The organism is Bartonella sp. B12(2025) (assembly GCF_053795135.1).
The window spans coordinates 976,909-1,092,251 of sequence record NZ_CP200031.1 but is presented as its reverse complement, the minus strand read 5'-3'; the positions used below and the strand labels follow the sequence as shown (position 1 = coordinate 1,092,251).

General features: G+C 38.3%; 90 protein-coding genes, 2 tRNA genes, 1 other RNA gene and 3 pseudogenes (1 of these 96 running past the window's edge). 52 read left to right on the top strand and 44 right to left on the bottom strand.

Annotated elements, in window-relative coordinates; translation table 11 throughout:
- Positions 1–113: 113 nt before the first annotated feature.
- Genes V3564_RS04780 through V3564_RS04770 form a run of 3 tightly spaced genes read right to left on the bottom strand, consistent with a single transcriptional unit; the run spans position 114 to position 3,497 of the window.
- Complete coding sequence (locus tag V3564_RS04780) at positions 114–1,775, bottom strand: 4Fe-4S dicluster domain-containing protein (protein ID WP_455480455.1); 1,662 nt, start codon at positions 1,773–1,775, stop codon at positions 114–116.
- Between the two features lie 3 nt (positions 1,776–1,778).
- Positions 1,779–2,699 carry an electron transfer flavoprotein subunit alpha/FixB family protein gene (locus tag V3564_RS04775; protein WP_455480454.1) on the bottom strand — a complete coding sequence of 307 codons (921 nt, stop codon included), beginning with the start codon at positions 2,697–2,699 and terminating at the stop codon, positions 1,779–1,781.
- Between the two features lie 51 nt (positions 2,700–2,750).
- Entirely contained in the window at positions 2,751–3,497 is a 747-nt protein-coding gene (locus V3564_RS04770) for an electron transfer flavoprotein subunit beta/FixA family protein (protein ID WP_455480453.1), read from the bottom strand.
- A 495-nt stretch (positions 3,498–3,992) separates the two neighbouring features.
- Here V3564_RS04770 and V3564_RS04765 point away from each other — a divergent pair, with 495 nt between their 5' ends.
- From V3564_RS04765 to V3564_RS04755, 3 genes are all read left to right on the top strand, one after another.
- Positions 3,993–4,799 (top strand): hypothetical protein, encoded by an 807-nt coding sequence (locus tag V3564_RS04765; RefSeq protein WP_455480452.1) that lies wholly within the window; start codon positions 3,993–3,995, stop codon positions 4,797–4,799.
- A 164-nt stretch (positions 4,800–4,963) separates the two neighbouring features.
- Entirely contained in the window at positions 4,964–5,884 is a 921-nt protein-coding gene (locus V3564_RS04760; RefSeq protein ID WP_455480451.1) for a sulfite exporter TauE/SafE family protein, read from the top strand.
- Positions 5,885–5,886: 2 nt separating this feature from the next.
- On the top strand, positions 5,887–6,696 hold the full coding sequence (locus tag V3564_RS04755; protein WP_455480450.1) for a TIGR02186 family protein: 810 nt from the start codon (positions 5,887–5,889) through the stop codon (positions 6,694–6,696).
- Between the two features lie 380 nt (positions 6,697–7,076).
- Here V3564_RS04755 and V3564_RS04750 read toward each other — a convergent pair whose 3' ends face one another.
- A complete protein-coding gene (locus V3564_RS04750) occupies positions 7,077–7,205 on the bottom strand; it encodes a hypothetical protein (protein WP_455480449.1) in 129 nt (42 codons plus the stop codon).
- A 251-nt stretch (positions 7,206–7,456) separates the two neighbouring features.
- Here V3564_RS04750 and xseA point away from each other — a divergent pair, with 251 nt between their 5' ends.
- From xseA to V3564_RS04710, 8 genes are all read left to right on the top strand, one after another.
- On the top strand, positions 7,457–9,016 hold the full coding sequence (gene xseA, locus V3564_RS04745; protein ID WP_455480448.1) for an exodeoxyribonuclease VII large subunit: 1,560 nt from the start codon (positions 7,457–7,459) through the stop codon (positions 9,014–9,016).
- Positions 8,994–9,620, top strand: coding sequence for a DNA-3-methyladenine glycosylase I (locus V3564_RS04740; RefSeq protein ID WP_455480447.1), 627 nt, complete (start codon positions 8,994–8,996; stop codon positions 9,618–9,620). Before xseA ends, V3564_RS04740 begins: the two co-directional genes overlap by 23 nt.
- A 1,114-nt stretch (positions 9,621–10,734) precedes the next feature.
- Positions 10,735–12,360 (top strand): ABC transporter substrate-binding protein, encoded by a 1,626-nt coding sequence (locus tag V3564_RS04735; RefSeq protein ID WP_455480446.1) that lies wholly within the window; start codon positions 10,735–10,737, stop codon positions 12,358–12,360.
- Positions 12,361–12,720: 360 nt separating this feature from the next.
- Complete coding sequence (locus V3564_RS04730; RefSeq protein WP_455480445.1) at positions 12,721–14,355, top strand: ABC transporter substrate-binding protein; 1,635 nt, start codon at positions 12,721–12,723, stop codon at positions 14,353–14,355.
- A 92-nt stretch (positions 14,356–14,447) separates the two neighbouring features.
- Positions 14,448–15,524 carry an ABC transporter permease gene (locus V3564_RS04725; protein ID WP_455480444.1) on the top strand — a complete coding sequence of 359 codons (1,077 nt, stop codon included), beginning with the start codon at positions 14,448–14,450 and terminating at the stop codon, positions 15,522–15,524.
- Positions 15,521–16,450, top strand: a complete 930-nt coding sequence (gene nikC / locus V3564_RS04720; protein ID WP_455480443.1) for a nickel transporter permease — start codon at positions 15,521–15,523, stop codon at positions 16,448–16,450. The genes V3564_RS04725 and nikC overlap by 4 nt, the downstream gene beginning before the upstream one ends.
- Positions 16,443–17,318: an ABC transporter ATP-binding protein gene (locus V3564_RS04715; RefSeq protein WP_455480442.1), complete on the top strand. Its 876-nt coding sequence runs from the start codon at positions 16,443–16,445 to the stop codon at positions 17,316–17,318. The genes nikC and V3564_RS04715 overlap by 8 nt, the downstream gene beginning before the upstream one ends.
- Positions 17,315–18,097, top strand: a complete 783-nt coding sequence (locus V3564_RS04710; protein WP_455480441.1) for an ABC transporter ATP-binding protein — start codon at positions 17,315–17,317, stop codon at positions 18,095–18,097. Before V3564_RS04715 ends, V3564_RS04710 begins: the two co-directional genes overlap by 4 nt.
- A 516-nt stretch (positions 18,098–18,613) precedes the next feature.
- Here the strand turns inward: V3564_RS04710 and V3564_RS04705 are convergent.
- Positions 18,614–18,687, bottom strand: a tRNA-Met gene (locus tag V3564_RS04705).
- A gap of 170 nt (positions 18,688–18,857) precedes the next feature.
- Here V3564_RS04705 and V3564_RS04700 point away from each other — a divergent pair.
- On the top strand, positions 18,858–19,814 hold the full coding sequence (locus tag V3564_RS04700; RefSeq protein ID WP_455480440.1) for a Gfo/Idh/MocA family protein: 957 nt from the start codon (positions 18,858–18,860) through the stop codon (positions 19,812–19,814).
- Positions 19,815–19,863: 49 nt separating this feature from the next.
- On the top strand, positions 19,864–20,982 hold the full coding sequence (locus V3564_RS04695; RefSeq protein ID WP_455480439.1) for a DegT/DnrJ/EryC1/StrS family aminotransferase: 1,119 nt from the start codon (positions 19,864–19,866) through the stop codon (positions 20,980–20,982).
- Positions 20,983–21,231: 249 nt separating this feature from the next.
- Here V3564_RS04695 and V3564_RS04690 read toward each other — a convergent pair whose 3' ends face one another.
- Both V3564_RS04690 and V3564_RS04685 read right to left on the bottom strand, forming a co-directional pair.
- Entirely contained in the window at positions 21,232–21,873 is a 642-nt protein-coding gene (locus V3564_RS04690; protein ID WP_455480438.1) for a hypothetical protein, read from the bottom strand.
- A 26-nt stretch (positions 21,874–21,899) separates the two neighbouring features.
- Positions 21,900–22,511 (bottom strand): DUF1134 domain-containing protein, encoded by a 612-nt coding sequence (locus V3564_RS04685; protein WP_455480437.1) that lies wholly within the window; start codon positions 22,509–22,511, stop codon positions 21,900–21,902.
- 220 nt (positions 22,512–22,731) lie between these two features.
- On the opposite strand from V3564_RS04685, the gene chpT reads away from it, so the two are divergent.
- The gene (gene chpT, locus V3564_RS04680) at positions 22,732–23,370 is read left to right on the top strand and encodes a histidine phosphotransferase ChpT (protein ID WP_455480436.1); all 639 of its coding nucleotides are present in this window, start codon (positions 22,732–22,734) and stop codon (positions 23,368–23,370) included.
- A gap of 214 nt (positions 23,371–23,584) precedes the next feature.
- Here the strand turns inward: chpT and ctrA are convergent, their stop codons facing one another.
- Complete coding sequence (gene ctrA, locus V3564_RS04675) at positions 23,585–24,286, bottom strand: response regulator transcription factor CtrA (RefSeq protein WP_455480435.1); 702 nt, start codon at positions 24,284–24,286, stop codon at positions 23,585–23,587.
- 554 nt (positions 24,287–24,840) lie between these two features.
- On the opposite strand from ctrA, the gene V3564_RS04670 reads away from it, so the two are divergent.
- The gene (locus V3564_RS04670) at positions 24,841–25,227 is read left to right on the top strand and encodes a flagellar export protein FliJ (RefSeq protein WP_455480434.1); all 387 of its coding nucleotides are present in this window, start codon (positions 24,841–24,843) and stop codon (positions 25,225–25,227) included.
- A 134-nt stretch (positions 25,228–25,361) separates the two neighbouring features.
- Here V3564_RS04670 and sciP read toward each other — a convergent pair whose 3' ends face one another.
- Positions 25,362–25,637 carry a CtrA inhibitor SciP gene (sciP, locus tag V3564_RS04665; RefSeq protein WP_455480433.1) on the bottom strand — a complete coding sequence of 92 codons (276 nt, stop codon included), beginning with the start codon at positions 25,635–25,637 and terminating at the stop codon, positions 25,362–25,364.
- 358 nt (positions 25,638–25,995) lie between these two features.
- Between sciP and mnmA the strand changes: the two genes are divergently transcribed.
- Complete coding sequence (mnmA, locus tag V3564_RS04660; protein ID WP_455480432.1) at positions 25,996–27,225, top strand: tRNA 2-thiouridine(34) synthase MnmA; 1,230 nt, start codon at positions 25,996–25,998, stop codon at positions 27,223–27,225.
- Positions 27,226–27,274: 49 nt separating this feature from the next.
- On the opposite strand, the gene V3564_RS04655 is transcribed toward mnmA, so the two are convergent.
- Positions 27,275–28,090, bottom strand: a complete 816-nt coding sequence (locus tag V3564_RS04655) for a TrmH family RNA methyltransferase (RefSeq protein ID WP_455480431.1) — start codon at positions 28,088–28,090, stop codon at positions 27,275–27,277.
- 790 nt (positions 28,091–28,880) lie between these two features.
- On the opposite strand from V3564_RS04655, the gene V3564_RS04650 reads away from it, so the two are divergent.
- Positions 28,881–29,789, top strand: coding sequence for a cation diffusion facilitator family transporter (locus V3564_RS04650; protein ID WP_455480430.1), 909 nt, complete (start codon positions 28,881–28,883; stop codon positions 29,787–29,789).
- 75 nt (positions 29,790–29,864) lie between these two features.
- Here the strand turns inward: V3564_RS04650 and V3564_RS04645 are convergent, their stop codons facing one another.
- The 5 genes from V3564_RS04645 to V3564_RS04625 form a co-directional block, all read right to left on the bottom strand.
- Positions 29,865–30,767 (bottom strand): metallophosphoesterase family protein, encoded by a 903-nt coding sequence (locus V3564_RS04645; protein ID WP_455480429.1) that lies wholly within the window; start codon positions 30,765–30,767, stop codon positions 29,865–29,867.
- A 253-nt stretch (positions 30,768–31,020) separates the two neighbouring features.
- Positions 31,021–33,117, bottom strand: a complete 2,097-nt coding sequence (locus V3564_RS04640) for a glutamine amidotransferase (protein ID WP_455480428.1) — start codon at positions 33,115–33,117, stop codon at positions 31,021–31,023.
- Positions 33,114–35,921: a DUF4159 domain-containing protein gene (locus tag V3564_RS04635; RefSeq protein WP_455480427.1), complete on the bottom strand. Its 2,808-nt coding sequence runs from the start codon at positions 35,919–35,921 to the stop codon at positions 33,114–33,116. Before V3564_RS04635 ends, V3564_RS04640 begins: the two co-directional genes overlap by 4 nt.
- Complete coding sequence (locus tag V3564_RS04630; protein WP_455480426.1) at positions 35,918–36,829, bottom strand: DUF58 domain-containing protein; 912 nt, start codon at positions 36,827–36,829, stop codon at positions 35,918–35,920. Before V3564_RS04630 ends, V3564_RS04635 begins: the two co-directional genes overlap by 4 nt.
- Positions 36,829–37,860, bottom strand: coding sequence for an AAA family ATPase (locus V3564_RS04625; RefSeq protein ID WP_455480425.1), 1,032 nt, complete (start codon positions 37,858–37,860; stop codon positions 36,829–36,831). Before V3564_RS04625 ends, V3564_RS04630 begins: the two co-directional genes overlap by 1 nt.
- A 246-nt stretch (positions 37,861–38,106) precedes the next feature.
- On the opposite strand from V3564_RS04625, the gene V3564_RS04620 reads away from it, so the two are divergent.
- Positions 38,107–39,357: a CCA tRNA nucleotidyltransferase gene (locus tag V3564_RS04620; protein ID WP_455480424.1), complete on the top strand. Its 1,251-nt coding sequence runs from the start codon at positions 38,107–38,109 to the stop codon at positions 39,355–39,357.
- Between the two features lie 332 nt (positions 39,358–39,689).
- On the opposite strand, the gene V3564_RS04615 is transcribed toward V3564_RS04620, so the two are convergent.
- Entirely contained in the window at positions 39,690–40,166 is a 477-nt protein-coding gene (locus tag V3564_RS04615; protein WP_455480423.1) for a tRNA (cytidine(34)-2'-O)-methyltransferase, read from the bottom strand.
- 781 nt (positions 40,167–40,947) lie between these two features.
- On the opposite strand from V3564_RS04615, the pseudogene V3564_RS04610 reads away from it, so the two are divergent.
- Together V3564_RS04610 and V3564_RS04605 are read left to right on the top strand one after the other, a co-directional pair.
- Positions 40,948–41,344, top strand: a pseudogene (locus V3564_RS04610) (cytochrome c1); the annotation flags it as partial.
- Between the two features lie 111 nt (positions 41,345–41,455).
- Positions 41,456–41,896: a PRC-barrel domain-containing protein gene (locus V3564_RS04605; protein WP_455480422.1), complete on the top strand. Its 441-nt coding sequence runs from the start codon at positions 41,456–41,458 to the stop codon at positions 41,894–41,896.
- 156 nt (positions 41,897–42,052) lie between these two features.
- On the opposite strand, the gene ychF is transcribed toward V3564_RS04605, so the two are convergent.
- Complete coding sequence (gene ychF / locus V3564_RS04600; protein WP_455480421.1) at positions 42,053–43,156, bottom strand: redox-regulated ATPase YchF; 1,104 nt, start codon at positions 43,154–43,156, stop codon at positions 42,053–42,055.
- Between the two features lie 256 nt (positions 43,157–43,412).
- Between ychF and V3564_RS04595 the strand changes: the two genes are divergently transcribed.
- Positions 43,413–44,180: a L,D-transpeptidase gene (locus V3564_RS04595; RefSeq protein WP_455481458.1), complete on the top strand. Its 768-nt coding sequence runs from the start codon at positions 43,413–43,415 to the stop codon at positions 44,178–44,180.
- A 122-nt stretch (positions 44,181–44,302) separates the two neighbouring features.
- Here the strand turns inward: V3564_RS04595 and pth are convergent, their stop codons facing one another.
- Positions 44,303–44,884, bottom strand: coding sequence for an aminoacyl-tRNA hydrolase (pth, locus tag V3564_RS04590; RefSeq protein ID WP_455480420.1), 582 nt, complete (start codon positions 44,882–44,884; stop codon positions 44,303–44,305).
- Between the two features lie 78 nt (positions 44,885–44,962).
- Complete coding sequence (locus V3564_RS04585; RefSeq protein WP_455480419.1) at positions 44,963–45,589, bottom strand: 50S ribosomal protein L25/general stress protein Ctc; 627 nt, start codon at positions 45,587–45,589, stop codon at positions 44,963–44,965.
- Positions 45,590–45,874: 285 nt separating this feature from the next.
- On the opposite strand from V3564_RS04585, the gene V3564_RS04580 reads away from it, so the two are divergent.
- Positions 45,875–47,383 carry a helicase HerA domain-containing protein gene (locus tag V3564_RS04580; RefSeq protein WP_455480418.1) on the top strand — a complete coding sequence of 503 codons (1,509 nt, stop codon included), beginning with the start codon at positions 45,875–45,877 and terminating at the stop codon, positions 47,381–47,383.
- Here V3564_RS04580 and V3564_RS04575 read toward each other — a convergent pair.
- The 4 genes from V3564_RS04575 to lgt form a co-directional block, all read right to left on the bottom strand.
- Positions 47,372–48,304 carry a ribose-phosphate pyrophosphokinase gene (locus V3564_RS04575; protein ID WP_455480417.1) on the bottom strand — a complete coding sequence of 311 codons (933 nt, stop codon included), beginning with the start codon at positions 48,302–48,304 and terminating at the stop codon, positions 47,372–47,374. The two genes, V3564_RS04580 and V3564_RS04575, sit on opposite strands and share 12 nt — an antisense overlap.
- 467 nt (positions 48,305–48,771) lie before the next feature.
- Complete coding sequence (gene pgeF, locus V3564_RS04570) at positions 48,772–49,563, bottom strand: peptidoglycan editing factor PgeF (RefSeq protein ID WP_455480416.1); 792 nt, start codon at positions 49,561–49,563, stop codon at positions 48,772–48,774.
- Between the two features lie 86 nt (positions 49,564–49,649).
- Complete coding sequence (locus tag V3564_RS04565; protein WP_455480415.1) at positions 49,650–50,729, bottom strand: class I SAM-dependent methyltransferase; 1,080 nt, start codon at positions 50,727–50,729, stop codon at positions 49,650–49,652.
- Positions 50,704–51,582: a prolipoprotein diacylglyceryl transferase gene (gene lgt / locus V3564_RS04560; RefSeq protein WP_455480414.1), complete on the bottom strand. Its 879-nt coding sequence runs from the start codon at positions 51,580–51,582 to the stop codon at positions 50,704–50,706. The genes V3564_RS04565 and lgt overlap by 26 nt, the downstream gene beginning before the upstream one ends.
- Positions 51,583–51,847: 265 nt before the next feature.
- Between lgt and V3564_RS04555 the strand changes: the two genes are divergently transcribed.
- Both V3564_RS04555 and V3564_RS04550 read left to right on the top strand, forming a co-directional pair.
- Positions 51,848–52,126 (top strand): accessory factor UbiK family protein, encoded by a 279-nt coding sequence (locus tag V3564_RS04555; protein WP_455480413.1) that lies wholly within the window; start codon positions 51,848–51,850, stop codon positions 52,124–52,126.
- A gap of 339 nt (positions 52,127–52,465) precedes the next feature.
- Positions 52,466–52,966 carry a YbjN domain-containing protein gene (locus V3564_RS04550; protein ID WP_455481457.1) on the top strand — a complete coding sequence of 167 codons (501 nt, stop codon included), beginning with the start codon at positions 52,466–52,468 and terminating at the stop codon, positions 52,964–52,966.
- A gap of 52 nt (positions 52,967–53,018) precedes the next feature.
- Here V3564_RS04550 and V3564_RS04545 read toward each other — a convergent pair.
- Together V3564_RS04545 and V3564_RS04540 are read right to left on the bottom strand one after the other, a co-directional pair.
- Positions 53,019–53,300: pseudogene (locus V3564_RS04545) on the bottom strand (ATP-binding protein); the annotation flags it as partial.
- Positions 53,301–53,308: 8 nt separating this feature from the next.
- A pseudogene (locus V3564_RS04540) lies at positions 53,309–53,769 on the bottom strand (response regulator); the annotation flags it as partial.
- A 147-nt stretch (positions 53,770–53,916) separates the two neighbouring features.
- Between V3564_RS04540 and V3564_RS04535 the strand changes: the two are divergent.
- Complete coding sequence (locus V3564_RS04535) at positions 53,917–54,567, top strand: MBL fold metallo-hydrolase (RefSeq protein WP_455480412.1); 651 nt, start codon at positions 53,917–53,919, stop codon at positions 54,565–54,567.
- Between the two features lie 70 nt (positions 54,568–54,637).
- Here V3564_RS04535 and V3564_RS04530 read toward each other — a convergent pair whose 3' ends face one another.
- The 3 genes from V3564_RS04530 to V3564_RS04520 all read right to left on the bottom strand — a co-directional run bounded on the left by V3564_RS04530 (position 54,638) and on the right by V3564_RS04520 (position 58,820).
- Positions 54,638–55,264: a BA14K family protein gene (locus V3564_RS04530; RefSeq protein WP_455480411.1), complete on the bottom strand. Its 627-nt coding sequence runs from the start codon at positions 55,262–55,264 to the stop codon at positions 54,638–54,640.
- Positions 55,265–55,898: 634 nt separating this feature from the next.
- Positions 55,899–58,244, bottom strand: coding sequence for an excinuclease ABC subunit UvrB (gene uvrB / locus V3564_RS04525; protein ID WP_455480410.1), 2,346 nt, complete (start codon positions 58,242–58,244; stop codon positions 55,899–55,901).
- Positions 58,245–58,499: 255 nt separating this feature from the next.
- A complete protein-coding gene (locus tag V3564_RS04520) occupies positions 58,500–58,820 on the bottom strand; it encodes an SH3 domain-containing protein (RefSeq protein WP_455480409.1) in 321 nt (106 codons plus the stop codon).
- Positions 58,821–59,157: 337 nt separating this feature from the next.
- On the opposite strand from V3564_RS04520, the gene greA reads away from it, so the two are divergent.
- Positions 59,158–59,631, top strand: coding sequence for a transcription elongation factor GreA (gene greA, locus V3564_RS04515; protein WP_006590195.1), 474 nt, complete (start codon positions 59,158–59,160; stop codon positions 59,629–59,631).
- A 92-nt stretch (positions 59,632–59,723) separates the two neighbouring features.
- Here the strand turns inward: greA and V3564_RS04510 are convergent, their stop codons facing one another.
- Positions 59,724–59,960 (bottom strand): hypothetical protein, encoded by a 237-nt coding sequence (locus V3564_RS04510; protein ID WP_455480408.1) that lies wholly within the window; start codon positions 59,958–59,960, stop codon positions 59,724–59,726.
- A gap of 202 nt (positions 59,961–60,162) precedes the next feature.
- On the opposite strand from V3564_RS04510, the gene V3564_RS04505 reads away from it, so the two are divergent.
- Entirely contained in the window at positions 60,163–60,390 is a 228-nt protein-coding gene (locus V3564_RS04505; protein WP_455480407.1) for a hypothetical protein, read from the top strand.
- Between the two features lie 560 nt (positions 60,391–60,950).
- On the opposite strand, the gene V3564_RS04500 is transcribed toward V3564_RS04505, so the two are convergent.
- On the bottom strand, positions 60,951–62,339 hold the full coding sequence (locus V3564_RS04500) for a TrkH family potassium uptake protein (RefSeq protein WP_455480406.1): 1,389 nt from the start codon (positions 62,337–62,339) through the stop codon (positions 60,951–60,953).
- A gap of 308 nt (positions 62,340–62,647) precedes the next feature.
- Here V3564_RS04500 and trxB point away from each other — a divergent pair, with 308 nt between their 5' ends.
- Positions 62,648–63,601, top strand: coding sequence for a thioredoxin-disulfide reductase (gene trxB / locus V3564_RS04495; protein WP_455480405.1), 954 nt, complete (start codon positions 62,648–62,650; stop codon positions 63,599–63,601).
- A 38-nt stretch (positions 63,602–63,639) separates the two neighbouring features.
- Complete coding sequence (locus V3564_RS04490; RefSeq protein WP_455480404.1) at positions 63,640–64,545, top strand: LysR family transcriptional regulator; 906 nt, start codon at positions 63,640–63,642, stop codon at positions 64,543–64,545.
- A 775-nt stretch (positions 64,546–65,320) separates the two neighbouring features.
- Here the strand turns inward: V3564_RS04490 and V3564_RS04485 are convergent.
- The 8 genes from V3564_RS04485 to V3564_RS04450 all read right to left on the bottom strand — a co-directional run bounded on the left by V3564_RS04485 (position 65,321) and on the right by V3564_RS04450 (position 80,423).
- Complete coding sequence (locus V3564_RS04485) at positions 65,321–66,523, bottom strand: pyridoxal phosphate-dependent aminotransferase (RefSeq protein ID WP_455480403.1); 1,203 nt, start codon at positions 66,521–66,523, stop codon at positions 65,321–65,323.
- Positions 66,524–66,836: 313 nt separating this feature from the next.
- Positions 66,837–67,046 carry a cold-shock protein gene (locus tag V3564_RS04480; protein ID WP_100128310.1) on the bottom strand — a complete coding sequence of 70 codons (210 nt, stop codon included), beginning with the start codon at positions 67,044–67,046 and terminating at the stop codon, positions 66,837–66,839.
- A gap of 248 nt (positions 67,047–67,294) precedes the next feature.
- Entirely contained in the window at positions 67,295–70,780 is a 3,486-nt protein-coding gene (gene carB / locus V3564_RS04475; RefSeq protein WP_455480402.1) for a carbamoyl-phosphate synthase large subunit, read from the bottom strand.
- 1,668 nt (positions 70,781–72,448) lie between these two features.
- Positions 72,449–73,639, bottom strand: a complete 1,191-nt coding sequence (gene carA, locus V3564_RS04470) for a glutamine-hydrolyzing carbamoyl-phosphate synthase small subunit (protein ID WP_455480401.1) — start codon at positions 73,637–73,639, stop codon at positions 72,449–72,451.
- Between the two features lie 1,367 nt (positions 73,640–75,006).
- Positions 75,007–75,525, bottom strand: coding sequence for a chorismate lyase (ubiC, locus tag V3564_RS04465; RefSeq protein ID WP_455480400.1), 519 nt, complete (start codon positions 75,523–75,525; stop codon positions 75,007–75,009).
- 1,075 nt (positions 75,526–76,600) lie between these two features.
- A complete protein-coding gene (locus V3564_RS04460; RefSeq protein WP_455480399.1) occupies positions 76,601–76,852 on the bottom strand; it encodes a GlsB/YeaQ/YmgE family stress response membrane protein in 252 nt (83 codons plus the stop codon).
- A gap of 592 nt (positions 76,853–77,444) precedes the next feature.
- Positions 77,445–79,136, bottom strand: coding sequence for a Na/Pi cotransporter family protein (locus tag V3564_RS04455; protein WP_455480398.1), 1,692 nt, complete (start codon positions 79,134–79,136; stop codon positions 77,445–77,447).
- Between the two features lie 69 nt (positions 79,137–79,205).
- Positions 79,206–80,423 carry a mechanosensitive ion channel family protein gene (locus V3564_RS04450; protein WP_455480397.1) on the bottom strand — a complete coding sequence of 406 codons (1,218 nt, stop codon included), beginning with the start codon at positions 80,421–80,423 and terminating at the stop codon, positions 79,206–79,208.
- 135 nt (positions 80,424–80,558) lie between these two features.
- Here V3564_RS04450 and dnaG point away from each other — a divergent pair, with 135 nt between their 5' ends.
- The 3 genes from dnaG to V3564_RS04435 all read left to right on the top strand — a co-directional run bounded on the left by dnaG (position 80,559) and on the right by V3564_RS04435 (position 85,893).
- Positions 80,559–82,496, top strand: coding sequence for a DNA primase (gene dnaG / locus V3564_RS04445; protein WP_455480396.1), 1,938 nt, complete (start codon positions 80,559–80,561; stop codon positions 82,494–82,496).
- Between the two features lie 337 nt (positions 82,497–82,833).
- Positions 82,834–84,843, top strand: coding sequence for an RNA polymerase sigma factor RpoD (gene rpoD / locus V3564_RS04440; RefSeq protein WP_455480395.1), 2,010 nt, complete (start codon positions 82,834–82,836; stop codon positions 84,841–84,843).
- A 588-nt stretch (positions 84,844–85,431) separates the two neighbouring features.
- Entirely contained in the window at positions 85,432–85,893 is a 462-nt protein-coding gene (locus tag V3564_RS04435) for a YcgN family cysteine cluster protein (protein WP_455480394.1), read from the top strand.
- Between the two features lie 43 nt (positions 85,894–85,936).
- Here the strand turns inward: V3564_RS04435 and V3564_RS04430 are convergent, their stop codons facing one another.
- Positions 85,937–86,674 carry an SIMPL domain-containing protein gene (locus tag V3564_RS04430; protein WP_455480393.1) on the bottom strand — a complete coding sequence of 246 codons (738 nt, stop codon included), beginning with the start codon at positions 86,672–86,674 and terminating at the stop codon, positions 85,937–85,939.
- Between the two features lie 168 nt (positions 86,675–86,842).
- Between V3564_RS04430 and V3564_RS04425 the strand changes: the two genes are divergently transcribed.
- A tRNA-Ile gene (locus V3564_RS04425) sits at positions 86,843–86,919 on the top strand.
- Between the two features lie 1,612 nt (positions 86,920–88,531).
- Entirely contained in the window at positions 88,532–88,714 is a 183-nt protein-coding gene (locus V3564_RS04420; protein WP_455480392.1) for a hypothetical protein, read from the top strand.
- Here V3564_RS04420 and V3564_RS04415 read toward each other — a convergent pair.
- Positions 88,638–88,952 (bottom strand): helix-turn-helix domain-containing protein, encoded by a 315-nt coding sequence (locus V3564_RS04415; RefSeq protein ID WP_455480391.1) that lies wholly within the window; start codon positions 88,950–88,952, stop codon positions 88,638–88,640. The genes V3564_RS04420 and V3564_RS04415 overlap by 77 nt on opposite strands.
- Before the next feature lie 382 nt (positions 88,953–89,334).
- Here V3564_RS04415 and V3564_RS04410 point away from each other — a divergent pair, with 382 nt between their 5' ends.
- Positions 89,335–89,907, top strand: a complete 573-nt coding sequence (locus V3564_RS04410) for a hypothetical protein (protein ID WP_455480390.1) — start codon at positions 89,335–89,337, stop codon at positions 89,905–89,907.
- A 165-nt stretch (positions 89,908–90,072) separates the two neighbouring features.
- On the top strand, positions 90,073–90,387 hold the full coding sequence (locus V3564_RS04405) for a hypothetical protein (RefSeq protein WP_455480389.1): 315 nt from the start codon (positions 90,073–90,075) through the stop codon (positions 90,385–90,387).
- Between the two features lie 784 nt (positions 90,388–91,171).
- Here the strand turns inward: V3564_RS04405 and V3564_RS04400 are convergent.
- Together V3564_RS04400 and V3564_RS04395 are read right to left on the bottom strand one after the other, a co-directional pair.
- The gene (locus V3564_RS04400; protein WP_455480388.1) at positions 91,172–91,351 is read right to left on the bottom strand and encodes a YegP family protein; all 180 of its coding nucleotides are present in this window, start codon (positions 91,349–91,351) and stop codon (positions 91,172–91,174) included.
- Between the two features lie 420 nt (positions 91,352–91,771).
- Positions 91,772–92,311, bottom strand: a complete 540-nt coding sequence (locus V3564_RS04395; protein WP_455480387.1) for a helix-turn-helix domain-containing protein — start codon at positions 92,309–92,311, stop codon at positions 91,772–91,774.
- A 337-nt stretch (positions 92,312–92,648) separates the two neighbouring features.
- Here V3564_RS04395 and V3564_RS04390 point away from each other — a divergent pair, with 337 nt between their 5' ends.
- Positions 92,649–93,701 carry a DUF475 domain-containing protein gene (locus V3564_RS04390; RefSeq protein WP_455480386.1) on the top strand — a complete coding sequence of 351 codons (1,053 nt, stop codon included), beginning with the start codon at positions 92,649–92,651 and terminating at the stop codon, positions 93,699–93,701.
- A 40-nt stretch (positions 93,702–93,741) separates the two neighbouring features.
- Here V3564_RS04390 and pncA read toward each other — a convergent pair whose 3' ends face one another.
- Both pncA and V3564_RS04380 read right to left on the bottom strand, forming a co-directional pair.
- Entirely contained in the window at positions 93,742–94,350 is a 609-nt protein-coding gene (gene pncA, locus V3564_RS04385) for a bifunctional nicotinamidase/pyrazinamidase (RefSeq protein WP_455480385.1), read from the bottom strand.
- Positions 94,351–94,396: 46 nt separating this feature from the next.
- Entirely contained in the window at positions 94,397–94,933 is a 537-nt protein-coding gene (locus V3564_RS04380; protein WP_455480384.1) for a hypothetical protein, read from the bottom strand.
- A gap of 160 nt (positions 94,934–95,093) precedes the next feature.
- On the opposite strand from V3564_RS04380, the gene ettA reads away from it, so the two are divergent.
- The 15 genes from ettA to murB all read left to right on the top strand — a co-directional run.
- On the top strand, positions 95,094–96,743 hold the full coding sequence (gene ettA / locus V3564_RS04375; RefSeq protein ID WP_455480383.1) for an energy-dependent translational throttle protein EttA: 1,650 nt from the start codon (positions 95,094–95,096) through the stop codon (positions 96,741–96,743).
- A 432-nt stretch (positions 96,744–97,175) separates the two neighbouring features.
- Entirely contained in the window at positions 97,176–98,114 is a 939-nt protein-coding gene (locus V3564_RS04370; RefSeq protein ID WP_455480382.1) for an ArsR/SmtB family transcription factor, read from the top strand.
- 2,657 nt (positions 98,115–100,771) lie between these two features.
- On the top strand, positions 100,772–101,281 hold the full coding sequence (locus tag V3564_RS04365) for a lytic transglycosylase domain-containing protein (protein ID WP_455480381.1): 510 nt from the start codon (positions 100,772–100,774) through the stop codon (positions 101,279–101,281).
- 98 nt (positions 101,282–101,379) lie between these two features.
- Positions 101,380–101,770: RNase P RNA component class A (gene rnpB, locus V3564_RS04360), an RNA gene on the top strand.
- Between the two features lie 262 nt (positions 101,771–102,032).
- Positions 102,033–103,031 (top strand): 16S rRNA (cytosine(1402)-N(4))-methyltransferase RsmH, encoded by a 999-nt coding sequence (gene rsmH / locus V3564_RS04355; protein ID WP_455481456.1) that lies wholly within the window; start codon positions 102,033–102,035, stop codon positions 103,029–103,031.
- Complete coding sequence (gene ftsL / locus V3564_RS04350; protein WP_455480380.1) at positions 103,028–103,432, top strand: cell division protein FtsL; 405 nt, start codon at positions 103,028–103,030, stop codon at positions 103,430–103,432. Before rsmH ends, ftsL begins: the two co-directional genes overlap by 4 nt.
- The gene (locus tag V3564_RS04345) at positions 103,432–105,180 is read left to right on the top strand and encodes a peptidoglycan D,D-transpeptidase FtsI family protein (RefSeq protein ID WP_455480379.1); all 1,749 of its coding nucleotides are present in this window, start codon (positions 103,432–103,434) and stop codon (positions 105,178–105,180) included. The genes ftsL and V3564_RS04345 overlap by 1 nt, the downstream gene beginning before the upstream one ends.
- 17 nt (positions 105,181–105,197) lie before the next feature.
- Positions 105,198–106,649, top strand: coding sequence for a UDP-N-acetylmuramoyl-L-alanyl-D-glutamate--2,6-diaminopimelate ligase (locus V3564_RS04340; protein ID WP_455480378.1), 1,452 nt, complete (start codon positions 105,198–105,200; stop codon positions 106,647–106,649).
- A complete protein-coding gene (locus tag V3564_RS04335; protein WP_455480377.1) occupies positions 106,646–108,067 on the top strand; it encodes a UDP-N-acetylmuramoyl-tripeptide--D-alanyl-D-alanine ligase in 1,422 nt (473 codons plus the stop codon). The genes V3564_RS04340 and V3564_RS04335 overlap by 4 nt, the downstream gene beginning before the upstream one ends.
- A 21-nt stretch (positions 108,068–108,088) precedes the next feature.
- Positions 108,089–109,159 (top strand): phospho-N-acetylmuramoyl-pentapeptide-transferase, encoded by a 1,071-nt coding sequence (gene mraY / locus V3564_RS04330; RefSeq protein ID WP_455480376.1) that lies wholly within the window; start codon positions 108,089–108,091, stop codon positions 109,157–109,159.
- Between the two features lie 4 nt (positions 109,160–109,163).
- Complete coding sequence (gene murD, locus V3564_RS04325) at positions 109,164–110,564, top strand: UDP-N-acetylmuramoyl-L-alanine--D-glutamate ligase (RefSeq protein ID WP_455480375.1); 1,401 nt, start codon at positions 109,164–109,166, stop codon at positions 110,562–110,564.
- A 131-nt stretch (positions 110,565–110,695) separates the two neighbouring features.
- The gene (locus V3564_RS04320; RefSeq protein ID WP_455480374.1) at positions 110,696–111,853 is read left to right on the top strand and encodes an FtsW/RodA/SpoVE family cell cycle protein; all 1,158 of its coding nucleotides are present in this window, start codon (positions 110,696–110,698) and stop codon (positions 111,851–111,853) included.
- Complete coding sequence (gene murG / locus V3564_RS04315; protein WP_455480373.1) at positions 111,843–112,979, top strand: undecaprenyldiphospho-muramoylpentapeptide beta-N-acetylglucosaminyltransferase; 1,137 nt, start codon at positions 111,843–111,845, stop codon at positions 112,977–112,979. Before V3564_RS04320 ends, murG begins: the two co-directional genes overlap by 11 nt.
- Complete coding sequence (murC, locus tag V3564_RS04310; protein ID WP_455480372.1) at positions 112,963–114,390, top strand: UDP-N-acetylmuramate--L-alanine ligase; 1,428 nt, start codon at positions 112,963–112,965, stop codon at positions 114,388–114,390. Before murG ends, murC begins: the two co-directional genes overlap by 17 nt.
- A protein-coding gene (gene murB, locus V3564_RS04305) for a UDP-N-acetylmuramate dehydrogenase (RefSeq protein WP_455480371.1) crosses the window boundary here: on the top strand, positions 114,368–115,343 show its 5' portion. It continues 2 nt past the right edge of the window; only the first 976 of its 978 coding nucleotides appear in the window; its start codon is at positions 114,368–114,370; the stop codon is cut by the window's right edge — 1 of its three bases falls inside, at position 115,343. The genes murC and murB overlap by 23 nt, the downstream gene beginning before the upstream one ends.

Here is a 115,343-nt window from a genome sequence, read left to right as displayed (position 1 = left end):
AAAAAAAAACGTGCATTGAAAGTACAGGATGGTTTCTGTTTTGTGAGAAGAAGAACTCTTATATTGTGTTTATTGTGTTTTGTAAATCCTAATTTTAGTGGAAAGAACAATGATTACATATTGAGATAAAGTGGTCCCTCATTGCCTTGTGGGCAGATCCAATTGATATTTTGGTTAGGATCTTTGATGTCGCAGGTTTTACAATGTATGCAGTTTGAAGCGTTGATAACATAAGTTTTGTGTTCATTATTGTTTAGCCACTCGTAGACAGCGGCAGGGCAGTAGCGTGTGGAAGGCCCTCCATAGATTGCGTATTCGGAGTTTTTTTGTTTTTCTAATGAAGCTATTTTTAAATGGCAAGGTTGGTTTTCTTCATGGTGCGTATTAGAAAGTGCAACACTAGAAAGGCGATCGAAGGTTACAATACCGTCTGGTTTTGGATAAGCAATGGGTTGAAATTTTTCTGCTGGTTCAAGACATGCATAATCCGGTTTCCCGTGAGAGAGTGTTTTAAATAAGGAAAATCCGAACAACTGTTGCCACCACATATCAAAGCCGGCAAGCTTAATCCCGTATTTTGTGCCGAATTTTGCCCAGAGTGGTTTGACGTTGCGTGCTTTATAAAGATCTTTACCAATGGGACCTTTGCGCCAATGTTCCTCGATTTCTTTGACTTCATCATGGGCGCGACCTTGCGCAAGAGCTGTAGCGATTTTATTAGCTGCCAATATGCCAGATAAGATAGCATTGTGTGATCCTTTGATACGAGGGACATTAACAAAACCAGCAGAACAACCAATAAGTGCTCCACCAGGAAAGGTGAGTTTTGGTACAGACTGCCAGCCACCTTCGCTGATAACGCGCGCACCATAAGCAAGGCGTTTTGCATCTTTGAAGATTTCATATAGTTTGGGGTGCGTTTTAAAACGTTGAAATTCTTCAAAGGGAGAAAGATAGGGATTTTTATAATCTAAGTGCACAACAAAGCCGACAGAAATTAAATTGTTTTCTTGGTGGTAAAGAAAACCACCACCGCCCGTATTATTGTCTAAGGGCCAACCAGTGAAATGTTGAACTAAACCAAGCCTATGTTTTGTGGAGTCAACTTTCCAGAGTTCTTTGAGACCAAGACCAAATTTTTGTGGTTCACGGTTTTTACTAAGATCGAATTTCTGTATCAGTTGTTCTGCAATAGAGCCACGTGCCCCTTCCGCAATCAGAGTATATTTTGCTAATAAAGCCATACCAGGCATATAATTTTTTCCAGGAGATCCATCTTTGTTAAGACCCATATCACCTGTGAGGACACCAATGATGGCTCCATTATCGTTCTGGATGGTTTCCGATATGGCAAAACCAGGATAAATTTCAACGCCAAGTGCTTCGGCTTTTTTGCTTAGCCAACGGCAAACATCACCGAGTGAAACGATATAGCAACCGTCATTTGATAAGATTTTTGGGCGGAAAATATTGGGAAATACTGTGGCGTTTTTTTGCTTTAGAAAAAAAATTTGTTCACTTGTGACTGGTGTTTTGAAGGGATGATCGTGTTCACTTCTCCATTCTGGCAAGAGTGTATCAATGCCGATGGGATCTACAATTGCTCCAGATAGAATGTGAGCACCAACTTCACTACCTTTTTCAACGATTGTGACAGAAAGTTCGGGGTTGATCTGTTTTAGACGAATTGCGGCAGAAAGTCCTGCAGGTCCTGCTCCGACAATCACTATGTCAAATTCCATACTTTCACGTTGGTGATGCAAAGGTGAATTCATGGCTTATAAAGCTTTCTCTAACTCCGGAATAATTTGGTGAAGATCGCCTACAAGAGCATAATCAGCAATTTGCATGATGGGGGCTTCTTCATCTTTATTAATAGCTACAATAACTTGTGCATCCATTATACCGGCCAAATGTTGGATTGCACCGGAAATGCCGACAGCGATATAAAGCTCAGGGGCAATAACCTTGCCTGTTTGTCCAATTTGCCAATCATTGGGGGCATAGCCTGCGTCAACTGCTGCGCGGCTGGCGCCTAAAGCAGCTTCTAGTTTATTTGCAAGGGGTAGAAGAAGTGACATAAATTGCTCTTGCGAACCAAGACCACGTCCGCCTGATATTACAATACGTGCTGAGGTAAGATCAGGGCGATTGCTTTTGTTGGTTTCTGCTTTTATGAAAGAAGAAAGGTTTGGATTGGGAGCTGGTATTATTGTTTTAATGGGAGCAGAGTTATTTTGGAAAGAGGCTGGTATGAAGGAAGCTGTTCGGACTGTTATAATCTTTTGACGATCATTGCTGCGGACAGTTTCAATTGCATTTCCTGCATAAATTGGTCGTTTGAAGGTATCGGGTGCAAGAACGGCGATAATGTCTGAAATTTGCATAAGATCAAGATGGGCAGCCACGCGCGGCATCACATTTTTGCCGGTGCTGGTAGATGCAGCCATGAGCACATCATAATCATTAGCTAACTTGACGATTGTATTTGCTATAGGTTCGGCTAGTTGATGCGCTAAATAATCAGCTTCAGCGACAAGAACTTGTCGCACACCAGCGAGCTTGGCACTGTTTTCAGCAAGTTCTTGAACCTTTGTTCCGCAAATTAAAATATCAACATTATCGCTGATTGCTCGAGCTGCTGTGAGTGTTTTTGCGGTTTCTTTTGTATTATGTTCGGATAATAAAAGAATTGCCATAAGTTCTTACCCTTTTATGCATTATTGCTTTTGATCCATTGGTTATAGAGTTTAAATGTGATTTGTTTGTTTTAGCACATTGACAAGCTCTGCTACATTAGCCACTCTGACGCCAGATTGGCGGGGTTTTGGTTCTGTAACGCTAAGGATTGTTAAACGTGCTCGCGTATCTACGCCAAGGTCAGACAGTGCTTTTTTTTCAATAGGTTTCTTTCTTGCTTTCATAATATTGGGCAGAGAAGTATAACGCGGTTCATTTAGCCGTAGATCAGCAGTCATAACTATGGGAAGGGGCAGGGAAAGGGTTTGTGTGCCATCATCTACTTCGCGGATAACAACTGCGTGTCCATTTTCTATGTTTAGACGCGAGGCAAAAGTTGCTTGTCCCCAACCAAGAAGAGCTGCTAGCATTTGTCCTGTTTGATTGCTATCGTCATCAATGGCTTGTTTTCCTAAAAAAACCATATCTGGTTTTTCTTCATGAATAATAACCTTCAGAGTCTTAGCAATTGCTAAGGGCTCAAGTGTCTGCTCCGTTGTTATAAGGATAGCGCGGTCGGCACCCATTGCAAGTCCTGTTCGTAAGGTTTCTTGTGCTGCTTCTGGTCCAATTGAAACAACAACAACTTCCGAGACTTTCCCAGATTCTTTCTGGCGGATTGCTTCTTCCACGGCGATTTCGTCAAAAGGGTTCATAGACATTTTTACATGAGACAGATCAACGCCTGTGCTGTCAGGTTTGACGCGTATCTTGATGTTATAATCAACAACACGTTTGACAGCGACAATTATCTTCATGATTATCCTCCTTGTTTGTATGATTACAAGTTTATAGTAATAATCACCAGAAACCAAATCGTTTAGAATTGAATTTCACTTATAATTGATTTTCTCACTATATAAGCTTTCTTGTATTTGTTGGTACTCTTTTATCATCGTTTTTATTGTACATTTTGCTTTATTTTGCACTTCAATAATCGCCTTCTTCATTTGAACAAAAAGTAAAAAAATTAGTGTAGGTCGTGGAGATATTCTTTTTTTGTTTCACATGCTCAGCTTATAATGGGTCAATAGGTATGTAATGTAATAGCAAAATGGTGAAAAAAGCGAAAATAGAGAAATCACTTTCCAATTTAAATCTTGAGAGCAGGAAATTTAAGTGTCACTCTTTTAAATATTTTTGGAAGTTCTTAAAGCTCTATTTACTAAAATAGGGCACATTTTCTACTTATTGCGATTCTCTGCAAAAAATTAATAGGTGTAGTGTTTTAAAATACAATGAGGGTAGAGTTTTTGAATACGAAGAGTCATACTACAAAGCAAATTAAGCATGACAACCCTCCTTTTGTTGTTGAGAAAAAAGAGAGGATGGGTACGCCTATTGAAGTAACGATGTCGGACATTACTAAAAAATTACGCTCTGTTTATGCACAAATGCAGATGAAGTATTCGCCTCATCATTTGGCATCACAAAGTTCTATGGAAGAGAGTTTTAAATCTTACTTGGATGACATTAGTCGGGCAATTTTGGCTGAGCACTATATTCGTCGCCAAAAAGAAAAAAAGCTTTTTGAGCATTTAGAGCAGATTAAAACACTTGTTCAGAGTTTGCATAACGAAAAGAAGAGCTTAGAAGAAGCAGCTGTAACACGGCGTATGCCTCGCTTTAAATCGTCTGATTCTGTTGTACGGCACCTTGCTCATATGGCATGTGAGGAAAATAAAGAGCGTTCTTCATTCCAGGAGCTACCAAGCTTTTTGAGACAAAACAGCATAACTCCAATTCATAAAAATGTTGAAAGCGTGTTGCAACAAGGGAATAAAAGCTCTTTGCCAATAGATGCTATGAAGCCTTCTTTAAAAGAAGCTGAGAAATTTGTTGAGCATTCTGCAATAGAAGAAAAGCGCTCTGATGTTCAAGCATCTGATCGTTGCATTGAGAATGAAAAGTCTTCTTCCTTAAAAGCAAAGCTTGTAAGAGTTTTCTTTTTTTTACGTTATTCAGTTAAAAAATTTTTTCTTTGTTTTTTAACTATTGTATTTATGACAGCGATAACGTTATGTCTTTATGTCTCTTTAAGAGGAGTTCGTTTTTTTTAATTTTATGATATTAAGTTAATAGACATGAGGTATGTTGCGCCTTCATAATTTTGTGAAGCCATGTATGACATCTAAAATTGTCCTTTTAAGTACGCAACGAAGATTATTGGAGAAGGGGCTCTCGAATTATCTAAAAAGCTCAAATTATCTTGAAGGTTCTGTAAGTGAGTATTTATTTACCAATTGCTGAAATGTCGCTCAACATGCTGATCTTGATTGGTATGGGGGTTGTTGGTGGTTTTTTTTCAGGTCTTTTTGGGATTGGTGGTGGTTTTCTTATCACGCCTTTATTGATTTTTTATAATATTCCTCCTGCTATTGCTGTTGGAACGGGGGCTAACCAGATGATTGCATCATCTGTGACGGGGGCAATTACGCATTTTAGAAGACGCACTCTTGATATCAAACTTGGTATTCTTTTAGCGATTGGAGGGGGGGCTGGCTCTTTAATCGGGATCCAGATTTTTTCTGTTTTAAAAAAATTGGGTCAATTAGATTTAATGATTTCGCTTCTTTATGTGATTCTTCTTGGGAGCGTAGGAAGTTTGATGATTATTGAAAGTTGGTGCGATATGCTGCGTCAGCGCAAGGCACAAAAAGTCAGTATTCGTCTTGCTGGTAGGCATAATTGGATCCATCGTTTACCGTTAAAAATGCGTTTTCGGACATCAATGATATATGTCAGCATTATTCCAGTTTTAGGGATTGGTTTAATTGTTGGGTTGCTGTCTTCTATTATGGGAATCGGTGGGGGATTCTTTATGATACCAGCATTGATTTACCTTCTACGTGTCCCAACCAATGTAGTGATTGGAACTTCACTTTTTCAGATTACATTTGTATCCTCTTTTACCACAGTTTTGCAAAGTGTGAGCAATCAGTCAGTTGATATTGTTTTGGCTTTTTTGCTGATGATTGGAGGAAGTATTGGTGCGCAATATGGGACACGTGCTGGACGAAAATTAAAGGCTGAACAATTGCGCATGGCGCTTGCATTTTTGGTGTTGGTTGTATGTATGCGTCTTGCTTTTCAATTATTTGTACGCCCTGATAACCTTTTCTCTCTGGATATTCTTATGAGATAAAAATGGGTAGATTATTTTCTTTATACATTATTGTGGGCTGCTTTTGCGTGGTCTCTTTTCCTACGTGGGCACATGTTGGTGCAAAAGCTGCATTCATTGATCAAGTTAACCACGAAACTATCCAAATTATCTTAACAACGAATACGGTTACGGTTGATACACATTTCGATGGTTGTGACCTCTATATTGCTGGTGTTTTGGAAAATATTGATCCGTTATATTCTCAGCAGAAGCGTTATGATATCATTGTTAGTTTAGAGGGACAATCTCGGCCGATGGTTATGCGGGAGAAGAAACGTAATGCTGGAGTTTGGGTTAACGCAGATTCCCTTATTTTTAAAAATGTTCCTCTTTTTTATTCTATGGTCACAACGCGTGAGATTGATGATATTACTAGCATTGAAGATTATAAACGCTTACGCTTAGGATTATCCTATTTGTTGCCGCAGACGGATGAACCAGATCAGCAGAAAATACAAATCTTTCGTGATGAACTTATAAAGTTGCAAAAAGCCAAAAATCTTTATAATGAGGAAGTGGGCGGTGTTCGTTTTGGTTCTGGCACACTTTTTACAGCGCATTTTCGTTTGCCGGCAAATACTCCTGTTGGACATTATCAGGCGCGCGCTTATCTTTTTCTCGATGGACAGTTTATTGATAGCGCAACAACGACTCTTGAAATCGTTAAAGCACATATTGCTTATACAATTTTTCACGCAGCTCATAAGTATGGTTTCTTATATGGTGTTATTGCGGTGATTGTGGCTGTGAGTACAGGATTTTTATGTCGTTTGATTTTTCGAAAAGATTAGCGGAAGAGAAACGTTAAGGCATTTATTTTATGATAAATGTGTAAAAAGAAAAATAGGCGTGACAATGATTGTTGGCATCGTGGTCATATGGAAGACGTTTGTAAGAGTTATAAATCCTATTTTCCGTGGAAATTTTAAAAATTTTATTATTAGTTTGCACGAGACTTCAAGGCTTTCACCCAAAACTTCATCATGCTGCCGGGAAGAGGTGGAAGAATGAGCAATTTTATAGCAATACGCCTTAATGTTTCTATAAGAAATGTATGAAAAGAATTGGACATATTTATCTTTTTGTTCAATTTTACATATCTTTGAATATATTGCGTTCCCATTGTATAATATAGTGATGTCGTTATTATAAAGAAGAAATGGTTTTTTCGCTATTCGTATTTTCTTTTGTTTTTCCTTATTTTTTTTTCGAGTTTACCACCTTGTAATACTGGTGTAACCTCTGTATCGGTTTCTGAAACGCGCTCGTGTTCTGTTGGCATTTTTCGAGATATTTTCATGGTATTTCTTTCATTAACTTGTTGGATATTTTTTATTTCTATGAATTGGTAAAGAGATAATTATAATGGTTCGACGTTTTGCATAATGGTAAGAATTTTCAGCACGCCGAAGGCCCCTATGGAATAGTTAATATGTTGTGTATAGAATGTAATTTCAAGTATTCTATTTTAGAGAGATATTTCATTCTAATTAAAGATGTGTTTGTGTGAATGTTTAAAGATTGAGTATTTTAACTTCCGTGAATTGAAAAATGATAAATCTGTTTGCTGAAAAAGCAAGTGCAACGAATGTAGTAGAGTTTAGTGTTTCCGAAATAGCGGGGGCTTTAAAGCGCGTTGTTGAAGAGAAATTTGGTTATGTGCGGGTGCGTGGGGAGATATCAGGTTACCGCGGTGCTCATACTTCGGGGCATTCCTATTTTGCTTTAAAAGATGATAAGGCGCGCTTGGAGGCTGTTATTTGGCGCGGTATTATGGAAAAGCTCAAGTTCCTTCCGGAAGAAGGGATGGAAGTAGTTGCTGTTGGCAAACTTACAGTTTATCCAGGCTCATCAAAATATCAAATTGTCATTGAAGAACTTGAGCCCGCGGGGGTTGGTGCTTTGATGACACTCCTAGAGAATCGTAAGAAAAAGCTTGCGAATGAAGGTTTGTTTGACGAAGACAAGAAAAAACCTTTGCCTTATATGCCCCGAATTATAGGCGTTGTAACATCACCAACAGGCGCTGTTATTCGCGACATTATTCATCGTATATCAGATCGTTTCCCATTACATATTTTGGTTTGGCCTGTACGTGTTCAGGGAGAAACAAGTGGGCGAGAAGTGGCGGCTGCTGTTGAAGGTTTTAATGCTCTCCCTTTAGGAGGTATTGTTCCAAAACCTGATCTTATTATTGTTGCACGGGGAGGAGGAAGTTTAGAAGATTTATGGGGGTTTAATGATGAAGCTGTTGTTCGTGCTGTTTATGCATCTTCCCTTCCGGTTATCTCTGCTGTTGGGCATGAAACGGATTGGACTTTGATCGATTATGTCGCTGATTGGCGCGCTCCAACTCCTACAGGAGCAGCAGAGAGGGCTGTTCCCGTCAAGTTCGATCTTGAAGTGTATGTGGCATCGCTTTGTGCGCGTTTGCGTGCGGGGCTGGTGCGTTATTTTGATTTTCATCAACAAAGGTTACGTGCAGTTGCGCGAGGTCTTCCAACTTCCGACCAACTTTTTGCTTTTCCTTGGCGTAGTTTTGATGAGGTTTCAAGTCGATTGCAACGTGCTCTTCACGTAAGTTTTGATAAAAAACGCTCTTATTTTCATGCATTTGGTGCACGTCTTTCGCTACGATTATTGAATACTGAAAAAGCGCGACGCAGCTTTAATGAAGCTTCAAGTCGATTGCAACGTGCTCTTCACGTAAGTTTTGATAAAAAACGTTCTTATTTTCATGCATTTGGTGCACGTTTTTCGCCACGGTTACTGAATACTGAAAAGGCTAAACAAAATACCAAAGAGTATACTGTACGTCTTCGTCGTGCTTTTTTACGCACTGTTGAAAAACAGCGTGCTCAGGTGGAGTTAGCATTCAGACTTTTAAGAAGCACTTCATACCAAAGTATTTTAGAGCGTGGTTTTGTTTTGGCTTTAGGGCAAAATGATAAGCCCATTAAACGGTTGGTGCAACTTCCTGAAACAGGGTCAATAAATTTGCGTTTTTTTGACGGTGAAAGCAGCGTTTTAGTACAAAATCATGCTTCCAATCGATCTCTAAAATCTCAACGGGTAAAATCAAAGAAAGATGATCAAGGAACGCTCTTTTAGTGGGGTGAATGAAGCACTTAGTGAAGGGCTTCTTATGGGCGCGGATGGGAAAGTTCGTTGTTCGTGGGCAGGAACTGATCCGCTTTATTGTGCTTATCATGATAACGAATGGGGAAAACCTGTTTTTGATGATCGTCGTTTATTTGAAAAAATCTGCCTTGAAGGTTTTCAGGCGGGACTTTCTTGGCTAACAATTTTAAAAAAAATCGTCTCTTTTCGAGATGCGTTCGATGGCTTTGATTTTGAAAAAATTATGCATTACGATGAAGTAAAGGTGCAAATGCTGATGCAGAACAAAGGCATTGTTCGTCATCAAGGAAAAATTAGATCGGTGATTAATAATGCCATAAAAGCGAAGGCAATCGTTGAAGAGTGGGGTAGTTTGTCTCATTATTTTTGGTCTTTTCAGCCACCGCCGTCTGAGCGTTATGAAAAGGTAAATTTTCAAATATTACGGGATAATCCTATTACACCTACTTCTATTCGTCTTGCGACAAATTTGAAAAAACGTGGTTGGACATTTATTGGCCCTACGACTTGTTACGCTTTTATGCAGGCAATAGGGATTGTTAATGATCATCTTGAAGGGTGTTTTTGTCGTTAAATTTTCAACATTTTTTTTAATTTATCCGTGTACGTGTTGTTTTATTTTTTGAAATTGAATGAAGTATGTTTTTTACTGAATGGTATGGTCATTGGTCATTTTTGTTAGATATTTCGTTATCAAGTGCTTGTGAGTGAAGTATAAAATAAAATGATGATAATGAAAAATTGATGTTAAGTCACTTAGAATGCTTGTGTAACGCTTTATTATCTGATAGCTTTTCCTCTGAAAGCGGTTTTTTATGTGTGGGTTTCAGCTTTTGAGGAAGAAAGTTGAGGCCGGGAGAGTTTTCTATCTGCTGCGATGTTTAGTTTAATCTTTAGAATTTATCATTAAAGCCAAGGGTATTGGTGTGTGTGTTCTTTAAATGCGCAAAGCAGTGGTAACAGTCGGAATTAAGAAAAATTTATATTCGGCTATGTTTTTATGAGGGGGCAAGTATGATGGATTTTATTTTTACCAGTGAACAGAGTGTGCTTGGCTATGCGCTCTCTTATTGGGCATGATGTTTTTGAAAATTGTGTATTCTTAGAAAGATGGCATTTGAAAAGAGTGGTATTTTCTGCTGTAATTTTGTTCCAGCCAAATTATTTAGTTTAGTATTGTGGGTGAAGAGGATTTTTTACGTTCAGCTTTTAAAAGATTAAATGGTTTTTATAGATGTTTGTGTTTGGCAAGGGGATTTTTATGTTTTACTAACTGTTTAATTCAATTACGATAATGCGGGAGGGATGATGTTCGCGCTTTAAAATTGAATATTTGAGGGCGCAGTTGTTTTTGACACAATTTAAGGAATGGGATGATAAGCTTATGAGTTTTCGTGCAGCAATGTTATCATGCTTTATACCTTACACCTTTGATGATTAACTGAAGGGGAATATGCTTGTTCCAGTGAATAAGGTATTATGGCATGGATGCAAATTAGCGAGGTTAAGGAGTCTGCACGTTTTTTTATGATTTTATTAAGACATAAGCCAATGGATTGAAAATGGAACGAATATGTGCAGGTTGTTAAATCATGTTTGTTCAGTTTTTTGTTGTTGTAAATTGATTGTGTCGTTTTAAGATTTTGAAAATAATGAATTAATGTGAAATATTATAAAGGGAAAAATTTATGAGTTTGAAGAGAAAGATATTGAGAGGTGGCAGTTCTTTTATTTCTGCTCTTATTGCTATGGGTATGTCTTTACAACACGTATCAGCAAAAACACCTGCTGGTACACTTGTGATGGCTTGGAATATTGATTCCATTGTTACGTTTGATCCTGCGCAAATCAATGAAGTGGTTCCAGGTGAAATTCTTGTCAACACTTGTGATAATTTGGTTAGTGCTGCTCGAGATGATGCAGCTAAAGCAGTTCCATCTTTGGCGGAGAGTTGGGATGTTTCAGGGGATGAACACAGTACAACTATTACTTTTCATTTGCGCGATGGTTTGAAGTTTAATGATGGTCGTCCTGCAAATGCTTATGATCTTCTTTGGAGTATGAAGCGGGTTGTTAAATTAAGTATGGCTAATGCTGCGACATTTGGTGATTATGGCATTACCGCTGAAACAGTTGATTCTGCTCTTCAAGCACCAGATGAGAAAACTGTGGTAATGAAATTTGATAAACCTTATCCAGAAGAACTTATTCTTAGCAATGTTGCCACTAGATACGCTACTGCCTTGCTTGATCGTGAAACGATTATGAAGCATGAAAAAGATGGCGATATGGGAAATCGGTACTTGGCTAGCCACATTGCCTGTGTTGGTCCTTATCAATTGGCGAGTTGGCGTCCTGGAGAGGCCATTTTATTGCGTGCGAGTTCCAATTATTGGGGAGAAGCGCCTAAGATTAAGCAGGTTTTGATTCGTCATGTTGGTGAGTCAGGAACACAACGTCTATTGTTACAGAAACACGATGTTGATGTTGCACGTAATTTGACGCCTGAAGATTTAGCAGATCTCCAAAAAACAACGGATATTAAGATTGAGAGAGTATTGGTGCCGTCCATGATGTATTGGGGCTTCAATATGACGAATCCTATTTTTGCTAATGAAAAAGTGCGTTTAGCAATGCGCTATCTTATTGACTATGAAGGTCTTGCAAAGACAACTCTCAAGGGAGTTGCTGTCCCGCGTGCAAGTTTTCTTCCTCTCGGTACTTTAGGAGCCTTGAATGAAAAAGAAGGACAGCCCTTTAAAGTTAATTTTCAAAAAGCTAAGCAACTTTTAACTGAGGCAGGTTATCCGAATGGGTTTGAGGCAAATGTCCTGGTCGGAGCGTCCTCTCTTAATTTACCGATTATGCAATCTATCCAAGATAATGCTGCAAAGGTTGGTGTGCATTTGAAAATTGAACGCTTAGGAGGTGCGCAATTATTTTCAAAAATTTATGCACGTGCCTTTGATACTGCTTTTGCCGGGTGGAATAATGACTCTGCGGATCCTCACACAATGGCTTTACGTCTTATTTACAATCCTGATAATCGATTTGAGGCTAGGAATACGGCCTATCCCAGCTGGCAGAAGGGCTATTTTGATGCAAATATGAACCAGAAAGTTATAGATGCATTATTTGAAAAGAATCCCCAAAAGCGAGCGCAAATATATGCTGATTTGCAGCGTGAGCTTATGCAAACAGGACCTTATGCGTTCATTTTTCAAAAATATAGTATTGTAGCTATGTCACCTGTTGTCAAAAAATGGGTTTGGAACAACGCACCGCGTATTTTTTATAGTGCAATTGAGAAATAAACACGTATTAAGTTCTGTTATGACAAAGAAAGCGTGGATGACATAAATGATATCCCGGTTCCCTGCATAGGAGTGATTTTAAAGCCATTTAAGACATGAAATTGTAGGGGACTTACTATAGGGGTTAGGGACAGTTTATGGTAGGCAAGTCGATGTTTGTAATTATAGAAACCTATATTTTGAGAGGTATCTGTTGTGTTATGGAAGGACATCTCAATTTATAGACTAGTGCTTGAGAATATGTTTTGTGAAAGTTAAGCAGAAAACTTTATGGTTGTGTTATTGGGTGATGCAATGGAGAGATTAGAAGTCCTCTATGTGCAAAGTCTCCAAAAATAAAATGCAAAGTAGAGAAATAAAATGAGAAAGAAAAAAGCATTAAAGAGACTTTGTATTTTATTAGGAGTGACGAGTTTTTTTAATGGGTTCATATTACCAGCATTAAGCGCGTCATCTGAAAATACATTGGTGATGGCTTGGAATATTGATTCAATTCGTAGTTTTGATCCAGCACAATCGCTTGAGGTTGTAACGAGCGAATTATTGATGAATATTTGCAGTGCATTAGTGCAATATGATAAATCTGATCCTAGGAAAATTCGCCCTGCGATGGCTCAGTCTTGGGATGTTCTAGATGATGGGAAAAGAATTGTTTTTCATCTTCGTGATGATTTAAAGTTTGATGATGGAAGGGTGGCAACAGCGCAAGATCTTGCATGGTCAATGCAACGTATTGTTAAATTAGGATTTAGTTTTGCTCAGTCTTTTATAGATTATGGATTTACAAAAGATAATATAGAAACAAATATTCAAGCTTTGGACAATAAAACTCTCCAATTGAAATTGGATAAACCTTATCCTGCCCAACTTATATTGACTGTGATTGCACAGTCTTATGCTTCTGCTTTGCTTGATCGGAAGACAATTGAAGCAAATAGTATTGATGGTGATATGGGCAATAAATATTTAGCTACTCATTCGGCTTGCGTTGGTCCTTATAAATTAGCGCGTTGGAGTCCAGGGGATAAAATTATATTAAAAGCTACTCAACATTATTGGGGAGATATTCCAAAAATACAGAAGATTATAGTGCAGCATGTAGCTGAACCATCGAGCCAGAGACTGCTTTTGGAAAAAGGTGATATAGATATAGCGCGTGATCTTTCTTCAGAGGATATTTTAAGTATTGAAAGACAGGGAGGGCCTATCAAAATTAGCCGTGTTTTGCGACCGCAGTCTGTTTATTTATCGCTGAACAACAAAAATGCAGTTTTTGCTAACGAAAAAGTAAGATTGGCGCTTCGTTATTTGATTGATTACAAAAATCTTGGAGAAACTGTTTTAAAAGGTGTTGCAATTCCACGCGCGAGTTATATGCCATTAGGTATTCTAGGAGCTTTGGATGAAAAAGAAGGATTGCCGTTCAAGCTAAATTTAGAAAAAGCAAAAAAATTAATAAGCGAAGCAGGCTATCCTGACGGTTTTAAAGCTAATCTTTTAGTTAGTGAGTTTCCCTATTTGTCATCTGTTGCGCAGTCGATTCAAGAAAATGCACGCAAAATTGGTATTGAGTTTATAATTGAAAAAATGGCAAAAACTCAATTGTTAAGTCGCGTGCATGGTGGAAATTACGATACTGCTATTATGGGATGGGGAAGTTTTAATCTTGACGGGCATCCCGCTTCGTTAAATCACGTTTTTAATCCTGATCCAACATTTACAAAAAAGCATGGTATGTATTTGGCTTGGAATGTTGGCTATTACGATGAAAATGCTAATAAAATGGTAATGGATGCGTTGTTTGAGAAAGATAAAAATAAGCGGATTGAGCAGTATCATGCTTTACAGCATTATATGTTTGAGCACGGTCCCATGGTTTATTTATTTCAGCCGTATTATACCGTTGGCATGGGACCTGCAATGAAAAATTGGGTTTGGAATAGTTTTACGCTTTACTACAATGATGCAGAAAAATATGCGCAGTCGTATAAGTAAATTTGTGTGTAAGGTTTGGTTGTAGTTTATTTGGTTGTGTGGCGGGGGAAACGTCGCATTCACTTTTTATCGATGTGTAGGATCTTATTAAGATGACTTTATCATTTTCAGAAGCTAATGTAGAAATATCACAAAGGCAGAAAGGTTTGTACTTATGGACCTTTTTTTTAAAGGTAGTTAAGTTGTTAATTTCTGTGTTTGTTACGTTACTTGGTTTGGTAACCATTACTTTTTTTATTGGTCATCTTCTTCCTTTAGATCCTGTTCTTGCTATTCTTGGTGATAATATTAGTCAAGAAGCTTATGATGCAATGTTTTATAAGTTGGGTCTTGATAAGCCATTGATAGTTCAATATTGGAATTATCTTCGCGATATATTTTCTTTTAATTTAGGGAATGCATTAACTTCGGGACGTCCTGTCTCAGAAGATATTATGCGTGTTTTTCCTGCAACATTAGAGCTTGCAACAATTTCTACTGTTGTTGGCACGAGTTTGGGTATTCCGCTTGGTGTTTTTGCAGCAGTGTATCGTGATTCATTCATTGATCATTTTGTTCGTGTTGTTACGCTCCTTCGTTACTCAACACCAGTTTTTTGGCTTGGGTTGATGGCATTATTAATATTTTATGCTAAGCTTGGCTGGATTGGTGGTCCAGGGCGGATTGATTTTATTTATGAGTATTCTTTTGAACCTAGGACAGGATTTTTGCTTTGGGATACTGCTTGGCAGGGGCAGTGGGAGGCTTTTCGCAATGTTTTAAGCCATATTATTATGCCTGCTTTAATTTTAGCTTTCGGTTCTATGGCTTACATTACGCGTATGACTCGTGGATTTATGATTGAACAACTTAATCAGGAATATATTATTACTGCGCGTGTTAAGGGATTATCTTTGATGCGAACGGTTTGGTGCCATGCTTTTCGCAACGCTTCTGTTCAGATTATCACTGTCGTTGCACTTTCTTACGCTTCTTTATTAGAGGGCGCTGTTTTAACAGAGACAGTTTTTGCTTGGCCTGGTTTTGGGCGTTACTTGACGAATGCTCTTTTGGCAGGAGATATGAATGCAGTTGTAGGGTGCACTTTGCTTATAGGATTTATCTTTATCGCTATTAATTTATTTTCTGATTTTCTTTATCACATACTTGATCCGAGGACACGTTTATGACAACAATTAATCATCATAAATTGCAATCATCATTTTCTTTGAGACATTGGTTGAATGAACCTGTTCCAAGATCAATCGTTCAGGCAAATGTACAAAAAATTTATCATTCAGTAATCAGATTTTCTCATAATCTTTCGGCTGTATTTGGTTTGATTGTCATTCTTATTATTGTCTTGTGTGCAATTTTTGCTCCTTGGATTACTTCTCATGATCCTTTTAGTAATGACCTGTTGCATCGATTGCAACCCCCATCTATGCAGCATTATTTAGGAACGGATGAATTGGGGCGTGATATTTTTAGTCGAATCATTTTTGGTACGCGCATCACCCTTTATATTGTTTTTCTTACCACGATTATTGTGGGTCCTGTAGGATTGATCGTTGGAACTGTATCTGGTTATATGGGCGGGGTAGTTGATACTATTCTTATGCGTATCGTTGATATTTTTCTTGCTTTTCCAGGTTTGATTTTAGCTCTTGCTTTTTCAGCGGCTTTGGGACCAGGCATTGAAAATGCAGCTATTGCAATTTCAATTGCAGCGTGGCCTCCAATAGCACGTTTGGCACGTGCTGAAACTTTGACAATACGTTCATCTGATTATGTATCAGCAGTTCGTTTGCAAGGTGCATCTACTTTGCGAATTATTTTATTTCATATTGCACCTATGTGTATTCCCTCGGTGATTGTACGGTTAGCGTTAGATATGTCTGGAATTATTTTGACGGCTTCTGGTCTTGGTTTTTTGGGATTAGGTGCTCAATTGCCAAGTCCTGAATGGGGAGCAATGCTTTCGACAGGTCGTGAATTTATGATGACAAGTTGGTGGTTGGCGGCGATACCAGGTTGTGCAATATTGCTTGCAAGCCTTGCTTTCAATCTTTTAGGCGACGGACTTCGTGATGTATTGGATCCACGTAATGGCTAAAAAATTATTAGAGATAGAAGATTTACGTATTTCTTTTCCTACTATGCATGGCAATTTAGAAGTTGTGCGCGGTGTTAGCTTTTCCGTTGGAAAAGAAAAAATCGGAATTGTTGGCGAATCTGGGTCTGGAAAATCAATGACTGGGCGCGCGATACTAAAATTGAATCCAAAATCTGCAATTGTAAAAGCTAAAAAAATGCGCTTTGGTGATGTTGATTTGTTAACCGCAAGTGAATCTCAGATGCGGACTATACGGGGTAAGCGTATTTCAATGATCTTACAGGATCCAAAATATTCACTTAATCCGTTAATACGGATTGGGGAGCAGATTATGGAGGCTTACTGTATTCATTACCGTGTTTCAAAAGCCGAAGCGCGTGAAAAGACAATTTCTATGTTGGAGTCTGTTCATATTCGTGATCCTGAACATGTGATGCGATTATTCCCTCATGAAATATCAGGTGGTATGGGGCAGCGCGTGATGATTGCGATGATGCTCATTCCTAAACCTGATTTAATTATTGCAGATGAGCCAACGTCTGCACTTGATATTACAGTAAGGCGTCAAGTTTTATCAGTATTGGATAAGCTTGTAACTAAATCTGGAACGGGACTTATTTTCATTAGTCATGATTTGAATATGATTGCTGATTTTTGTGATCGTGTTTTGGTTATGTATGCAGGGCGTGTGTTAGAAGAATTACCTGCGTGTGATTTATCTCGCGCCTGTCATCCTTATACTAAAGCTTTGCTAGCTAGTCTGCCACGGCTTGATAATCCTGTTGATGTTTTGGCTGTGCCTGAGCGCGATCCTGATTGGTTGCATAATCCTACGATTGTTAATGGTGTTAAAGGAGCTACTCCATGAGTAATTGTGAGAATATTATTGATGTTTCTAATTTATCTGTAACCTTTGGGCATAGGCATAAGGCAGTAAGGGTTGTTAAAAATGTTAACTTTCATATTAAGCGTGGTGAAGCTTATGGTTTGATTGGTGAATCAGGATGTGGAAAATCAACCATTTTGAATGCATTGGTCGGGCTTATTCCAGATTATAGTGGGCGTTTCATTTTTGATGGACAAGAGGTAGCAAAAAAAAGAAACAAGGATTTTTTACGCCGTGTTCAAATGGTTTTTCAGGATCCCTACGCTTCGCTTCATCCAAGAAAAATGGTCTATACTGTTCTTTCTGAATCCCTCAAAATCCATAATATGGATAATCCAAAGGAACGGGTGCGTGATGCTTTAAATTCTGTTGGTTTAGATTCTTCATTTCTTTACCGTTATCCGCATGAGTTATCTGGAGGGCAGCGTCAACGTATTGCTCTTGCGCGTGCTTTGGTTGTCGAATCAGAAGTTTTACTGCTTGATGAGCCAACATCTGCATTGGATGTGTCGGTACAGGCTGAAATTTTAAATTTGTTGAAATCGTTACGAGAGGAAAAAAAGCTCACTTATTTGATGGTATCCCACGATCTTGCTGTTGTTGCGCACATCTGTGAACGTGTTGGCATTATGCATAAAGGGATTATTCTTGAAGAGCTCAGTAATGATGATTTGCGCAATTTACGCGCGCAACGTGACTATACAAAGATGTTTTTTGAAGCAAGTATTGAACCTGTTGTTCATAGAGACGAGAGAGTGTGATAGGTTTTACGGAAGAGAAAATAAAGCTTTTTTATTTTAACTTTTTGGAGATATTCAATATTTTTGCATTTTAAAATTTTACAGTTTTAGCAATGATGGTATTGGTGATACCTCCATTCAGAATTTTATAGGGTAAAAGTGTCTCAATATAGAGGCCATTTTTATGCTGCGTATTGCTTTGAGATTTTTTGTTATTGCGAGGCGTTTGTCACTCTCAATTGGTTTATGATGAGAGAAATGTGGAAGGCGCTGAAAAACGGAAAATGATCAATAGAAATATATTTACAGAGAAAATACTTTGCTCGCTGTCATTTCAGAATTAGAAGGAGAGAAGTTGTTTTGAGAAACTCTTAAAAAAATATCAGGAGACTTAAAATGACCCTTCAAGTGTTTTTGAAAACCTCTTTGAAAAAATAAATTGGTACAAAAACTTGTGAAAAATTTTACAAAATTCACTGATAAACTGTACATACTACAGTGCAAGGTTTTTTGAAAAGCACGATGAAAATAAAACGGTAGCGGAGGAGGGATTTGAACCCCCGACACAAGGATTATGATTCCTCTGCTCTAACCTACTGAGCTACTCCGCCAAGATAGACAAATATTATTACAACTCATCTTATTGTCTACGGATATAAGAGGTAGAATAGTGAGATGTCAAGCATCGTTTTTAAGCTTTTCTCTTGTCATTCCATTTCATCCTCGGTATGGAATGAATAGAAGTATATTTTTTGTATAATGAGCAGGGTAAAGCATAAAAATGGTGCCACGTATAGCGGTTTTAGGGTGCGGTCATTGGGGTGGAAATCATATACGAACACTCAAAGGTCTTGGGGCCTTAGTAGCAGTTTCTGATGTAAATGTTGAGCGTGCTGCAAGCTTTGCTTGCACGTATGGTGTGGAAGCTATTGCGCCAGAAGATCTTTTTACTCATGAAGATATTGATGCGCTGGTACTGGCGTTGCCTCCACAATTCCATACAGAAAATGCAGTACGCGCTTTAAAAAATGGCAAGGATGTTTTTGTTGAAAAACCAATTGCCTTGAATGTAGCGGACGCTGAATACCAAGTTCAGGTTGCTGCTGAATATGGGCGAATTTTTATGGTGGGCCATATTTTGCGTTTTCATCCTGCTTTTGAAAAAGTATGTGAATTGGTAGCAAAGGGAGAATTAGGTGATATACGTTATATCTATTCTCACCGATTAGGTTTTGGAAAATTTCATACACAAAGCGATGCTTTATGGGATCTTGCTCCTCATGATCTCTCAATGATTTTGGCTTTGACAGAATGTGAACCTTCTGAAGTTCGTGGAGAAGGAGCGGCTGTGATTGATCAGCTTTCTGATTGTGCTCATGTTCATATGACTTTTCCAAATGGTATACGTAGTCATCTTTTTACTTCACGCCTTAGTCCCTGCCGTGAAAGGCGTTTAACGGTTGTTGGTACAAAGGCTATGCTTGTTTTTGATGATATGGAACCGTGGAGCCATAAATTGGCATTGCACCGTTTTGCCGTTTGGAAAGAGAAACAAGAGTGGGCTTTTAGCACTGACGAACTGAAGTATATTGATGTTTGTGAAAATTTGCCGCTCACTTGCGAATTACAGCATTTTCTTCAGTGTATTGAAATGCGTCAATCACCTCGTACAGATGGTGATGATGCGATTGCTGTTTTACGGATTTTAACTGCTGCTAGTGTCAATTATCATAGATAAAAGAGATAAGTAGCGCTTTTGCATTGTTGTGATGATCAATGGAGTTAATATGCAGTTCATCGACCTTGGAGCGCAGCGTGCGCGTATTGAAGATAAAATTAATTCTGCAATTGCGCATGTGGTTGCCAGTGGTAAGTATATCTTGGGGCCAAAAGTAACAGAGTTTGAAGAACAATTGGCGGATTATCTTGGCGTTAAACATGTGATTGCGTGTGCCAATGGGACTGATGCGTTGAAGATGCCTCTTATGGCTAAAAATATTGGTCCAGGTGATGCTGTTTTTTGTCCTAGCTTCACGTTTTCTGCAACTGCTGAAGTTGTCGCTTTGGTGGGAGCTGAACCTGTTTTTGTTGATGTTTTGCCTGATACATTCAATCTTGATGTTGAAAAGCTTTGTGAAGCGATCAAAATGATTAAAAAAGAGGGGCGTCTCAGACCAAAGGCAATTATTGCTGTTGATTTGTTTGGACTTCCTGCTGATTATGAGCAAATTGCTAGAGTGGCGGTAAAGGAAAATCTTTTTGTTATTGAAGATGCTGCCCAATCAATGGGGGGGAGAAGCGGTAATATTATGTGTGGAGCTTTTGGTGATGTGGCCGCGACAAGTTTTTATCCTGCAAAACCATTGGGATGTTATGGCGATGGAGGTGCTATGATGACCAATGATGACAGTTTGGCAGAGCTTTTGCGTTCTATTCTGTTTCACGGTAAAGGCAAAACGCAATACGACAATGTGCGTATCGGTATGAACTCGCGTCTAGATGCAATTCAGGCTGCAATTTTGCTGGAAAAGTTTGTTATCTTTGAAGATGAGATGGAAAAGCGTACGGCAATCGCTCAATATTATTCCAATAGTTTAAGAGATATTGTTGCAGTTCCAGAAATGAGAGAAGGTGTTCGTTGTGCCTATGCACAATATACTATTAAGGTGGAAAATCGTGATGGATTAAAGGATTATTTACAGAAGAATTCTATTCCCACAATGATTTATTACAAAACTCCGTTGCATCAGCAGCCAGCTTATAAACACTTTCCTTATGTAAAAGATTCTCTTTCTATTTCTGAGTCTTTAGGAGATAGTGTTTTAAGTTTACCTATGCATCCTTATTTGACGAAAACTGATCAAGATATGATTATCCAACGAATAAGAGATTTTTATTGCTTTTAAAACAATGGTTTTATTCTCAAAGCTATTTAATATTTGGCTTTATTTTGATTACATCTTGGAAGGTGTTTTTTGAGTTGTAACTAAAAAGCAAAGTCAGGTTTAGCAGCTATTTTGTTAATAGAGTAGCTTATGTATAAAGCTTAACTTATATTTTCAATATGATAACGAAAGTGTTTGTCTTTTAGAAGATACAGTTAATGTTTATCAATCCAGATATTTATACTAAGTTGTTTAAAAAAATCACTTATGTTAGGTTTTTTTTGTGTAGGTTATTTTTTTGCGAATGCGCGATGCTAGGTCATTTTTGCTTTTGGAGTTTTGGATCAATGCGTTGATGGGGGATGTTTTACCCTCTTGTAGCGCTATTTGGGCAGCTAATGTTGCTGCTAATTCCTTTGTTTCTTCACGCAGTTCATCTAGGAGTTGATGGTTAGCAGTGGTGTCAAGTTCATTGGTTTGAATTTTTTGTAAACGTTGCTGATAATGCGCTATTTTTTCACGCATAGTTTTAATTTCCATTATGAAGGTGTTTGTAGTACTGATATTTTTTTCGATTGCGACAACTTCTTTTGGGGAAGAATAAGTGCCTTGTGTGTGAAGAGGTAATTGATAAAGTTGTTCTGTTATTTGGCCAAGTTGTATTTTTTGTTGGGCATATTTTTTTTGTAAAGAGTCGTACTTTTGTTCATTTTGCGCTAATTTTACAGCATATTGTGCACAAAGAAAATCATAATTTGCTTGTATTTCAGTGTGTGATAATGGAATTTGCGCAGAAACATATTTATGCGCAAAATGAACGGCTTTGCGCCAAATAAGAGGAGCAAAAATCACCAGTAACCAAGAAGTGGAGGCGACTCCAAGAATGAAAAAAAGAAGCGATTGGATAAGCATAAATCCCCTTTTCAGTAAGTGCTCATTTAAAATGGATTCCATGTCGGTGTGGGCGTTAATTTTAAATATCCCACATTGATGCCAAGGCGTGCGCCAACTCCTGTATGGATAGGGACTAATAAGACGTTGTGGTATTTAAGGACATGAAAACCAACACCTGCTATTAAATAGGCCGAACCTGCAATACCACCATAGCGTCCCCATAAATTATTTATATTATTAAGACCGTAAACTAAAATCATTAAACGGGAACCTTGTCCGCCAAAATCCCATCCTACAGAGGGACCTTGCCAAAAAACTTTATGCTGACCGTAGTTTTTGGTAAAAAGCTTTCCTTCGCCGTAGGTTAATCCAGCAAAAAAGGCGCCGGAAGCTTCTTCTCCTAAAATATAGGCATTTGGATAACCGTATTGCGAAAAGATATTCTCAATTGCTACTGCTATACTGCTAGCAGTTTTTCCAAAAAAAATATGTCCAGAATCGATAATTTCTTGCAGCGAATAATGGGGCTCATTTTGTTCTATTGTTCGGATTCGAGCATTTGCAGTGTTTATGATTACGAAGTTTATGACTATGAATAAAAGGAAGATTAGAGACACAACACTTTTGTGCCAACGTATTAGGAAAGAGAGGGTCATAGAGTTTTTTCCTTTTATCAGTTATAAACAAAAAGATAATATTAGGATTTTTATTCTATTCAAATAAAAAATGAGATGTGAGATTATTTAAATTTTTGAATTTGTTTCTAAAAAAAATTTAGCGTGATTGTTAAAGTTTCAATATATGTATGATGCATTGGATGTTAAGAGTTTTTCTTTAAAATGAAGCTTTTTAAAAATCTAGGAGTTTTCAATAATTATGACGTTAGCTGTTTCTTTGAAGCCTACAGATCTTGCTGCTTTGCTTTGTAGTCGTATTTGCCATGATTTGATTTCGCCTGTTGGCGCTATTCAAAATGCGATGGAGCTCTATGATGAAGGAGGGGCTGAAGAAGATGCTTTGCAATTAGTGCGTTGGTCTGTTGCGAGTGCTTCTGCACGTCTACAATTTGCACGATTGGCTTTTGGTTTTGCAGGGGCAAGTGGGGAACAAATAGATACACGTTCCGCTGAGCAGGTTTCTCAACAATATATGAAGGAAGAAAAGGCAATTTTAAAATGGCAAGCTCCTGCTTTGCTTTTACCAAAAAATGAAGTTAAACTTTTACTTAATTTGTTATTGATCGCAAACACAACAGTTTCTCGTGGAGGTGAAATCGTTGTTATGATTTTGCATGATGAAAATAAACGTTCTTTTCGATTTGAGATTTGCGGTCAAAACTTACGTATTCCTTCTCATTTTATTGCGTTATATAATGGGAATATTCAGGAAGAACACATCGATGCTCATGTCATCCAATTTTATTACACGGTGTTACTTGCTGAGATGACGAATATGAAATTAAATATAGATGAAACCAACAATTGCGTTGTTTTGGAAAGTGTGAAGAAGCTTTGAATAAGATAAAAGCGCTTAAGCTGTGTTAGAAAAAGATAGCTTAGATTGTATCTGTAAGCGATAAGAATATGTCTGTCGGGGATTTTGGGACTTTTTAAGCCTTAACGTTCTCTATATACAAAGAGATCTCTCGTGTGCGAGTTTTTTTATTGTAACAGAGAGAAAAATCTCGGCCCGCTGTACCCCGAGATTTTACAATGTATATTTTCACTTCTTAAGCGGTTTTACGTACGTTATCTTCAACTGGGTCACGTAATACATAACCGCGTCCCCAAACTGTATCAATGTAGTTCACGTTAGAAGAGACTGCTTCCAATTTTTTCCGCAGTTTACAGATGAAGACATCGATAATTTTAAGTTCTGGTTCATCCATTCCACCATAGAGATGATTGAGAAACATTTCCTTGGTGAGTGTAGTACCTTTACGCAGAGAGAGAAGCTCTAGCATCTGATACTCTTTCCCAGTTAAATGCACAGGATGCCCAGCAACTTCGACTGTTTTTGCGTCAAGATTAACGGTGAGATCGCCAGTAATAATGACTGATTGTGCATGTCCTTTAGAACGACGAACAACCGCATAAATACGTGCAATTAACTCATCCTTGTGGAACGGCTTCGTCATATAATCATCCGCACCAAAACCAAAACCACGTACCTTATCTTCAATGGCATTCATGCCGGAAAGAATGAGAACAGGGGTTTTTATTTTTGCCAATCTTAGGGTCCGCAAGACATCATAGCCTGACATATCAGGTAGATTCAAATCAAGCAAAATGATATCATAATCATAGAGCTTACCTAAATCGACTCCTTCTTCACCTAGATCAGTGATATAGACATTAAAGTTTGCTGACTTTAGCATTACTTCAATGCTTTGGGTAGTTGCTTTATCATCTTCAATTAATAATACGCGCATCTTAGATCCCTCACTTTGCTCCTCCGAATCAAAAGGAGCGCTTATATTTTATAACAGCTGGTAAAACCGCTGTTAATAAAAAACAATCCATGAAATCAAACACTTAATAATAAAAGTGTTTATGAATATTTCAGCAGTACGCGTAACAATAACCACTGAATTCCCCACTATCTATGATAGTGGTTAACAAAATATTTTTATTTTTAAAAGAGGTTATAAAATTATTTTAGAAAAATTGTGTATTTCAAAAATTAATGAAAAAATAAAGTGCTTTTCCACTAATTTAAAAAAAACTTATAAAAGATTCTTTTAAATTACTTTTTTACAATTTCAGTGTTTATTTACGGAGCTTTAAATCTCTTCATTCTATAGTGGATACGAAAAGTAAAGAAATGATTATTTTTCTTGAAAGCAGATTGTGTTCGTGGGTGCTTTAAGGAAAGGTAAAAAATTATAGCTTCACGTTAAAAAATGGACTGTTTTCTTCAGAAAGAGTGTCGCTAAAAATATATAGAGTGCGAATTTTGAATTGGCGCAATCAAGGAGTAGTGAGCATGAAGCCACGGGAAAGTATGGTGCGATTGAGGATGTTTCAAATGCGTGGGAAACGTCGTGAAATTGCACAGCTCGAGATGATGATCGCGGAATTTGAGCGAATGGTGTTAGAACTGGAAACGCAAATTGTTAATGAAGAACGTAAATCTGGAAACAATGATGTTAACCATTTTGCTTATTCTGCTTTTGCTCGTGCAGCGCGGCAGAGGCGCGATAATCTTATGAACTCGATTCGTGATTTGCAGCTTCAAAAAACAAATGCTGAAATTGCTCTTCACGAAGTCAATACAGAGTTACAACGCGCACAGATTTATGAGGCGCGGGAAAAGAAGGCAGCAGTGGATGATGACTGTATTTTAATTCAGTCTAATTCAATGACTGGGTGATAAAAGCTATAGTTTGAAGATCAATTTTTGAGATGTTTATCTACTGAGAACACGAAAAAACAGCCAAACTTTTATCAAGCTTGGCTGTTTTAAAAAAATTTTTTAAGTCGTTATCGAATCATTATCCATGGCAACTAATGCCTGTAGTGTTGGATTCTGGTCGTTCGTAACCCAGCCAAGCCGTGTTCGTCGATCAAGCTTTGCCATGAAAGAAACTCTTCTACAGTCAAAGAATAGCGTTGACACGCCTCATCAAGACTTAACAATCCACCTCTGACAGCTGCAACAACTTCAGCTTTGCGACGGATTACCCAGCGCCTTGTTGTTTTCGGCGGTAGATCGGCGATTGTAAGCGGACTTCCATCTGGCCCAATAACATATTTCATTTGTACTTTTATTAAATTGGTCATTGTATCCTCTACCTTTAGTCAAGGACTTGATTCGTTTTTAAAACATGAAATTTAAAAAAGAGCTAAACGCGTTGAAAAAAAATTAATAAAGGAAGTCAACACGTGAAAATGTGATATAAAATGAAATGGGTAGGATAGTTTCTACGATGTTTTTTCAGATTTTAAAAAAGAACCAAAAGAACTTTCATTGTGCCTTATTTCTATCATTCTTTTTTTGTTTGCAGCCATTTTAAAGAAAATGATGCTGTTGGTTGTGGAAAGGATAAAAAAACAATATAAAAGGACATAGTATAAAAGCAATGAACAGCGCGCATAAGAATATTAACGAATGGATATTCATTAAATAGAGAATAAATACATGTTTTTAAACAGTCTTGATTTACCAGGACGACCTGAGGATTCTCGCATTGTTGTAGCAATGTCGGGTGGGGTTGATTCATCGGTTGTCGCGGGTCTTTTGAAAAAGGAAGGGTATAATGTCATTGGAATTACGTTGCAGCTTTATGATTATGGTGCCGCAACACATAGGGTGGGAGCGTGTTGCGCTGGACAAGATATTGAAGATGCGCGCCGTGTAGCAGAGACATTGGGAATACCTCATTATGTTCTTGATTATGAAAAGCGATTTCGCGAAGCTGTGATTAATCCTTTTGCAGAAAGCTATGCACACGGGGAGACTCCTGTGCCATGTGTAGCATGCAATCAGACTGTCAAGTTTGCTGATTTATTAGCAACTGCGCGCGAATTAGGTGCAGATGCTTTAGCAACGGGTCATTATATTCGCTCGCGTTCCCATGGTGCGCATCGGGCACTCTTTCGTCCTCTTGATACTGATCGCGATCAGAGTTATTTTCTTTTCGCAACCACACAAGAGCAGATTGATTATTTGCGTTTTCCACTTGGGGATCTTTCGAAAGCACGTGTTCGTGAAATAGCAACAGGAATGGGCTTTGTTGTTGCTAATAAACATGACAGTCAGGATATTTGTTTTGTTCCGCAAGGAAAATATTCTGATGTTATCACAAAATTGCGTCCAGAAGCCATCAATCCTGGAGTTATTGTGCATATCGATGGACAGGTTTTAGGAAAGCATTCGGGAATTGTTAATTATACTGTTGGTCAACGCCGTGGTATTGGTGTTGCAACGGGTGAAGCGCTTTATGTGGTTTATCTTGATGTGGAAAATGCGCGTGTTATTGTTGGCCCGCGTGAAATGTTGGAAACACATAAGCTCTTTTTGCGTGATGTAAATTGGCTTGGTGATGAGCAGTTGGATAATTTTCCTTCCGGTGGCGTTGAGGTCGCTGTGAAAGTGCGTTCAACACGTCCTCCCCATCTTGCTCGCGTGCATTATAAAAAAGGTGTTTTTTCTGTTGAACTTTTAGAACACGAAAATGGCGTGGCACCAGGACAAGCTTGTGTTCTTTATGATGGCAATGACGATGGAGCACGTGTTCTTGGGGGAGGATTTGTGACTCATTCAGAACGTGCCGCTGATACTGAAGCGATGTTGAAGCGCGTTTTGTGTAATCTGGAAACAAACGCTTCTGCTTCCTCTGAATTTAAAACGACTGCTTCTTATAAATAAAATGATACACATGATGGGATGTTTTTTATAACTTAGAGTGTTATCGTCTTTAGTGAAGTTTATCAAAGTCAGTAAAATGGGCGAGTGCAATACCTGATGCTGTGGCAACATTGAGGCTATCAAAGCCGTGAGCCATAGGAATACGTAACGTTTCTGATTTTTGTAGTATATGGGTTGGCAGGCCATCACCTTCTGTTCCTAAAATAAGTGCTGTCCTTTTTGTTGTTTTTGCTTGCTTGAGAGTGCATGGGGCAGAGGGGGAAAGTGCATAAAGATGAAAGTTTGCATCGTTTAGAGTTGCTATAATGTCATTAATATTGGCATCTTGCGTATAGGGTACTTTTAGAACTGCACCAGTAGCAACTCTGATCGATTTGCGATAAAGTGGGTCGCATGAGGTTTTGTCAACGATAATGCCATTACTGGCAAAGGCGGCTGCGTTGCGAAAAATGGCGCCCATGTTATCGTGATTAGAGATACCACATAAAACCAGAATCAAAGCTTTTTCTGGAAGATCTTGTAAAAAGTTTTGTAATGATGGTAGCTTTCTGCGTTCACCAATACCGAGTATCCCACGATGAACATGGAAGCCTGCAATATCATTCATGACTTTTTGTGGAACACAATAAATGGGACATGTTGGCTGTGTTTTTTCTAAAAGGGGCATAAGTCCAGGAAGGCGTTCTGTCACCATGAGCAGTGAGAGAGCAGAAAATTCTTTCGAATGCAGCAAGGCTGATAATATTACTTTTCCTTCAGCAATAAATTGATGTTGTCGTCCAACAAGATCTTTTTCACGGATTTTTTGATAGTCTCTCAGACGTGGATCATCAGTTTCATAGATTGTTATGATATTCAAACGCATACAAGGCTTTTAATGTTATTTTTTCTAAATTGCCAGATATTAAATATTTGCTTTGTTTTGAATAAAGAGAGGAAAAAAACTCATTATTTTAAATCTATGGTAGAAATTATGTTGACAAAATACAACCATAGGTATAATATAAAAACACTGAATACAGCACAATGTTATTGTGTTGCATCGGGTGCAGGGTTTTGGGTCCCCGCTATTTCCTAAGCTCTGCATATCCTTAATTTGTAAGGGTAAAGAATCTGGGTCCCCAATGCCCAGATTCTTTTTTTGAGATAATTGTTTCTCTTTTTTACTTCTGAAAATTGTTTTTAAATTATTTTAGAAGTCATATTTTTTGATACAGTTAAGGTGTAAGGTTGCAGCAGAATGTAAGTGATCTTTTTGCTGTACGCGATTATGCTATTATATTAATTACTTTGACGCCCATAAAAAGATTGATAAACAGTAGGCATGATGCGTGAGAAAAACAATAAAATGTTTTTTTCAACTACAAGGCTGTGGCAGCATTAAGTTTCTCATAAATTATTAATAATGAGGGTAATGCGTTTGATTTTTCTTAGAGAGTTAATTGTTTCTTTTTTGAGTTATATCCGTGTTACTCTACTCGTTGTATTATATCATATAACCAAGCAGTTATTGCAATAACAATGGTGGGCTATGAGAGTCGTTTATTCTACTGTGAAGCTTCTGTGATATTGAGAAAATATTGGTGACATGCCAAAAATACCATCGGGTATGGTTGAAAGTGTTATCCCTTATTAGTGAAGAAGAGGGTGTGGCTATGAATGTAAAAATTGATATACAAAACTTGACTCTATGCTCTATTTTCGTTGCTTGTATTGTTTTTTCTTTGAAATATTGGGCATATTACCTCACTGGTTCGGTCGCGCTTTATTCTGATGCATTGGAATCAATCGTAAATATACCCGCTGCATTGGCAGCGTGGTGGGCTGTTAAGGTAAGTATGAAGCCAGCAGATCATGATCATCCTTTTGGACATTATAAGGCGGAATATTTTTCTGCGATTCTTGAAGGAATCCTTATCATTATTGCAGCAATTATAATTTTAAGAGAAGCATGGATGGCTCTTTCGACCGTGAAATTATCACAGAAACCCGGAATATGGCTCGTTATTCATCTCGTTGCAAGCGCCATAAATTACATGTGGGGTTTTATGCTTATTCGGCAGGGAAAAATCCACCGTTCACCGGTCCTTAAAGCTGATGGAATGCACTTCATAACAGATGTTTTTACTTCGCTTGCCATTTTAATTGGTCTTGTTGCTTCTTTTATGGGCGGATGGGGCATTTTGGATCCGATTTTAGCAATAATTGTTGCCGTTAATATTCTTTTACAGGGCTGGAAGGTGATTAGTAGTGCTGTTCAAGGGTTAATGGATGTTGGAGTTGAATTGAATGAAACCATGCGGATTCGTGAGCTTATTTCTGCAAATGCACATGGTGCACTTGAAGTACATGATTTGCTTACGCGTGTTGCTGGTAGAGTTACTTTTATAGAGTTTCATTTGGTTGTACCAGCTGCAATGTCCGTAGGAGAAGCACATCAGATTTGCGATAAAATTGAGGCTGTTCTTCAAAAAGAATTTGATAATGTGCGTATTTCTATTCATGTAGAACCTGAAGATGAGGCTAAGCTGCCTCCAGGTACAACGATGATCCCTTTTATATAAAGTTTTTCAATTATATTGTTATTTAAAGGAATATAAACCAAAAGATATTTTGGTTTTTTCTTGTTTTATAAAGTATTAAAGATTGATTGTTTCAGTACACGCCACTTCATTTTTTTGATTTATAAGATTATAACGTTGCAATTGGCAATGCCATTGATGGTGAAAACGCTCAATAGCGAATAAGTTGAAACCTGCAGGTGCTTTTTTATCGCCAAAAGCTTGTGATGCAGAAGCAACACCAACAATAGGGATTTTTCCCGTTGTTCCTTTAATGGTATTCAATGTGGGTAAATGGGTATGGCCGTGAAGGATAAGTTCGCAGCCGTGATGTTTGATAACGTTTAGAAAACGTTCTATACCCCATAATTTTTTATGCCAAGAGGTTGCATGATGAAAAGGGGGGTGATGTATCATGACAACACGAAAAAGATTGCGTGTTGCAGCTTCATTTAAAAGTTGTGATAAAGCTTGCGCTTGCATTTTGCCAAAATAGCCAGAAGCTTGAAAAGGTGGTGTAGCAATAGCTGAAGAAGCACCTATAATGGCGACATTATTGCGAATGCGCATATAAGGAAAGGAAAGAGCGTTTTTTTGAGGGAAGTCGCCTGTGATCCAAGGTTGAAAGAGTGTACATGCCTTTTGGAATGTTCCGCGTACATAGGCGTCATGATTCCCAAATGTTAAAGAAATATTTTGAGGATTGTCTTGGTTAAGCAACCAACTACGTGCTTGTTCAAATTCTTTATCAAGGGCAAGATTAACAAGATCACCAGAGATTACAAGATGGTCAGGATTTATCTTTTTCAGCGTATCCATTAAAGTTTCTAGGACATTTCTTGCCATTTGGCCTTTACGTTTTCTTTTCCAGTTAAGATAGCCGGTAAGGCGTTTCCCAAAAAGTTCAAATAAGCAAGGTTGCGGCAGAGGTGAAAGATGCACATCCGATATATGGGCAAGGTAAAACATAGATGTTAGCATAGCGTTGAAAATAATTTAGGCAATAAAAAAGACTATAAGACAAGCTGATGCATTTTAAATGCAAGAAAGAATTGTGAAATGAGAAAACAGTTTTTCGAAAATATAAGAAAAGCTTGTAGGAAATTTATACTTCATTGGGTTTTGAATGACAAAAAGGTTGTGTGACACTCTGCGTTATTATTTATCTCATCGGTGTATATTTTCTGTAAGATGCGATGCATTTTGAAATTTTGGCATAAACTCTTAGGGCTTTTTAATGGCTTTCACGATACCACATGCTGTTCAACAGTAAAAGACAAGCGAGTAGTGCAAAAAAACCAGAAAATATCGAAAAATAGAAACTATTGATTAAACGGGTTTCCGTTGCTTCTTTAAGAACAATTGAATGAGCAAGGGGAGATGTTGGGCTTTTTTGTGATTGAATCAACTTGATAGGAGGAAGATTAATGCCTTCTTTTCCTTTGTTGTGTAAACGCATGATATATCCACCAGTGTATTTACTGATGGGGGCTAGCTTTTCTTTCGTTGAAATTAAGTCAAATAATTCGAGATTATCGGGCACCTCTACAAAAGAAAGTGCTGTTAAGTCACCGTTTTGGATGGTAAAAACTCCCATTTCATCAGTATTAATAGCTGCTGTAAAAACACCTTCTTTCTCTTTTGTAAGGGTGATATTTTCTTTTTTTCCAGAGGGAAAGGTTACTTCGGCTGATTCTGGATGATCTTTGAGCGTTTGACGACGAATCGTTAAACGATGATGGTTGCTGGTTGCACTTAATTTTTCCTCTTCAAGTTCTGGTTCTTTCATAAGCCAATGGGCAATGCGACGGTAAAGAGCTGCATAAGGGCCCCCACCTTCGAAACCTCTTGCCCAAAGCCAACTTTCGTCAGAAAGCAACATGCCTACACGTCCTTTTCCAACATGGGAAAGAAGTAAGAGTGGCTGTTCATCGGCTCCTTTCATGAGAGCAGTGCCTTTGTTTATGTTTTGAATTGCAATTTGTCTTAGCCATTGCCCCCATTGAGAGGCTGGGTAGGTAGAGGTTGCAAGACCACGCGTAACAGGATGACGTTCACCTTCTTTGGTTAACTTAGGACGAAAAGGCTTTTGAATAATAACGCCATTGGGTAATGCGGGTAAGATGCTGATTAAAGGCGTTTTTGCAAGTGAGTTTTGTTGAGTAAACTCAGGTCCTGTTATCATTAGCAATGCACCACCCTTTTGTACATATTGGGCAATATAATCGTAGTAGATTAATGGAAGAACAGCAGAATGTTGGTAGCCATCAAGAATGATGAGATCAAAATTATCAATTTCTTCAACAAAAAGCTTTCTTGTAGGAAATACCACAAGTGACAATTGGCTTAATGGCGTATTATCCGTTTTGTTTGGAGGACGCAAAATAGTAAAATGAACAAGATCAATATTGGAGTCACCTTTCAAAAGATCACGCCATGTCCGTTCACCATTGTAAGGCGCGCCTGAAATAAGAAGAACACGTAAATTTTCTCTGATTCCTTCAATAGTCGTTATCGCGCGGTTGTTCTCAAAGCTCAGTTCACCTTTGCGTTCATCCGTTGTAACTTGGATAATATTCTTTTCAGCATGAGGAAGAGTGATGTCAGTTTGAAAAATGACGCCAGGAGTAACAGAATAATGACCTACTTCTTGTCCATTAACACTTACAGTAATGTTTGCTTGCGTTGGTAGAGATTCTTGAGGCTTTCCTTTATCTTCTAACAGGATGGAGAGCGTTTGTGGTTTATTGATAAGGGCAAAGCGAGGAGGAGAAATAATTTTGATTTGGCGGTCAAATTCATCTGAACTCCCCGTGATAAGAGCATTGATAGGTGCTTTATGGTGAAGATCTGATAATGGGGGAACATCATGTACTTGTCCATCGGTGATAAAAACTGTTCCTGCATAACGAGATGATGGTACATCAGATATAGCTTGTGTTAAAGCATTAAACAAATTCGTTGAGGGAGCATATTGATTATCAGCAAGTTTTCCAGCATCAATAAAGCGTGGTTCAAATTGTGGATAATGCGCCAATGTATTGGTTAATTGTGCGCGTGCTTCGTCACTATCATTTGTACGTGTTCCAAATGTTTGGCTTTTGCTGCGATCAATTACAATACCTACTGTGCTCTTAAGTGGTTCACGTTGTTCATTTATAATCATTGGGTTAAGCAAAGCAAGAATGAGTGAGGCTAATGCCATGAGACGCAATAAAGATCCTTGACGTTGTGTAACGAGGCCAATAATTACAAAAAGGATGGATATCCCTCCTAATAAGAAAATCCAAGAGAGAGGCAGAAAAGGCTGAAAAGTGAGAAATGGTATCATTGCCTTCTTTCTCTTTTAAAGCGTTCTAAAAGTGCTGGAACATGAACCTGGTCAGCTTTATAGTTTCCTGTAAGCACATAAATAACAATATTTAATCCTGTGCGAAATGCCCATAGACGTTGCATCGGATCATTGGGAATCAGTGGATATTTCCACATACCTTTTTCGTCTAGTGCCCAAGCGCCAGCAAAGTTATTCGCGGTGATTAGGAGAGAACTTACATTATCATCGGTAGCAAGAAAACTTTTGTTTTTTTTATTTGTTGATGATGATTCAACCCATAAAGGTGAGCCACGATAGAGGCCGGGAAAATCTGGCATAATATAAAAAGAACGCGCAACAACGTGATCAGTTGATGCTGGCTCAATGGCTGGAATATTTAATCCCTTTAAGATGGTTCGTAATCTTTGTGTAGCTGGGGTGGCAGCTCCTTTAAGATTAAGGTTGGTATTTATCTGATCCCGTGTATCAAATAAAATAGTGCCTCCATGTTTCATAAAGGCGTTTATTTTTTCAAGGCTCTTTTGTGTTGGTACAGGACTGTTAGCATCAATCGGCCAGTAAATGAGAGTATAGAAAGCGAGTTCATCTTTATCGAGATCAAGTGCTATTACAGAGCCAGGTGAAAGCATCGTGCGTTCTGCGATAAATTGACTCAACGCTTCTAGACCACTCTTACTCGTTGTATCAATTTCATGGTTATGAGTTACAACATAAGCAAGATGTGTACTGCCAGCTGCTTGTACTATGGTCTCATTATGATCTTCTGTGCCTTGTGCATGAACTGTTGATACATATGAAAACAAGATGGTAAGACCTATTGTAAGGGAGAGAAAAAGGAACATATTTCTTCGTCGGTTGAGAAAAAAAGCGCTTCCCATCCATAAAACTAAAAAATTGTCAAAAGAAAATAACAAGATGGCTAATCCTAAAAGTGGACCAATAAGATGTTTTTCTTTTGTATCATAAGATAAGGGACTTTTACTCAGGGAGGGGAGCAATGATGATTGTTTCATCAAGTGCGATGAATGATTTAAGAGATTGAGTGCATAAAAATTATTTTTTACGCCGTAAAATCCAGGTGGGGTACGATAAGAGGGAAGGGGTGGATCTTGGGTATCAAGAACCAATGGAACAACATAAGAGGAAGGCGTTTGCAATTGTCCGTCAGCGGTTATTGTTCGCCAAGGTTTTTTTATTGTTTTTCTTTTTTCTATGTGTGTTGGGTTCGTATTTTCATAGGAACTTAATGTGATTAGTTTTTGCAGCATTTGTGCAAAAAATCCAGAAAGAGGGAGATTTGACCATGTAGGGTCGGGAGCAATATGAATAAGAATGAGTGTTCCCTTACCACGACTAGCTGCTGTAATAAGGGGTGTTCCATCAGAAAGACTGAGCCACGTTTTTTCAAAAAGATCTGGGGTTGGTTCTGCTAGGATTTGGCGTGAGACGGTAACATCTTCTGGAAAAGGAAGATCAAAGAAAAAGCTATTTTTTGCAAAAGGCGCAAGTTTTTGCGGTTTTGTCCAAGACATAATACTTCCAAGCAAACGTTTACCAGGACGCAGCGGTACTGGAAGTAGGCTATCATAGTGTTCTGCGGTACTCAGATTCTCTCCTGCAAAGCGGATGAGTGTTCCCCCTTTATTTACAAAATCAGAGAGTTTTTTTTCCGCCTCTTCTGACATGTTAATAATATCACCCATAATGAGAACAGATGGATTTTGTTTGAGCAAGTGATCAATATCAGTTGAAAGCTCTCTTCCACCGGCTGTTATAAGCTGTGTATGATCTTGTAATGCTTTGATAATGTAGTAAAACGGAGAAAGCAAAGGCTGTACCATTTCATTGGTATTTGGTGAGAGGAGAGCAACGCGGCTTACTCTATTATGGCTATTCACTAAGAAGGTAGCAGCAGCATGGGCTTGGTTGTCGATTTTTATCCAAGCAATATCATTGCGTAGTTCAAGTGGTACTTTAAAAGGAACAAGCGTCTTTGTTTCTCCCTCAAGGAAGTTTGTTGTAAATCGGCCGAGAAGTTGATTGTTTGAATCATAAAGGCTCAGCGTGGCTGGAGTTTCGTCATGTGTTGTTGAACGGATGACGCGTGCTGCCATGTTTCCATCGTTATTTTCTATTGCCGTTATGCCGGTTAAATCGGAAATATCAGCTAAGTACCATAAGAATGTTTTGGGTTTTAACTGTTCAATAAGAGCAAAAGTTTGATCATCTTCACTTGTTTGTAGTCCATCACTTAAATAAGCAATATCAAGAGATTCACCTTTGGTTATTTCGATCAGTTTTTTTAGTGCATGCATACGATCGACAGGCCAAGGGCGGGGTTGCAAATGCATTAACTGTTGTTTTGTGGCTCTCACAGAGAGAGGACCCATATTGGAGGTATCATTTTCAGCTGTCGCAAGAAAATAAACATCCTTGTGCTGTTTTGCTGCTTGTGCAAGGAGAGTTTCAGCAATGGAAACACGTTTTTTCCATTCTTTCGCCGATGCCCATCCATTATCGATAATGAGTGCAAGTGGTTGAGATCCGGAAAGTATAACTGGCTTTTCATTCCAAGTGGGCTGTGCCAAAGCAATAATAATGATTGCTGCTATAGTTAACCGTAACAACAGTAACCACCAAGGTGTATGGTTTGCGGTCTCCTGCTGATTGGTTGATTTTGGTAGAAAGCGCAAAGGAGGAAAAAGTTCTTTACGCGGGGATGGAGGTGTCATCCGCAACAGCCACCAAATGATCGGTAAGGACAAAAGCCCGAGTAGCAGTAGAGGGGTGGCAAAACTCAAAGTACCCTCCTGATGTAAGATGGAGAGGTGCTAATTCTATTTGCGATATGCAAAATGGTCTCTGTTAAGGGTTTGTCGGTTTTGCTTACGTGATAAGTCCATCCTTGGCGTGAGCAAAAATTTGCTAGTTCTTGTCTTCTTGCTTTATACAGCTTACAATAGTGCTCGCGAAGATTTTCTGCTTTTCCGAAAACGTGTTTTTCTTTCGTTTCAGGATCAAAAAATTCTGTACGACCTCTGTAGGGAAAGTTTTCTTCTGCGGGATCAGAAACTTCAATTAAATGAGCTGTGACCTGTTTTGTGGATAAAATGTTTAAATGTTGGATGATCTTTTCAGGATAATCGAGAAAGTCGCTCATTATAATGGCGTGTGAAAAGCGCGTAACAGTTGAAAAGTCTGGAAATGAATTTTCATCTGAATGATTTGCTAACGCTAAAGCCATGCGCTCTATTACATTGGATGCCATTGTGGGGGGCATTAAGTTGGGGATAGCAATATTTTCGCCGCTGCGTGCAAGAAGTATTGCCAATGCAAGAGTAAGAATGATGCTATGATTGCCTTTAGAGATTTTGGAAAAGTGTGAACAGTAATGCATAGAAGCGCTCTGATCAGGCCAAAGCCAAACTGTCTGCGTTATTTCCCATTCGTGTTCGCGTAGGTAAGTATGTTCATCACGTGCGGAACGACGCCAGTCAATGCGTGTAATGGATTCCCCTTCAACGTAAGGGCGAAATTGCCAGAAACTTTCTCCGTTACCACGTTGGCGTCGACTATGCTGTCCGGTTATCAGTGTATTGGCTATAAGCCGTGCCTGTAAAAGAAAATCTGGCATATTTGCAGCATCTTTATAAAGCTTAGCAGCAAGTGACATTGGGGGGGTCTTTGAAACTTTTTTGCCAATAGCCATCACAGGACGTCTTTCACGAGATTACTGATAACATCTTTTATGGTTATATCTTCAGCACGTGCAGAAAAATTGAGTGCCATGCGGTGTTGCAACACGGGGTAAGCCAATGCTTCAACATCATCAAGTGATGGAGCTAAACGTCCATAATAAAGAGCACGGGCACGGACACAAAGTGAAAGTGCTTGTGATGCTCGTGGACCAGGCCCCCAAGCAACATAAGTGTTCGCAAGAGTGTTATCTTGATGAGGACGAGCGGAACGAACGATCTTTAAAATGGCTTCTATAACATTTTCCGAGATAGGCATTTTGCGAACGATCTTTTGAATTTTTTTCAGTTTTGTGGCTGATAAAATCGGTTTTGCATTTTGTTTTTTTTCTCTCGTTGTTTCTAAAATGATACGCCGTTCTGTGGTTAGGTCAGGATAGTCAATATCGATTTGCATCAAAAAGCGATCCAGTTGCGCTTCAGGAAGCGGGTAGGTTCCTTCCTGTTCAAGAGGATTTTGGGTTGCAAGTACATGAAAAGGTTGTGGCAAATCATAACGGGTACCAGCAACAGTGACATGGTATTCTTGCATGGCCTGTAAAAGAGCTGATTGCGTGCGGGGAGAAGCACGATTAATTTCATCGGCCATAAGAAGTTGCGTGAAAATAGGGCCCTGAATGTAGCGGAAAGAACGTTTACCACTCTTATCGGAATCCATAATTTCAGAACCGATAATGTCCGATGGCATTAAGTCAGGCGTGAATTGGATGCGTTTTTCATCAAGTCCTAATACTGTTCCCAATGTTTCAACAAGACGCGTCTTAGCAAGCCCTGGAGCACCGACAAGAAGAGCGTGTCCACCAGAAAAAATAGCTATTAAAGCATATTCAATCACATGATTTTGTCCAAAAATAACTTTGTCAATTTCTCGTTGTAGAATATCCAATTCTTTGTGGATTGTATCAATATTATCAATAATCACTTGGGCTTCGTTATTGATATTGGCCTTTTTCGTAGAATTGGATGATGTATCACGTTGACTCATATTTCTTCCTTAAGGCGTTTGTCGCAAAATCGATGATTTCTTCTATATGATAATATATATTCTATAATTTGTAGCAGAAAATGAGAAGAAAAGAAGCGTAATATGCTGTTTTTTTAATATTCGTACACAGAGAGAAAAACTTATTTGGAATAAACAGGTGTGCTATATAAGGAATGTTCTGGAAATATTGTTCTATGAGGAGGGCAGTTTAAGGCGATGAGAACAGCTTTTTTGAAAGGTTAAAGGGTGAGCATAAGGCAAAGTTTCAAACAGGTTGGGTGGTTGCAGCATAGTGGTATCCAAACACTTCTTCACTTTTTGTCTTTGGATGGTGAAGAGGCGCGTGTTGTGGGTGGGGCTGTGCGTAATCAGCTATTAGAGCAACCTATTAGTGATATTGATATTGCTACAACCTGTTTGCCGCAACAGATTATAGCGCGTGCAGAAGAAGCAGGATTTAAATCTATTCCTACAGGTATTGCGTTTGGCACAGTAACAGTAGTTGCTCAATCATGTTCTTATGAGGTTACAACTCTTCGCTCTGATATTGAAACAGATGGCCGCCACGCAAAAGTGGCGTTTGGTCGTGATTGGAAAAAAGATGCTGAACGGCGAGATTTTACGATTAATGCGCTTTATTGTGATGCTGTTGGCCACATTTATGATGATGTGGGAGGCTTGAATGATATTGCTAGCCGAACAGTGCGCTTTATTGGTGTTGCAGAGAAGCGTATTCGCGAAGATTATTTGCGTATTTTGCGATTTTTTCGCTTTTTTGCTTGGTATGGTGCAGGGCGGCCTGATGTACAAGGATTGAAAGCATGCGTTTATTTAAAACATGGTCTGCAAAAACTTTCATCTGAGCGTATTTGGGGTGAGATGAAAAAACTTCTCGCTGCTTCAGATCCAACACGTGCTCTTTTATGGATGCGGCAAGGCGGAATCTTGACACTCATTTTCCCTGAAACAGAAAAATGGGGCATTGATGCAATCCACTCATTGGTCAAAGCAGAACAGGCTTTTGGTTGGAAAATCGATCCGTTGTTACGGCTAGAAAGTCTTCTCCCTCCTGATCCTATACGTCTTCATGAAATGGCGCAGCGCTTGCGTTTATCTTATAAGGAAACAACGCGCTTAAAGGAATGGGCAAAATTGGAAATGATTAGCCAAAACTGTTCAGATGGTCTTGTACAAAAACTGATTTATTTTCATGGTCGACAGCCGATTTTAGATCAATTATCTCTATCTGTAGCTTCATCATATGTTGATGCTATGGAGGGAAGCGGGATTTCGCAAAAAGCAGAAGATTATGTCAGGCTTTATCGGCTTGCGCAAAAATGGCAGATTCCGACTTTTCCTGTTAATGGCAAGGATTTGATGAAGAAAGGTTTATCTAAAGGAGCGTTTTTAGGAGAAAAGCTCAAAGAGCTAGAAATGATATGGATTGAAAGCGGATTTTTAATGGATCGTAATGCATTATTAGAAAAAATTGATTAATAATACAGATTTTTACAAAGACGCTTTTGGTATTTTTATAATAGGGTTATTTATAGCTGTTTGTTTTATAATTGCTCAATTATTGGTAGCAGAAATGGTGCGGCGAAATGTTATGCGTCAAAATTCTCATTTAACTCTACTTAGTTTTTGATGATTTATAAAGGTATTCCGTAGGTTACCCAGAAGCATAATCGAGAAGTGTAAAGTTTTAATGGTATCGTAGGATTCTAGAGAGATGTGGTGATTGCATTCTTTTGAAAACTGTTAACTATGTGCAGAGTAATAACACTTTTATCAATACATGAAATCTCTTAATGAGATTTTTGTATTTTCTATAAAGTTTTTATTTTTTCATTATAACCAATTTGGCGAAGCGCTTCTCCTGTTGTTATAGCCACACTCATTGCAAGGTTTAAAGAGCGCGTGTGTGGTTGCATAGGAATTTTCAATGCGTAATCAACGGCTTCATGGACATAATTGGGAACTCCTGCCGATTCACGACCAAAAAGTAAAACATCGTTTTTCTGATAGCATATCTGCGTATAGCATGTTTCTGCTTTGGTACTTAAAAGCAAAAGACGATGGCTAAAACGTTTCATAGTGCTTATAAAATGTTGCCAATCAATGTGTCGCTCTAGGGAGGCGTATTCAAGATAATCCATACCTGATCGCTTAAGGTTGCGATCCGACAGATTAAAGCCTGCTGGTTCAATAATGTGAACATGTAAACCAAAACAGGCACTAAGACGTAGAATTGCTCCGGTATTACCAGCAATATCGGGTTGAAAAAGAGCAATGTGAAGCGTCATATCCCATATAATAGGATTTTTTCTTTGTGTTTGTAAAGAGGATCTGTGGTTTATCGAAAAATATAATTGGAAAGCACGTGGTTTTACGTTTAGCTATTATTTACTTTAGATTGCAAAAAAAGTTACCTACATAGGTTTGTCTGAAATAAGAAAGAGTGTACCTCCTATTATATTTCACCATACTTGAAATGGATTGGTTCATTATGGTAAAAAAACGAAACACTTGCAAAATGAGGTTGGGTTATTAATTTCAATTTGAATCATCAAAATGTGTCTTCTATGTAAAATTTGGTTGGAGCTAGAATGACGGAATTTATAGGTTTTGTTGAATCGAAAGCTAATTTTATTTGGAAAAATGCAAAAGATTTATAGGATGAATTCAAGCATACTGATTTAAGTAATTTTACTTTGCTATGACAATTGAAGTGTGTGTTGGAATCAACGTGTGAAGTCGTACGTGATGCCTATAAAAACTTCATAAATGGTGGATATTAAGCTTGATCTAATTTTACGTTAGACTGCAGGTTAGCTCTTTTTATTAAGCCTTTGAATATTTATTCTCAACACTAGAGAATATTCAAATACACTGCAATCTTGAAGATTATATGACTCTGTTCTCCGATAATGCACGCGGCATCTTTGAGAAATTCAATTTTTCCAATACAATAAATTGTAATAACATTTTGGGGTTACGTGCTGGTTTCAGGGATGATGTCTGCCTAAGCTGCTTCAGTGGTTTTTTGTTTTTTTAAACTATGAGGGCATATGTGCGCGCCATATCTTGCCATTTCCTGCTTTGATTATTTGGTGTATTAACTCATTATAATACTGCTGGTTCAGATTGTATTACAGCTCTTTTAAAAGGGTATCAGAAGGAACCAGAGAACATAAAAAATGCTGATAGTTTTTATTTATTGCAAGTAATTCTTTAGCTATGGTGCTTCCTTTGAGGAATGCTATTGTTTTCTATGAGGATGAAAACCAGAAACCGTTGAACATTATGTGCGCGATGTCTCTGCTTTTTTGATGTGGGCTGCTGGTCCCCACATGGAGATTAGTAAAAAAACAGTTTTCATGTTACCTTATTTTAAATCATTTTAGGAGGGCTTGTTTATATTTTAAAAGGCCGTATCTGGCGTGGTTTAGAAGAGGAATTTGAGAAGGAAACGAAAGATTGAAAAGGAGAAAAGGCAAGGAGCACTGGTTCTAGTAGAGCGTAGGGAACAAATCTGATTATGGTGCATTGAGACTTTGTAAAGTAAAAGCAAAGTAAAAACGGAGATTTTAAAATGAAAAAAATTGCATGTACTACTCTTATGTCAGTTTTGATGGCTTCTAGTACTTATGCTCAGTCTTTCGCAGTGTCTTCTAAACCTGAAGTGATTTCTTCGACGGGTATTGTACAGGTGGGTTCAGATATGTCTGTGCGTTATGTTACACCTTTAGCAACTGATTTTGTTGCTTCGAGCCTTATTGGTGCAAATGTATACAATATAGAAGATGAAAATATTGGTGAAGTAAGAGATATTATTCTGCGTAAAAATAATATTGCGGGGTTTGTTATTGCTGTTGGTGGTTTCCTTGGTATAGGTGAAAGTTATGTGGTTGTTTCTCCAGAAGCAATCCAGATGACAAATGATTATGGCAAGTGGAAGCTTATTACGAATGCGACAAAGAATTCTTTAAAAGATGCTCCAACATTTAAATATGAAGGACGTTGGACACGCTAATTTCGTATTTCCATTCTCTATGAATAGAACAGTTGCTGTCATCATGCATGATAGCATTGTTTTTTATGCAGGATATCTTTTGAAAGGTTCAGCAACAATTGCATATATGCAATTGTTGCAACCCCTTCGAGATACAGCATTAAGACAAAGTAGATATTAGGTATTATGTTTAAACAACATGATATCGCCGTCTTGCACAATGTATTCTTTGCCTTCATCGCGGGCTTTTCCTGCTTCTTTTGCGCCGTTTTCTCCCCCTAGAGCGATATAATCATCGTAGCTGATGGTTTGGGCACGAATGAAGCCACGTTCAAAATCTGAGTGGATAACACCAGCTGCCTGAGGTGCTTTAGTGCCACGTGTAATTGTCCACGCTCGTGTTTCCTTAGGGCCACAGGTGAAATAAGTAATTAGGTCAAGTAAATGATAGCCAGCGCGAATGAGGCGATTTAGACTCGGTTCAAAGAGCTCTAGGGTATTAAGATATTCTGAGGCTTCTGCATCATTAAGTTGGGTGATTTCAGCTTCAATGGAAGCGGAAATGATAATGCTTTGAGCATTTTGCTCTATTGCCATTTTTTCAACTGTTTGGGTAAAGCTATTTCCATGTGCGGCGTCATTTTCGCTTACATTGCAAACATAAAGTACAGGTTTGGAAGTTAAAAGATTCAAACTATCAAGTATACGGCGTTCATCGGAAGAGATATCTTTGAGTAATAGCCGGACAGGACTACCGTTCTGCAGTAAATTTAATGCTGCCTCCATTATGGGAAGAATTGTTAGAGCTTCTTTATCTTTTCCAGTTGCACGTTTACGGATTTGTACGATTCGTCGCTCAAGACTTTCAAGATCCGCAAGCATAAGTTCCGTTTCAACAGTTGTGGCATCAGAAATAGGATTAATGCGTCCTTCTACATGAGTAATATCTTCATCTTGAAAACAGCGTAAAACGTGGATAATAGCATCGACTTCACGGATATTGGCTAAAAATTTATTACCTAAACCTTCACCTTTTGAAGCGCCACGTACGAGTCCGGCAATATCAACAAAACTGATGCGTGTGGGAATGATTTCTTTTGAACCAGCGATAGAAGCAACTTTTTCCATTCGCGAGTCTGGAACAGCGACTTCACCGGTATTGGGCTCGATTGTACAAAAAGGATAATTGGCAGCTTGTGCTGTGGCTGTTTTTGTTAGTGCATTAAAAAGGGTTGATTTACCAACATTAGGTAATCCCACAATACCGCATTTAAAACCCATGAGTGTCTTCTTTTCTGTTGATTTTATCAAGATAGAGAGCTTCTTTGGTTTTTTATAGCATATTTTTAGAAGAGTCATAGTCTTCTCCTGCTGTATGAAAGGAAAAAGTCTATGTTGAAAAAATAAGTTGCCTTTTTTTTCATATTTTACGTTCTCTATTTTAATGATAAAGAAACTTCAAATTGATGTTAATAGTGCGCTAAGTTTTTCATAGTATATAAGTTTGCATAAAGAATTAATCGGAGAAAGTATAAGAGTGTTATCTCGTCGGTCTTTTTTAATTGCAGCACCTTTGGCTTTGGTTGGATGTGCTACGCGTCAGTTAGATATGTCGTTTGTTTCTTCACAACAGGCTCGACATGTTCCAGAAGAAATGCAGGCCTTGTACGGCCCTATAACAAATGAGCCTTATTCATTGCCTGCTGTTGATCTTTCGACAATTGATCCAAGATTTTGGCGTCAGCAAGTGACTTATTACACATCTTATCCAGCTGGGACACTGGTTGTAGATATGCAGGATTATTTCCTTTACCTTGTTGGTGAAAATGGAAGAGCTTTGCGTTACGGTATTGGTGTTGGTAAGGAAGGGTTAGCATTTGAAGGCGAGGGAATTGTGCGGCGCAAGCGTCGGTGGCCAAGTTGGGCTCCTACGGCGGCAATGATGGCTCGAGAACCAGAACGTTATGGTCATTTGGGACGAGGAATGCCACCGGGACCCGATAATCCATTGGGTGCACGAGCACTTTATCTTTTCAGAAATGGGCGGGATACACTTTTCCGCATTCATGGCTCACACGAGTCGTGGTCAATTGGACGTGCTGTTTCAAGTGGTTGTATTCGTTTGCTCAATCAAGATATTATAGATCTTTATGATCGTGTTCCCATTGGTTCGCGTGTGGTGGTACTGCAAAACGTTGAAAGTGCACCTAGATTTTTAGATCAACAATTGAATGTGTACGATCCGCTACAGTCCACTATTAATCCAAACGATTTTTTTAATTCCAAAAAGGATGAATTTGGCTAGCGTCGGTTGATAATTTGGGGCATTACTAACTTAATGCTCTCCCTCTCAAAAAAGGGATTGCTATGTACAAAAATTGCACAAGGACATATTGATTTATTTTTGTGTCTTAGAGAAATAAGCTGTTATGGCAGATCTTTGTTTTTTGTTGCTTGTGAGATTTTATTCATAAAGAGACACTTGTCACCTTTTATGAGGAGAGCAATGTTTTTTGCAACTCCGTCTAATAAAGGAAGTAACCACTCTTGGTCGGATTTTGTAAAATTTCCTAGAACATGCTGATGAACAAGTTCTTTGGAACCAGGATGTCCGATTCCTAAGCGTATACGGCAGTAGTCAGTGCCACAATGGGCATCAATGGATTTTATACCATTATGTCCGTTATTTCCTCCACCGACTTTTACACGTACTTTTCCCGGTGGTAAGTCTAGCTCATCACAAATGATAATTAAATTCTTCAAATCTAATTTATAAAATCGCAAAGCTTCACCAATGGCTTGTCCAGAGAGATTCATGAAAGTTTGGGGTTTTATAAGAAAAGTTTTTTCATCATTTATGAGACCGTTAGAGATTGCGGCTTGAAATTTTTTTGACCATGGAGAAAAAGAGAGGGCCTGATAAATGGCATCAACAGCCATAAAGCCGATATTATGTCGGTTATTTTGGTAATGCAAACCAGGATTGCCAAGACCAGCAATAAGCCACATGTGTACCTTCAGTAAAGTATGAGGGAGTTGAATATCTAAACGGTTAAGGCGGGAAAATTTCCCGCCTATTAAGATTTGTCAATCTTCTTCGTTGCTTGCGTCATTCTCTTGTTTTGAAGTTTCATCACCGACATCCATATCAGCAGGAGCTGCGATGGTTGCAATGGTAAAGTCTCGATCTTGAATAACTGGAGCAACACCCTTTGGTAGTTGCACCGCTGAAATATGGATAGAATCACCAATAGAATAGTTGGAGAGATCAATCTCGATTGCTTCAGGGATAGCATTTGCTAGAGCGGTACATTCAATTTCGTGGCGAACAATATTTAAGACACCTCCCTTCTTAATGCCGGGAGCTGTATCTTCATTGAGAAAGTGTACAGGAATATTCACTTCTACAATAGATTTTGCTGAAATACGCAGAAAATCTACATGTAAGGGAAAATCACGGACAGGATCCAATTGGTAGTCTTTTGGTAAAACCATAATTTTTTGTTTACCAATTACAATATTCGCAACAGTGGTACGAAAGCCACCGGCATGAATTTTGTAGAAGATTTCTTTATAAGAAACTGCAATTGCCAAAGGAGGCTGTTTGTCACCGTAAATGACAGCAGGAATGAGACCGTTGCGGCGAAGTTCACGGGAGGACCCCTTACCAACCCGCTCGCGTATTTCGGCCTTAAGAGTATAGCTTTTGCTCATAATTTAAGTCCTTTTACATGATTGGAGATTCATCAAAAACCAATAACAGTTTTTGTATGAATATGAAGATATGCGCTGGTAAGCAGCGATTGCTCCATTCTGCGTTGCCTCCAAGGGTGTCTACGCAGAAGCTATTCCTATAATTCAAACCATTCGCAGATGCAAGAGTTGTGGGAAAAATCGATGATTTCTATCGTTAAGAAAGAGGAAATGTTACAAGCATGGTTTGGATGGAGAGTAAACAAATACTAGCCGATATATTCAAAATCAAATACTGGAGATGTTATGAAGGTTGAGATCGCTTTGGGTGAGATGGCAGAATGTTGTGCTTTGCGTCAATCGGTGCCGGCATTCGTTGATCTTGAAGAATTATTGGCGACGCGTCTTCTTGTGCAAGGCAATTCCGGTTCAGGAAAATCACATCTTCTTCGACGTCTTCTTGAACAAAGTGCTTCATGGGTACAACACTGTGTAATTGATCCAGAGGGTGATTTTATAACTTTGGCAGATAAATTTGGTCATGTTATCGTTGAGGCTCAACGGAGTGAAAAAGAACTGACGCGTATTGCCCATCGAATTCGCCAACATCGGGTTTCAGTGGTGTTTAACCTTGAAGGTTTGGATACTGAACAACAGATGCGCGCTGTAGGTGCATTTCTTGGTGCACTGTTTGATGTGGAACGTGATTATTGGTATCCTGTGCTCGTCGTGGTTGATGAAGCACAATTATTTGCTCCAGCTGCGGCAGGAGAAGTTTCTGATGAAGCGCGTAAGACTTCGCTTAGTGCTATGACCAATCTTATGTGTCGAGGGCGCAAACGTGGTCTTGCTGGTGTCATTGCTACACAGCGTTTGGCTAAGCTTGCCAAAAACGTAGCTGCTGAAGCGTCAAATTTTTTAATGGGACGGACTTTCTTAGATATTGATATGGTGCGCGCTGCTGATCTTTTGGGAATGGAGCGTCGCCAAGCAGAAATGTTTAGAGATCTTGAGCGCGGTCATTTTATAGCCTTAGGGCCCGCTTTATCACGACGCTCCTTACCTATCGTCATTGGCCCTGTTGAAACATTAGCACGTTCTGCTAGTCCAAAATTAATGCCACTTCCAACAGAGCGGGCTGATGTAAAAGAACTCGTTTTTACTGCTTCATCAGAGGAAACTTTAATTTCATTTAAACAATCACGAGAGCCTGTAAGAGAAAAATCAATTCATGAGATGTTAGAAGAAGCTGTGCATAAAAAGCAAAAGTTACTGGAAGAAAAACCAAGTTTATTTCCTGAACTTTCTGTCGTCGATTGCGATATCCAAGCAGAACGTGTTATTCGGGAAATTCTTGATGATCCTGAGGCCTTCTATCGTTCAACAGCGGTGCTTTATCAAGATTTCTTGGTTCGTTGCCGTATTCATGGTATATCAGGAGATCTTTTAAATCTTTCACAATTTCGGCGTAAACTAGCTATTGCTCAAGCTTGTGTTGATGAAGAAACCGCTGTAAGTGAAGATTGGAAACGTATTTTACATATATCGGAAAGTTTGGAAGATGACGTTCAAGGTGTTTTTTTGAATGTGGCACAGGCTGCATTAACTGGAAAACCGTGCCCATCAGATGCGTTTTTGGCACGTCTTTATGGGACTCATTCTTTAAGTCGTGCACGCCGGCTTTTAACCTACTTTGAAGAGCGCGGACTCATTATTATTCATACACATTTTAGTGGTCAACGTGTCATAGCTCTCCCTGACCTTGGTGTAGAAACAGCATTAGGAGATCCCAAGGAACCAGTTTTAAGCGAATAAACTCGAGACAGATTGTTCTGCTGCTGTTCTTGCAATTGCTTCTCCAATGAGGTCGGAAATTGGCAAAACACGAATATTATGTGCTTTTTCAATCTCTTCTGTTGGCATAATTGAATCCGTAATAACCAATTCTTTCATTTCTGAGTTGGTAATGCGTTTGATAGCATTTCCAGAAAGAACACCGTGTGTGATGTAAGCTGTGACGCTATTGGCTCCATGTTTAAGTAGAGCACTCGCTGCATTGCATAGCGTTCCACCTGAATCAACAATATCATCAAGCAAAAGACAATCTTTTCCAGATACATCTCCAATGATATTCATAACCTCTGATTCACCGGGACGTTCGCGACGTTTATCCACAATAGCCAGCAAACTGTTCAAACGCTTGGCTAAGGAGCGTGCGCGTACAACACCACCGACATCAGGTGAAACAACAATAACATTTTCAAGGGAGTAGTGCATTTTAACATCGCGAGAAATAACTGGAACAGCGTAAAGGTTATCCGTTGGAATATCAAAAAAACCTTGAATTTGTCCTGCATGAAGATCCAATGTTAAAACGCGATGAGCTCCTGCTTCAGTAATCAGGTTGGCAACAAGTTTTGCGGAAATGGGGGTGCGTGGTCCAGGTTTACGGTCTTGGCGGGCGTAACCAAAATAGGGTATTACAGCTGTGATACGACGCGCTGAAGAACGACGAAGAGCATCAATCATGATGAGCAATTCCATCAAATGATCATTTGCGGGATAGGATGTGGATTGCAAAACAAACACATCTTGCCCGCGTACATTTTCATGTAATTCTACGAAAATTTCTTGATCAGCAAAGCGTTTGACGGTTGCTTTTCCTAAAGGAATATTTAAATAGTTTGCAACATCTTCAGCAAGGCGTGGATTAGAATTGCCGCAGAAAAGTTTCATAATAGTCCCTCTGAGTAATCACGATAAAATGTGACACGTCTTTTAACTTTTTACTCTTAAATTGCAAGGAAACAATTACTAAAGTATTAGAATTTTATCTATCATCGTTAAATGAGGTATAAGTTTTCCTTTTTTATGAGACTTTTTTTATTTTTAGAACAAAGTTTTTAGCTGTGGGGAAAAACACACATGATTGATTGAGCTTTTTGTATTATTTTATACAAAGAACAGCTTCAATATGAGCAATGTTTTATGTGTGAAATGAATGAAGGGGAGCCATGTTAAAAAAACTTCTCTTATTAGCTATCACAACCAAATATCAAAAAAAATAATAATCAAAGCATTCATATTCTGTGAATGAATAGATCATTTTTCGATACAAAAATATAGTATAAGAGAACTCATTTTTCATTTAGGAAAAAAATTTTGTTTTGCAGTTTTTGTATTCTCTTTTGGCAAAAAGGAACTTATTTTTTATTTTTCAGCACAATAGCAGAAATTTGTCGTCCATAATCAGGTTCATTGCGGTGTATTGCACGGCGATAGGAGAAAAAGGACTGTTCATTGTTATAGGTACAAAGATTCACACAAGAAGCATGAACTCCTGCTTCTTTTAGTTGATCCATAATGAACGTCCATAGGTTAAAGCGAAAGTGATTTAGTTTATCTGTTTTTAAAAAGTATTTTTGGAACTTACTATGGTAATCAATAAATTGGTTGTAAAATTCGCTTGTTACTTCGTAGTGACAAGGGCCAATACAAGGTCCAAGGACTGCTGTTATTGATTGTCTTTTTGCTCCTTGTTCTTCCATAACAGAAATTGTTTTCTCCACAATTCCATTTAAGCTTCCGCGCCAGCCAGCATGTGTTGCAGCGATGACGCCTTCTTGTGGATCAGCAAACAGAATTGGTCCACAATCTGCTGTAAGAATGCCGATTACGAGTCCTTGTGTGGTTGTAACGAGAGCATCAGCTTTAGGGGGTGCATCGATAATAGCTTGATTCACCACAACAACGTCACAGGAGTGTATTTGATTGACAGTGACTAAATTTTGCACCTCAACATCAAAATAATTGGCGATCAAAATACGATTTTGTACAATATGTTCAGGCTGATCATTTGAACTTTGGCCAACATTAAGGCTTTGATAAAGGTTTTTTGAAACACCGCCTTGACGTGTAAAAAATCCATGTTTTATCCCATGTGTGTGTAAAGCAGAAAGATCTTTTGCAAAGATGGGAACAGGAATAGGATTCATAAAAGTTTCTTATATGGATAGTTATTTTCAAAGCGAAAATGGTGTGTGAAATGCTCGTATTTGTCAATGAGCATTATTGTTGGTAATCAAAATCTAGGAGGCAAAGGTATATTTTTATCACTTACATGCAAGACTTTAAACAATTTTCCCATTTGATCTGGACCAGCGAGTCGTTCGATGTCGTGGTAGATTTTGTTTTGTAATGTAGCACTTTTATCGGCTCCAAGCTGTTTTGCGCGCTCCAGTAGCCCCATTTTTAAAAGAAAATCTCCTTGTTCTAGTATTTCAGCAAAACAACCTTGTTCAATGGCTATTTTCTTTAAAAAAGAAAAACCAACATGTGATGTTAAATCATGTTCGCCGGGAGCGTCAAAAATATTGCGGAATTTGTGTTTTGAGAGTGCTTGCAGTGTATCACCAAATGCAAGATCAGAGGCGCCATAATCGATAAGCAAGGCAGAACCTTTCATTTGTACTAAATGGTCACTGACTTTTTGCATTAATTGATGCCGTGAGGGTGCATGTTCAAAAATTGTTCCATCAGGTATTTCAGAATAACAGGATTGTAAGCAAGAAGAGGGAAGTTTATGTGGGGTAGCAATAAATACGAAATCTCCATCTTGATTCATTGTAATGCGGCGTTCTCTCCACTCTCCATTGACTTTAATATATTGGTTGATGGGGAGTGCATCGAAGAGCTCATTGGCAATTAAGAAGAGAGGTTTTGAGGGGATTTGATCAAAACTTTCAATGCTGTAGATTTGTTTTTGATAAGAGAAAAGACGCTTTTTTTGTTCTTTTGCGAGCTGTTGACTTATTTCAACAAGAAAAATTTCAGCAGCATTAAATGCTGTTGTGGATAATTTTTTAATGGTACGCAAAATATCATCCATGAGAGTTCCACGTCCTGGACCTATTTCAGCGAGAATGAAGGGGTGAGGACAATCTTGGGCTTTCCAGCTTGCGAGGACCCAAATTCCAATTATCTCTCCAAATAATTGACTTACTTCAGGCGCTGTTATGAAATCGCCAGAGCGCCCAAAGGGCGTTTGTGTTTGATAATAGCCAAATTGGGGATCTGTAAGTGCCAACGTCATATATTGACTGACAGTGATTGGTCCAGTGAGCGCAATAATTTCTCTAATTTTTTCTTTGAGGGTCGCCATGTTCTATAGATTTATGTTTGAAGGCCTGAAGAAGGAAAAAAATACCCACAAAAAGCATGGGAAGAGATAAGGCCATGCCATAGGTAAATCCAGTAGAATGAAAAAGGGCAGAAAACCATTCTGGATCTTCTTGAGGAGCACGGTAAAGTTCTGAAATACTGCGTGCTATTGCATAGCCTATAATAAATGTTCCTGCTACGGTGCCGGAGCGTTTTAATGCTTTGAAAGCAAAAATAATAATAAATAAGATAATGAAGAGAAGAAATCCTTCCATGAATGCTTCGTAAAGTTGGCTTGGATGGCGTGGTAGATGGTAAGGATCTAGGGGAAAGCAAACTGCCCAAGGTACTGTGGTAATATTGCCCCATAGTTCTTGGTTAATGAAGTTGCATATTCGTACAATGCCGATACCAATAGGGGCACCTGCAGCAATTATATCAAACATTGCTCGTATGTTGATATCGTTTTTATGGGCAAACCAGATCATTGCAATGGTGATACCAATGAGTCCGCCATGAAAAGACATCCCTCCATCCCATACTGCGATGATGGCGTTTGGATGGCTAAAGTAATAAATGGGATCCCATACAAGCACTTGTCCTAAACGACCACCAATAACAATACTGATGGCAGACCAGACAACAAAATCCCCTATCTTCTTTTCATCCATAGGAGGGTGATTTGTGTACCATAGGGTTTGTTTTTTTAATAATTTTTGTGCATACCACCAAGCAAAAAGAATGCCCACTACGTAGCCAAGTCCGTACCAATGAAGAGCTACGGGGCCTAAGTGGATAATTACGGGATCAATAAAAGATGGAAAAGCAATGGCTGGACAAGAAAGATTGTTCATGAGTTGAGCATTTCACATTTAAGATTACATAATATCCAGAAATGACAGATGAATGCACAATGGTCAAGTCAGAAGGGGGATGAGTTTCCACTAGTTTATAGTAGCGAAAGTTTATGGTGGTAAAAGGAGCATAAAAAGATCAAAGAAAAATCTGCATGATACGATAAAATCTATAATAGGGTAAAAGGAACAAATGCAGTATCTAAATGTTATGAAAATACGCTATAGTGCATGCGTCAATAATTAAAATTTAAGGAAAAACGTTATGCATAATGGATCAAACCGCATTCTTGATGAATTAGCAAAATTAGCAACAGATGCTGCTGACGTTGCACAAGGTATACGACGTGAAGCTGGAACAGCTTTTCGTTTGCAAGCTGAAAAAATAGTCAACAATCTTGATCTTGTTTTACGTGAAGAATTTGAAGTCTTTAAGGAGATGGTGCTGAAATTACATGCTGACAATGCTGATTTGAAAAAACGTCTTGATAATTTAGAAAAAACGCGAGCACAAAAAAATAAGGTAGTTTCTGTAAAGAAATGAAGTCTTAGAAAAAATATCCCCAATTTTTCAATGTGATGCATGAAGCTAAAAAATGCTTAATCCTGAGTCTGTTAGAGCAGATTATCCGTTTATTTTTGATTTTTTTTGAATCAGGGGGCTAGTACTGTGAAATTGTATCAATACACTGAAAAGACTTGATGATTCGTTTTATTATTATCAGGCTGCCGCAGGACGCATTATTGGGTTCTGGGTACGGTGTACTGTTGATGTTTTTAATGTGTATTTGTTTGTTGTAAAGGCTGTGATTGTAGCAAATGTTGTTACGGTTTAGGCGGTTTGTATTTTGTTGACAATGTTTTAATGTGATTGAGGGTTATGATGAGGCTTGCATTTTGCGCCACAGAAAGAGAAGAGCATCCTGTTGACTTTATTGAACAGATTGCCTGTAAATATGATTGGTCGTTCGAGCGGGATGCACAAGATGAAATTAGTGTTTGTGTGGAAGGGAAACGGACGAATTATCGTCTTTCATTTTCATGGATGGAAGAGCAGGAGGCACTTCATTTAGCTTGTGCATTTGATTTTTCTATTGAAAGTTCTCGAATGGCAGAAATGCATCGTTTATTGCTGGCAATTAATGAAAAACTGTTGCTGGGACATTTTGATTATTGGCAAGGGAATAATTCGGTTATTTATCGGCAGGGGCTTCTTCTGGCTGGTGGGGTGCATCCATCTCATGTACAGGTTGAAGCATTGTTAATATACGCGCTTAAAGTCTGTGAAAGCTATTATGTTGCATTTCAGATGGTTGCTTGGTCTGGAGAAAGCGCTGACAGGGCACTGCAATATACTTTGTTCGAAACTGTAGGGAATGCCTAAATCGTTAAATTTGTTTAGCGTTTTTTCTTAGAGATGATTTGTGAAATATTGCTCATAGGGGAATATCGATAATAGTGTGAAATTCCCCCAATAGGGTGTCACCGAGTTGAATGTTGTCTCCATGGCTACAATACTATATCTTGGGCAATAGAAAAGCCAAGTTTCGTTTTGCTTGCATTTTTTTCGTGTTTTATTGAGTTCTAAAAAATGGCTTGAATATTTCTGTATGCCTATTTTTATGAATTCCAGGTTCATTATCATCAATCGTCATAATGAAAGATTCTTGTTGGGATATGGCTATCAGTTTGACAGTGTTGGCGTAATAAAATGTATTTAGCATATTTTGTGCTCACGCTGTGCAATTGAAAATATATAGTTCAAAAATTATCTGCTCGATTTTAGGTTGGTTAGAAAGCCACGTCATAAAATGGCGTTGATGCGAAATGAAAGCTCACGAGGGTCAGACGGCTTAGCAAGATAGTTATCAGTGCTTGCTTATAAGTCATGGGATAGATTGTTTGTTTCCGACAAAGCTGTGAGTATGAGAGTGAGAACATCCTTTATGTGACGGAGTGAATAGGTGAGATCAATACCGTTTTTGTTGGGCGTTATGGCAGACACTATAAGGAGATCAAAGGCTAAGTTTATAAGCTGCCGTCTTGTTTTATCGACATTGGCTGCGACTGAAATGCTAAATCCATTTTTAATGAGAATTTGAACTCAGAGATTGCGAATACAGGCATCATCATCAATCACAAGAAGGTGAGGAGTCGGTCACACAAAACTTGAACATGATCGGCTATTCTTTAAAACCTTGACAAAAACTTAGTTTCTATAAAATTAAGTTTACATAAGTTGCATAAAGCTATCGAGCAGGTTATTTTACTCTATAAAGAGAAAGAAAATGTTATTTATAAGCTTGGAAAAGTTTTACTTTTGAAAAGGATATCATGGGTCATTTTAGTATACATATTATTCCAGTCACACCTTTTCGACAAAATTGCACTTTGCTTTTTGATAATGAACGAAAAGTGGGGGTTTTAGTTGATCCTGGTGGCGATTGGCTTCGAGTTCAAGAAGTGATCCGGGAAAAGGGTGTTACCATTGAAGCTATTTGGATAACGCATGGTCATTTTGATCACGTGGGAGCAGCGATGCAAGCTAAAGAGGCACTTGATGTTAAAATTATCGGTTCACACTGCGACGATAAGCCTGTGATGGATGCTGTAAGCGAGAGTGCAATAAGCTACGGCATTACTGATGCGCGCGTCTGCATCCCTGACCAATGGTTAGAAGACGGCGATAGCGTTCATTTTGCTGGACATATATTCAAAGTTTTTCATACACCAGGACATTCTCCTGGTCATGTTATTTATTTCAATGAAAAAGAACGCTTCGCTTTATTGGGTGATGTACTTTTTCGTGGTTCTATTGGACGCACAGATCTCCCCTTCTGTTCTCATGAAGAATTAATGAAATCTCTTAAGGAAAAGGTTTTACCTTTAGGCGATGACGTTCGTTTTATCTGTGGGCACGGTTCAGGAAGCCACTTAGGTTATGAACGCCAGCACAATCCCTTTCTTCAAAAGTTTAACAGATAACTGCGCAAAAAAACACTTTGAGGTGTTTTTTCTTGTCGCTTAAAACTGTTTTAGAAGAGTGTAACGGAAGTTAATTTAATGGGGCATAACAAAAGTGTTCCAATCCGTCATTGCCTCGAAAAGTACCTGTATTTGGGTTAAATGAGCGGTATTTTTTTCTGCAATATTGAAGCCAGTCAGTTGTACTTGTCTGTTGGATTGGCTTATATGTTGTCGTTGACTGAACTTCATAAATTACCTGACTTTGTGGAACTTCTTGATATACTACTTGGCGCTGTGGTATGGCTTGATAGACAATTTGTGGCTGTTCTGGCTGCTTTAAAGCATTGCCGAGAATTGTACCAGCGGCAAGACCGATAATGCCCGCTGCTAATGCATCCCCTGAGCCATTGCGATTCACATGATGTTGATGTATATGGCGGTGTGTTTTTGTCTCGCGTTCGATATATTTATGTGTTTTGCGTTCAATATGATAATGGTTACGCTCTCGCCTTTGATGCTCAGCATGATGGCGGGGATGATTATCAGAACGGATGTTTAAACTGTGAGAAGGAAAATCACTCCTTATTCCCTTCGTAATACTTCTATTATAGATTTCATGGATGAATGTTGTATCCGCAAATGCTGTGCCTAGTGGAACCAAAATAGTTGCCGTTGACATTGCTGATAATACCGCTAACTTAGCAAAATTTTTCATGGCGACACTCCTTATGTAAATTCTTATTGTTCACATTTTATACGCACTAAACTGAATATAATCTGAACGATTTTGGATTTTATTTTGATAACGAACAAAAAAGCATTTGGTTGAGAAAAAATTATAAAAACACAGGCCAAAACCGTAATAAAGGGTTGCTTTCAAAGTTACACTCTTTATTCAGATTAGCTTATAAAACTAGTATTTATAGCTACTTGCCTTTGTCATAATAATCAAAGTCACTATAGGATAATATTTTGGCATTTCTTTGTCTCATAAGATTTAAAATATGAACTACAGGGGAGTAAGCAATGGGTATAACTCTCATCATAGGTTTATAGTATTATGATAAAGCCTTACTTTACCTGTTATGGTTTATAAAAGTACTGTTTTGTTTAATTGCTTCGTAAAGAGGCTGATTATAAAAGTTTGGCTATGCAGTGTATCACTATGTGGATAGTTTTTGATATATGGAAGACATACCCTTTATTCATTTTTTTTGGTTTAGAGTTTAGAGGCGTTTTCTCGTAATAGCTTCTTTCTTAATATTGTTTTTTAGCTCATTTGAAGCATCTTGAGGTTTAGGGTATTCATTTTATGAAATGGTACACTTTACTGTTCATCTTATCAAGATTTATTTTGAACGGTTAAAGGGTTTTTGGTTATCGATTGGATAGAGTTTTTTTGTTTTCTTATCGTTTTTAAGAGTATTTCCGTGAGATTTTCTTTTTACTTTTCGTTTTTCTAAAATGCTAGTATCCATGGCTGGATCTGCGTTATCAAAATCTGGCTTGATCCCAAGATTTGATTGTATCATGGGCTCATGGATGAACTGTTCGTTATGATGTGTTAAGGGATCATCTGCGATTTCTAGTTCTATTTTCTGTAATTGTTTGATTTCATCACGAAGTCGCGCTGCTTCTTCAAAGTTAAGATCAGCTGCTGCTTCACGCATTGATTTTTCGAGATATTGAATATGAAGTGCTAAATTGTTGCCAAGCATATTATTTTGCATGATAGCATCAGGAATATTTGTGTGAGTATGGTAATTTTTACACCCTGAGTTGAGAATATCGTCGATATTTTTTTTGATAGTGGTTGGTGTGATATGGTGCTCTTCATTGTAGGCTATCTGTTTTTGTCTGCGTCTTTGTGTTTCTTGTAAAGCTCGTTCTATGGAGCCGGTAATTGTATCGGCATAAAGGATGACTCGTCCATCTACGTTGCGTGCAGCACGTCCGATTGTTTGCACAAGCGAGGTTTCGGAGCGCAAAAAGCCCTCTTTATCGGCATCTAGAATGGCAACAAAACCGCACTCTGGAATATCTAAACCCTCTCGAAGCAGGTTGATCCCGATTAAGACATCAAAGGCACCAAGCCGCAGATCGCGAAGAATTTCAATACGTTCTAATGTATCATTGTCAGAGTGCATATAACGTACACGAATACCTTGTTCGTGGAGATATTCTGTTAAATCTTCGGCCATACGCTTGGTTAGGACGGTTATCAATGTACGGTAGCCTTTTTGAATTGTTTTACGAATTTCGTTTACAACATCATCGACTTGAGTGCATGCTGGGCGTACTTCTGTCTCTGGGTCAATGAGCCCTGTTGGGCGAATAATTTGTTCAGCAAAAGTGCCATGAGATTGTTCTATTTCCCAGCGACCAGGTGTTGCAGAAACAGCGATAGTTTGCGGGCGCATGGCATCCCATTCTTCAAAACGTAAAGGACGATTATCCATACAGGAGGGTAGACGAAATCCATATTCCGCTAGAGTAGCTTTTCGTCGAAAGTCACCTCGGTACATGCCACCAATTTGGGGAATGGTTACATGGCTTTCATCGATAAAAACGAGAGCATTGTTTGGAATATATTCGAACAAGGTTGGTGGTGGTTCACCAGGCTTTCTTCCTGTTAAATAGCGTGAATAATTTTCAATCCCAGGGCATGAGCCAGTTGTTTCTAGCATTTCTAAATCAAAAATTGTACGTTGCTCTAAACGCTGTGCCTCTAAAAGACGTCCAGCTGCGTTTAATTCATCGAGGCGTTGGACGAGTTCCTTTTTGATTGACTTCATTGCTTGATTTAATGTTGGCCGTGGTGTTACGTAGTGTGAATTAGCATAAATCTTAATAGATTGAAGGTCGTCTGTTTTTTTTCCCGTTAGAGGGTCAAATTCAGTAATTGTTTCTACTTCATCACCAAAAAGCGAAATACGCCATGCACGGTCTTCAAGGTGGGCAGGAAAAATTTCAATTGTATCTCCTCGGACACGAAAGGAGCCACGAATGAAATTGAGGTCTTGTCGGTGATAGTGTTGTGCAACTAAATCACTCAGGAGTTGGCGTTGATCGAGTTTGTCACCTTTTGCTATTTGGAACGTCATGGCTGTATAGGTTTCTACGGAACCAATTCCGTAGATACAAGATACAGACGCAACGATAATAACATCATCACGTTCAAGTACAGCACGTGTCGCAGCATGGCGCATACGATCTATTTGTTCATTAATAGAAGATTCTTTTTCAATATAGGTGTCAGAGCGTGCAACATAGGCTTCTGGTTGATAATAGTCGTAATAAGAAACAAAATATTCAACAGCATTGTGGGGAAAAAAGCCTTTAAATTCTCCGTAAAGCTGTGCCGCTAGAGTTTTATTTGGTGCTAAGATTAGAGCAGGACGCTGTGTTTTCTCAATGATTTTGGCCATTGTGTAAGTTTTTCCTGAGCCGGTAATACCTAACAGGACTTGGGTACGTTCATTTTTTTCAATCCCTTCAACCAGAGTTTTGATTGCTTTAGGTTGATCTCCCGCAGGTTCAAAGGATGTTTTAAGTTGAAATGGAACGCCACCTTCAGATTTTTCAGGACGAACAGGGCGGTGAGGTGTCCATAATGCTCCGTTCTTAAAAAGAGGATTTCCTGAGGCAATGAGTGCAGAAAGGGCTTCCACTGTTGCTGTGAAACCATTTTTCATTGTTGCGTCCTTTGGTAAAAGTACTTGTGATTTTAAAGGAAATACCAATTTTTACAGCTTTATCGCGATAATAGCAAAGTGTTACTTAGCAGTTTTATTCAGGCTTAATGGATATTCATAAGGTATCTGATTAACTCTCTGAGGTGTTTCCTTTGGTGTTTAAGTGGTGATGACATTTGTAATTTTTCATGTCTACTATTTCGTTTGCACTATGATTATGTTTAATCGGGCATTTGTTATAATATTACATGGCTGTTATGGAGAATGATCGTACGCACCGTGATTTGTTGCTGAAAATATGGTGTATGTACGATAAAGGATATTTCCATCTTTAAATGAGAGATAACGAGATGATACCCAACCTGTTTTGGCGTTATATTCGATGTGACACCAGTTCCCTTTACAGCTTTGAACAAATACCAATTCTCCTGCGGGGATTAAACCACGAAGTGCGTACTGAATGCTTGGTCCTGTTCTAAAATTAAGATTTCTTGTGACAAAAGCACTTGTAGCTCCGGATACTGTTGTGGCTAAAAAGGAAGAGCTAAACATCAAAAAAACTACTAATTTTTTCATTTTTCTACAGAGGATTCCTTTAAAGACTTTCCTTCCTTCTCTCTTTATACAAAGTCTCTTTCACTAGGTTATGATAAAACAGAAAAAAATACAATTATTTCTTCTTTAAAATTTTTAACGGTGGGAGTGAAGTTTGACACTTTAGGCGCCACACAAAATATCAAATGGTTTAAACACAGTTGATGCATGCTTTATTTCCTTTTTTATTTTTATATGGAAAACAGAAATGCTGTACTATATAATAAGAAAGATTATGATTTTCGGGTTCCAAAAGTAATTTTGGAAGCCGTTTTTTGTATTTTTATTAAACCTTCAGTGTAACAGAAAGGGACAGACTATGGAAAAAGTTCCGATGACTACAGCTGGTTTTGAAAGTCTTAAAGAAGAGTTACGTTGGCGTCAACAGCAGGAACGCCCACGAATTATTGAAGCAATTTCTGAGGCGCGTGCGCATGGTGATTTGTCAGAAAATGCCGAATATCACGCCGCTAAAGAGGCACAAAGTCATAATGAAGGGCGTATAAATGAGCTTGAAGATTACATTGCGCGGGCGGAAGTTATTAATGTCTCGCGTCTTTCAGGTGACAAAATTAAATTTGGAGCCACTATCAAGCTTTTGGATGAGGATACTGAAGAGAAGAAGGTTTATCAGATCGTTGGTGATCAAGAAGCTGACGTAAAGACTGGTAAAATCTCTATTTCCTCACCCATCGCACGTGCACTCATTGGAAAGCAAGAAGGTGATGTGATTGAAGTGAATGCACCAGGTGGTGCGCATAATTACGAAATTATTAAGGTTCAGTACATCTAAGCGGTTATGCATGTATTTTTGGAAGAAACTGAGATTATTACTCCTCACTTAAAAAAGTGCTTATCAGGAGTAATATCTGTGTTTATTCAGCTTCATTCCACTGCACTGGGAAGAGGGGTATACGCATCTCCAACTTTTGGCTCGGATTGCCGCGAAACTTGTCTGCTCTTGCCTTTAAGAACCTTTTCAGACTTTTGAAAAGCCAAAGAGAGAAGCCGTTTAGCATTAGGCATGCACGGCACAATACGGCGTATGAGATGCTCTATGCGGTCTTTTCGCGTGATGTTTTGAATGAAACTTAAACTTACTTTACATTGGCTTCTCAACATCCTCATAAGCCTTTTACTAAGTAATTGATTCACCGTATGGATATGGCTATTGCTGCCAGTGTATTTATGGGAGCTTATCTAAAAGTGCCTTATTAGGTTATCGTGCATGGGGTAGATGTTATGCGTTTTTACTACTGAAAATTATTGATTATTACGCTTCTACATTAGGGATTCCGGGAAAATATGCTATGGCGTGTTTTGGGTGTTACGCTACTTAAAGGGTACTGATTTGCTTGTGGATACAATGATAGAATTATTATCTCTTTCTTGTGAGTGGATAGCACGTATCGTTGATCGTACTACAGAACGGCATTGTAATTTTGAAAAAAAATTATGCTGGAAGATTGCTAAAGCCGTTTTGAATGATCTCATTGTTTTTGGTGAGAGGCTTGAATTACCTTTGTGGCGTCGTCATTTGTCATTTTTGTGATACCTTCTCGTTTGGAAGGTTTCGTGTTGACACTGTTGGAAGCAATGGCATCATAAACAGCTGTAGTAATGAATGATGTGAGAATTTTTAAAGAATTGGTGATGGAGGGAAAATAGGGGATGTAATAGCTCTTTAACTAAAGCGATTGAGCTTTATTTTGCTGATCTAGAAGAAACATTTTTACCAGAAATCATATATGCTTTTTTCAATCAGAGATCATTGGTAAGATATCTTAAGATGTTGTATGAATCCATTTCTTCTTTGATGAGGATGAGGAAGGCCAATAAGGTAGAGTGTTATAAGACCTTGTTTTATGTGAAAGCTCTTGAGTGATACGTGATGGTTCTTGATGTGTTGTATCTATTTCAAACAATCGATGCATCCAAAAAGGGGAGTGCAGGTTTGCATTTTTTGGAAAGCTTTGTATCAGATGATACAATCACTCATTTGAGGCTCTTTAAAAGTTTTTCCATCAATTGAATGGAGATTAAATTTTATTGATTACATTGTTTATCTTGTAAATTTCTTATCATTACAAAATTAAATGCCATGCATTAAAATTATTTACGCCAAAAAGCGGGAATAAAAAGTACGAATATAGTTACAATTTCGAGACGGCCAGCCAGCATTAGAAAACTTAAAACCCATAAAGCATTATCATTGATTGTAGAGAAGTTGCCAGCAGGGCCTATAATGTTTCCAAAACCTGGACCGATATTTGAAAGCGCGGTTAAGACGCCCGTGAAGGCAGAAGTAAAATCAAGACCGGTTGTGAGCAAAAGCGCACTACCGATGAGAAGACAGAACATATAAAGACATACAAAAAATAAAACTGCTTTAGCAACATCGCTAGATATGTTTGAGTGATCGTAGCGGGCCTTTACTATGACATTAGGAGAAAGAAGTTTTTCTATATTTGTTTGTGTAATACGCCAAAGGATAATTAAGCGATTGATTTTCATTCCACCAGAGGTAGAACCAGCACATCCACCTGTAAAAGAAACAATGAAGAAAATTCCAAGCGCGAAAGGTCCCCAAAGTTGATAATCTTCGGCGCTATAACCAGTGGTACTAATGATGGATGCAAGGTGGAAAATTACATCAAGAAAAACCAAGTGGAAAGCACGATGATCATGAAATTGTAACCATGCTGCTAAAGCAAAGCTAAAGAGAAGAACAATATGGAAAAAAACAATCACTTGCGGATCAATGAAGCGTTTGGAATGGCCAGGAATCACCAATTTAACATAAAGCACGAAGGGTAAAGCGGAGAGCAACATGAAGATTGTTGAAATAATCAAGATGGCTGGTTTATCAGAAAAATATCCAAAAGAGGCGTCGTGAGTAGAAAATCCAGCTGTCGCTATCGTGCTCATTGCGTGATTGATGGCATCAAATAAGCTCATGCCCGAGGCAAAATAGGAGAGCATACAAGCCAGTGTTAGTCCAACATAAGCTACGATAATTCCGTTAGCAATTTGGTTGATGCGGGGTAATATTTTTTCAGATTTATCTGACGATTCCATATGAAAAAGTCGCACTCCACCAACACGGAGTGAAGGTAAGAGCAATAAGGCTAAACCAATAAAGCCAATGCCTCCAATCCAGCATATGATAGAACGCCATAACAAAATACTTCGTGATAAATTGTCAAGACCAGTGAGTACTGTGGAGCCTGTGGTTGTAATTCCAGAGACAGATTCAAAGATTGCTCCTGCTAGAGAAATTGGGAGAGGAGAAAGATAAAGAGGTAAGGCGCCCACGATGCTTCCTGTTAGCCAAAGACAAACCGTGAGCATAAAGCCAAGCCGTGCTGAAAAACGACAAGTAGCACCCCTAGTGGCTAAAAGAATCAGCGTTGCTAACATGGTGGTTATGGCGCAAGAGTAGAGGAAGGTTATCCAATTACGGTTGCTGTCGTGCAAATCCATAAGAATTGGCAGAAACATTGCTCCCCCCATAATTAACGCAAAACGTGCACACACATTGATAATAAATTGAAAAATGACAGTTCCCTATCTTTAGTATCTATTTTTGTTACGGTTTTGTTCTCATAAGAATTTACGTTTTTCTCTTTATAAGATAAAGATGAATTTCTATATTAAGCATGCCTTGATGAGTTGATAATTGAACCTTTTACAAAATTTAAAAAGAAATACATATACACCATAATTTAGGCTTTTGAAAAATGTTTTTTAAAGGCTGCATTTCGTTATAATTTATAGAATAATTAAGTAAACAAAGTGAAGGGAATTCCATGGTACAATCGCATATTCGTCTGCTTATTATTGGCTCTGGTCCAGCTGGTTATACAGCGGCGATCTATGCGGCGAGAGCAATGCTCAAACCAGTTTTGGTGACTGGATTGCAGCAGGGCGGACAGTTGACGGTTACAACTGATGTTGAAAACTATCCAGGTTTTGCAGATCCAATTCAAGGACCGTGGTTGATGGAGCAAATGGCAAAACAAGCCGAAAATATGGGTACAAAAATTGTCTATGATAGTATTACAAAAGTTAATCTATTGCAGTACCCTTTTGTCTTATATGGAGATTCGGGAACGCAATATTCTTGTGATGCGCTGATTATTGCAACGGGAGCCCAGGCGCGCTGGTTGGGTTTAGAAAGTGAACAGACCTTTATGGGTGGTGGTGTTTCTGCTTGCGCTACATGTGATGGCTTTTTTTATCGTGATAAGGATGTCATTGTTGTGGGAGGCGGAAATACAGCCGTTGAAGAAGCTCTTTATTTATCGCATTTGGCGAGGAGTGTAAGCGTTGTTCATCGGCGGGATTGTTTTCGGGCGGAGAAAATTTTGCAAGATAGATTGCTTTCTTGTGATAATGTACATGTTATTTGGGATCATGTTGTAGAAGAAATTGTTGGTTTGCCAGCTCAGGATTCAAGAGGAGCCGTTGTAACAGGTGCACGTCTCAAAAATGTTAAAACCGGTCAAGAAACTAAGGTAAATGCAGAGGGAATATTTATTGCTATTGGGCACGATCCTGCTGTTTCTTTGTTTGAAGGACAACTAAAACAAAAACGAGGCGGTTATTTATGGACAGAGCCGGATTCAACGGCAACAAGCGTTGCTGGTGTTTTTGCTGCAGGTGATGTAACAGATGAAACATTCCGCCAAGCTGTAACAGCATCGGGAAGGGGATGTATGGCAGCATTGGAAGCAGAACGTTTTTTAGCTCTGCAAGCATAAAAATTTATTGAAAAAGTAAAAAAAATAGAGGTAAAGTCGTGGTGCCACCGTTGGATTGGGATAAGTTAAGGGTTTTTCATGCTGCGGCAGAAGCGGGCTCTTTTACGCATGCAGCCCAAAAGCTTCATTTATCCCAATCAGCGATTTCACGACAGGTTTCAGCTTTAGAGCTGGATGTAGGCGTGTCATTGTTTCATCGTCATGCTCGTGGATTAATTTTAACGGAGCAGGGTGAGATTCTTTATCGTACAACGCATGATGTGTTGATGAAGCTTGAGAGTGCACGCTCGCAATTAAGCGAAAGCTATGAAAAACCAACAGGGATTTTGCGTGTTACATCGACCTTCGGAATGGGGGCAGGATGGCTTGTAGAGCGTATGCCCGAATTTTTTAGTCTTTATCCAGATATGCGGGTTCAGCTCTTGTTTGATGATAAAGAACTTGACCTAACCATGCGTCACGCAGACTGTGCTGTTCGTTTACATCAGCCTCAGCAGCCTGATCTGATACAAAGAAAATTATTTACAATTCATATGCATGTTTATGCTTCGGAAAATTACATTGCAAATTATGGCAAACCAGAAACATTGTCTGAGCTGGATGTTCACCGCATTATTTCATTCGGGGAGCCTGTTCCTCTTTATTTGTCTGGTTTAAATTGGTTGGAAAAGGCTGGGAGAAGTAATGGATCTTTGCGTCTTTCAGTACTACGCATCAATAATATTATTTCAATCAAGAATGCGATTATGCATGATCTTGGTATCGCTGTGCTTCCTGATTATATCGTGAATAATGATAAGCGACTCGTGCGCCTTTTTCCTGATATGGTTGATATTCCTTCTTTTGATACTTTTTTTTGTTATCCTTACGCTTTAAGGAATTTGGCAAAGCTGAAAGCTTTTCGAGATTATATTTTTTTAAAAGCTCGTCAGTGGTCTTTTTAATGGTGTGGTATTTTAAGCTATGTGTTTATTGCATAGCAGATACGCTTAAGTCTTTGTTGTACTCTTTCTTATAAAATGACATATAGATATCGTCTCTTGATTATGTTGCCTCCCATTGCATTTTCTTGAGCGTTCCCTTACGAGAATCCTCCAGATTGATTTTATCTCTGAGGATTTTCAAGATTTGCCGGGCATTTGCCCGGCTTTTTTTTAGTTTTTGGAATAGTCTTTTAAAATACAGATGTATTGGAAGATGATAAGAAAAAAACTTAAAAAGTTTTTTAGACATATCAAGGTGTGATGAGGAGCCTTGAGAAATATTGGAATTATAACGACCATTGCGGAATAGAAAAGGTTTGATTAAGAGCCATAGTATTTACAATTGCTAGTTTTCAGCGTCACCAGTTTAATTGAGAACTATAAGCCTTATGAGCATGTAAAAGCGTTTTGGATGATAATGATTTAATATGACTATAAAATCCGCAAAGAGTCATTTCTTGACCATAGAGTTTAAATGGCTAATGGTGCACGCTTCAATGTGGGGAAAAGAAGAGAGAGATGTGTTTTATAGAATATCATTTTTAAAATTCCCTGTGTTTTATCCGTGTGAACAGGATACTTATTTTTCTGATTCTGTTCTTGGCACATATCTCCAGTTCCATTGATAAGCATTTTCTGCAGAATTCATTCATTTATGTCATAACCGAATGGCAGAAAGTTTCTCAGGTAGACTAACCAGAAACAAAACTGTAAAAATAGACGATGCTCAAAGTTTTCAAAGTAAATTACTACAAAAGCGCTGGATACGTAAGCAAGCTTCTTCAAGCAGTTTTTCTGACGTTGCATAAGAAACACGGAAAGCTGGTCCAAGTCCAAAAGAAGATCCATGGACTACAGCAACAGATTCTGTTTCCAGAAGCGCTATTACAAAGTCTTCATCACAAGAAATTACTTTACCTTCGGGTGTTTTTTTCCCAATGAGTTCTGTACAAGAAGGATAAACATAGAAAGCGCCTTCCGGTGTTGGACAGTTAATGCCAGGAGCTTGGTTTAACATGGAAACGACGAGGTCACGGCGTGTTTGGAAAATACTTTTATTTTGAGCGATAAAATCTTGTGGACCATTGAGCGCTTCAACGGCTGCCCACTGTGAAATAGAACTTGTACCAGATGTTTGCTGACCTTGAATGGTATCCATGGCTTTAATTAATTTTTGTGGACCACCTGCATAACCGATTCGCCAACCCGTCATGGCATAGGCTTTAGAAACACCGTTCATTGTGAGGGTACGGTCGTAAAGATCTGGTTCTACCTGAGCTGGAGTGACAAAGGTAAAACCTTCATATGTTAGATGTTCATATATATCATCTGTGAGAATATAAATATGAGGATATTTTATTAAGACATCCGTTAGCTTTTTTAATTCATCATGCGTGTAAGCGGCGCCTGATGGATTTGAAGGAGAGTTAAAAATGAACCACTTAGTTTTGTGGGTAATGGCAGCTTCTAGCTCTTGTGGTTGAAGTTTATATGAAAATTCGGCTTTGGTTTCTACAAAGATAGGCGTACCATCATTTAGGGTAACCATTTCCGGATAACTGACCCAATAGGGGGAGGGAATGATGACTTCATCTCCTCTATTCAAAGTTGCCATCAATGCATTAAAGAGGATCTGTTTACCACCGGTACCAACAATAATTTGCTCTGGTTGATAAAGAAGATTATTCTCTCTTTTAAACTTTGCAGAAATTGCCTGGCGTAATTCTGGAATACCAGATATGGGTGTGTATTTTGTTTCTCCACGTCGAATAGCTTCAATAGCAGCATTTTTGATATTGTCTGGTGTATCAAAATCTGGTTCTCCAGCGCTCAAAGCAATGACATCTCGACCTAATGCTTTTAAATTACGTGCTTTTTGGGAAACAGAAATTGTTGCAGAAGGCTTGATACGGGAAAGCTTCTCGGCGATAAAAGCCATAATTTCAACCCTTATATGATATAAGAAAACGATTGTTGATTTGAGAGTATTCTATAAGAGATTGTGTTGTATGCAATAAAAAACTGCGGCAATACTCTTACATAGATTTTATATTGTTTTTTTAAGACTTTTACAAGGGAGACATTTTCGGAGAATGTGAAAGTCTTAGGGGAAGGGCAGGAGAATCTTGACAATTGTGCAAAATAGATAGCCGATGACTTGTTTTGTAAAGGTAAATTATGTTTTATAAAAAACAAAAATCCCCATCCGTAAAGACGAAGATTTTTAAATAGTGTATTGCAGAATTTAAAAATTAAAGCGCTGCAAGGTTACCAGCAGCAAATTTTCCAGAACGACGATCTTGAAGAACGTCATAAGAGATTTTTTGCCCTTCATTAAGGTTGCTTAAACCAGAACGTTCAACGGCGGAAATGTGTACAAACACATCTGCACTACCATCGCTAGGCTGAATGAATCCGAAACCTTTTGTTGTGTTAAACCACTTAACTGTTCCTGTAGACATAGGAAACTCCTTAGAATATATAATTATATTGTGTATTGAAGCCAAAAGCCTCCAATACAATTGTAGATCGAAATTAGGTGGGAGAAGTTTCATCGAAAGCGCAGATCGCACAGGAAAGAAAGTCACGTAACCAAAAGTTCGATAATATCCATATAAAAGTCTTCAGAATAAAAAGCAAGTGTGAATCTGTATTTTTATACAAAGAAAAGATTGAAAGAGAATATACCACTCTGCTCATAGCAAAAAATTCAAGTGAAATAGCTTTGCAGTGAGCGCACTTCAAGATTACTTTTGTTGAGTGCTTTAATAGCTTCCACTACAGCTTCGGCTCCAGCTACTGTTGTATAATAGGGGACTTTTTGCATGAGCGCTGCATGGCGTAATGACTTGGAGTCTGAGATGGCACTGGCAGTGCTGGTTGTATTAAAAATCAATTGAATCTGTCGATTACGAATGGCATCTTCAATATGAGGATGCCCCTCTAGAACTTTATTAATTTTTTTTGCCTCAACATTATGTTCGGTAAGAAATTTTTGTGTTCCACTTGTTGCTAAAACAGAAAAGCCAAGCTTAGTCAAAAGTTTTACGGGATTTAAGATACGTTTTTTATCTTCATCTCTCACAGAAACGAACAAAGTTCCCTCTTTTGGGAGTTCAACACCAGCTCCAAGTTGGGCTTTAGCAAAAGCAAGAGCAAATTCATAATCAAGTCCCATGACTTCACCGGTTGAGCGCATTTCTGGCCCAAGAAGTGTATCGACACCTGGAAAACGAGCAAAAGGAAAAACGGCTTCTTTGACAGCGATACGTTGTTTGTGCTGTGGAAGTGGTAATCCACCATAAGCTTGAATAGCATTGTGGAGAGTTTCTCCTGTCATAATGCGTGTGGCCATTTTAGCAATAGGGCGACCAATCGTTTTTGCAACAAATGGGACAGTACGTGAAGCACGGGGGTTAACTTCTAAAACATAGATCGTGTCATCTTTAACAGCATATTGCACATTCATTAAACCACGAACATGAAGTGCTTGTGCTAACGCTTTGGTTTGACGCTCTAATTCAGCTACCAATTTGTGTGAAAGGGTACGTACTGGTAAAGAACATGCTGAATCGCCAGAATGGATCCCTGCTTCTTCAATATGCTCCATAATGCCAACGACTAATGTTTCTTCTCCATCAGATAGACAGTCAACATCAACTTCAATCGCTTCTGTCAGGTAGGTATCAAATAAAAGTGGATTTTTACCAAGCAATATATTGATTTGGCTTGCTTTATCGTTTGGATAACGTGCTTTGATATCTTCTGGTACTAATTCAGGCACATTCTCAAGTAAATAATTTTGCAAACCACGCTCATCGCGGATAATTTGCATAGCACGTCCTCCTAAAACATAAGAAGGGCGTACAACCAATGGATAGCCTAGTTCATGGGCGATGAGGCGTGCTTGTTCGATTGAATGGGCAATACCGTTTTTAGGTTGTGTTAAGTTAAGTTTGAACAACAATTTTTGAAAGCGATCTCTGTCTTCTGCTAAATCGATGGCATCAGGTGAAGTGCCTAAGATGGGGATTTTGTGTTTTTCTAGTGCGCTTGCCAGTTTCAGTGGCGTTTGCCCACCAAATTGGACAATGACTCCGACCAGTTCGCCTTTTTTCTGTTCTGTTTCTAAAATAGCAATAACATCTTCTGTTGTTAAAGGTTCAAAATAAAGACGATCAGAGGTATCGTAGTCAGTTGAGACGGTTTCAGGATTGCAGTTAATCATAATAGCTTCAAAGTTTGCATCACGGAGTGCAAAAGCAGCGTGGCAGCAACAATAGTCAAATTCAATGCCTTGTCCGATGCGGTTTGGCCCCCCACCTAAAATAGCAATTTTTTTGCGTTCAGAAACTTGTGCTTCCGAATGTTCTACATCTGCAAAAGGAATTTCATATGTTGAATACATATACGCTGTAGGTGAAAAAAATTCAGCTGCACAAGTGTCAATCCGTTTGAAAATGTGCTTAACATTAAGCGATTTGCGCAAAGCAGCGATATCATCGAGCTCTTGCTCTGTAAGGGTGGCTAAACGGGCATCCGAAAAGCCCATAGCTTTTAACATGCGTAGATTGCCTGCGTCTTGGGGTAGTCCATGGATGCGGATGCGCTGTTCCATTTCAATAATGGAAGCTATTTGTTCCAAAAACCATGGATCAATTTTGCTGATTTGGTGAATTTCATTTAAGGGTAAACCTGTGCGTATTGCTTGGGCAATGTAGCGCAGACGATTAGGGCTTGGTATTGCAATGGCAGAGCGTATAGCACTCTTTTCATCACCTTCAGCATGTTCAGGGATTGCAATTTCATCAAGACCGGTAAGACCTGTTTCAAGTCCACGGAGCGCTTTTTGCAGCGATTCTTGAAAAGTGCGTCCTATTGCCATGACTTCTCCTACGGATTTCATCGCAGTTGTTAAGACAGGTGATGAACCGGGAAATTTTTCGAAGGCAAAACGAGGAATCTTGGTAACAATATAGTCAATAGAAGGTTCAAATGATGCTGGTGTTGCACCGCCCGTGATATCATTTTTTAATTCATCAAGCGTATAGCCAATTGCTAATTTAGCCGCTATCTTGGCAATTGGAAAGCCTGTTGCTTTTGAGGCAAGTGCTGAAGAACGGGAAACACGCGGGTTCATTTCAATAACAATGAGGCGGCCATTTTCAGGATTAACAGCAAACTGTACATTGGATCCACCGGTTTCAACACCAATTTCACGTAGTACAGCAATTGAAGCATTGCGCATACATTGGTATTCTTTATCGGTTAAGGTGAGTGCAGGGGCTACTGTGATCGAATCGCCGGTATGAATACCCATAGGATCAATGTTTTCAATGGAACAAACAATGATACAGTTGTCGTTCTTATCGCGAACAACTTCCATTTCATATTCTTTCCATCCCAAAACACTTTCTTCAATCAACACTTCCGTTGTAGGCGAAGCTTCAAGGCCTCGTTCAATGATTTCATAAAATTCAGAGCGGTTGTAAGCAATTCCACCGCCGGTACCACCAAGGGTGAATGAAGGACGGATAATAGCTGGAAGACCAACAATATCAAGAGCTTGAACTGCTTTTGCAGTTGCATGTGCGATATAATGTTGTTTGCGGTCAGCTTCTGTGTGTCGCCAATCGCGCTCAAGCTCTTCTAGTGCTTGATCAAGCGCATCGCCGGAAAGTTTTGCTTTAAGCTCATCGCGTATTTTTGCGTGCTGACGGCGATTTTCTTCTTTAAGTTCTGTCGCATTGGCCAAGATAGAACACGGTGTTTCCAAACCAATTTTTGCCATTGCCTGGCGAAATAAAGCGCGATCTTCGGCTTTATCTATAGCATCAGCATTGGCACCTATCATTTCAACATGGTAGCGGTCCAAAATCCCCATACGCTTTAATGATAAGGCTGTATTGAGTGCTGTTTGACCTCCCATAGTTGGTAAAAGGGCATCAGGGCGTTCATGAGCAATAATTTTTGCAACTATTTCGGGAGTGATAGGTTCAATATAAGTGGCATCAGCTAAATCTGGATCCGTCATGATGGTGGCAGGGTTGGAATTCACCAGAATAATTCGGTAGCCTTCTTCTTTTAACGCTTTACAGGCCTGCGTGCCTGAATAGTCAAATTCACATGCCTGACCAATGATAATAGGCCCTGCTCCAATGATAAGAATAGATTTTATATCTGTGCGTTTTGGCATGTTTTTTTCCTATAACAAATATCCGTGCGCTATTGTAGCAGGCAGGGTATTTAAATTTTGAGGTTACAAGCCATTTATAAGTTAATAGATAAAGAAAGTAAGCCATAAAATACCTTTTCCATGTTTTTTTCATGGAATGGAGGGATATTATAGTTAGCAGAGCATGAGTAGTTTTTTACTGTAAATGAAAATTCTTTGTGTAAAATAAACTTTTATGTGCGTTATAGAGAGTGTCATGAACACGCTATATTTATTATGTTAATTTTTTTGTTTACATGTCTTCCATGGTGATGATGCTGTAGAGTGATGCGTTTTTTACAAGGGGATTTGGTTTTTCAAGGGCATGTGAATGTTCAACACCAATAATGATCAATGCAGCTAGTTTATCGTAAACAATATTGGCTGTAAAAGAAGTTTTTAAAAAGCATTTTTTTTTCTAACATAATGTACAATATTAAGATTCAGTGTTTGTTTTTGTCGTGTATTTGCAACCTTTTCTGCTAGCTCGTCTCATTTTTACGATGTTAAAATTTTATTCTGATTATGCATCCTCCTTTATAGTGTGCTCGTATGGGGACAGATGGGATTTTCCTAAGAGCTTATATTAAAAGGCGTTCAGTTATTAAATGAGATCTCCCTAAAATTTAGCTGAATTTTTTGAAAATATTTATGGAAGATGAATGTGGCTAACAAAACTAATTGTGATGCTTCTAAAAATGTCAGAAGTGCTTCCTATTTATTGAGATTTTTTTTATAATTTATTCACATAATGTAAAAAATGATTTCTGTTATGTGTGGCTTGTAAAATAGAATTTTGCAGCTGGCTTTTTATTCATTAATTTTATTGTTGCGTGGATTATGGTTTCAGAAACTCTTTCTATATGGAATAGGCACTATTTTGATATTAGGCGTGCAAATCCTTTAGGCACCTTTTTGCAACTTAGATAATACTCAATAGTTTTCTGGGTGTTGTTGGTCTTTTTTCTTTATTGGCTTGCAGAATCTGTATGGTCAAGCATTTAGATATTCGTTGCTAAGGAACGGCTACGATTCGAGTAGGCTCTCTGGTTGTCTTATAGCGTTTTTGCGATAGGATAGATTGTTGTGGTAGCGCTTATTCTGTCTTACTTTTTTAGGCGTTGGAATAATTGGCGTATTGCTATAGAGCTCCTGTTTTCATTGATGCGCTGCTTGGCTACGCATTTGCAATGCAAGGATGGACGGTTTATGTGGTTTTGTCTATACAATGTTTGGGTATTTTGTTCATACACCTATGCACACTATCGCTTTAGTGCAAGTGCCAGAAAAAATGTACAAGAGAGCTGTAGGGAGCGATGGCCTCAGTTAATATTTGGTTTCTTTTATATGTTTCTCTTCGAATAACTTGCCCATGAAGATGCGGTGTTTTATTTTTGGTGCTCCTTTTGTGGGAGGCTTCTCTGTGTACTTATTGTTATGATAATAATTTTTGTTGTACGGATACATTAAGTTTTTGGATTTCTGTCTGGTAAGAATATTTTTCCAAAACAATGCAGAGTAATGTAAACAAAACTTATGAAATTCTAAGCAGACTCTACTCTTTTTTATACTGAAAAGTAACATGTTTCTGCACCAAAAAGAGATGGATTTTTAGGGAGAAAACCTAAAAGATAAAGCACTCCAATTAAGCTATTTTTTATAATCCATAATAAGATCGTAGAAGTATTGAAAGAGATAATGACTGTCTTGGGGGCCGGGAGAAGCTTCGGGGTGATATTGAACAGAAAAAACTCGTTTCCCAAGGATCCGAATACCACAGTTTGAACCATCAAAGAGGGAAATATGTGTTTCTTGAACATGTTTTGGTAAAGATGTAGCATCTACGGCAAAACCATGGTTCATTGATACAATCTCTACTTTTCCAGTATTAAGATCTTTGACAGGGTGGTTAGCGCCATGATGCCCTTGGTGCATTTTTATAGTTTTTGCACCCATAGTAAGAGCTAGAAGTTGATGACCAAGACATATACCGAAAAGTGGTAAATTACGATCAATCAACGTTTTGATCGTTGGAATGGCGTATTGAGCTGTAGCAGCTGGATCACCTGGTCCATTAGAAAGAAAAATACCATCAGGGTTCATTGACAGAATTTCTTCTGCACTTGTGTGTGCGGGCACAACAGTAATACGTGCATCCTGTGTAGCAAGAAGGCGAAGAATATTACGCTTAATGCCATAGTCGATGGCAATGATATGAAGATTATGTACACGGTTTGTACTATATCCTTTATTCCATACCCATGGCTTCTCATTCCATTGTCTTAATGATTTAGATGTAACTTCTTTTGTAAGATCAAGATTGATAAGACCAGGCCATTTTTGTGCACGCTTCTTCAAAGAAGGGATATCAAAGTTTCCCTGAGGATTGTGCGCGATAATGGCATTTTGCGCACCTTTTTCACGGATAAGAATGGTAAGTGCGCGTGTATCAATACCACAAAGTGTAATAATTTTACGTGCTTTGAGCCATTTATTAAGGTTTTCATGCGCACGGTAGTTAGAAGGATGCGTAATGTCTGCCTTGAAAATAGCACCAACTGCACCATGACAGTTGAGGGGTGTGAGATCCTCAATATCTTCGCTATTTGCACCTACATTTCCTATATGAGGAAAAGTAAAATTAATGATTTGTTGCGTATATGATGGATCTGTAAGAATTTCCTCATAGCCTGTTATAGCGGTGTTGAAACAGACCTCAGCTTCAGCAATACCTGTAGCGCCTGCTCCTTTACCTTCAATAACTGTTCCATCGGCTAATACTAAGAGGGCTGTAGGTTTGTTTACACTCCAAGGATCGCTAGATGGAATAGTTTGTGTCATAGTGTGCGCCCACAATTTATTATCTGAAAGGCATAACAATCAACGTTACACAAAAGTATACTCATAACAGATACTGTGTATATTGTTTTTGCAATGTTTTGCCTAAGGTTAAGAGTATAAGTATATTCTATGAAGAGGTAAAGTCCTGTTTTGCGATTTTCCAAGACCTAGATGCTTAATTATTTTTTATCATGCATTCAAGTTGTATGAAGATTGGTTAAAAACCGTTTTTTCATTTGGATAAATTTATGTGGCATGAGCAGATTGATATGGCACTTGAAATTGCTTTGAAGGTGCAGGATAGTACGCGTCTTGCTACACTTCGTTAATGAGTATTATGATTAGGGATTGTGATATTCTTTATCGTGATGAAGGAAAGTCAGAAGTGGATGGTCATCAGATATAGTCTGTTTTTGCTAAAATATGTTGGCAGCGTGAGAAGCTAGTGCATATTTATAAAAAATCTGGTCATTTGGAATTTTGTAGAGAAAGAACAAGTGAAAATGGAAATCATTCGTGAATCCTTTCCCTACCAGTTTAACAAGGTGGAAGTTGAATGATGATTTTGAAGTTTTGGCACAAGCAAAGGCTGAAAGATTATGCGATATTGGTAAGGTGATGGTATAGCTTAAAGAATGTTATGCGTAGCAAATGAAATTTTAAGGTTTGCAATAGTCTTCGTGAAAAATTAAAATAAATATTATCAATTTGTAGGGGGCATTTGAAAGCATCTTTTGTTACTAGCAGCACGTCATAGATAGCATGAAACAATGTTGATATGCAGAACTTATCCTGTAAAAATTGTTATGAAGGAATGTGTTTAAGTAGCAAAGTTACTGTTTCTTTTTGCAAGGAAAAAAGATATCCTTCTTTGGTATTACACTCTGCTTTTCTTCAAAGTATTTACGTTATTAAAAATGCTATAAGTGTTTTAACTTTTTTAAAAAAAATTATCGCCTTCAAGCAAGAAAATTTTTTGTAGAAAGAAGGTGTTATTAGTCTTTTTGATGTTCCAAAGCATTTATTTTATTTATTTAGAGCTGCCGTATTTTCAGGAGTGATTATTATTCTACAGGCAAATTAAAGGCAGATGATTTTGTTAATATGGTGCGCACCTTTAGAGCAGCCTATCAAAGGAAGGTTTGTGTTATCTTTTAATAGTTATGATGAGCTAAGAGAAATTTTAAAATGCTTCTGTTGAAAAGCAAAAACATTTTTAAAGTGAAATGGCTCAGGAAGAATTTCGAGAAGACCTTTTCATTTGTAATATGCTACTGAGACAAGTTAGAAAACTGTATTCCCTTATTTTGAGGGAGGTATATAAAAGTAATAAGTTGTACACGATAAAAGGGGTATAGAACCTCTATCTATGCGGTATTTTCTGTGTAAAGCGGTGAAGATATTAAAAAAAGTTCAGTTAGCAACAATGGTTTTCCTGTTAGTCGTAAACGGGAACGGCGTGCCCATAGTGCATCTTGTTGGCCAATATGAATGTAATCGCGGGTTAATTTGTCACTGCTGAACAAATAGTGTCCCAATGGTATATTACCCAAATGCATTATTGCTTGATTGTGTTCGAGTAGAGTTTCTTGTGGGATTACAGTGCGTCCAAGAAGCCAAGGCTGATTATCGCCCATCAGTATGACTTCGCGTAGCCAGTAACGCGCACTCTTAGGTAAATGTTCCGCTTCTTCTTTCAATTCATCCCACGTAATAAAACATTCACGTTGTGGTTCAACATGTATGCAGGTACAGTGTTTTTTTAATCGAAGCGTCATCGAGCCCGACTCCATGAGCCAATCACGAATGTTTTCTGGTACTTGGGGATCTTGATCAGACAGCCACTTTAGAGGAGGCAAAATGGAATCTCTGGAATCAGACATCATTTCATTCCACATCTAAAACCATATTCTGTACACTATGCTAGATGATATAAGTAGATACCTCTATATAATATAAAAATACTAAGTCAACAAGATTTTAAACAGGAAAATGTCAAGAGAAAATTTAATGAAAAGCTATTAAAAAAATATATTATGGATCGCATCTTCATTAGAAAAGGTAAAAATGAATGTATTCTTGTATTATGATTTAGAGAAAGCGCTAATATACAGCGCATTTTTTAATTTTTGAGATAGAAACAGAGGATTAGAATAAACATTTAATATCTTAAAACTCATCTATAAAAAGAAGAAATTATAAGAGAAGAAAATATTTTAATTAATACTTTATAAAATGAAGGGGTACTCAAACCATTTGAATTTAGATGTAAAGTTTATCGTATTATTTAAATTTTATATTAAATGATTTTGAAAAACTTTGATTGATAAAAAACGAAAACAAAAGATAGGAAAAGAAAAAGAGGGAAGTATTATTTTTATAGCATTTATTTTTTTACCTTCTACGCGCACTGGGGAAAACTCTCTTTTCATCTATAAAGTTCAAAAGGATTATTTGAGTTTTCCAGTAAACAGTTTTATTTGTGAAGTGCATAGAAGTTAGGTGCTACGCGATAGAGCTTATGTTCATCGTTATTGCTTTTTGCAATAACGTGTATTGACTGTGTTAGTTGTTACAATGAGATGAGAAAAGTTTGATTGTAGTCGCTATATTCTGTTCCTTACCAGAGTTTTGAATACCAATATGCTGCTGGAGCAATCAGATATTGAAAATAATGACATTTTGGTGCGAATTATAAAAAGATTAAGCCAATATTGCACTAAAATAACGTTGATATCTCTGCTGGTATGAATGAACTGTAACCATATTGGTATGGGACGGTGAGTTGTAAAGCGCTTTTCTGCTTCTAGCATAACAACACAATGACATTGATGCAAAAAGATCGTAGCTTAAGTACCTCACCATCACTCCACCGCTGACACTACCTTTAAAAGCTATGACAAAATATTTCAGTTGTTCTACTTGGCACAAAAAGGTGCTTCTAAAAAATGTATAAATGTTCTACGATCGAATCTTCCGTCCTATCCATATAAGAATGCAGGCTCCTATAAAACCTGAAATAAGATAGCCAACCCAACCAGCAAAACTTACGCCTAAAAGGTTAAAAAGAAAACTGGCTAATGCGGCCCCAATAATTCCTAAGACAATGTTTAGCAATATTCCTGTCTGGCTTTTCATAAGATATTGTGCAGCCCAACCTGCAAGTCCACCGACAATAATAGCTGCAATCCAACCGATGTTTGCGTCTTCCATTATACTCTCCTTTGCCTAAATCTAATGTTAGTTCTAACTAGAGTAAGTTTTGTAAAGATCAAGACTGAATTTTTGCCTAGGGAGTGCTGCTGTTAGGAACTTTTTAAAAACTTTTACTTCGCTGATTTTCAACTAAAGTGAATACTTTACGCATGCAGTATTATATCCATAAATTTATAAATACATGTAATTTTTCGTGTTAGCAAAAAGCGCTAAAGTCAATAGTTTCACGTAAAAAGAAAGATAATTACAAAAGCACTTTGAGAGCATGAGAAGTATATTGTATTTATCAGCAGATTTCTTGCCAATTCCTATAACAAGTTTCAAAAAAAACTAGATTGATATAACTAAAAAATAAGCAAAATGGACACTTAAAAAGTTTGAAGAGGAGGCTTGCAAATACGGTATCAATAACGCTTGAAATAATGTTAAAAAATGTTTCTGTTTAACTCTTTACAAAATGTTGTGTAGGTTGGATCTATAAAAACATTGATATAATCATTGTAATCTGACGGATATTTACATTTCTCATAACAAACTTCTTCTCTTGAATGACAATTATTATTTTTTTTTGCTCAACTACTCTCAAAGTTTAAGATTTAGCCGTTTGCTGTTCAGTAGGATTACGCAGGCGGGAACTTTTGAGCAATCCCTGTGCTTCTAAGATTGGGTAGATCATTGAAGTTAGAAGGGAGTTGATTTGTTTTAGATCGCGTACAGTGTCAAGATGAAGACTGGACGATTCTATGTTTTTGAGATCACCTTCACGGAGGCGTTTAAAATGTTTTAAACTCATCTCTTTTTCTAAGTTTCGGAGCTGATCCTTTTTTTGCACCAATAAATGCGCGGTGTGTGTGTCACGTGAGACAAGAAGATTAAATGCAATATGCGCATTGGCTAGAACAATGGCGTGGAAGCGAAGGAGGTCACTCCATCCATCGCTACTGAATTGTAGACCTTTTTGTTGTTTCTTTTTAATCAGCATAAGCATATTATGAATAATGATGTCTCCTGCTTGATCCAATTTTATACAAGCGCCCAGAAGTTCTTGTGTTTGAAGGGCTTCTTCATCGGATAATTTTTGTCCAGCTAATCGTGCGAGATAAAGTTTGATTGCTATATGCTTTTTGTCCAATATGGTATTCAGCTGGTTGAGCTCACGTATGATGTCAGCATCAGGATTCTCATAAAGTCCCATGATTTTTTCTAGCATGATATCTACAAGATCACAAATATGAATGACCTCACGCATGACATTAGAAAGTGCTAAAGTTGGGCGTTCAAGAACGCTGTCATCAAGAGCTGTTTGATTAGATAAATTGAGTGTTTTGTCGGTTTGTGTTTTTTTTGTACTTACATGGACAATTTTAGTGGTCAGTTTTAAAACCCATTTCGAGAGTGGTATTCCAGCAAGAAGAATGAAAACATTAAAAATGATATGGGCGTTAATAACTTGAGTAGAGGCGTCATTGCCAAGCCATGTGACTGGTGGTTCAAAGAAGAGAAATAAAATAAGGACAAGGATTGAGCCAGCTCCACGCATGAGTAAATTTCCCAATGGGACGAGGCGGGTATTAGGGGAGGCGTTGCGTGTTAAAAGTGGTGCTATAAGAGAAGAACCAAAATTAACGCCAAGAACCATTACAACACATAGTTGAGTGTGAATAAGGTCATAGTTAGCAAAATTGACCAGTAAAATAATCCCTGCAATGGATGAATGTAAGAGGTAAGTTAATGCGGCTGCCAACAAAAAAGTGGAAACAGGATCGGTTGAAAGATAACTAATGATGCTAGGCAAAATTGCACTGTCGCGTAAAGGTTCTGTAGCTGCGCTTATCATTTGTAAAGACAAAATCAAAAGGCCAATACCGATGACAATACGTCCTATTTGACGCCAATCACGTTTTTCAGTTGTCATGAAGATAGAAGTGCCGATTAAAAGACAGAGTGGCACCACGATAGTGAGATCATAGGAGAGAATTTTGACAACTAATGCTGATCCTAATTCTCCCCCACGTACGGCCATAAGTCCCGCCAATCCAGAGACAAAACCAGATTCAACAAAAGAACCAACAAGGAGCGTTATTGCTGTAGAGCTTTGTAAAATCATTGCTGTAAAAAGTCCAAAACTTACAGCAAACAATGGTTTGGAAATGACATGGCGCATTTTGTATTTAAGCCTATCACCATAGGCACGCTCAACCCCTGTGCGTACCATGCGCGTGGCCCAAAGAAGTAAAGAAATAGCGCCTGCAAGGTGAAGGAGTATCAATGAACCATTCATGATACTTTTTCTTTCTCTGTTGTTATGAGTACGGTTAATTCAAAAATTGACGAACTGAAATTTATCGTTTTACTTCGCTTTCGTTTCTAATATATGATTAAAATCATAGCCGCTTGGATTTTGAAAAATCTTTAGACCAAAACTGGGAAGAATGGAATAAAGGTGGTCGAAAATATTCCCTTGAATTTGTTCATATTCTAGCCAAACGGTTGTGTTGGTAAAGCAATAGATTTCCAAGGGCAAACCATTTGGTGTAGGAGGTAATTGTCGTGCCATCAGGGTCATACTTTGTTTGATATTTTGGTGCTTTTGTAGATAAGCAAAAACATAAGCACGGAAAGTCCCAATGTTGGTTAAACGGCGGGTATTGGCTAAAAGATCATTATTTTTATCTAATTGAGCGTTCCATTCATTGATTTCTGGTATTTTTTGCGTGAAATAATTTTCTAACAAATTAAATCGGGAAAGATATTCTTGTTCTTCTTGCGTGTGAAAACGGATGCTTGATTGGTCAATGAAGAGAGACCGTTTGATGCGTCGTCCGCCAGACTCTTGCATTCCACGCCAATTCTTAAAGGAATCAGTCACTAGTTTACGGATAGGCACGGTGGTGATTGTATTATCGAAATTTCGGACTTTGACGGTATGAAGTGCAATTTCAATGACATCTCCATCTGTACCAAGACTGGGGATTTCAATCCAATCACCGACACGCACCATATCGGTGGATGAAATTTGGATGCTTGCAACGAGGGAAAGCAGCGTATCTTGAAAAATCAACATGAGGACAGCAGCCATTGCGCCAAGACCGGAGAAAAGAATAAGAGGTGAGCGGTCAATCAATGTGGCTACTGCTAAAACTGCGGCGACAGAAAAAAGTCCAATTTTGGCAATCTGAATAGGACCTTTTATTGGTCTCAGCTGTGCTATTGGTCGTTTCTCATAAATGGCATTAATAACATTGAGAATGGTAGAAATTGTTAGGACAATAATGAAAATAATGAATGCGTTAGCAACATTGTAGACAATAGTGCTGAATGCCTTGGGCAATGTTGGTATAAATTTAATACCGATTGAAAGAATAAAAGCTGAAATGATATTAGCCATGTGCTGAATGGCATTTTTTATATCGGTGGCTGTATTCTTGGGAAGGATGGAAGCAAGCTTTTTTGCGCCACGAGTGAGTAATTTTCGTGCTAAAAAGTTAACTAAAAGCGCAACAAGAATAAGAATAATAAGCCAAAAAATAGCCCCTAACCACGGATATTGAACAACAAACTCGACCACTTTTTCTATCTCCATTTTTTGAAACATATGCAGTTAAGCCTTTAAAATTTTGCAACTGCTTAAGAAGAGGTATTGGAATTATGCTCTAAAGTCGTTAAATATGCAAAAAAGAATTTTAAAACTCTGTGAGAGATAATGCGCTTTCCGCCTGATTTCCTTGATGGGCTCCGCACCAAATTACCAATTTCAACAGTTATTGGCCAAAGGGTGGTATTTGATCCTCGAAAAAGTAAGCCTTCGCGAGGAGACTTTTGGTGTTGTTGCCCATTCCATGGTGAAAAAACACCAAGTTTTCATTGTGATGACTATAAAGGCCGCTATTATTGCTTTGGCTGTGGTGCGAGTGGTGATATTTTTACTTTTCTTTGTGAGCTTGATGGATTGCACTTTTCAGAAAGTGTAGAGCGTTTGGCTGATTTTGCGGGTATAAAATTACCTCTTTCTGATCCACAAAGTCATAAACGTCAAATGGAAAAGGCTGATCTTTATGACGTTATGAAAATAGCCACAGATTTTTTTCAACACAGCTTACACGATGAAGGAGGTATGCAGGCGCGTCGTTATCTTGATGCGCGTGGTGTAACGCCAAAGCTTGTAGAGCGTTTTCGGATTGGTTTTGCTCCAGCGAGGCGTACGGCTTTGAAAGAAGCTTTAAGCGCGCGTGGTATTTCAATAAAACAAATGGAAGATTGTGGACTTCTCAAATTGAGTGAAGATAATACAGGTTCCTATGATCGATTTAGAAATCGTATTATGTTTCCTATTGAAGATTTACGCGGGCGTGTGGTGGCTTTTGGAGGACGTGCATTAGAGAAGAATACGCTGGCAAAATATCTTAATAGCCCTGAAACAGTTCTGTTTCATAAAGGGAATATACTTTACAATGCAGCTGCTGCTCGTAAAAATAGTCGTTCTGTTAGTGATGAAAAGGTCCATTCACTTCTTGTTGTTGAAGGCTATATGGATGTAATTGCGTTGACTAAAGTTGGTTTTGAGGGAGTGGTAGCGCCTTTGGGGACAGCATTAACAGAAGCGCAAATTGAGCTTTTATGGCAGATGGGGACTGATCCTATTTTGTGTTTTGATGGAGATGATGCTGGTTTAAAAGCTGCTTTTCGTGTTGCTGATCGTGTGCTGCCTCTTTTAAAGGCAGGAGTTTCTGTACGCTTTGTTTTATTGTCACAAGGTAAAGATCCAGATGAAATTATTTCTACTGGTGGTGCACAACTTTTTTCTTCTTTTTTGCAAAAAGCAATTCCACTGATCGAGCTTTTGTGGTGGCGCGCTACTTATGGGAAGAGTTTTGAAACTCCAGAAGCACGAGCGGCGTTAGAGAAACAATTAAAACAGCAAGTTTTTATGATTAAGGATGAAGATATACGCCGCTATTATTTGCAGGATATAAAGAAACGGCTCTTTGATTTTTTTCGCCCCTCTTTTTCGAAAAAAAAAGGAGAAAGGCAATATGACCGGAACTTACAAAATAAGGTATCTAAAAATCAGCTCTTTTCTGTATTGGAAAATACCGACATAGTACGCAGTTCTGCGCAATCTATTCCTCTACGTGAGGCGGTTATTTTATTGATTCTAGCTTACTATCCTGAGTTATGGTATGAAAATTTCGAAGTTTTTTCTGAGTTGGAGTTGCAAAACACTCAATTAATGTGTTTTCATCAATCTATGTTGGAAATTCTTGGAAATCAGCAGCTTCATGATAAGGAGACAATGATTGCGCTCTTAGAAGAAAGGGGGCAAAAATCTTTGTTAGAGCGTATGAAACGTCTTGTGCAAAATATTGGTATGCGTGCTGTCTTTGTAGGAGCTTCTATGGAAGATGTTCGTACTATATTAAAACAGGCCATCTACTTGCATCTTCAAGAACACCACCTACATAAGAGATTACAAGATATTGAAGAGCAACTCGTAGAAAATCCTAGTAGTGAGGTTTTTGATCTTTTTCGTGAGATAAAAAATGAGCTGAGGCAGATGCAAGCAACAGAAGCACTAATTGAAGGATTTGGAAGTTGGTTGGATGAAAAAATAGATGGGAATAAACAAGATACAATAAAATGATTCGCTTTTTTGATGCGAATCAGTCACCTAAAGCTTAAGATGAGGAAATTTATTAGAGCGACATTTGTATAAAGAATGACGACTAGATTTTGGGAAAAGCGGGAAATTGGTTCTTACTATATGGTGCAGAGATTATCTCAGAAAGGCTGAGAGGTGTCGGGGAAACTTCTGGAGTTTTCCCGCATTTTTGTGTGAATGAAGGGTGTATACAAAATGTATTCTTTCCAATAGTAATCTCCTCTAAGAGGAAGTATATATGAGAAATTGTTGGTACGCTAGGTGAGAATGCAAAAATCTGGTCACGTAGGCTGCGTAGTGATCAAGTGGAGTTACGGGTATGGCAACAAAGGTTAAACAGAAAGATAATGTGGAAGTAATAAGCCAAGCGAGTTTGGATAGTCCTCTTCTTGATTTTTCTGACGATGCCATCAAGAAAATGGTTAAACTCGCCAAAAAAAATGGTTATGTGACGATGGATGAACTGAATGCAGTTCTTCCGTCTGACGAGGTTACATCTGAGCAAATTGAAGATATCTTGGCGATGTTTTCCGATATGGGCATTAATGTCGTGGATGATGAAGATGAGGTTGAGTCTGAACAATATGAGGAAGAAGTTACAGTAGAAAGTGGTGGTTTAGTAGAGGCCTCTAGCCACGCAATTGCAGCGACAACTAATAAACGTGAGGTAACAGATCGGACTGATGATCCAGTGCGTATGTATTTGCGTGAGATGGGGGCTGTTGAGCTGCTTTCGCGAGAAGGTGAAATTGCCATTGCTAAGCGTATTGAAGCAGGGCGTGAGACAATGATTGCAGGGCTATGTGAGAGTCCTTTGACTTTTCAGGCTCTCATTATCTGGCGTGAAGAATTGAAAGAACAGCGTATTCTTCTTCGTGAAATTATTGATCTTGAAATGACTTATGCTGGTCCAGAAGCTAAGCAGGCTCCTATTGTTGAACGAAGTGAAATTGATGAGATAAAAGAGGAAAACACATCTTCTGGAACGCGTAATATGGTGGGTATTACGGGAAATAGAGTCATTGAGGATGATGATGAAGACGATGACGAAGTTAACTTGTCTCTTGCTGCAATGGAAAATGAGCTTTGTCCTCAAGTCATGGAAACATTGGATTTCATTGCTCAAACCTATGCAAAATTGCGAAAATTACAAGATCAGCATGTTGAGAGCACTTTGGCAGAGCGTAAAGAGGGCTCTCTTTCACCTTCTCAGAAGAAAAAAAGCATTCAATTAAAGAACGAGTTGATTCAAGCAGTGAAATCTCTCTCTTTGAATCAAAATCGTATCGAATCTTTGGTTGAGCAGCTTTATGACATCAATAAGAGATTGATTCATAATGAGGGTAAGTTGAAGCGGATTGCCAATAGTTATGGCATTGGTCATGAGGACTTTTTAAAAGAATACCAAGGTCGTGAGTTGGATCCAGATTGGATGAATTATATTGCGACTTTGCCAGGCGGTTGGCAAGAGTTTTCAATGAATGAAGCGAAAGAAATTCAAAATTTGCGTAGCGAAATACAAAATCTTTCTCAAGAAACTGCTATTTCAATTGGCGAATTTCGTCGGATTGTTACGCAGGTGCAGAAAGGTGAACGCGAATCAACCATTGCTAAAAAAGAAATGGTGGAAGCTAATCTGCGTCTTGTGATTTCAATTGCAAAAAAATATACTAATCGTGGTTTACAGTTTCTTGATCTTATCCAAGAAGGCAATATTGGTCTGATGAAGGCTGTGGATAAGTTTGAATACCGGCGTGGGTATAAGTTTTCAACTTATGCCACATGGTGGATTCGTCAGGCAATTACGCGTTCAATTGCTGATCAGGCACGCACTATTCGTATCCCTGTTCATATGATTGAAACAATTAATAAAATTGTTCGTACATCGCGCCAGATTTTACATGAAATTGGACGCGAGCCCACACCAGAAGAATTGTCTAGCAAGCTTTCTATGCCATTAGAAAAAGTGCGAAAAGTACTTAAAATTGCAAAAGAACCTATTTCACTTGAAACGCCTGTTGGTGATGAAGATGATTCCCATTTGGGTGATTTTATTGAGGATAGGAATGCATTATTGCCGATTGATGCAGCTATTCAGGCGAATCTGCGGGATACGACGACTCGCGTCCTTGCTTCATTAACACCACGTGAAGAACGTGTTTTGCGCATGCGTTTTGGTATAGGGATGAATACTGATCATACGTTGGAAGAAGTTGGTCAACAATTTTCAGTTACGCGAGAGCGTATTCGTCAAATTGAAGCAAAGGCGCTTCGTAAACTGAAGCATCCTAGTCGTTCACGGAAATTGCGTAGTTTTCTCGATTCTTAGTAAGAGGCTTGTGTGTTTTCAAAGATGCCTTCTTTCTTAATGAATATGTACGAAAAGCGTATGATGTAGCTCTTAAGGTTCCTTTTTGAGAAAGGTGCAGGGCAGCTGTTGAATAATCTATGTAAAATTGTCGGTGTCCAATCTTTCTCTTGGCTTTGATATTTGTGCTACTATCTCTAAAAAAACAACAGGTACGTGGGATGAGCTTATCTGGTGAGTTCTCAAAGGAATGAACGATATTTTAAGCATTATTAAGGACGACTTGTATTAAAATATATCGACTTATGACCAAGGTGAGTTTTTTTGTAGTCCGGAGGCACTCACACAAGAAATTTATGTAAGTATGTAGGAATTTAAAGATTCTATTCGGATTATGTTATTGGTTTAGATTATAAAATATTTAAAACTGTACGTTTTGGTTGTTTTTTATGTCCGCTTATAACGGATGCTTTGATGCACTTTATTTGTTTTGTTAGAGGTGAGCTGTATCTTTATTGGTTGCTTTTAAAAAGATTGTTTTGAGAAAACGTCGTGAACTTAATGTTTTTTAAGAAATAAAAATCGATGCAAAAGGGGATAGCTGATTTTATGAGTAAAGAAATTCCATTTTGGAAAGTAAAAAAACTAGAAGAAATTTCTGTTTCTGAATGGGAAAGTCTCTGCGATGGCTGTGGGCGTTGTTGTTTGCACAAAGTAGAAGATGATGATACTGGCGATATCTATGCAACCAGTGTTGCTTGCCATCTTTTAGATGGGGAAACTTGTCGGTGTCGAAACTATGTTCATCGTAAATCAATTGTTTCAGACTGTATATCGTTGGATGTTGCAACGGTTAAAACAGCTCGTTGGCTTCCGGAAAGTTGTGCTTATCGGCTGATTAATGAGGGAAAAGACCTTCAATGGTGGCATCCATTGGTATCAGGAAATTGGCAGACAGTGCATCAAACAGAATTTTCTGCTCGTGGACAGATAGAAATTTATGAAGATGAATTATCGTCTGAAGAGGCTTATCTCCACCATATCACCGGTCTTCTCTGTGAAGGCCAGTAATATGATTGATTGTTTTATACAATAATTAATGATATTATGTGATTTAGTCTATAGAAAATACTACAGTAACATTGACGCTATAACCCAACTCACCTCCTGAGAAATTTGTATCAGCATAGCTTGCATGTGCTGCACTCTTCATAAGGCGTGGCATTGGGTAATAACTATCATTATTTTCATTGATTTTAATAATTTTTCCCAATTTTAAATTCGCTGCTTGTGCTATAGTTTCTGCTTTTTCAATAGCTTCAGCAATAGCTTTTTTACGTGCTTCTTGATAAAATGGCTTCGTATTGGCGTTGGTAAAGGTAATACCATTAACTAAATTAACGCCGAGAGCCATTGCTTGGTCAAATATTTTACCAGCATTGGCAAGATCACGAATACGCACTGTTAAAGAATTTGAAACATAATACAGTTTTTCATTGTTCTTTTTTTCCTGATATTTATCAAAGTCGGATCCATAAATGGACAAGCCTGATGTTTGCAAATCATTTTCTTGGACGTTGTTCTTCTTAAAAGCATTTATAATATCATTCATAGATTTATTATTGGATGCTAATGCTTCTTGAGCTGTTTTGTCATGTGTAACAACTGCTAGATTGATAATTGCCATATCGGGTGCTGCTTGGCTTTCGCCAGTTGCAGTCACTGTAATGGTTGGGTTTTTTGTTTTGCTTTCTTCAGCATGTACGGCGAGTGAACTGGCTAGCAATGCAAGTGCCATCATGGCTATTTTAACTCTGTAATGATTCAACGGTTGGAGAATTTTTTTTGTCATATCTATTCCTTTATATTTATCTATTCACTACTTTCTCATTTTAGGGAGCTCTTGTAAAGAAGTTAGGGTATTAGAAAAAAACGATAGAAAAAAGAAAAAGATAGATTATAATTCATGTAGGCTCTTGTATCGTAGGATTTTTTAGTTTAGAGAAAGGCAACCTGTGTGGGGCCTGTAGCTCAATTGGTTAGAGCCAGCGGCTCATAACCGCTTGGTTGGGGGTTCGAGTCCCTCCGGGCCCACCATTAAAAAATGAATGGATTATATAAAAGTTTTGGGATTCTGTATCCTGTGGTTTATCTTCCTGTTTATCATGAATTTTTTGTAGTTTTTTGATTGTTCCACTATGAGTTATTTTCTATCAGCCATTTTGGTAGAGAGTGATGTCATGTTCTTTTCAGTTTGATCAATTTTCATTTACGATATTGTAGCATCCGCATTAGCTGATACGTTTTCTGTTCACTTTTTTGATTCATGTGCTGATTTTAAAATTTCTGCTGCGTGACGTTCTTGACGAGACAGAGTGCTAAGAATTTCTTTGATAAGTTTATTTTTTGCTTTTCCTGCAAATGAATATTTCATCTCAATAAGATCGATTTTAAGTTTTTTCTAATTTAGGTAAAGTTGGAACAAAAATATTTCTTTTAAATTAGTTTTCTCTGTTTTTTAATGAACACTGCTATCTGTTACGTTTTTGCAGTTGATCCGAGCTGCATCATCACGGTATAAGTCCGTATACAAAAGAACGTGGTCCATAGATGTTCATGTATACCGTGTTGTTTATGAGATAATATTTGTCGATGTCTTCTTTTTAGTTTTGAGAGATATTTTTATAGCTGCGGTTGGGTTATCTTCTAAAAAATCTTGATTAATTGTTCTTTTAAAAAGTCTATTGAGTGCTTATTGATGTTTCCCCGTATCATTTAATATTGCTATAATATGCATTTTTATTGTTTTGTAAGGAATGTTTTTTGCGAAGTTTAAAATTTTATCAATGAGTTTTTTTATTTTTACGTATTTTTTCTAAACTATACTCATTAATCCTATTTCATTGATGGTTTGAATTGCCATTGAAGAGCAATTCATAAGACCTTTTTGATTTTATCCTGATAAGGCATTTGGATTACTTTAGCAAATCCAACTCTTTTTCTGTGTTGATTGTAAAGAGGTCTTTATCTTTGTCATTTTATGCAAAGCTATAAGTAGTTGCTTGAATTTTTGCCGAAAGGAAAATTCATTTCTTTTTTAAGTTCTTGTGCAACTTATGTGCGATATCATTGAGACTTGACCCGCTGTATCTTTTTAAGTATTGCCATCTTTGTTTACAATGGATCTCTATGTCAGATTTCTCAAGGGTTCTTTCAGAGGGGGAGGAGGTCTTTTTTGAAAAGTATGTTACAGAGCCGTAGATGGTGCTGCTGTTCATAAGAACTTTTTACATCGCATCGTTATATTTTTGCTTTGCGGTATCATTAAAAAACATAAGTAGTGCCGTGTAGAGTAAAATTGTGATATATTTTTTCAAAGAAAGCTTTTTTGTGTTTTTTCACGCAGAGTTCGGCAACGTTTTCAGAGATATCTTCACATCGATTAGTTATTGATTCGAATCGCAAGATCTGAATAGCATTATTAGCGTTGTTAGTAAAAGTGATGATGTCAATTTTTCATAAAAAGGTCTGGACCGTGCGATGTTTTTTGTTTCACCATGGTACATAACTAACAGAATTTTACCTGATTTTATAAGAGCAGTTTGTACACAACTACTTCCATGCGACCTATTGCAAATATTTTTTTCTAAGGTATGAGATATATATAAACGCTTTAGCGTTATCTAGTTTGACTACATGGAGTGTAACTATGAAGAATGACGAAAAAATCGAGGCAGCTTTATCTGACATTATTGTGAAATGGGAGGCTTTGTCTACGGTTCAAAAGCAAGAGATATTGAAAATAGTAGAAAATTCTACAACTGTTGCTCAGTCAACAGAACATTTAAAGCCTCAATCTTCTTTTTGTCTCCAGACGAAATCAAAGCTATGAGTTTTAGATCTTCATCAGAGATATTAAAACCAGTTATTACATATATGGCACTAGCATTTCCGAGTGTGTTAAGAATAGCCATAAGTTTATCTACAGAGGGTCTTTTTCCCCCGTTTATCATTTGTTGTACGTAGTTTTGTCCACAGCCCGCTGCTTTGCTTATTTCAATCATCGTGCGTCCATCGCTCTTTATCAATTCAATTAAGCGTTGAAACCAATCTTTTTCAGTCTTTGTCATTTTTAGACCTTTACACATTTACGCTATAGCGTTAATATTGCGCTGCGAATCCAGAATAGATGATACAAGGAGCGTGAAAATATCCATGCGTAGCTTTTCGCTTATGAAGGATATAGAGTTGTTTTTAACTAATAACAAAATGTCCCCATACACTTTTAGATTCGAATCAACAAAAAATGGTTGCTTACTTCCACGACTGTGACAGGGTGGACGCGTATGACCAAAGACGGGAATGCCTTAGTGTATTCATGAAGTATTACTGATAGTATACGCAGCGCTACTATAAATCAAGATATACTCCAACATTGGCATTTGTAAGAAATTTCTGCATTAAGGTGGTGTGCGGATATAACGAAGTTTTACAGCCTTAAGGAAAAGGATCATGGCTGTAGCAAAAAAGTACAAATTCATGGGTGCAGAACACTGTCTTTCCTTTTGTTGCGATAGATTAGGTTATTGTCAGATGGTATATCACATGTGTGTGTTAAGATGCTTTGAAAATATCAAAAAACGTGATTTTGGTAATGCTATAGAGCATGAAGGTACTCTCTGTTATAAATGTGATTGGTGGGTAGAATATAATACAAGTGGTAAATGCTTTATTGAAGACGGGTGTGTTTTTACTGATGCTATGGTTTATAGTGATGTTCGCATTTGCAACAACACCTATGTTCATGATATTGCGCAGATACTGCAGATACATTGTATGTTACCTGTTTCCAGTATTGCTCGTGTTTATGGTAATGCTCAAGTTTATAACTATGTAGAGATTTTTGAAAATTCTCAAATTTATGTCAACGCTTTAGTTCGCGGTTATACAGAGATTCGTGGGAAGGCGTTTGTTAAGCTCATCGTGTCGTTAACATTGTTTGAAATCATTTGTGTTCTTGCATTTTATATAAATAAATACGGTGCAAACAATTGGCGTGATCATAGATTTTGGCAGCTTTCATAGGGCTTGCTTTGCGTCATTTGTTGACGTGTTTTTAAGAGAAAATAAGGGTACCGGGTGTGATTTGTTGCACTTGGTACCATGCTATTTTTGTATTTTTTTGATGGAGGGCGAAACAAAACAAATTGGTCGAGATGATCAATTCAATGGCAATTAAAGGAGAACAAAATGATGGTAAATGGAATTTTATTAGGAGCGGTGATTGTTGTTTTGCTTTTCAGTGGGATAATGTTTTGGTTTGCTTTTTATTATCGCGATCAAGTTAAAGCTCTTAAAGAAGAAGCGAGAAAAATAAAGCATGAGTTTTTTAGGGGTTCTATGAAGGTGACTAAAGAACGAGATAGGGCAATTAGAGAACAAAATATGGTGATTAAAAGACGCGATCAAGCAATTGAAAAACTGAAAAAACAAATTAAACAGTACGAGGAAACAATACAGCAACATAAGGAAGCAATTAAATCTGAAGATGACGTGAAAAGGTGATTAAAGAGGCTTGGGATAGCGAGAGAGCCCCTTAGTCATGGCAGTGACTGTTGAGTTGATTGTGAGGTTATTTTCCGGGTAATGTTCAATTTACTCCAATGCTGTCTATGGTTTATAAAATACTCAATTTATGGGAAGGTAGTCTTTGCTATTAATGCAAAAGTTTATGGCGATGCACCCGTTTATAGATATGCTGAGATTGTTAAAAATGCATATATATATGATTCCGCAACCGTTTATAAAAATGCAACTATTTTAGTGATGCACATGTCGTTGAGAACAGGATTGGGGATGTAGCTTGATTTTTGGAAAAAGGTATATGATGCATATGATGATAAAAGAACCTCAACCAACAAATAAAAAGAGGCACAGTAGGAAGGATGGATGTCTGTTCTTTATGAGAGTGAAGCGAACAAATTTGTTATGATAATAGGCCAGAAAATAAGGAGAGAAAGATGTCTACAGAAGATATTAAGTATCTGGTAAAACAGTCAATCCATAATTTATGATTTGCGTGCATACTATACGTTTGTTACTTTTACGAAAAGATGCAAGATTTGAGAGAGTGGCTAGTTGATGGTTTCGATAGCAATTTGACTGTCGGCTTGGGGATGGGTACAGAATCCGAAAAAATCTTTATTTAAACAATTGTTTGTGTATGTTAGAAATCACATAAAAAACATCTTCTATTGAGGGAAAATCAGCGGCTTTTGTTCATCGCTAAAGTATGATGCGCGATTCCAAATACACGAAGTGAAAATTTTTATTTTGATGGTCAAGAACATTAGGATTGTAGTTCTCTAATGAGAGCTTTATGTGTGACTTCTTTTATCTGTTCAATACTCATCAGGATATCTTGTTTCGTTGAATAACCCTTACTAGAAAAAGCGATTTTCTGTTCGTCCCCAGAGATTAGACGCCAGTACCATTGATTGTGAACTCCTTGAAACACCTCAAAATACATGCTTCCTACCTCATAAAATGGCCGAAAATTTTCAGGGTAAACATTTCACCAATCTGACTATGAACGTTAAGGTATGGCTTCATAGTGAGTAGTCAATATATTTCCCTTAAATTTTTTTGATCTTAAACAATAACCTCTATGAGAATTACATTTTGTAACAAGAAAATATTTATTGTCAATAAGGTATAAATAGGTATTTTATAATATAAAAATGATTTTTTTAACTTTAATTATATTATATTACTACTTAAAGTAGAAAAAATCTTTTTATTTTCGTTAGGCAGATGTATTCAATTATTTTATTATAGAAACAAACTTTATATGGCACATTAAAGTTTACAAGCATGGAAAAAGTAAGAGCGCTTCTTTCCGTGCTTATAAGGCTTGTGTCTGTTTTGTGGCTCCTTGTGATAAGGACTTTTATTGATTAGCTATAATCTCTTTTTGCGATACGCTTCGAATGAGTAAATCAATGAATAGGCTAAGAATATAAGAATTGGCCATTTTTGCCTTCATATCGATCAGAGAGATTGCGGCCTTTTGGTTAAGGCTATTAGATAAGCCTTGTTTTGATAAATATTGCTGCAACTTTTCATAAGAGCTGTCGATTTTTTCTTGATTTAATTTTTCACTGCGATCACTATTGGCAAGAATCTCTTCAAGTCCCTCAATTTTTTTTATAAAATAATTCCAGTCAAAGTCACCTTTAGTATATTCTGTGTCAAACATTTTCCCTTGTCCAGTTAAAAGCCAATTGATATTGACACCGTACAACGTGTGATATGTTTGTAAGACACTAAGGTTGGGTTCTCTTTCCCCGCGCTCATAAAAAGCGATGGAATTTTTTGTCATGCTAAAACTTTTAGCCAGTGTTTCGCGTGATGGATCCCCTAAAGCGAGGCGTACATAACGTAAACGCTTTCCAAATACAGTTTTTGATTCAGTTTCAGGACGTGCCACGAATTATCTCCCTCATTAATTCATCATGGTATAGACTTTGACCAATAAAGGCACACTATGTATTAATACCTCATAATGCAATGTCAATATTTATAGCTTGATTTTTCTTTATTTTTTTAATTTTAGTGGATAGAAAGCAATTTTTGACTTATTGTATTGCGTATTATTTAAGATTGATATCCACTTCAGATGCAATTATCGATTCTTCTCTTGTTTTTTCTGCAGAAAATTCCATATAAGTCCGCCATGTAGATTCTATCTATTTTTGCATTAATTAGGTAGAGCCTTTCGGTTTGCGCCACAGATTAATTTAAAAAATAAATTTTGAGGAGTGGTCATGAGCCTATTAGGCTATTTTAAATGGACTTTTTTTTTCACAATTATTGGCGTTTTTATAGGAGGGGCTATTGGTTGGTTTGAAACAGGAAGTGTTACTGGTTTTCTTAAATATTTTTTTATTTGCTGCGTTTTAGGGATTTTGGAAGTTTCTTTATCTTTTGATAATTCTATTATCAATGCACGTGTTCTTGAAAAAATGGATCCGTTATGGCGCCGTCGTTTTCTGCTATGGGGCATTTTGGTGGCAGTGTTCGGGATGCGGATTGTTTTTCCGTTGTTAGTGGTTGCTATTGCTGTTGGGATAAGTCCAATTGCGGCAGTAAAGTTAGCAATATGGGAACCACATCAATATGCTGCAATCTTAACAGATGCTCATGTAGGGATTGCTGCTTTTGGAGGAACTTTCCTCATGATGGTTGGTTTGAAATATTTTTTTGATCCTGAAAAAGAGGTGCATTGGCTCGCTTTTATAGAAAAACCAGCTCAAAAATTTGGAGCGCTTTTTGGGATTGATATTGCAATCGTTTTAGCTTTAATATTATTCTTTTCAGGGCAGATCGTAACAGAAGATAAAATGACTTTTTTACTTGCTACCCTCTATGGACTTTTGACGTTTATAGGCATAGAAGCTATCGGTTCGCTTTTGGATGCCCCAAAAACGAATTTAGCTACGATCACCAAAGGGGGAGCAGGCGCATTCCTTTATCTGGAAGTTCTAGATGCTAGTTTTTCTTTCGATGGCGTTATTGGTGCTTTTGCCTTTTCACACAACCTTTTTATTATCGCAATTGGCCTTGGTATAGGTGCATTTTATGTTCGTTCTATGACGATTATGTTAGTTGAATCAGGAATATTGTTGCATTATCGTTATTTGGAACATGGTGCTTTTTATGCAATTTTGGTACTCGCAGTGATTATGTATCTGCAAACTATTATACTGATTCCTGAAGTATTAACAGGATTAGTGGGGGGCTGTATCATTGGAATGGCACTTTATTCTTCTGTTCGTTTTAAGCGTCAGCATATGAATAAACACATTGTATCTAAATAAGTTAAGAATTTTTTATGTGTCGCAATAGAGGGAGGGTGTTTTAAGATGCCATTAAGAGTTCTATATTGGATTCGTTCATAGTCTTAAGCATAGTGTTAAGAGATCCGTTCAGATCAATGCCAGCACAGGCGTTTAGTAAAACGCTGACTTTAAAGCCGCATTGTATGGCGTGAAGTGCAGAGAATCCCACACAAAAGTCGGTTGCTAAGCCACACATAGCTAGCTTTGTAAAACCATGTTCTTTGAGATAAAGTTGTAAGCCCGTTGGTGTTTTTTGATCATTTTCAAAAAAGGCGGAATAGCTATCAATTTCTTGATTATAGCCTTTTCTAAGAATAAGTTGTGCCTTTTCAACTTTGAGAGATGTGTGAAATTTTGCTCCCTGTGTTCCTTGTATGCAATGATCAGGCCAAAGTGTTTGTGGGCCATAGTCAAGATCAACTGTATCATAGGGCGTTTTTTTAGGGTAGGAAGAAGCAAAGCTGCAATGACTTTTTGGGTGCCATTCTTGGGTTAAAATTACGTGATCAAAATGGTCTATGAGATTATTGACAGCTGGTAAAATGGTATCACTTTGTGGTACCATGAGTGCTCCACCTGGTAAAAAGTCATTTTGAACGTCAATAACGATTAAGGCCTTTTTTTCCATAAAACATATTCCTGTAGGAGATTTACTTTTACGGTACCTTTAGAGGCTATATTTCATCTTGAAGTTTTGAGATGATTTCGTGGATATTGCTATTATTCTTATAGTCATCAAGCCAAAAAAGGGGAGTGGATAAGTTTTTATAATTCGTTTTATAGTTTTTCACGAATTGCAACCATGTACCAATGGAGAGTGCGCTGTACTCACCGTTTGTTACGTGTTGGTATAAAGCTTTCATGATCATGGGGCTTGGGACGTCAGATCCCATAAGGCGACGGTCATTTTGTAAACGCAGTTTGAGCCACATTAAGGCAAGGGGTGAATACCATTGTTTTCCGTAACATAAAAGTGATGAAAAAAGAGAAGGGTTTTTTACAGCGTAATGTAAAGCCCATAAAGCGAAAAAAGAAGGAGCATAGAGAATTGGTTTTCTTGGTGGTACCATATTACATTGATAAGTTGGCTTAATACGATAAAAATACAATGTTATATTTGCTGTAGAAAAGAGAGGTGATATTTGATAGCACGTTTCAGGTACAGCTAAAAAGACTTGCTCTTTGTTCTTCGAAGGGGCGTTTTTTTGCATTCAGAACCGTGGTGGGGCTTGTGAGATTAGAAAAAATGTATCAATATAAAGTGAGAAGTTTTTGATACAATGCAAGCGCTCTTTAATCACAATTTTAAAAAAGCGAAAGCAATTTTTCAAAGTCCTAACTTTTAATACTGCACAATATAAAGAGAAATTTATGGCACGTCAATTTATCTATCACATGGCTGGGCTTAACAAGGCTTACGGTAATAAAAAAATTTTAGAAAATATCCATTTGTCTTTTTATCCAGATGCAAAGATCGGTATTTTAGGACCGAATGGTGCAGGTAAATCAACCATTTTACGTATTATGGCTGGGCTGGATAACGAATATACGGGAGAGGCATGGCTTTCTGACGGGGCACGTTGTGGCTATCTGCCGCAAGAACCTATCCTTGATACAAGCAAAGATGTACGTGGCAATGTGATGGAAGGTGTTGCGGATAAGCAGGCAATTGTTGAGCGTTATAATGAGTTAATGATGAATTATAGTGAGGAAACGGCTGATGAAAGTGCACGACTTCAGGATATTATTGACAGCCAAAACCTTTGGGATTTAGAAAGCCAAGTGGAAATGGCTATGGCTGCTCTTGGTTGTCCACCAGCTAATGAGGGTGTGACAACACTTTCAGGAGGTGAAAAGCGGCGTGTTGCACTTTGTAAATTACTTTTATCAAAACCTGATTTATTACTTTTGGATGAACCAACAAACCATTTGGATGCCGAGACCACGGCTTGGCTCGAAAGGCATCTGCGTGAATATCCAGGCGCAGTGCTTTTAGTTACGCATGATCGCTATTTTCTCGACAATGTAACAGGTTGGATTTTAGAATTAGATCGCGGTAAAGGTATTCCTTATGAGGGGAATTATTCTGCTTATTTGGGGGCGAAAGCTAAACGTTTGGCTCAGGAAGGTCGTGAAGAGGCTGCTCGTCAGCGTGCATTGTCACGTGAGCAAGAGTGGATAGCTTCTAGTCCAAAAGGACGGCAAGCAAAGTCAAAGGCTCGGATTAAGGCCTATGATGAGTTAGTTCAGGCTGCACGTGAGCGTCGTCCTGGAGAAGCGCAAATCACTATTCCTGTTGGAGAAAGATTAGGGCAAGTTGTCATAGAAGTTGATAATCTTTCTAAGGCATATGGCGAGCGTGTGTTAATTGATGGTCTTTCTTTTAAGCTTCCTGCTGGTGGCATTGTTGGAGTCATTGGTGCCAATGGTATGGGAAAATCTACTTTGTTTAGAATGTTGACGGGGCAGGAACAGCCAGATTCAGGTCAAATACATATCGGTGAAACAGCTCACATGAGTTATGTTGATCAGAGTCGCGATTCATTGGCAGGTGATAAAACCGTTTGGGAGGAAATTTCTGGCGGAAATGACATCATTAAGTTAGGTAAATATGAGATGAATAGTCGCGCTTATTGCGGTGCGTTCAATTTTAAGGGAGCAGATCAGCAGCAGAAGGTTGCAAATTTATCAGGAGGGCAACGCAATCGCGTACATTTGGCTAAACTTTTAAAAGAGGGAGGCAATGTTCTTCTTCTTGATGAACCGACAAATGATCTTGATACTGAAACATTAAGTGCATTAGAAGATGCATTGGAAAACTTTGCTGGTTGTGCGGTTATCATATCGCATGATCGTATGTTTCTTGATCGATTGGCAACGCATATTTTGGCCTTTGAAGGCGATGGCCATGTGGAGTGGTTTGAAGGTAATTTTGCTGAGTATGAAGCTGATAAGGTTTGCCGTCTCGGCGCAGAATCTGTCAATCTTAAGCATGTAAATTATAAGCCGCTTACACGCTAAAATTTCTTATCTTGTTTAAGCTTCATTGAGAAAACGGTGATAGTATTTGATATCGTCTTTGTTTTTCAAAAGAGAGTGCGTGCGCTGTGTTGTAAGGTTTTTGTTCATCGCATTTAATATAGAAATAGATATAGAATCTTGATTTATATTCTTCACGGAGTTTCTTATCATGCTTTATATGCTGGTGATGTATATCAGTACCTATTACTCATCAAGTTGCAACGGAAAGTCGTAAGTTTTCATACGCAGTTGGATGACTGCAATACAATTCTTTTCGCTATCATCGTGGGGGAAGGACGCTTTAGTTCTTTAGCAATTGCTTGTTTTTACATTATCAGAAAACAATACGAACAGAATAGATGCAACTATGTGCCTTCTGCTTGATTTTCTATTAATAGGAATAAATGTTTATATGGGTAGTAAGGAATATTGATGAAAAAAATAGCAAGTTTGGATGCAATGATTATACTGCTGAAAACGGTGGCAGAAGTAAGTCGTTTGCGTGTTCTTGCGCTCTTGTGTCATGAAGACTTAACGATCTCTGATTTTATTTTTATCCTTGGCCAGTCGCAGTCGCGTGTATCACGGCATTTACGTTTATTGTATGAGACACAGTTGATTGAATGTTATCAGAAGGGAGAATGGACCTATTTTAAGCTGTGTCATAGCGGTTTGGGTAAAGACATTGTTATGGCTGTTATTTCAGCTTTGCCAAAGCATGATGTGATGTTAGCATATGATTTGGCACGTTTGCTGGATGTTAAAAAACAGCATCGAAAAATGAGGAGAGAGTATTTTTTACGGAATGTAGCGCAGTGGGATGCAGTACGGTTATCATATATTGCAGATCACGCTGTGGAAAGTGCTTTACTCGAAATTGTTGGCGATAAACTGTTTGAGACAATGCTGGATATTGGTATAGATACAAGCTCTGTCTTAAAATTGTTTTCAGGTCTTTATACGTCTGCAGTTGAAGTTGCGCTTGATAGTGATGTTTTGCATCTCTCTCTTGGAGATAGAACTTTTGATTTTATAATTCTTCATTGGGCATTACATTTTCTTGAGAATCCTGAAATGGCTCTTAATGAGGTGGCACGTGTTTTGCGTCCTAATGGGCGTTTGCTTATTGTAGATTTTGTTTGCCGTGAAATTGAATCTTCGCATTCTTATCATGCTGATATGCATCTTGGGTTTTCAGATTCACAAATAAAACAATGGATTGAAAAGGCAGGGCTTATCCTGGAACAAACGGTTTCTCTTTCTCCTATGCAAAATGAAAATAATGAGAGGCTTATGGTTACACTTTGGCTTGCACGTGATCCGCGTTTACTAGTAGATGATATCAAAGACAAGAAAGTACAGTTTGCATAATCGTATTTATTAATGCGCTTTATTCTCTGATTTTTCTCAATAAAAATCGCAAAGATGAAATTTTAGTGAGTCTTTGAAGAGTTATCGCTTTTGCACCCGCATTGTGTTTTTGCATTACAGTATTGGTACTTCAATATGTGGGTGTGTAGGTTATATAACTAAAGCTACTCTTACAGAGGCGAAGCTATTAGGGTAGTCATTTAATGTGTGTTGATACAGTATTGTTTTACTGTTCAATATATTAATTTACAATGATAATTCATCGTTTTCAATTTAAATCAGAGTTCCAAATACAGAAGCATTTTCTCGTTTTAAACCTTCTGATGCACAATCAGAAGATGTCTGTTTGTGTTTCATGGGATCAACGTGTAAATAAAACCGTTTGAGAAAGGAGAAAATATGCCTCTTATGAATTGTTAAATGCAAGGCAGCTGCAACATTGGGAGCAGGTAAATATAATATGGTGCTGGCCTGTATCTTCATAAGTGTAAAGATGGTGGAGCCTAATGTACCTTGTGTTATATCTTTCACAGATGGTGTTTGCAAATGGATTGAAAGCAAGGTGAGATGTCTCTTTAAAGAAAATATGTGAATAACAGTACAATGGTGTACAGTTTTTCATGAGGAGTGTGAACCCATTAAAGAGAATAGAATACAGCAGTTTTCAGATATGGAAATTGCGAGGTTATCATTTTGCAGGAAAGTCTAAGCAGTAGAAACTGGAAAAAAATATTTTCACTCATTGTTGTTTATTATGATAACGTGTCGGAATTTATTGCTGATTGTAAAATAATCCGTGGTCACTTTAGATGCAGAGAGTAAATAATGCTCAGGGTTTTATTTTTTGTATAATTTTAAAGTATTAAAAGGTTCATGTTTTTATTGTTGCGGTGAGGACTGTTGAACAAGTGACTGCTGCTTTTGTACGCTTTGCCTTTTATAGGGACATAGAAATCGCTTATATTTTAAACTTTTACGGTCACGGAAGTTTCTGGAAAAGTTATTATAAACATTGCGATAATTGATGATTATAGATTCTTAGACATTAATTGAAATAAAATTGCTTCAAATTGGATCATTTAGAATTTTTTTTGCCTAATTTTTTCCACTTTTAAAAGATTTATAATTTTTTTGTGTTTTTTTGCGTGGAATATGGTAAGAATTTCTTGTTGTTTAAAATATTTTATTCCATAGCAAGATTATTACATCGGCTAGTAGTTGGTGTGAGAGGACGATCTGGGAACCTCCTCCCCCCCCCCGCGTGGATCCCTTAGATTGTCTGGCCTGGCTGAGGATTTTCTCAGCCAGGCTTTTTGAGGTTTGGTGTTAAAGTTTGATGAAGTACTAGGAAGAGAGGTATAGGCACTTAGCGTTGTATAGCGTATGGTGCATAAGGAGAGGCATTGAGAGTTATTTGACAGTTGATGCTGTTACAGTATTTTAAGTGTTTAAGTAAGAGATAATAGAGCCTTACGGTTATCGTATCGTTTCTATTTTGTTTGTGTTTCTCATTTTTGTTACCAGTTTTTTTGCTTCTTAAAATATTACTGTTTATCAGTTTTTATTTCCCTGATCTTTTTCTTCTTAGTAGGTTAATATAACAGGAAGTACGGTTTTAGAAAAATTGGAAGTGCCTTTTCTTGATGTTATAAAGAGCCTCTTTAAGATGAATTCTCAATGATAAAAGCAATGAATTGAATAAGTTGCTCTGAGGTATGATTGCCGCTACTTTTGCAAATGGTTAGAACGGTGAGTAGCCTCATAAATTGAATGAAATTTTTGCTATGGTTCTATCAAAAACAATTTCTTGTTTTTCCGTTGGTTATCTTACTTTTAGCCATTTCTTTAAAAAATTGTGCGTTTACGGCGTATCTTAAAGATATTTTTTGCGGACTTTATGATATCTATTTTCTGTATGGTTCCTGAAGATCAGGATGGTACGTGCAAGGGTGAATAAATCGTCCTATGCAGGTAAAGTATTTGAATGGGGATGCGTAATATAATTTTTATTTCAGATGGTATTGGGGTTGTTTGTGCTTCCTCTTTATAGAGTTAAAACAGATAATAATAACTGTTAAGCTGTGCTATACGATAAAGACTGATATGTTTGCACATATTTATGAGTTTCACATACATACAGCGATTGGTTTCGTCAGATGGCTTGTCTGGCATAAAATTTTTTTCAGCGGGTGCTTACCAGCTAGGAATTGATAACGGTTTCTATTCTTATTAGAAGTTTTGCGGTGTCGAGGGCATTCGGTGAAGGTACTCTAGTTTATATCGTTTTTTGCGATTGTGCAATTAACTTCAATAAAGGTTTTAGTAATCATATGTAAAAAATGGTAGAAGTATTTTAAATTGCTGTTTTCGTTTTCTAAAAATTTTCAGTATTGTCTCTGTATCAGCAATTGATAGAGTATATCATCTTTTTATCATGTTTAAATCTTTGTTATAGTTTCTTTATTTTTTGATATTTTATGACATATAGAAATATATAATTGATAAGTTAAGTGATTTTCTTTTGTTGTGAAAATTTATCTTGAAATTGTCTTAATATTTTCATTTTCAAGCCGCTCTTTAGCTTTCTTTTTATTTACAATGCACTCGCAAAGCCTTTGTGGCTGTGATTTGAGAGTGTCGTAATGAAGAGAAAGAAAATGCAATTTTTGAAAATCCTTTTAAGTGCAGCATTTGCTGTATTTTTTGTGTTTAAGATAAGTGTGGCTCGTACTGTCTTAAATGTTGCAAACTCAAATGAAAGCTCAGTGGCTGTTGCTTTTAAGGTTTCTGTTCGTCCTTATGAGTCTCTTATTCAGAAATTTGCAAATAAATATAATGTTCCCGTTAATTTAGCACATGCTGTTGTAAGAGTTGAAAGTAATTATAAGGCACGTATAAAGGGAGCCGCTGGCGAAATAGGTTTGATGCAAATTAAACCATCTACTGCGCAAGGGTTGGGTTTCAATGGTTCTTTGCAAGATCTTTATGATCCTGCGACCAATCTTGAATATGGTATGCGTTATTTGGCGCGGGCATATAAACTAAGTGGCGGAAATACATGTGGCACGATCCTTAAATATAATGCAGGTCATGCTGCAAAAAAAATGAATTCCATTTCAGCAAAATATTGCTCAAAAGTGAAAACTTATTTGGCTTCATTAAAATGAAAATACACTTTAAAGGTGATACATTTTCTTGAACAGATTTGTAAAATATCTTGGGGGAACTATTTTCACTTGACGAAAAATGTTTTATAAATGCTCTGTCAGTCGGCTGGGCAGCCGCGCTTGTTTAATGCCTAAAGGCAGCAGGTGAGGAAAGTCCGGGCTCCATGGAAAAACGGTGCCGGGTAACACCCGGCGGGGGCGACCCTAGGGAAAGTGCCACAGAAAGCAAACCGCCTATTTTTGTAGGTAAGGGTGAAAGGGTGGGGTAAGAGCCCACCGCGCATTCAGTAATGAGTGTGGCAAGGTAAACCCCACCGGGAGCAAGACCGAATAGAAATGACGCGCAAGGTTTAACTTGCAGCCGGTTTCCGGGCGAGTCATTTGGGTAGGTTGCACGAGGCGGATGGTAACATCCGTCCTAGATGAATGGTTGCCATGTAGAGTGTAAGCTTTACCATACAGAACCCGGCTTACAGGCCGACTGATATTTCATAATTGAACTTTTTTTTACATAATTGATATTGTGCATAGTTTTTTCTGTGGAGTGTATATTTTAAAAGTGTGCACTTAAGTAAAAGATATTTTTTATGTATAACATTTTTTTAAGTATAATGCGTTAGGATGTGCATCGAGTTAACTTCAGTTTTATTTTCTTTCATAATAGAGGTGAAAGTTGGAGTTTTGATTATTTTGACATCAGTTGCCATTGATGGCTATCGATTTGAAAAAGCATACATCTAGACGGATTATTGTGACAGAGCAAGGTCATAGAGCTGAACGCCATATTCCAGTGTTGTTACAGCCAGTTTTAGCTGGGCTTATGCCATTGGTTGGATCAAGAGTAATTGATGGCACCTTTGGTGCTGGTGGTTATACGCGTGCTCTGTTAAATGCAGGTGCGGAAGTTATTGCCCTTGATCGTGATCCTCATGCTATTGGCGAGGGACAATTGCTTGTTGATGAGTTTTTTCCACGACTGCGTTTGGTGCAAATGGAGTTTTCACAGTTGGATCGCGTTGTTGAAGAGAAGGTGGATGCCGTTATTTTGGATATTGGTGTTTCTTCAATGCAGCTCGATGAAGCTGAAAGAGGATTTTCTTTTCAAAAAGATGGTCCACTGGATATGCGAATGGCTCAGACTGGTTTTACAGCCAGTGATGTTGTGAATTGTTTAAAAGGTGATGAGTTAGCTCGAATCTTTAAGATATTAGGAGAAGAGCGCTATGCGGGTCGAATTGCACGGATGATTGAAAAGCGCCGCTGTGTTCAGCCTTTTTTGCGTACAGGTGATCTTGCTCATGCCATCGAGGCGTTGGTGGGGCGTAAACCAGGAGATCGCATTCATCCTGCAACGCGTGTATTTCAGGCTCTTCGCATTTATGTTAATGATGAAATTGGTGAACTCGCACGTGGCTTATTTGCTGCTGAACGCGTTTTAAAAGCAGGAGGCCGTTTGGGCGTTGTGAGCTTTCATTCTCTTGAAGATCGTATGGTCAAAAGATTTTTTTCTGCTCGTTCAGGAAAGCGTATGAGATCGCGCTATTTTCCTGAAATAGAGACGGATCCAGCAACATTTACTCCTCTGTTTAAAGGCGGGATAACCGCAAATGAAGAGGAGTTGCAAAAGAATCCTCGTTCACGTTCTGCGAGGTTGCGCATTGGTGTGCGTACTGAAGCGGATAGTCTGGCTGCGGATATGAAATTATTTGGTTTTGCAGAGATTGCTAGTTTTGAAAGTGTCAAGAGATGACAGTTTTTCGTACATTTGATATGATTTTGGTGATGATTATGATTTGTATGGCGGGTCTTACTTATAAGGTGAAATATGATGTCCAAAAACGGATGAGTGAAGTTCGTCATCTTGAACATGAAATTGCTGCAGCAAAAAATACAGTGAGTTTGCTTTATGCTGAGTGGGCTGTGATGATAGAGCCTTCACGCATGCAAAAACTTGCTAAGCGTTATCAAAAAGAGCTTGGTTTAGAGATCATACAGCCTCGCCAAATCGTAGAGTTTGAGGATATTCCGGTACGTGTGCATGATAAAATTGAAGAAGTGATTAAACAAAATATCTTAGAAGAAGGTCAGGATATTTTGGCGAACAATCGTGCTTCTCAGGTGGACGACGTTGTTCGAAAAGGCGCGCGGTGATGAAATCATTATTTTTATTTTCGCAGAAGAAAAAGCACTTAAATAACCAGTTGAATGTTCATGACCTTTCTGTTCGTCGCCCGTATTCTAGTCGTCCACGTTTACTTTTTTCTTTGTTCTGTTTTCTTATTTTATACGGCATTATGGGGGCTTGTCTTATTTCTTATGGGCTTGAAGGTGGGCAGATTGAAGAAGCAAAAGGGCCAAGAGTCCTTCAATTGACTGCACGGCCTGATATTATTGATCGTAATGGTCGTTTATTGGCAACAGATATTAAAACTTATTCGCTTTTTGCTGAGCCACGACGTATTATTGATGTGGATGAAACCATTGAATTGCTTGCAACAGTTTTGCCTGATCTTAATTGGCAGGAAACTTATAAACGCCTAAAAAAAAAGTCTAGTTTTTCTTGGATTCAGCGTGGTTTAACGCCAATGCAGAAGGCGCAAATTATGGCTCTTGGTATTCCAGGAATTGGTTTTCGTACTGAAATCCGCCGTTTTTATCCAAGTGGATCGGTGATTTCACATATTCTTGGTATGGTTAATGTTGATAATCAGGGCATAGCAGGCATGGAAAAATACATTGATGATGCTGGCTTGAGTGCTTTGCGCGCTGCTGGTCTTGCAACTGAAGAATCATTAAAGCCAGTTCAGCTTTCGATTGATGTGCGTATTCAGACAATTGTTCATAATGAACTTATTGAAGCAATGAAGCGTTATAAGGCAATTGCTGCAGGAGCAGTTATTTTAAATATACACACCGGTGAAGTTCTTGCTATGGTATCTGTACCAGATTTTGACCCTGGAAATCCTGTTGAAGCTTTGAAAAGTGATCGTTTAAATCGGATGACTGCTGGAACTTTTGAAATGGGATCTATCATTAAAAGTTTTACAACCGCAATGGCACTTGATTCAAATATGTTTCATTTAAATAGTATCATCGACGCTTCAAAACCAATACACGTAGGTAGAGGGTACACTATTCATGACTTTCATGGGAAAAATCGTCCCTTAACCTTGTGGGAGGTTTTTATTTATTCCTCTAATATTGGTTCTGCTAAGGAAGCACTAGCGATAGGGGTTGATGGACATCGTGACTTTTTGAAACGACTTGGTTTACTTGATCGACTGACAACAGAATTGCCTGAAGTTGCACATCCTATTCTGCCGTACCATTGGCAAGATATTCATTCTATGACAATTTCTTTTGGGCATGGTATGGCAACAACACCCTTGCAAACAGCAGTAGGTGCTGCTGCTTTAATGAATGATGGCTGGCTTATTGAACCTACATTTTTAAAACGCACAAAAGGACAAGCTTTGCAACATGCGAAAAAGGTCTTACAGGCTGAAACGAGCCAAAATATGCGTTATCTTTATAAATTAAACAGCAATATTGGTTCTGGACGTAATGCAAAAGTAGAAGGTTATCGCGTTGGTGGTAAGACAGGAACAGCCGAAAAAGTTGAAAATGGAAAATATTCTAAAATAAAAAACTTCAATAGCTTTCTCGCTGCTTTTCCTATTGAGAATCCTTCCTATGTTGTTTTAACAATTATCGATGAACCTCAACCTGAAGAGGGGAAAAGATCGGCAACAGCAGCAATGAATGCAGGGCCGATGCTTGCTAATATTATTCGTCGTTCAGCTAGCTTTTTGGGAATAAAACCAGATTTTGAAAAAGAATACGAGCCTATTTTAAGTACAAAGAATAGTTCAAGATTAGTGAGACAACAGCAAAATTAATATAAAGGTGCGTTATCATGTTGTTTGGAACAGTTTTTACGGAATCTATTGAAGATGAGAGTTTTTCTTCAATAGAAGTAACAGGAATAAGTGCAGATTCTCGGCAAGTATTGCCGGGCTATGTTTTTGTAGCTGTTCAAGGAAAGCAAGATGATGGCAGACAATATATAAACGACGCTATAAAGCGTGGTGCACGAGCGATTGTTACGGATTTTAACGTTGTTCTTGAGGATTTATCTGTTCCGGTTTTACGTGTTTGCGATGTTCGTCGTAGCTTAGCGGTTGCAGCTGCACGTTTTTACGGCTCTCAACCTGAAACCGTAGTTGCTGTGACAGGTACAAGTGGAAAAACATCCGTTGTCTCTTTTGTTCGGCAAATTTGGACTCATGTTGGATTATGTGCTGCCAGTATAGGGACGGTAGGCATTGTTTCTCCTAACCGAAATGATTCTGGTTCTCTCACAACACCTGATCCGGTAGTTTTACAGCGCCTACTTTATGAAATTTCTAATGAAGGTGTTACACATGTAGCTCTTGAAGCATCTTCGCATGGCCTTGATCAAAGCCGACTTGACGGGGTACGTTTATCTGCTGCTGCCTTTACTAATTTAGGACGTGATCATATGGATTATCACACGTGTGTAGAAGATTATTTACATGCTAAAATGAAGCTGTTTGATACGCTTTTGCCTCAAGATTCTCCTGCTTTGATTTTTGCGGATGATGTTTATTCATCAAAGGTTATAGAGACTATCACACAAGCACGCCGCCGTGTCTTGACAATTGGGCGTAAAGGGAAATTTATCACTATTAATCGTATTGAACATCAACGATCGAAACAGCGTATTGAGTGTCGTGTGGAAAACAATATTTATACATTTGATTTGCCTTTAGCTGGAGATTTTCAGGTAATCAATGCGCTTTTGGCGGCGGGATTAGCAATTGCAACAGGTCTCTCTCCTAGTAAGGCTTTTCGTTCGCTTGAAACTTTGCAGGGAGCACCTGGTCGGTTAGAGTTGGTTGGAAAGACGGAAAATAATGCTCCTGTTTATATAGACTACGCGCATAAACCAGAAGCTTTGGAGCAGGTATTGCTTTCTGTTCGCCCCTTTACGCAAGGACGTTTAATCCTTGTTTTTGGTTGCGGAGGTGATCGCGATCAAGGAAAAAGACCTTTGATGGGAAAAATTGCAGAAAATAAGGCTGATATTGTTATCATAACTGATGATAATCCTCGTATGGAAAAGCCAGAAAAAATCCGCAAGGATATTTTACAAGCAGCGCCAAAAGCAATAGAAATAGCAGATCGAGGTGAAGCTATTTATTATGCAGTGGGACTCCTTAAAGCTGGAGATACATTAATCATTGCTGGAAAAGGTCATGAGAATGGTCAGATTATAGGGCAAAAAACATATCCTTTTTCAGATCGTTTGAAAGTGATTGATGCTTTGCAGGAACGAAATAGATGACAGCTTTATGGGATAAAGAAGCACTTGTTGCAGCAATTGATGGTTTTGTAGTTGGGAGTATACCAGAAACTTTTTCTGGAGTTTCCATTGATAGTCGGACTCTCACAGAAGGTGATATTTTTTTTTGTATTAAAGGGTATCGTCTTGATGGGCATGATTTTGCTGTGCAAGCTTATGCACGAGGTGCAGGCGTCCTTATTGTTGCAGAAAATCGTTTGGCTGAAATGGAAAAAATATCTGCTCCACTGATTGTTGTTCCTGATGTGTTGCAAGCCTTAGAAAAACTTGCGCAAGCCGCACGCAAACGTTCAAGAGCTAAGATTATAGCGATAACAGGCTCTGTTGGAAAAACAACGACAAAAGAAGCTCTGAAAAAAGTGCTTGCAACTGTTGGGAAGGTTCATGCGAATCTTGCTTCTTTAAACAATTGCTGGGGAGTGCCGCTTACTTTGGCGCGGATGCCTATGGATAGTGATTATGGTATTTTTGAAATTGGTATGAATCATAAAGATGAAATTCGCCCCTTGGTTAAGTTGGTTCATCCGCATGTTGCTTTAGTTACGCATATTTCTGCGGGGCATATGGGTTTCTTCAAAAATCTTGAAGGAATAGCAAATGCGAAAGCTGAAATTTTTGAAGGACTGGATGAAGATGGTATTGCCATTTTAAATGCAGATAATGACTTTTTTTCTTATTTAGTCCAAAAAGCAAAGCAATGTGGTGTGAAAAAGATCTTAAGCTTTGGTGAAACTGAAAACTCTGATTATCAGGCGAGAGACATACATCTTTTAACAGATTGTTCCTCTATGGTTGTACGTATTGGGGGGCAAGATAGGATGATTAAAATTGGTGCTCCCGGACGACATATTATACAAAATAGTTTAAGTATTATTGCTACTTGTAATGCCATTGGCATTGATTTGGAGCGTGTTTTTCTTTCTTTAAGCCACTTTTCTCTTCAAAAGGGGCGTGGTGTTCGTTATCGATTGTCATTACCAAATGGAGGTGAATTTCATTTAATTGATGAAAGCTATAATGCTAATCCCGCATCTATGCGTGCTGCTCTTGATCTGCTTGCTACAGGGCCAGTAGGAGAGTGTGGTAGGCGAATTGCTATTTTGGGTGATATGCTGGAGTTAGGAGATTATAGTGAAAAGCTTCATCGTGATTTAGTAAAGCCAGTATATTTTGCTGGTGCTAATCCAGTTTTTTTATTTGGTAAGGCTATGAAGTTTTTAGCCACTGATCTGTCCGCATATGTTAAGGTTCATTATGCTGAAAATGTTGAAAAAATTTTACCACTTATTTTTGCAGAAATTTCCTATGGAGATCTGCTTATGATTAAATCATCCCGTAGTCTTTATTCATCAGATATTGTGACTGCACTTTTGGATCATTATAAAATGGTTTCTCTATAATTTTAATAGGTTTTTTATACTATGATGCTGCTCTTTTCTTTGTTTAGTGATTGGTTCCCAGGGGTCAATGTTTTTCGTTACATTACTTTTCGTACTGTTGCAGCTATGCTCACATCAGGGTTAATTGTGTTTTTGTTTGGTCCTAGTATCATTGCTTCTCTTAAATTGCGGCAGGGAAAAGGACAGCCAATTCGAGCCGATGGTCCTCAAACGCATTTTAAAAAGGCTGGAACACCTACTATGGGCGGGTTGATGATTCTAACCGGCATTGTGGTATCGGCGCTTTTGTGGTGTAATTTATCCAATATTTATTTTTGGGTGTCATTGTTTGTTATGCTGTCTTTTGGGGCGATAGGTTTTTATGATGATTATCTTAAGGTAACAAAACAAACGGAAAAAGGATTTTCAGGTAAAGCACGGTTAAGTTTGGAGTTTTTGATTGCAGCAGTTGCGGCTTTTATTATCTTACAAGTTGGTTCACCTGGATTAGCTTTGCCCTTTGTGAAAGATTATTTTATCAATTTGAGCTGGTTTTTTATTCCTTTTTCTGCTTTTGTCGTTGTGGCGACTGGTAATGCAGTTAATTTGACTGATGGTCTTGATGGTCTTGCTATCGTTCCCGTGATGGTTGCGGCCTTGTCTTTTGCTCTGATTTCCTACCTTTCTGGTAATATAAATTTTGCTGATTATCTACAAATACATTATGTATCGGGGACAGGTGAACTGGCTGTTTTATTGGGAGCTGTCGTTGGTGCTGGTCTTGGCTTTTTATGGTTTAATGCACCTCCGGCTGCTATTTTTATGGGAGATACTGGTGCGTTAGCGCTTGGAGGACTATTGGGTATTGTCGCTGTAGCAACCAAGCATGAAATTGTTTTGGCTCTTATTGGTGGGCTTTTTGCTCTGGAAGGGTTTTCAGTTGTTATTCAGGTTGGTTATTTCAAATTAACAAAAAAGCGTGTATTTCTTATGGCACCGATACACCATCATTTTGAGAAAAAAGGATGGACTGAAAGCCAAGTGGTGATACGCTTTTGGATTATTTCGATTGTTCTTGCTTTGATTGGTCTCTCAACACTTAAATTGCGGTAAAACTTTGATTTCTGTTACGTGTTATAAAGGTCAAAGAGTTGCCCTTTTTGGATTAGGGCAATCAGGATTAGCTGCTGCGCAAGTCTTGATCAGTGGCGGTGCAGAAGTGGTTGCGTGGGATGATAACCCTTTAGGTGTACAAGCAGCTTTTCAGAAAAATATTCCAACGAGAGACCTTCAGTATGAAGATTGGTCAGAGTTTGTTGCATTGATTTTAGCGCCTGGAGTTCCTTTAACTTATCCTAAACCCCATTGGGTTGTTGAGAAAGCACGTCAAGCAAATATAGAAATTATCGGTGATATTGAATTATTTGTTCGTGCGCGTAACCATTTTTTACAGCAGCATGGTTTTTGCGATCAAGATGTTCCGTTCATTGCTATTACGGGCACAAACGGGAAATCAACAACGACAGCTTTGCTTGCTCATTTGTTGGAACAAATGGGCTATGATGTGCAGATGGGTGGGAATATTGGAACTGCAATATTGACACTGAAGCCATTTGTTAAAAAACGCATTTATGTGATTGAATGTTCATCGTTTCAAATTGATCTCACACCCTCTCTTAAGCCAACCATTGGACTTTTATTGAACCTAACACCTGATCATATTGATCGCCATGGAAGTTTTACTCGTTATGTGCAAGCCAAAAGGCATTTAGTTGCTGGGGCTTTTCGTGCTTTTATTTCAGTTGATGATGCAGCTTGTCAGGCTTTGTATCAACAATTGGTTCATGAAGATCATCAAGTTGAAGTAATTTCAAAGGAATATTTTGTTGAAAATGGTTTTTATGCGGATGGCACTAAGCTCTTTTCTGTTTGTCAAGGACGACGTCATATGCTTGCAGATCTCGCTCATATGACTGCATTGCGCGGTAGTCACAACGCACAAAATGTTCTTATGGCATTAGCAACATTGCAGGCTTTAAAAATAACTGATCCGCATATAGAAAAACATTTAGCCGGTTATAAAGGGCTGGCTCATCGTATGCAGCAGGTGCGTAAAATAGGATCAGTTTTGTTTATCAATGATAGTAAAGCTACAAATGCAGATGCTTCAGCTCCTGCACTTTCTGCTTTTAATGATATTTTCTGGATTGTTGGAGGGCAGGCAAAAGAAGGCGGGATTGAGACTCTTAGAAGATTTTTTCATAAAATCCGTAAAGCTTATTTGATCGGGACTGCAGCGAAAGAATTTGCTGGCGTTATTGGATCTTCTTTTCCTTTCTCGATGAGTCTAACTTTGGAAAATGCGGTGCACGAAGCTGCCGCTGATGCAATGCGTTGCAAAGCAAAAGAGGTTGTGGTTCTTTTTTCACCCGCCTGTGCAAGTTATGATCAATTTAAAAATTATGAAATGCGTGGGGAGGCATTTGTTTCTTTTGTTATGCAGTTAAAAGAAGCATGAATTTTAAAAAAATGCTTTTGCGTTAATACTCCAGAATCTTTTTCTGTGTAATTCAGTTTTTGAAGTGCTTGCTAAAAAAGTGGGAACCATATCACTTTGAGCAGCGTTATGAAAAGGATAAGGTGGATATAATGGTTACGCGTGCGGATAGAGACCCAATTGCTAATTGGTGGTGGACGATTGATCGCTCTATCTTTGCAGCTTGTTTAATTTTAATGGGGATTGGCATTATGCTATCTTTTGCTGCGAGCCCCACTATTGCAAAAAAAATCGGAATTGCTGATAGTTTTTATTTTGTTCGATGGCATATCATTTTTAGTATTCCAGCGTTTTTTACGATGGTTACTGTTTCTTTTTTCTCGCTTCGTAATATTCGCCGTTTGTGTGCCCTTTTGTTAATTGCAACGCTTGTTCTTATGGTTGCAACCTTATTCGTTGGTCCAGAATTAAAGGGAGCAAAGCGTTGGATTCTTATATTTGGTTTTTCTGTACAAGCTTCAGAATTTATGAAGCCAGCCTTTGTGGTGATGTCCGCTTGGCTTTTTTCAGAACAAATACGAAGTAGAGGTATTCCCGGTTACACATTAGCTGCTGCACTTTATGCCTTTTGTTGTGTGCTTCTTGTTTTACAGCCTGACATTGGTCAAACACTTTTAGTGAGTGCAACATGGGGCGGTCTGTTTTTTGTTGCTGGTGTGCCCCTTATCATGATTTTCTTGTTTATCATTTTAGGCATTGTAGGAATTGTTTTAGCTTATTTTTTTCTTCACCATGTGCGCGAACGTATCAATGTTTTTTTGACAGGTGAAGGCAATACCTTTCAAGTGGATGTAGGACGTGAGGCTATTTTAAATGGCGGTTGGTTTGGGCAAGGCCCGGGAGAGGGAACGGTGAAACGTATCATTCCTGATAGCCATACAGATTTTGTTTTTTCCGTTGCTGCTGAAGAATATGGTATTATCCTTTGTTTATTAATTATGGCGCTTTTTGGCTTTATCGTTATGCGCTCATTGTATATAGCGTTGAATACGCGTGATTCATTTATACGTCTTGGTATTACTGGCATAGCTATGATGATTGGCTTTCAATCAGGGATTAATATGGCAGTTAATCTTCATTTAATGCCTCCAAAAGGTATGACATTGCCATTTATTTCTTATGGTGGTTCATCGATGGTGGCGATTGCACTTTCAATGGGTATTTTGCTTGGTTTAACACGTCGCTGGCCAGAAGCACGCCTTTCAGCTTTTTCCTCTCCTTCTATTTTGGGTACAGCGTATGACTCGTAAAAAAATTATTGTTTTAGTGGCAGGTGGTACAGGTGGGCATCTTTTTCCTGCAGAAGCAGTTGCTGTTGAATTAAGGCGGCGTGGATATGATGTTCATTTGATAACGGATGAAAGAGCTAAACGTTTTGTACGTTGCTTTGATAAAGAGCATATACATTTGCTTTCATCAGCAACATTTACACGACGCAATCCTTTTGCACTTATAAAAACATTTTGGGCTTTGTTAAAGGGAATGGGGCAATCGCTAGCACTTTTTTACAAATTGCGTCCTGTTCTTGTCGGTGGGTTTGGAGGGTATCCTACCTTTCCTCCTCTTTTTGTTGCTGCTTTAACAAGGCGCATAACATTTATTCATGAGCAAAATGCCATTATGGGGCGTGCCAATCGGGCATTGGCAGCTTTTGTGCATGCAATAGCAGGTGGTTTGTTGTCGCTAAATAATCCTTACGCTCATAAAACACTTTTGACTGGTAATCCTGTGCGTGAGGCTGTTCTCAAAGCAGCAGAAATTCCTTATCATCCTTCAGTTAGTGAAAAGCCATTTCATTTCTTGGTTTTTGGTGGCAGCCAAGGGGCATCTTCTTTTTCAAAAATTGTTCCGGAAGCAATTGCTTTGCTTGATGACAAGATACGTAAACGTTTACGAATTGTTCAGCAGGTTCGGAATGATGCTGAAGAGCTGATAAAAACCTATCACAAGATGGGTGTGCAAGCAGAAGTTGCATCTTTTTTTGATGATATGGCTGAACGTATGGCGCGATCTCATTTTATTTTATCACGTGCTGGTGCCTCATCCGTTTGTGAAATAGCTGTGATTGGTCGACCCGCGTTGCTTATCCCGTATCCCCATGCTTTAGATCACGATCAGGCAGCAAATGCAGCTTTGCTTGCTAATGTAGGGGGGGCCCAAATTATATCAGAAAAAGATTTAACGGTGCAAAGACTTGCTTCTCTTTTAACAGAAGCCTGTTGTGCGCCGTGCGTATTGGAAAAACAAGCGCTTGCTGCAAAAAAAGTTGGACAACCCCATGCAACAAATCGCCTTGCTGATATGGCTGAGGCGTTGATTGCGCGGCGATCGTTCTCAGATATAAAAGAGGAGTTTTTTGATGAAAATGCCGCTTAATATAGGTATTATCCACTTTATTGGAATTGGTGGTATTGGTATGAGTGGAATTGCGGAGGTTTTTCATAATCTTGGCTATAAAGTTCAAGGCTCAGATCAAGTTAATAGTGCAAATGTTGAACGTTTACGGGGAAAAGGAATTAATATTCATATAGGTCATCACGCTGGCAATTTAGGGGATGCAGAGGTTGTTGTTTTTTCTACTGCCATTAAAACAACGAATCCTGAGTATATTGCTGCGAAAGAAAGGCATTTGCCGCTTGTGAGACGTGCGGAAATGCTAGCGGAGCTAATGCGGTTTCGTCGAGCAATTGCTGTTGGTGGTACGCATGGTAAAACAACGACCACATCAATGGTAGCAGCGCTTCTTGATGCCGGTAGTTTTGATCCAGTGGTTATTAATGGCGGTATTATCAATGATTATGGCACGAATGCTCGTATGGGGGAAGGCGATTGGATGGTCGTTGAAGCTGATGAAAGTGATGGTACATTTTTAAAGTTGCCTGCTGATATTGCTGTTGTTACCAATATCGACGCTGAGCATTTGGATCATTACGGGAGTTTTGGTGCTGTGCGTCAGGCTTTTCGGCAATTTGTAGAAAATGTTCCTTTTTATGGTTTTGCTGTTTTGTGTCTTGATCACCCAGAGGTTCAGTCATTGGCTAGTCGTATTGATGATCGTTGGGTGATCACTTATGGTGCAAATCCACAGGCGGATGTTCGTTTTCTTAATCTTTCGATGGATGGTCAAAAAACGCATTTTGATGTTCTTGTCCGTTCGCGGAAAACAGGTAGAAAGACTGAGTTAAAAAATTTGATTTTGCCAATGTCTGGGCAACACAATGTTTCTAATGCGACTGCAGCGATTGCTATTGCTCATGAACTTGGTATTTCAAATGAATCTATAAAAAAGGGTTTAGTAGAATTTGGTGGAGTTAAACGGCGTTTTACGCAAACAGGAAGTTGGCGTGGCATTGAAATATTCGATGATTATGGGCATCATCCTGTCGAAATAAAGGCTGTTTTATGCGCAGCGCGTGAGAGTGCAAAAGGGCGTGTGATTGCGATTGCACAACCACATCGTTATTCACGTTTGTATAATTTATTTGATGATTTTGCTGCTTGTTTTAATGATGCAGATACAGTGTTGATCACGCCGGTTTATGCAGCAGGTGAAGAGCCAGTCGCTGGTTTTGGTGCTAGAGAATTGGTAGAACATATTCAAATGGCCGGTCATCGTGATGTGCGTTTGATCCATTGTCTGGATGATGTTGTTTCAATTATCTCTGCATTTGCTAAGTCGGGGGATTATGTTGTTTTTCTTGGTGCTGGCAATATCACACAGTGGGCTTGTGCGTTGCCTCATCAATTGGCGGTGCTTGATAGCGATGATAAATTTTCAGCTCATTGATGGTGAGGCGCTGTTGGTGCGATTGCAACCAGCGTTAAACGGAATAAAAGGCAAACTTACGCCTAATGTCGCTATGCGTAAGGTGACGTGGTTTCGCACTGGTGGACTAGCAGAGCTTTTTTATCAGCCTGCTGATGAAGCGGATTTAGCTCTTTTTCTTCAAAATCTACCCGAATCTATCCCTGTAACAATGGTGGGGATTGGTTCTAATCTTCTGGTGCGTGATGGGGGAATTCCTGGTGTTGTTATTCGTCTTTCGGCCAAAGGTTTTGGACAAGTGCAGCAAGTTTCTCCAAAGCGTTTTTTGGTTGGTGCTGCTACGGCAGATAAACATTTAGCAGCGGCAGCTTTAGAAGCCGAGATTGCGGGTTTTCATTTTTATCATGGTATTCCCGGTAGTCTTGGAGGAGCACTAAAAATGAATGCAGGGGCTAATGGTGTCGAAACAGCTGCGCGTGTTATTGAAGTCTATGCACTTGATCGTAGAGGACAGCGTCATATTTTTAGTTTGAAGGATATGCATTATTCCTATCGTCATTGTGGTATTTCTAAAGGTTTTATTTTTACTTCTGCTTTGTTGGAAGGACAACCAGGAAATAAAGACAATATTCGTGCAGCCATGGATGAAGTTGTTCGTCATCGGGAAACAGTACAACCTGTTCGCGAAAAAACAGGTGGATCAACTTTCAAAAATCCTGACAATATATCTGCATGGCGAGTTATTGATGAAGCAGGGTGCCGTGGTTTGCGGATTGGTGGGGCTCAAATGAGTGAAATGCACTGTAATTTTATGATTAATACAGGGCGAGCAACAGGCTATGATCTTGAAGTATTGGGAGAAACAGTGCGCGCTCGTGTTTTTGCTCATTCAGCCCATCTATTACAGTGGGAAATTCAACGTATCGGCCAATTTGAACAAGGCCGTAGTGTCTCTTCTTTCGAGCAGTTTTATT

Bases quoted from the DNA above. Each gene is read 5' to 3' on its own strand.
- V3564_RS04390 (WP_455480386.1), top strand. From the start codon at position 92,649: ATGAGCCTATTAGGCTATTTTAAATGGACTTTTTTTTTCACAATTATT.
- V3564_RS04775 (WP_455480454.1), bottom strand. From the start codon at position 2,699: ATGGCAATTCTTTTATTATCCGAACATAATACAAAAGAAACCGCAAAA.
- V3564_RS04735 (WP_455480446.1), top strand. From the start codon at position 10,735: ATGAGTTTGAAGAGAAAGATATTGAGAGGTGGCAGTTCTTTTATTTCT.
- V3564_RS04510 (WP_455480408.1), bottom strand. From the start codon at position 59,960: ATGTTGAGAAGCCAATGTAAAGTAAGTTTAAGTTTCATTCAAAACATC.
- trxB (WP_455480405.1), top strand. From the start codon at position 62,648: ATGGTACAATCGCATATTCGTCTGCTTATTATTGGCTCTGGTCCAGCT.
- V3564_RS04685 (WP_455480437.1), bottom strand. From the start codon at position 22,511: ATGACCCTCTCTTTCCTAATACGTTGGCACAAAAGTGTTGTGTCTCTA.
- greA (WP_006590195.1), top strand. From the start codon at position 59,158: ATGGAAAAAGTTCCGATGACTACAGCTGGTTTTGAAAGTCTTAAAGAA.
- V3564_RS04370 (WP_455480382.1), top strand. From the start codon at position 97,176: ATGAAAAAAATAGCAAGTTTGGATGCAATGATTATACTGCTGAAAACG.
- V3564_RS04700 (WP_455480440.1), top strand. From the start codon at position 18,858: ATGGTGCCACGTATAGCGGTTTTAGGGTGCGGTCATTGGGGTGGAAAT.
- V3564_RS04670 (WP_455480434.1), top strand. From the start codon at position 24,841: ATGAAGCCACGGGAAAGTATGGTGCGATTGAGGATGTTTCAAATGCGT.
- V3564_RS04400 (WP_455480388.1), bottom strand. From the start codon at position 91,351: ATGTATTTTGAGGTGTTTCAAGGAGTTCACAATCAATGGTACTGGCGT.
- V3564_RS04640 (WP_455480428.1), bottom strand. From the start codon at position 33,117: ATGATACCATTTCTCACTTTTCAGCCTTTTCTGCCTCTCTCTTGGATT.
- V3564_RS04340 (WP_455480378.1), top strand. From the start codon at position 105,198: ATGTTGTTTGGAACAGTTTTTACGGAATCTATTGAAGATGAGAGTTTT.
- V3564_RS04690 (WP_455480438.1), bottom strand. From the start codon at position 21,873: ATGCTTATCCAATCGCTTCTTTTTTTCATTCTTGGAGTCGCCTCCACT.
- pgeF (WP_455480416.1), bottom strand. From the start codon at position 49,563: ATGAATCCTATTCCTGTTCCCATCTTTGCAAAAGATCTTTCTGCTTTA.
- ctrA (WP_455480435.1), bottom strand. From the start codon at position 24,286: ATGCGCGTATTATTAATTGAAGATGATAAAGCAACTACCCAAAGCATT.
- mraY (WP_455480376.1), top strand. From the start codon at position 108,089: ATGATGCTGCTCTTTTCTTTGTTTAGTGATTGGTTCCCAGGGGTCAAT.
- V3564_RS04630 (WP_455480426.1), bottom strand. From the start codon at position 36,829: ATGGCTATTGGCAAAAAAGTTTCAAAGACCCCCCCAATGTCACTTGCT.
- pncA (WP_455480385.1), bottom strand. From the start codon at position 94,350: ATGGAAAAAAAGGCCTTAATCGTTATTGACGTTCAAAATGACTTTTTA.
- V3564_RS04405 (WP_455480389.1), top strand. From the start codon at position 90,073: ATGATGGTAAATGGAATTTTATTAGGAGCGGTGATTGTTGTTTTGCTT.
- V3564_RS04460 (WP_455480399.1), bottom strand. From the start codon at position 76,852: ATGGAAGACGCAAACATCGGTTGGATTGCAGCTATTATTGTCGGTGGA.
- V3564_RS04755 (WP_455480450.1), top strand. From the start codon at position 5,887: ATGGGTAGATTATTTTCTTTATACATTATTGTGGGCTGCTTTTGCGTG.
- V3564_RS04645 (WP_455480429.1), bottom strand. From the start codon at position 30,767: ATGCTAACATCTATGTTTTACCTTGCCCATATATCGGATGTGCATCTT.
- V3564_RS04565 (WP_455480415.1), bottom strand. From the start codon at position 50,729: ATGGCGACCCTCAAAGAAAAAATTAGAGAAATTATTGCGCTCACTGGA.
- V3564_RS04410 (WP_455480390.1), top strand. From the start codon at position 89,335: ATGGCTGTAGCAAAAAAGTACAAATTCATGGGTGCAGAACACTGTCTT.
- V3564_RS04335 (WP_455480377.1), top strand. From the start codon at position 106,646: ATGACAGCTTTATGGGATAAAGAAGCACTTGTTGCAGCAATTGATGGT.
- carB (WP_455480402.1), bottom strand. From the start codon at position 70,780: ATGCCAAAACGCACAGATATAAAATCTATTCTTATCATTGGAGCAGGG.
- dnaG (WP_455480396.1), top strand. From the start codon at position 80,559: ATGCGCTTTCCGCCTGATTTCCTTGATGGGCTCCGCACCAAATTACCA.
- V3564_RS04625 (WP_455480425.1), bottom strand. From the start codon at position 37,860: ATGAGTCAACGTGATACATCATCCAATTCTACGAAAAAGGCCAATATC.
- pth (WP_455480420.1), bottom strand. From the start codon at position 44,884: ATGTGGCTTATTGCTGGTCTTGGCAATCCTGGTTTGCATTACCAAAAT.
- sciP (WP_455480433.1), bottom strand. From the start codon at position 25,637: ATGACCAATTTAATAAAAGTACAAATGAAATATGTTATTGGGCCAGAT.
- V3564_RS04520 (WP_455480409.1), bottom strand. From the start codon at position 58,820: ATGAAAAAATTAGTAGTTTTTTTGATGTTTAGCTCTTCCTTTTTAGCC.
- V3564_RS04345 (WP_455480379.1), top strand. From the start codon at position 103,432: ATGAAATCATTATTTTTATTTTCGCAGAAGAAAAAGCACTTAAATAAC.
- V3564_RS04485 (WP_455480403.1), bottom strand. From the start codon at position 66,523: ATGGCTTTTATCGCCGAGAAGCTTTCCCGTATCAAGCCTTCTGCAACA.
- V3564_RS04430 (WP_455480393.1), bottom strand. From the start codon at position 86,674: ATGACAAAAAAAATTCTCCAACCGTTGAATCATTACAGAGTTAAAATA.
- xseA (WP_455480448.1), top strand. From the start codon at position 7,457: ATGATAAATCTGTTTGCTGAAAAAGCAAGTGCAACGAATGTAGTAGAG.
- V3564_RS04455 (WP_455480398.1), bottom strand. From the start codon at position 79,136: ATGAATGGTTCATTGATACTCCTTCACCTTGCAGGCGCTATTTCTTTA.
- V3564_RS04320 (WP_455480374.1), top strand. From the start codon at position 110,696: ATGGTTACGCGTGCGGATAGAGACCCAATTGCTAATTGGTGGTGGACG.
- V3564_RS04650 (WP_455480430.1), top strand. From the start codon at position 28,881: ATGAATGTAAAAATTGATATACAAAACTTGACTCTATGCTCTATTTTC.
- V3564_RS04715 (WP_455480442.1), top strand. From the start codon at position 16,443: ATGGCTAAAAAATTATTAGAGATAGAAGATTTACGTATTTCTTTTCCT.
- V3564_RS04615 (WP_455480423.1), bottom strand. From the start codon at position 40,166: ATGACGCTTCACATTGCTCTTTTTCAACCCGATATTGCTGGTAATACC.
- V3564_RS04750 (WP_455480449.1), bottom strand. From the start codon at position 7,205: ATGAAAATATCTCGAAAAATGCCAACAGAACACGAGCGCGTTTCAGAA.
- uvrB (WP_455480410.1), bottom strand. From the start codon at position 58,244: ATGAAAAATGGTTTCACAGCAACAGTGGAAGCCCTTTCTGCACTCATT.
- mnmA (WP_455480432.1), top strand. From the start codon at position 25,996: ATGTTTTTAAACAGTCTTGATTTACCAGGACGACCTGAGGATTCTCGC.
- V3564_RS04725 (WP_455480444.1), top strand. From the start codon at position 14,448: ATGACTTTATCATTTTCAGAAGCTAATGTAGAAATATCACAAAGGCAG.
- V3564_RS04695 (WP_455480439.1), top strand. From the start codon at position 19,864: ATGCAGTTCATCGACCTTGGAGCGCAGCGTGCGCGTATTGAAGATAAA.
- V3564_RS04550 (WP_455481457.1), top strand. From the start codon at position 52,466: ATGAGGCTTGCATTTTGCGCCACAGAAAGAGAAGAGCATCCTGTTGAC.
- V3564_RS04555 (WP_455480413.1), top strand. From the start codon at position 51,848: ATGCATAATGGATCAAACCGCATTCTTGATGAATTAGCAAAATTAGCA.
- V3564_RS04535 (WP_455480412.1), top strand. From the start codon at position 53,917: ATGGGTCATTTTAGTATACATATTATTCCAGTCACACCTTTTCGACAA.
- lgt (WP_455480414.1), bottom strand. From the start codon at position 51,582: ATGAACAATCTTTCTTGTCCAGCCATTGCTTTTCCATCTTTTATTGAT.
- V3564_RS04420 (WP_455480392.1), top strand. From the start codon at position 88,532: ATGAAGAATGACGAAAAAATCGAGGCAGCTTTATCTGACATTATTGTG.
- V3564_RS04585 (WP_455480419.1), bottom strand. From the start codon at position 45,589: ATGAGCAAAAGCTATACTCTTAAGGCCGAAATACGCGAGCGGGTTGGT.
- V3564_RS04770 (WP_455480453.1), bottom strand. From the start codon at position 3,497: ATGAAGATAATTGTCGCTGTCAAACGTGTTGTTGATTATAACATCAAG.
- murG (WP_455480373.1), top strand. From the start codon at position 111,843: ATGACTCGTAAAAAAATTATTGTTTTAGTGGCAGGTGGTACAGGTGGG.
- V3564_RS04500 (WP_455480406.1), bottom strand. From the start codon at position 62,339: ATGTTTCTGCCAATTCTTATGGATTTGCACGACAGCAACCGTAATTGG.
- V3564_RS04365 (WP_455480381.1), top strand. From the start codon at position 100,772: ATGCAATTTTTGAAAATCCTTTTAAGTGCAGCATTTGCTGTATTTTTT.
- V3564_RS04380 (WP_455480384.1), bottom strand. From the start codon at position 94,933: ATGCAAAAAAACGCCCCTTCGAAGAACAAAGAGCAAGTCTTTTTAGCT.
- V3564_RS04655 (WP_455480431.1), bottom strand. From the start codon at position 28,090: ATGCGTTTGAATATCATAACAATCTATGAAACTGATGATCCACGTCTG.
- carA (WP_455480401.1), bottom strand. From the start codon at position 73,639: ATGACACAAACTATTCCATCTAGCGATCCTTGGAGTGTAAACAAACCT.
- chpT (WP_455480436.1), top strand. From the start codon at position 22,732: ATGACGTTAGCTGTTTCTTTGAAGCCTACAGATCTTGCTGCTTTGCTT.
- V3564_RS04575 (WP_455480417.1), bottom strand. From the start codon at position 48,304: ATGAAACTTTTCTGCGGCAATTCTAATCCACGCCTTGCTGAAGATGTT.
- V3564_RS04710 (WP_455480441.1), top strand. From the start codon at position 17,315: ATGAGTAATTGTGAGAATATTATTGATGTTTCTAATTTATCTGTAACC.
- V3564_RS04605 (WP_455480422.1), top strand. From the start codon at position 41,456: ATGAAAAAAATTGCATGTACTACTCTTATGTCAGTTTTGATGGCTTCT.
- ettA (WP_455480383.1), top strand. From the start codon at position 95,094: ATGGCACGTCAATTTATCTATCACATGGCTGGGCTTAACAAGGCTTAC.
- V3564_RS04415 (WP_455480391.1), bottom strand. From the start codon at position 88,952: ATGACAAAGACTGAAAAAGATTGGTTTCAACGCTTAATTGAATTGATA.
- V3564_RS04480 (WP_100128310.1), bottom strand. From the start codon at position 67,046: ATGTCTACAGGAACAGTTAAGTGGTTTAACACAACAAAAGGTTTCGGA.
- V3564_RS04580 (WP_455480418.1), top strand. From the start codon at position 45,875: ATGAAGGTTGAGATCGCTTTGGGTGAGATGGCAGAATGTTGTGCTTTG.
- ychF (WP_455480421.1), bottom strand. From the start codon at position 43,156: ATGGGTTTTAAATGCGGTATTGTGGGATTACCTAATGTTGGTAAATCA.
- V3564_RS04435 (WP_455480394.1), top strand. From the start codon at position 85,432: ATGAGTAAAGAAATTCCATTTTGGAAAGTAAAAAAACTAGAAGAAATT.
- V3564_RS04730 (WP_455480445.1), top strand. From the start codon at position 12,721: ATGAGAAAGAAAAAAGCATTAAAGAGACTTTGTATTTTATTAGGAGTG.
- ubiC (WP_455480400.1), bottom strand. From the start codon at position 75,525: ATGATGTCTGATTCCAGAGATTCCATTTTGCCTCCTCTAAAGTGGCTG.
- V3564_RS04780 (WP_455480455.1), bottom strand. From the start codon at position 1,775: ATGAATTCACCTTTGCATCACCAACGTGAAAGTATGGAATTTGACATA.
- ftsL (WP_455480380.1), top strand. From the start codon at position 103,028: ATGACAGTTTTTCGTACATTTGATATGATTTTGGTGATGATTATGATT.
- V3564_RS04740 (WP_455480447.1), top strand. From the start codon at position 8,994: ATGATCAAGGAACGCTCTTTTAGTGGGGTGAATGAAGCACTTAGTGAA.
- murC (WP_455480372.1), top strand. From the start codon at position 112,963: ATGAAAATGCCGCTTAATATAGGTATTATCCACTTTATTGGAATTGGT.
- V3564_RS04530 (WP_455480411.1), bottom strand. From the start codon at position 55,264: ATGAAAAATTTTGCTAAGTTAGCGGTATTATCAGCAATGTCAACGGCA.
- nikC (WP_455480443.1), top strand. From the start codon at position 15,521: ATGACAACAATTAATCATCATAAATTGCAATCATCATTTTCTTTGAGA.
- rpoD (WP_455480395.1), top strand. From the start codon at position 82,834: ATGGCAACAAAGGTTAAACAGAAAGATAATGTGGAAGTAATAAGCCAA.